Source organism: Kitasatospora sp. NPDC015120 (genome assembly GCF_043080305.1).
Classification (GTDB): domain Bacteria; phylum Actinomycetota; class Actinomycetes; order Streptomycetales; family Streptomycetaceae; genus Kitasatospora.
The window spans coordinates 1-115343 of record NZ_JBIBVJ010000016.1; the positions used below are offsets into that span (position 1 = coordinate 1).

A 115343-nucleotide genomic window follows, 5' to 3' on the forward strand; every position below is an offset into this window, starting at 1 on the left:
CACGCCGGGTGGTGCGGTCGGTTGTGGGGCCGGTCGGTTCTTGCCGCCGCCTGGGGTGCGGCGGTTCTGCGGTGGGGGTGAGGTGGCAGGGGAGTCGGTTGGGTCGCTTTTCTGTTTCGGGCCGGGTGAGTCTGTGGTGACGGTGGAGTGGGTAGTCGGGTGGGCCGGCTTCCTGCTGCGGGTGTTCTGCTCGGAGCCGGGGTGGGCGGCGGACATGCGCCGTGGGTTCGGTGCGGGTGCGGGCGGGGTGGCGTGGGAGGTCGGTGGGGCCGACTTTTCGTTCCGTGTGCCGTCAGGGGGAGACCGTTGCCGTGGAGGGCCGGTGCGGGGTGGTGGGGGCGGGCTAGCCTGGAGGGGTGGCGGACGGCCCCGGGAGGGGGTGCAGGCGGATGGTCACCGTGGGCGAGGTGGTGCTCGGGCGGATCCGGGCGCAGGCCGAGGTGCTGGCGGGGCTGGACGAGGCGGTGCGGGCGGATCTGCCGGATGCGGTGCACCGGATGCGGGTCGCGTGCCGGCGGTTGCGCAGTGCGCTCCGCAGCTACCGGAGGCTGCTCGCGCCGGGGGCCACGGACGAGCTGGTGGCCGAGTTGCGGTGGCTGGCGGCGGCGCTGGGGCGGGCCCGGGACCGGGAGGTGCTGGGCGAGCGGCTGGCGGCGCGGGCGCGGGAGCTGCCCGCGGAGTGCGGGCCCGAGCGGGTCGCGGTGGAACTGGAGCGCTGGGGCCGGGCGGAGCACCGGCGGGTGTGGCCGGAGGTGGTGGCCGCGCTGGACAGCCCCCGCCGCCGCGCCCTGGCGGACGGCCTGGCGGCGCTGCTGGCCGACCCGCCGCTGCGCGGCAGGGCGGCCCGGGCGGCCGGTCCGGAGCTGGCCCGGGTGGCCGCGCGGGAGCAGCGGCGGACGGCGGAGCGGGTGCGGTCGGCGCTCGCGGCCGGCGAGGGACGGGACGGGGCGCGGGACGCGGCGCTGCACGAGGCCCGGAAGGCGGCCAAGCGGGCCCGGTACGCGGGGGAGACCGCCGTGCCGGTGGCGGGCCGCAGGGCGAAGCGCTACGTGAAGCGGATGAAGGCCGTGCAGGAACTGCTGGGCGAGCACCAGGACGCGGTGGTGGCCTCGGCGGCGCTGCGGGCGCAGGCGGGGGCCTCGGAGGAGGCGTTCGGCTACGGCGTGCTGTACGGGCGGCAGCTGGCGGAGGCGGAGCGGGCCCGGCGGGCGCTGCCGGAGGTGTGGGCGCGCGCCGCCCGGCGGAAGCTGCCGCGCTGGGCCTGAGCCGGCCGGTCAGTCCTCGGCGGGATCGAGTCCGGCGGTGCGGGCGGCGGTGCGGAGCAGCTCGCGCAGCATGGCGGTGCTGAGCCGGCCGGTGTTGGTGTTGCGCGGGCTCACGTGGTAGCAGCCGTACAGCTCCAGCGGCGGGCCGCCGTCCCGGGCCGGCAGGGTGACGTGGGCGCCGTGGCCGAACAGCGGCCGGGGCCGCGGGACCGTCCAGCCGGCCGCGTCGAGCGCGGGGAGCAGCGCCTGCCAGGCGAAGCCGCCGAGGGCGACGACGGCGCGCACGGTGGGGCGCAGGAGTTCGAACTCGCGGGCGATCCAGGGGCGGCAGGTGTCGCGCTCGGCGGTGGTGGGCTTGTTGTCGGGCGGGGCGCAGCGCACCGGGTCGGTGATCCGCACGCCGTGCAGGGCCAGGCCGTCGCCGTGGCGGACGGATTCGGCGCGGTTGGCGAGGCCGAGGCGGTGGAGGGAGGCGTAGAGCAGGTCGCCGGAGGGGTCGCCGGTGAAGATCCGGCCGGTGCGGTTGGCGCCGTGGGCGGCGGGGGCGAGTCCGACCAGGACGAGCGGGGCGTCGGGCGGGCCGAAGCCGGGGATCGGGCGGGCCCAGTAGTCCCAGTCCAGGTAGGCACGGCGCTTGGTGCGGGCGGTCGCCTCGCGCCATTCGACGAGTCGCGGGCAGGCCCGGCAGCCGGTGACGACGCGGTCGAGGACGGTGAGGTCCGCGGCGCGGGCGGCGGCCCCGGCGGGGTGGCGCGGGTGCTCCGGGTCGTCGGCGGGGTCCGGCGGGCCGGCGGGGTCCGGCGGAACGGGGGGCTGCGGCATGGCGTCGATCCTAGGGGCGCGGGCCGGGGTCGCCCCGGTGCGGCCGGGCAGGCGTAGCGTGGGAACCGGTGGTTCCGGCGGCCGTCGGCCGGGTCGGGCCGGCGTCGGCCGGGCTCGCTGCTGCGCGAGGAGGCCGTCATGGTCGTCGATGTGGTGATCGGGGTCATGGTCGCGGTGCTGATGGTGGCGGCCGTGGTGGGCGGGCTGAGCCTGCGGGTGGTGCAGCAGTTCCAGCGGGGCGTGGTGTTCCGGTTCGGCCGGGTGCGCGAGGAGGTCCGCCAGCCGGGGCTGGTCGCGCTGGTGCCGGTCGCGGACCGGCTGCGCCGGGTGAACGTGCAGATCGTGACGCTGCCGATCCCCGCGCAGGAGGGCATCACCCGGGACAACGTGACCGTCCGGGTGGACGCCGTCGTGTACTTCCGGGTGCTGGACCCGGTGAAGGCGATCGTCAATGTGCAGGACTACAACTTCGCGATCTCCCAGGTGGCGCAGACCTCGCTGCGGTCGATCATCGGCAAGAGCGAGCTGGACGACCTGCTGGCCAACCGCGAACCGATCAACCAGGGCCTGGAGTTGATGATCGACAGTCCGGCCCTGAGCTGGGGGATCGAGATCGACCGGGTGGAGATCAAGGACGTCGCCCTGCCGGAGGCGATGAAGCGCTCGATGTCCCGGCAGGCGGAGGCCGAGCGGGAGCGGCGGGCGCGGATCATCACGGCGGACGGCGAGTACCAGGCGTCCGCGCGGCTGTCGGAGGCGGCGGCGGTGATGAGCGCGACCCCGGCGGCGCTCCAGCTGCGGCTGCTGCAGACCGTGGTGGAGGTCGCGGCGGAGAAGAACTCGACGCTGGTGCTGCCGTTCCCGGTGGAGCTGCTGCGCTTCCTGGACAGCGCGGCCGAGACGCACCGGCGCGGTCTGGAGGAGCAGGGCGGCGGCGCCGCGGACGCGGTGGAGGAGCCGACCCTGCCCGGCATGGAGCAGCTCGAACTGCCGCCGCTGGAGGAGGTGCTGGAGCGGTCGCCGCTGGATCCGCCGGATCGCCGGGCGGGCGGCGGCGGCACGGGGTAGCGGGCCCGGTGGCGGGGCCACCGGCGCCGGACCACGATGGAGACCTGGGAGTGACAGGCACGTCAGGAGGCCGATCATGACCAATGCGGGCGACATCATGCACCGGGGCGCCGAGTGCGTGCGCGAGCACGAGACACTCGCCGCCGCGGCCAGGATCATGAAGGAGCGCGGTGTCGGGGCGCTGCCGATCTGCGGCGAGCGGCAGAAGCTGCTGGGCATCCTCACCGACCGGGACATCGTGCTCAAGTGCGTGGCCGAGGGCCTCGATCCGGCGCGGGTGACGGCGGGCGACGTGGCCCAGGGGCGGCCGATGACGGTGGAGGCGGACGAGGACGTCGAGCAGGTGCTGCGGGTGATGGAGCAGTACCGGGTGCGCCGGCTGCCGGTGATCAACCACCCGGAGCACGAGCTGGTCGGCATGATCAGCGAGGCGGACATCGCGCGCGGCATGCCGCAGGCGCGGGTGGCGGAGTTCGTGACGGCGGTCTGCGCCGAGGACCCGCCGCGCTCGAAGGAGGTGCTGGAGACGCCGCAGGGCGCGTGAGGCCGGGGCGGCTCAGGCCAGCGCGTAGACCGCGGTGGCCCGGGCCGCCTCGCCCTGCTCGCCCTCCGCGGTGAGGGTGATGTCCAGGAAGGCGATCCGCCGGCCCAGTTTGGTGACCCGGGCGTGCACCAGGACGTCCCGCCCGGTGACCGCGCGCTGGAAGTTCGTCGACTGCTGGACGGTGGTCATCGGGCCGAAGCCGCCCCGGGCCGCCGAGACCGCGATCACCGAGGCGGTGTCGGCGGCGGCCATCAGGGCCTGCCCGCAGAGCGCGCCGCCCTCCCGGGCGAGCTGCTCCGACCAGGGCAGCCGCAGTACGGCGTGGTGCTCGCCGGTCTCGGTCACCGACAGGCCGAGCGCCTGCACCCAGGGGGCGAGGTTGTCGGCGAGGATCTTGTCCGCCGCGGCGGTGGTGAGGGTGGTCATCCCGCCATTGTGACGGCCGCGCCGCGGGGCGTCAGGAGGTCGGCGCGTCAGGAGGGCCGGGGCGTCAGGAAGGCCGGTGGTCACGGCGCGGGGGGCCGGCGGGGGTCAGCGGGGGGCAGGGGGCGGAGGGGTGGGCGACGGGCGGGTGTGCAGTGCGCGCTGCATCAGTTCGGCCAGGTGGAGGGCCCGGCGGCCGTCGGCCAGGTGGGCGATCTGGGTGCGGCAGCTGAAGCCGTCCGCGAGGACGACGGTGTCGGGCCCGGCGGCCCGGAGCTCCGGGAGCAGGACCCGTTCGGCGATCGCCGCCGACACCTCGAAGTGGCCGCGCTCGAAGCCGAAGTTGCCCGCGAGGCCGCAGCATCCGGAGTCCAGCACGCGGTTGGCGACGCCCATCCGCCGCTCCACCCGGCGGTCCGCCGCGCTGCCGAGTACGGCGTGCTGGTGGCAGTGGGTCTGGGTGACGGCGTCCACCGGCAGCTGCGGCAGCGGCGCGTCGGGGGCGTACTCGTCGATGAACTCGGCGAAGGTGCGGGTCCGTTCGGCCAGCGGGCGGCCCTCGGCGCCGAGCAGACGCGGCACCTCCTCGCGCAGGGTCGCCGTGCAGCTGGGGTCGAGCCCGACGACCGGGGTGCCGGCGGGCAGGCCGGTGGCGGCGAGCGAGGCCAGGCTGCGCCGCATCACCCGCCGGGCGCCGGGGAGTTGGCCGGTGGAGTACCAGGTCAGGCCGCAGCAGACCGGGCCGGCCGGCAGCCGGACGTCGAAGCCCAGGTGCTCCAGCACCTCGACGGCCGCGCGCGGCACCTCCGGCTGCAGGTGGTCGGCGAAGGTGTCCGGCCAGAGCAGGACGGGCGGCGCGCCCGCCGGGGCCGGGCCGGTGGCGGCGCGGTGGCGCCGGAACCAGCGGGTGAAGGTCTCCGGCGGCAGGACGGGCAGCACCCGGCGCGGGTCGATCCCGGCGAGCCGCTTGAGCGCGCCGGCGGCCGGGGAACGGGCGACGGTGTTGGCGAGGGCGGGTGCCAGGGCCGCGCCGCGCAGCCAGAGCGGCAGCCGGCCCAGCGCGTAGTGCGCGGCGGGCCGCGGCCGGTGCCGGTAGTGCTGGTACAGGAACTCGGTGCGGTAGGTGGCCATGTCGACGTGGACCGGGCAGTCGCTCGCGCAGCCCTTGCAGCCGAGGCAGAGGTCCAGCGCCTCGCGGACCTCGGCCGAGCGCCAGCCGTCCGCGATCGCCCCGCCGGCCGGGCCGCCGCCGCGCAGCATCTCGGCGAGCAGCCGGGCGCGTCCGCGGGTGGAGTGCCGCTCCTCGCCGGTGGCCATGTAGCTCGGGCACATCACCCCGGTGGCGGGGTCGACGCACTTGGCGACGCCCACGCAGCGGCGCACCGCCTTGGCGAGGCTGCCGTCGTCCTGCTCGTACGGCAGGGCGAGCGGCAGCGCGCGCACCGGGCCGGTGAACCGCAGGTCGGCGTCCAGCGGGCGCGGGTCGACCAGGGTGCCGGGGCCGAGCAGCCGCTCCGGGTCCCAGATCCGCTTGAACTCCCCGAACAGGGCGATGATCCCGGGCGGGTACATCCGCGGCAGCAGTTCGGCGCGGGCCTGCCCGTCGCCGTGCTCGCCGGAGAGCGAACCCCCGTACGAGACCACCAGATCGGCCGCCTGCTCCAGGAACTCCCGGAACACCAGCACCCCGTGGGGCCGGGCGAGCGGGAAGTCGATCCTCAGGTGGACGCAGCCCTCCCCGAAGTGCCCGTACGGGACGCCGTGCAGGCTGTGCCGGCGCAGCAGTGCGCGCAGCGCCCGCAGGTAGTCGCCGAGGCGCTCCGGCGGGACGGCGGAGTCCTCCCAGCCGGGCCACGCCTCCCCGCCGCCGGGCAGCCGGGTGACGATGCCGGCGCCCGCCTCGCGCACGCCCCACAGCTGGCGCTGCTCGGCCGGGTCGGTGACCACGACGGCGGCGGCGGTGCGTTCGCGCCGGACGGCGTCGGCGATCCGGCGGGCCGCGTCCAGCGCCTCGGCCGGGGTGGCGCCGCCGGTCTCCAGGAAGAGCCAGCAGGCGCCGTCGGGCAGCCGGTCCAGGGCGGGCGGCCGGGGGCCCGCGGCGAGCAGTGCGGCGATCAGGTCGGCGGCCATGCCCTCGACGGTGAGCGGGCCGAGCGGCAGCAGCGCGGGGACGGCGTCGGCGGCGGCCGTCTCGTCCGGGTAGCCGGCCAGCACCAGGGCGCGCGCGGGCGGGTCCTCGACCAGCTTGACGGTGGCGCCGAGCAGCAGCGCGCAGGTGCCCTCGGTGCCGGTGAGCGCGCGGGCCAGGTGGTGGCCGTGTTCGGGCAGCAGCGCGTCCAGCGGGTAGCCGGAGACCCGGCGCGGCAGCGCGGGCATGCCGCGGCGGATGACGGCCAGGTTCCGGTCGGTGAACTCCTGCAGCCGGTGGTGGAGTTGTCCGGCCGGCCCGGGCAGTGCGGCGAGTGCGGCGCGTTCGCCGGGGCCGAGCGGGCCGCCGACGGTCAGCTCGGTGCCGTCGGCGAGCAGCAGGTCCAGCGATTCGACGTTGTCGGCGGTGCGGCCCCAGGCCACCGAGTGCGCGCCGCAGGAGTCGTTGCCGATCATGCCGCCGAGGGTGCAGCGGCTGTGCGTGGACGGGTCGGGGCCGAACCGCAGCCCGTACGGGCGGACGGCGCGCTGCAGGTCGTCCAGCACGGTGCCCGGCTCGACCCGCGCGGTGCGGCGCCCGGGGTCGACGTCGAGGACGGCGCCGAGGTGGCGGCGGAAGTCGAAGACCACCGCGCCGGGGCCGATCGCCTGCCCGCCGATGCTCGTCCCGGCGCCGCGCGCGACCACCGGCACCCGGTAGCGGCGGCAGAGCGCGAGCGCGGTGCGCACGTCGTCCGGGTCGGCCGGCTTGACCACGCCGAGCGGCAGCTGGCGGTAGTTGGAGGCGTCGTGGCTGTAGACGGTGCGCTCGGCGGCGCCGAAGCGGACCTCGCCGCGCAGCACCGCGGACAGCTCGCGGGCCAGATCGGTGCCGGGGGCGGTGTCGGGGCGGCTCACGGGCGGGTCCTCCCGGGCGGTGGTGCGTCCGGACGCCGGACGGCTACCGCCGATCATCGCAGCCGCGACCGGCGGGCGGTACCGGGAGAGGGCCGGCCGGGCGCCCGGCGTGTCCGGCACTGTCAGTGAAGCGCTGGGGCGACGGCGGGGCCCACCTGCACCTGCCCTGCACCGCGTCGCCACCGCCCTCGCCGCCGACGGCGGGGCCCACCTGCACCTGCCCTGTACCGCGTCGCCACCGCCCTCGCCACCGCCCTCGCCGCCGACGGCGGCACCGCGCACGTCTGAGCCCGGCCGCCGCGCACCCCGACGCCGCGCACCCCGACGGGCCCGGTGCGGGGGCGGGGGTCCGCCCCCGCACCCGAGCCCCGGCCCCTGGCGCCCTCAGCGGCGGCGGGCCGCTCCGGTGAGGGTGCCGGCGGCGATGTGGGAGAGCTTGGCGACCTCGAACGCCGGGTAGGCGCCGCCCGCCAGCAGGGAGAACTTCACGCCCTCGCGGCCGGCGGGGCGGCGGTGGCCGGGTGGCTGGAAGCGACGGTGGTGCTCGGCGGCGCGGTGGAAGAACTGGGGGCGCTCGGCGCGGGCGACGCACCCGGCGAGGTCGAAGACGAACAGGTAGTGCCGGATCATCCGGGTGAACAGCGCCTCCCGGGCGGCGTCCGGGACGTCCAGCACGTCCAGCAGCGCGAAGGTCCGCTCGTACTGCTCGAAGATGTCGAAGCTGCTGCTGCCCGGCGAGCCGGTCGGGTGCACGGTCTCCCGGCGGCGCAGCTGCACGCAGGCGCGCGGCAGCGCGCAGGCCCGGCGGGCCGTCAGCATCGCCCGGTGCACCGGCGGGATCTCCTCGTAGCGGCCGCCGGGGAAGGCCAGGCCCTGCTGCAGCCAGTGCGCCCGGGCGATCAGGCGGTCCCAGGCCAGCGCGGGCGCGCCCAGCAGCTCCGGGCGCTCCAGCGGGGCGAACACCTCCGGCCCGGCCCCGGCGAGCAGCGCCTCGGCGCCGCCGGGCCAGTCCCGCCCGCCGTGCCGGCGGGTGTGGCCGAACAGCAGCAGGTCCACCGGCCCGGTGGCGGCCAGCCGGTCGGCGAAGGAGCGCAGGGCGTCGCGGGCGAGCAGGTGGTCGGCGTCCAGGAAGAGCAGGTACTCGCCCCGGGCGTGGGCGGCGCCGGCGTTGCGGCTGACGCCGACGCCGACGGCCGCGTCGAGGCGCAGCACGGAGACCTGGGGGTGGCGGGCCGCGTAGCGGTCGGCGAGCTGGGCCGGGCAGTCGGGGGAGCGGTCGACGACCACCAGCACCTCGAAGTCGCGGAAGGACTGGGCGAGCAGCGAGTCGAGGCAGTCCGCCAGCTGTTTCTGCTGGTCATAGGCGGGGATCACGACGCTGATCAGGGGTGAGGGCATGACGCGGGAGCGTAGGAGCGCCCGGGAGCGGTGGCAAAGCCCTGACGGCCCGTAGACAGGGGCAAATACCGTCAAACCGTACGGACGTGCGCCATATCTTCACCGACTGCTCCGGGCGCGTCCACGTCATCCCCCGGACCCGCCCCGGGCCCGCTCCGACGCGCGCCGTTCCCGGCCGGCGGGCAGGCTGGAGAGGTCACCACGGCGGGACGCGGACGGAGGCGGGCCTTGGAACAGCTGACGCGGCCACCGCGGGTCGGTGAACTCACCGCCTTCCTGGCACGGCTGACCACGGTGCTGCTGCGCAACAGCGGCGAGGGCGTCGAGGAGCTGGAACCGGCCGTCGCGGGCGCCGCCCGGGCGCTCGGCGGCTCGGCGCGGCTGCTGGTCGTCCCCGAGGGCGCGGTGCTGACCGTCAGCGCCGCCGGCGGGACCAGTACGGTGACGGTCCGGGCGTTCCCCGAGGTGTTCCGCCTCGACCAGGTGGCCGCCGTCCGGCCACTGCTCGCCGACCTGGACGCCGGCCGGCTCACCCTGCCCGCGGCGGCCGCCCGGCTCGCCGCGCTCGACACCGCCCCGCCGCCGTACCCCTGGTGGGCGAAGGCGCTCGGGATCGTCCTCTTCTCGCTCGGCTTCGCCCCGCTGATGCAGCCCACCTGGTGGGAGATCGGCTCCACCGCCGTCCTCGCCTCGGCGAGCGCGGCGCTCGCCCTGGCCGCGGACCGCCGGCCCCGGCTGGGCCCGGTGCTGCCGCTGGCGGCGGCCGTCGTGGTCTCGGTGATCGCGCTGCTGGTCTTCGCCCGCACCCCGGCGCACGGCGGACCGGTGCTGATCATGCTGCCCGCGCTGTTCTTCTTCGTCCCCGGCGACTACCTGAGCGCCGCCACCGCCGAACTGGCCGCCGGGCACCTGACGCCGGGCGCGGTCCGGCTGGTCTACGCGGTCTTCCTGCTGCTCCAGCTGTACGTCGGGATCCTGATCGGACTGGCCGTCACCGGCCGCGACCGGCACGCGCTGTTCGACCTGGCGGCGGCCCAGGACCTGCCGCGCTGGGCGCTGTTCACCGCCTGGATCGTCTTCACCGCGGGCACCGTGCTGGCCTTCGCCATCCCCGCCCGGTTCGGGCCGGTGCTGCTGCTCCTGGTCTACCTGACGGTCGCGGCGCAGACCCTGGCCACCTGGCTGGCCGGCGAGGTGGCGGGGACCTTCGCCGCCGCGGTCGTCCTCGGCGCCGCCGCGACCCGGCTCGCCGCCCGCCCGGGCGCGCCGCCGCGGCTGCTCCTGCTGCTGCCGGGCTTCTTCACGCTGACCGTCGGCTCGCTCGGCATGCGCGGCCTCACCGATCTGGCGGGCGGTCACCCCGTCGGGGGGTTCCGCGACCTGGTGGAGCTGGTCACCCTGGTGACCGCGATCGCCGTCGGCCTGCTGGCGGGTGAGGTGGCGGCGGCCGTCCGGCGCCGCCCCTGACGGGATCGTTCAGACCCTGCGGGCGGACGCCGCCCGCGCCCCGACGGGTGCGCCGGCCAGCTCGCGGACGTACCGGTCGAGCGCGCTCCCGGGCGGCTCGGGCATCCGCCCCGCGTACCGGAAACCGGCCCGCCGGGCCACCGCCGCCGAGGCGTGGTTCTCCGGGTCGACCCGGATCACGCCCTCGCGCGCGCCCTCCTGCACCGCGTACCCGCACACCAGGTGCACCGCCCTGGTGACCAGGCCCCGCCCGCGGAAGGCCGGGTAGAGGCCGTAGGCGATGTTGACCTGCCCCGGGCCGAGGCAGGGCATGGCGAACCGCAGGTCGATCGTGCCGGCGAGCACCGGCTCCGGCCCGGTCCGGATCCCGAACACCCGGGCCGGCCCCCGGTACACCCACTGGGCGGTGCACCGGCGCACGTACTCCTCGGTGCCCGCCCGGGTGCTCGGGCCGCCGTTCAGCCACCGCACCAGCAACTCGTCCTCGCCCGCGAGGTGCGCGTCGATGTCCTCGGCCCGGAACGGCGTGAGCGTGACGACCCCGTCGGAGAGCCTCACCTGGTCCATGGGCCCCACTCTGGCGCCCCGGACACCCGCGGGACCACCGGGATTTCGGCCGACCTGCGGGCCGGCCGCACGGCCCGCACGGGGAGCGCGGGGTCCCCGCACGGCCCGTACGGGGACCACGGCCCTCCGCGCCACCGGGCTCCCGCCGGCGCCGCGCGCGGAGCGGGGCGTCTGCCGCACGCCGTCCGCCGTCACGCGGCGTTTGCAGGCCGGCGTGCGGCGCGATCCGTTCGGGTGGCCTGCGCGGTGTGCCGTGAGCGTGCGGGCGGGTCGCCCGGGGGCCCGTCGCGGGGGAGACGGGCGGGTCGGCTCAGTACCAGTGGTGGGACTGCCAGAACGCCCAGGCGCCGCACGGGCTGCCGTAGCGGGAGTTCATGTAGGTGAGGCCCCACTTGATCTGGGTGACCGGGTTGGTGCGCCAGTCGGCGCCGGCCGAGGCCATCTTGGAGCCGGGCAGGGCCTGGACCAGGCCGTAGGCGCCGGAGGACGGGTTGGTCGCGGTGACGTTCCAGCTGCTCTCGCGGGACACGATGTTGTTGAAGCACTGGAGCTGGCCGGCCGGGACGATCTGGGCGGCGATCTCGCGCGGGCTGCCGGAGTAGGACGGCTTGCTGTTCAGTGCGGAGCGCCCCTGCGAGCGGGAGACGGCGGCCGAGGCGTCCGCCTTGGCCTTGGCGTCCGCCTGGGCCTTCGCCTCGGCCTCGGCCTGGGCGGCGGCCTGCGCCCGGGCGGCGGCGTCCGCCTCGGCCTGCGCCTGCGCCTGCGCGGCAGCGGCGGCGGCCTGGGCCTCGGCCTGGGCCCGGGCGTCCGCCTCGGCCTGCGCCTGTGCCGCGGCGGCCTGCGCCTGAGCCGCGGTGTCGACCACCGCGGCGGCGGGGGCCTCGGCGACGGCGGTCCCGCTGTCCGGGACGGCCAGGGCGGCGGTGGCCGCGCCCGCGACCACCACGGTGGCGATTCCGGTGATCAGCGAGTTGCGGCGGGCATGGCTGAGCTGCATGAAGCGGACGATCCTTTTCCGTCGGGGTGTCGTCGGGGTGTCGTCGGGGCGCCGTCGTGGGCGGGTCGGGCGCCGCCCGGGGGCAGCGGCCTGCGGCGGCGTACGGGGCCGGCCGCGCTGCCCGGCGACGGGCCATTCTTGGCAGAGCCCGGCGGGGGCGGCAAAGCGCTCGACTACGACGGGCGGTAGTGGAGCCGGGGGGCCCGCAACGGCGAAGCGCCCGGCCGGGGCCGGGCGCTTCGTGGAGATTTGTCCGTTTCCATGGATCGATGGCCGAACCGGCCGACCGCCGATGAACCGACGGTCCGAACCGGCCCGCCGCCTGCGTCGTTCCGCTCCGGCGCCGCCCGCCCACCCGGGCCGCCGTCCGGCGGACGGCGCGCCGCGGACCGCGGCAGGGGCGCGGCCGCACGCCCGGCCACTATCGGCGGCAGTAGACCGCCCGGCCCGTGTGGGGGGCCTCACACGCGGGCGGCGGCGGGCCGGACCCAGGGTGACGGGGTGCTCACGCGCTCCGGTGCGGCCGGGGCTCCGCCGGCGGCGGGGCGGCGGCGTACGGGTTGCCTTCCACGGGCCGCCGCGCGCCGTACTCCGGCAGCTCCGGGACGGCCGTCGCGTCCGGCCGCTCGCCGTGCTCGCCCTGGCCGCCCTGCTCGTCGCCGTCCTCCGGCGACGGCCGGGGCTCCTCCTCGACCGGTACCAGGTCGCGTGCCAGCAGCGTCGCGCCGGCCACCGCGCCGGGCATGGCGATCACCGTCACCAGCGGGACCAGGAACCCCAGCACCAGCGGCACGCCGAACCCGAGCGCCAGCCCGAGCCGCCCGCGCAGCAGCCGCAGCCGTTCGCGCTGCGGCACCCCGCGCCGCTGCAGGCCGACCGAGGTCAGCTCCAGGGCGAGGAAGAAGCCGGAGACCAGGAAGCCCAGCACCGGCACCACGGTCTGCCCGACCACCGGGACGAACCCGGCCGCGAACAGCAGCACGCCGAAGCCGCCGGCCCGTACCAGGACGAAGAGGCTGTCCCGGGCCGCCACCACCAGCTCGCGCCAGAGCGGCACCTCCGGCGGGGTCGGCGCACCGCCCTCGGTCTCGTCGACCTTCTCGCAGAGCGCCTCGTAGAACGGCTGGCCGACCAGCAGGGTGACCGCGGTGAAGGTGAGCACGGACAGCAGCAGCCCGCCGACGAGGACCACCGCGGCGAGCGTGGTGCGCAGCAGGTCCTGCCAGAGCGAGGACCAGGAGTCGGCGAACGGGGTGGCCCACGCGGCGATGTCCCCGGCCCAGCCGCCGAGGAGGAACAGCGCCACCGCGTAGCCGGCCAGCGTGATCAGCGCCGGGATCATCCCGAACGCCCACCAGCGGCCGTGCCGCCCCACCCACTTCTGGCCCTTGGCCAGGTACCCCATCCCCGCTGCAAGATCTCGCATGAGGGGAAAGAGTAGGGGGCGGCGCGTCGCCGGGTCATGTCCGCCGCGTCACGGAACGGCACCGGAAGGCGGGACCGGAGACCGGCACCGGAGAGCGTCACCGGGAACGGGAACGGCGCCGGGAACGGGACCGGGCCCGGGAGCCTCCGCAACGGCTCCCGGGCCCGGTGTCCGCGGGCGGTCCTGCGATCCGGCTCAGGATGCCGGTGCCACCGCCGCGGCCCGCCGCCGACGGCCCACCACGGCCGACGCCGCCAGCACGATCGCCGCGGCGACCAGCGACAGGTACATCTGCTTCCGACCGTCGGCGTCGGTGAACATGTACGCCACCACGAACCCGATCATGCCGATCGCGGCCCAGGTGAGGTACGGGTACAGCCACATTCGGACGGTCAGCCGCTCCGGGCTCTCACGTTCGAGGATCCGGCGCATCCGCAGCTGGGAGAAGCAGATCACGAGCCACACGAAGAGCGCCACAGCGCCGGACGAGTTGAGCAGGAAGGCGAACACGGTGTCCGGCGAGGTGTAGTTGAAGAACACCGCCACGAAGCCGAAGACCACCGAGGAGAGGATCGCCACCCGCGGCACGCCGCGCTTGGTGACCGAGGCGAAGGCCTTCGGCGCGTCGCCGCGCTGTCCGAGCGAGAAGGCCATCCGGGAGGCGGTGTACATGCCTGAGTTGAGGCAGGACAGCACGGCCGTCAGCACGATCACGTCCATCACCCGCCCGGCGCCCGGGATGCCGACATGCTCCAGCACCGCGACGTACGGGCTGCCCTTGACGGCGGCGGAGTCCCACGGCAGCAGGGTGACCACGAGCAGGATCGAGCCGAGGTAGAAGATCCCGATCCGCCAGATGACGCTGTTGGTCGCCTTGCTGACCGCCCGCTCCGGGTCCTCGGACTCGCCGGCGGCCAGGGTGACGATCTCGCTGCCCATGAAGGCGAACACGACGGTGAGCATGCCGGTGAACACCGCGCCCACGCCGTGCGGCAGGAAGCCGCCGTGGCCGGTCAGGTTCTCGGCGCCGACGGCGTGGGTGCCGGGCAGCAGGCCGAACACGGCCAGCGTGCCGACCACCAGGAAGGCGGCGATCGCCACCACCTTGATCCCGGCGAACCAGAACTCGAACTCGCCGTAGGAGGCGACCGAGCCGAGGTTGGTGGCGGTCAGCACGGCCATCACGATCAGTGCGAAGGCCCACTGCGGCACACCGGGCATCCAGGTGTTGAGGATCTTCGCGCCGGCGGTGGCCTCGACGGCCAGCACCACGACCCAGAAGAACCAGTACAGCCAGCCGATGGTGAACCCGGCCCAGCGGCCGAGCGCCCGGTCGGCGTACGCCGAGAAGGAGCCGCTCTGCGGGTCGGCCGCGGCCATCTCGCCGAGCATCCGCATGACCAGGACGACCAGCACACCGGCCAGCGCGTAGGAGAGCAGGATGCCGGGGCCGGTGGTGGCGATGCCCGCGCCGGAGCCGACGAACAGACCCGCGCCGATCACGCCGCCGATGGCGATCATCGACAGGTGGCGGTTCTTGAGCCCGGCCTTGAGCTGGCCGTCGCCGCCGTGGCCGTGGCCGGGTGAGCGGCCGTTCTTCGGGGGTCCGGCCGGGGAGGAACCGGCCTGGGTGGTGGTGTCCGCACGCATCGTGAGGGTGCCCTGTGCCTTTCCAGCGCGGCCTGACCCTCGGCTCGAACGCCGGAGGGTGGGGGACGGATCCGCGCATTGCGGTGCAACCTAGCCGCTCCCTCCGGCTATCGGAACAAGGCACCGGCAACTGTTCGGTGAGCGGACGCAAAAGCCCTGGTCAGCCCGGGTGGAAAGGTCACCCGGAAAGCTCAAATCTGACGCAGCGACAGCACGTTGGGGCCCCGCGGCGGGGTTTGTCAGGCGGCCGTCCATACTGTCCGCGTGATGATCGTCCTCGTGGTGCTCGGCGCCGTCCTCGTCCTGGCCCTGCTGGCCCTCGTCCACTGGTACCTCTGGCGCCGGCTGGTGCGCGACGTCTCGGTGCCCGGGGGCGGCTGGCGCCGGACGGGCACGGTGCTGGCCGTCGCGCTGCCGCTGCTCTCGCTCGGCGCGCTGGTCGGCGGGCAGGCGTTCCCGATGGCGGTCCAGCGCTGGTTCGCCTGGCCGGGCTACCTCTGGCTGGCGGTGCTGTTGTACCTGCTGCTCGCCCTCGGCGCCGGCGAGCTGCTGCGGCCGCTGCTGCTGCGCCTGCCGGCCCGGCGGGCCGCACCGGCCGCACCGGCCGCACCGGCCGCACCGGCCGCACCGGCTGCACCGGCTGCACCGGCCGCACCTGCCGCAGCGGCGGGACCGGGCGGATCGGACGGACGCCCCGCCCCGGCCGCGCCGGCCGTGGAGGAGGCCCCCGCCGGGCCGGATGACGCACCGTCAGCGGCCTTCGCCCCCTCGCCGGAGCGGCGCCTGTTCGTCGCCCGGGCGGTCGCGATCGGCGCCTCCGGCGCGGCGGCGGCCGTGGTCGGCACCGGGACCTACGGGGTGCTGCGCGGCCCGCGGCTCAAGCAGGTCACCGTCCCGCTCGCCAAGCTGCCGGCCCGCGCCCACGGGTACCGGATCGCCGTGGTCAGCGACATCCACCTCGGGCCCGTCCTCGGCCGCGCCCACACCCAGCGGATCGTCGACACCATCAACGCCGCGAGGCCCGACCTGATCACCGTCGTCGGCGACCTGGTCGACGGATCGGTGCCCGAGCTCGGCCGCGACGCCGAGCCGTTGGCGCAGCTGCGGGCCCGCGACGGCGCCTACTTCGTCACCGGCAACCACGAGTACTTCTCCGGCGCGGCGCCCTGGGTGGACTTCGTCCGCGAGCTGGGCGTCCACCCGCTGCAGAACGCCCGGGTCGAACTGGGCGGCTTCGACCTGGCCGGGGTCAACGACATCGCGGGGGAGCGCGAGGGCGACGGCCCCGACTTCGGCAGGGCGCTCGGCGACCGGGACCCGTCCCGCACCGCCGTCCTGCTCTCGCACCAGCCGGTCACCATCCACGACGCCGTGCGGCACGGCGTCGACCTCCAGCTCTCCGGCCACACCCACGGCGGGCAGCTCTGGCCGGGCAACTACCTGGCGGAGCTGGCCAACCCCACGGTCGCGGGGCTGGAGCGCTACGGCGACACCCAGCTCTACGTCACCCGCGGCGCCGGGGCCTGGGGGCCGCCGGTCCGGGTCGGCGCGCCGTCCGACATCACGCTCGTCACGCTGGCCTCGCTGCGGGCCTGACCCCGCGCGCCCGGGCCGTCACGCCTCGGTCACCTCCAGCTGGACGATCCGCCCCGCGTCGGCCGCCCGCCCGGTGAGCCGGGCGGCCAGGACCGCCGGGATGTCGGCCTCCTGCGAGTACCCCGGCACCACCGTGACCTCGGCGCGGCGCACCTCCGGCTCGCCGGCCAGCGCGTACCGCACCCGGTACGTCGTCGCGGCCGGCGGCGGGGCCGGCCCGGTCCTGTGCCCCATGCCCCCATCCTCCCAGGGACGCCGGGCGGCATCCTGTGGCCGAACGGGGCAAACCCGGGCAAAGTGGATAGCCCCGGGCCCGGACCGCCCGGGACGGCGTGACACCACCGGGACGGCTCCGGGAAGGAGCGACCCCATGCAGACCACCTGGAAGGGGACGATCAGCTTCGGTCTGGTCTCCATCCCCGTCCACCTCTACTCCGCCACCAAGGAGCACGACCTCCCGCTGCACCAGGTGCACGCCCGGGACGGCGGCCGGGTGCGCATGAAGCGGTACTGCGAACGGGAGGAGAAGGAGGTCCCGTACGCGGAGATCGCCAAGGGCTACGAGTCCCCGGACGGCCGGACCGTCACCCTCACCGACGAGGACCTCGCCGACCTCCCGTTGCCCAGCAAGAAGATCATCGACGTGCTGGCCTTCGTGGACGAGGGCGAGATCGACCCGCTGATGTTCTCCAAGGCCTACTACGTCGGCGTCGCCGACAAGGCCGCCGCCAAGCCCTACGCGCTGCTGCGCGACGCGCTCGTGGAGTCCGGCCAGATCGCCGTCACCAAGATCGCGCTCCGGACCAGGGAGTCCCCGGCGGTGCTGCGGGTGCACGACGGCACCCTGGTGCTCCAGACCTGCATCTGGCCCGACGAGGTCCGCCCGGCGGCCGGCATCGCGCCGGAGGAGAAGGTCACCGTGCGGCCGCAGGAGCTGAAGATGGCGCGCTCGCTGATGGAGACCCTCTCCGAGGACTTCGACCTCGACCAGCTCCACGACGACTACCAGCAGGCGCTCCAGCAGGTGATCGAGGCGCGGCTGCAGGGCGTCGAGGTGCCGCACGAGGAGGAGGCGGGGGCGGCGCCGGACAACGTCATCGACCTCATGGAGGCGCTGCGCAGCAGCCTGCGGCAGGCCAAGGACGCCCACCCCGGCCGCGCCCGGGCGGACGAGGCCGGGGAGACGGGGGCCGGGGAGTCCGGGGAGCCCGCCGAGGAGAAGCCGGCCCCGCGCAAGCGGGCCGCCGCCAAGAAGACCGCGGCGGCCGAGCCGGCCACCGCCGCCCGGAAGACCACGAAGTCCGCCGCGAAGAAGTCCGCGACCCGGAAGACCACGACCCGGAAGACCGCCACCCCCCGGAAGGCCTCGTGACCTCCCCTGACACCCCCCGGAGGCGATTCCCGATGGACCTCATCACCTACAAGGCCCTGGACACCGGCCCCGACGCGCCGGAGCACCCGAGCCGGGCGCACCGGGCCCTGCACTGGCTGTGCAGCCTCACCCCGACGGCCGTCGTCTTCATGGTCGGCCTCTCGCTCGGCCTCGGCGCCGTCGCCTCCCAGGTCACCTGGCTGCCGATGCTGGTGATCTTCAGCATCGTCTGGGGCGCCACCCTGCTCGCCCTGGCCGGCGTGTTCGTCCGCTGGCGGACCTCCCTGCCGGCCCGGCACCGGGCGGCCGTCGCCTGACCCCGCCCCGGGCGGTGTCCCCGGCCCCGCACGCGCGGGACCGGGGACACCGGCGCGGGCTCAGCCCTTGAACAGGTTGTGCCCGACGTCGGCGGGGACGATCTCCTTCACCGGCACACTGGTTCCGTCGGGGACCCGCGCGCCGGGCACCGGCTCCTCGCTCTCGCGGTGCAGCAGCACCACCCCGTCCTCCGCCCAGACCTGCCGGTACCCGTGGGCGAGCAGCAGCCCGATCCGCTCGGCCTGCTCCCGCGCGGTCTGGAACGGGAAGGTCCGGGTGTCGGAGCGGATCAGGACCCAGTCGCGGCCGCGCGGGGTGGCGTCCACCAGGACGACGTCGGTGCGGCCGACCAGCCGGGGGACCACCTGGTTGTCGGCCTCCACCAGCGCGCCGTCCGGGATCCGCGCGGCCCCCCGGACGAGGGCGGCGTTGCTCGCCGAGGGACGCCAGAAGGCCGGGGTCAGCAGGCCGATCCCGCCCAGCAGCAGGCTGCACACCAGCGAACCCGCCACCACCGCCGCGCCCAGGCCGTGGGCGGCGCGGCGGTGCGCCCCGCCCCGCAGGTACAGCCGGCCGAGCACCTCCAGGACGGCGGTGAGCAGCACCGGCCAGAGCAGCGCGTCGTAGTGGTGGGCGATCGACCAGTGGTTGGGGTTGTCGGAGAGCACGCGCTCGGCGAGCAGCGGCAGCAGGCAGAGCGTGGTCGCGGAGCGCAGCGGCAGCAGCAGCAGGGTGCCGAACAGCCAGAGCAGCAGCAGCGGTTTGACGGGGGCGTCGGTGGCGGTGCGCAGCAGCAGCAGCGGATCGCCGAGCAGATGGGCGAACGCGGTGCGGGCGTCCGGGCCGATCGGGCCGTACACCCAGTAGTAGTCCGGCTGCCCGCCCATCGCGGGGATCAGCCGGACGATGGCGAGCACCGAGGCCAGCGGGCCGCCGACGAGCAGCGCGGCGCCGAGGGCGAGGGCGCGGCGGTCCCCGGCCCGCCCGCCCTGCCGGTCGCCGCGCGGGCGGTTGCGCCAGAGCAGGACCAGGCCGTGGACGCCGACCAGCAGACCGAGGTCCTCCTTGGTGACGCAGAGCAGGGCGGCGGCGAGGGCGGCGGTGCCGTAGCGGCGGGCGAGGCCGCGTTCGAGCATCAGCAGGATCAGCGGGACGGCGAAGGCCACCTCGTGGAAGCCGCCGCGCCCGGCGGCCAGGAGCGGCCAGCCCAGGCCGTAGACGAGGCCGGCCAGGTCGGCGGCCCGGCCGACGGCCCGGGGATGCGCGGTGCCGTCGGTGCCGTCGCTGCCCTCGGTGCCGTCGGCACGGTCGGTGCCGGCGTGTCCGGCGGCGGTGGTGCGGGCGGCGGGCCGGGTGAAGCAGTGCACCGCGATCCGGCGGACCAGCGGCACGCCGGCGGCCAGCAGCAGCGCCTGGGCGAGGATCAGCGTGCGCGGGTCCTCCCGGATCCAGTAGAGCGGGGCGAGCGCGGCCAGGATCGGCGAGAAGTGGTCGCCCAGCAGGGAGAAGCCGGGCGGGAACTCGTGGTGGTAGCTCTTGACCGGGGAGACCGGCAGGCCCCCGTGCGCGTAGCCGGCCACGCCCTGGTGGAAGATGCCGAGGTCGAAGCCGCCGAGCAGGACCGCCGCCCACTGCTGCAGCCCGCAGGCCGCGGTCACGGCGAAGCAGAGCAGGGTCAGGACGGCGGTCCGGCGTCCGGCGAGCGGCCCGGCGGTGCCGGACGCGGACGGGCGGGTGACGCGCGGCAGCAGCGGCCGGCTCGCACGGGTGGACGGGCTGAGCCCGGTTTCGACTGGCACGGGATCCCTGGACTGGTCGGGGGCGGGAGCTGGTCGGGTGGCGGAGGCGGGCCGCCGGCTCAGCCGGCCCCGGGGGTGCCGGGGGCCTCGGGGGTCGTCGCGGCGGCTCCGGCTGCCGTCGAGTCGTCCCCGGGTGCCGTCGCGGCGGTTCCGGGGGTGCGCCGCAGCAGCGTGATGCCGTGGTCGCTGCGCACCACCTGGTAGCCGCTGCGCTTGACGGTGGCGAGCTCCTGCCGTTCCTCGTCGGGCGGCAGCGGCCAGCCCATCGGCTGGTCCTCGTCGACCACGATCCACTCGGCGGTCGACCACTTCTGCGGCCAGCCGAACACGATGACCTCGCACCGGTCGGTGAGCTGCGGCACCAGCCGGTTGGACGCGGCGACCCGGGCGTCGTCGGGGACGGCGGCCAGCACCGACCGGGCGGCCTCGACCCGGGCCGGGGTGCGCCACAGGTCGAGGGTGAACAGCTGGCCGAACGCGAACCCGGGCAGCAGTGCCAGGGTGATCACCGCACTGGCGGGCGGCGCCGCCCGGGCGAGCCACCCGGGCAGCACGCCGGTGCGCTCGCGCGCCTTCACCAGGACGTCCACGAAGGCGGCGAAGACGATCGGCATCAGCACCGCGCTGTAGTGGTAGTTGGTGCCCCAGTACGCCGGGTTGTTGGAGAGCAGCCGCCAGCCGAGGGTGGGCAGCGCGACGATCATCAGCGGCGAGCGGGCGGCCAGCAGCACGGTCGGCGCGAGCAGCAGCAGGACGGTGATGACCTTCTCGCCCGGGGTGACGAGGTCGAGCGGCAGGGTGAGCAGGCTGCGGCCGCCCGAGCCGCCGCTCAGGTTGTCCCAGTAGGCGAAGCTGCCCCCGGGGCTCATCGCCGGGAGCAGCACCAGGAGTTCGAGCAGCGAGGCGCCGATCCCGAACACCACGGTGACCGCGCCGGTGCGGCGGTCGCCGCGCCACAGGACGTAGGCGCCGACGGCGGCCACCGTGATGCCGAGGTCCTCCTTGACCAGCACCAGCGGCGCGGCCCAGAGCGCGGCGGCGGTCCAGCGCCGCTCGCCGAGCGCGCAGACCGCGAAGGCGATCAGCGGCACCGCGAAGGTGATCTCGTGGAAGTCGAAGCCGAGCGCCGAGGCGAGCCCCCAGGAGAGCCCGTAGCCGAAGCCGGCGACCAGCGCGGTCGTCGGCCCGGCGGCGCGCAGCGCCCAGCGGCAGATCGGCACGGCGGCGACGGCCACCAGCGCCGACTGGGCCAGCAGCAGCGTGACGGCCGAGGGGAGGAGCCAGTACAGCGGGGCCAGGACGGCGAGGGCGGGGGAGAAGTGATCGCCCAGCAGGTTGAAGCCGGGGCCCTTGAGTTCGACGATCGGGCCGCGCCCCTCGGCGTAGCCGCGCACCCCCTGTTCGAAGATGCCGAGGTCGTAGCCGCTGGTGAGCAGCAGTTCGTGGCGGCGGACGGTGAAGAACGCGTAGACCAGGAACAGGGTGAGGGCGACCGCCCAGGGGATGAGCCGCACCCGCCGACCGGTGCGGGCGGAGGCGGCCGACGGGGCGTCGTCCACCGTCCCGCGATGGAGTGCTGATGCGAGCGTACTCAGGGTCACCGTACATCCCCGTGGTTCCGGGTGGGATTGGACGTGCGGCCGATTTCCGGTCGGCCCTCCGGGGCGGGCGGCGGGCCGTTTCGGAGGTGCGGGAAAGCCGCCGGGTGCGAATGGCCCCAGGCCGGGCACCGTAGCACGGGAAAGCCCTCCCCGATGATTGCTGTGCCGGGGAGGGCCGGTCATGCATGACGAACAGTCAGATCAGAAATGATGAACAGTCATATCATCATTCCGGAAATGCCGTTCGAATGGTCGGACGGTCGTCCTCACTTCCACTGCTGGTAGGAGCCGCCGTTGCCGCCCAGCGTGTAGACGTCGCCGTTGCCGTTGCTGTCCAGGTAGAGGCCGGTGGCCACGTTCCGGTAGGTGTTGCCGTAGGTGGAGGCGCGCCTGACCCACTTCTGGTAGCTGCCGCCGTTGCAGCTCAGGGTGTAGACGTTGCCGTTGCCGTTGGAGTCGAGGCAGAAGCCGGTGGCCTTGTTCCGCAGGGTGAAGGTGGAGCCGCCCAGGTCGGTGGCGTACCAGCGCTGGTACGAGCCGCCGTTGCCGGGGAGGGTGTAGACGTTGCCGTTGCCGTTGCTGTCGAGGTAGCGGCTGGTGGCGACGTTCTGGAGGGTGATCTCGGTGGCGGCGCTCGCCGGGCCCGCGGCCAGGACGGTCATGCCGCCGGCCAGCACGGCCGCCGAGGAGACGAGGGCGGCGGCACGCTTGAGGGACTTCATCGCGTTTCCTTCCCGTGGTGACCGACCGTTCGGCAGGTCGTCACCGAACTTATCCGGAAATGCGCCGCACCGGGCTTTTCTCCGTGCGGGACCGGGCTGCGTTCAGCCATTCGGCAGGAAGCGTCTCACCTTTTAGAAATATGAGCAGGAGAATTTACGCAGGTTCGTCGACGAAGGGGTTTTCGTGGAGGGGGTGTCCGCGCGTCGTGAAGGGTTTTTCCGACCGTTCCTGGCGCCCGCGCCGTGGTAATAGGACAAAGGGGAAAAATCGGCCGTCCGGAAAGTTGGCCGGATCCGGCCGGGGCGCGCGGCCCCGGCCGGGGGCGCACCCGGCGTGCGGCGCGGGCGCGTTCTCCGGATTTCCGGAGCTCTAGGCGACCCACACCGTGGTGATGTTGCAGAACTCCCGGATCCCGTGCCCGGACAGCTCCCGGCCGAAGCCGGAGCGCTTGACGCCGCCGAAGGGCAGGGCCGGGTGCGAGGCGGTCATGCCGTTGAAGAACACCCCGCCCGCCTGGATGTCCCGCACGAAGCGCTCCTGCTCGGCCGGGTCCTCCGTCCAGACGTTGGAGCTGAGGCCGAACGGGGTGTCATTGGCCAGCGCGACCGCCTCGTCCAGGTCGGCCGCCCGGTAGACGGTGGCGACCGGGCCGAAGGTCTCCTCGTGGTGGATCCGCATCCGCGGGGTGATGCCGCTCAGCACGGTCGGCTCGTAGAACCATCCGCCGTCCAGGCCCCGGGCGCCCAGGCCCTCGGGCCGGCGCCCGCCGCACTCCACCCGGGCCCCGTGCGCCCGCGCGTCCTCCACCAGGCCGGCCAGGTCGTCGCGGCCCTGCCGGCTGGCCAGCGGGCCGACCTGGGTGGCCTCGTCCATCGGGTCGCCGATCCGCAGCGCCCGCATCGCCTCCGCGAACGCCGCGGTGAACCGGTCGTAGACGTCGGTGTGCACGATGAACCGCTTCGCGGCGATGCAGGACTGCCCGTTGTTCTGCGCCCGCGCCGTGACGGCGGTGGCGACGGCGGCGTCGAGGTCCGCGCTCGGCAGGACGACGAACGGGTCGCTGCCGCCCAGCTCCAGGACGGCCTTCTTCACCACGTCGGCCGCGGTGGCCGCGACCGCCCGCCCGGCGGGCTCGCTGCCGGTGAGCGTCACGGCGGCCACCCGGGGGTCGCGGATCACGCCCTCCACCGCGCCCGAGCCGATCAGCAGGGTCTGGAAGCAGCCCTCCGGGAAGCCGGCCCGCTGGAACAGCTCCTCCAGCGCCACCGCCGTGCGCGGCACGTTGGAGGCGTGCTTGAGCAGGCCGACGTTGCCGGCCATCAGCGCCGGCGCGGCGAACCGGACCACCTGCCAGAACGGGAAGTTCCACGGCATCACCGCCAGCACCACGCCCAGCGGCCGGTACCGCACGTAGGCGCGGGCCGCCCCGGAGTCGGCCACGTCGGCCGGGTCGGGGTGCTCGTCGGCGAGCAGCGCCTCGGCGTTCTCGGCGTACCAGCGCATCGCCTTGGCGCACTTGGCGGCCTCGGCGCGGGCGGCGGTGAGCGGCTTGCCCATCTCCTCGGTCATCGTCCGGGCGACGGTCTCGCGCTCCTGGTCGAGCAGGTCGGCGGCGCGGCGCAGCAGCCCGGCGCGCTGGGCGTAGGACGTGGTGCGGTACGTCCGGAAGGCCGCCTCGGCGCGGGCCAGCCGCTGTTCGAGGCCGGCGGCGTCCAGCGGTTCGAAGGTCTCCAGGGTCTCGCCGGTCGCGGGGTTCACGCTTGCGATGGGCATCGGGGCCCTCCCAGGGGGTGCGCGGAGTGGACGGGTCGGTCCTCCCACCCTCGCCCACCGTCCGCGCCGGGGCACGCCACCGCCGCCCGGCGTGTCCCGGCGCGGACGGTGGCGTGCGGAACGCGCTACTCGGGCAGCGCCCCGGCCCGGACGGCCGCCTCGCGGGCGCGGGCGCCGGCCCTGGTCCGGCCGGCGACGACGAGGCGGTGGGGGAAGCGGTGCAGGTACTCCGCCTCCAGCTCCCCGGTGCGCCGGGTGTGCCGCTTCAGTGCCTCCTCGGAGCCGTGCAGGAAGGTCTCGTGCCTGGTCCGGTGCAGCTGCTCCAGCTCGTGCACCAGGGTGTCGTTGTCCAGGGCGTGCGGGGAGATGCCCTCGGGCCTGGGGTGCGGGGCGTCGGGGTGCCGCATGTCCACTCCTCCTCGGCGTGAGCCGGAAACGGGGAACCGCGAACGGGAAACGGGAACGGGGAACCGGAACCCCCCGAGTACCCGGTGCCCCGCGAGCCCCTTCCGTACACCCCTGCGAGGGGCACCCGAGCCCACAAGAGTTCTCGTACAAGGGCTGTTGCACAAGAGCTCTTGTGGATATCCTCGCCGCATGACCGAAAGCACCGAACCCGTCGCGGACGGCGTCCGGCAGATCGCCGACTCCCGCGTCCTGGCCGCCCTCACCCACCCCGTCCGCCGCCGGCTGCTGGACCTGCTCGCGGTGGACGGCCCCGCCACCGTCGGCCTGCTCGCCGAGCGCACCGGCCAGGCCGTCGGCAGCATCAGCCACCACCTCAAGGTGCTGGCCGGCGCCGACCTCGTCGAGGAGGCGCCCGAGCTGGCCCGCGACCGCCGCGAACGCTGGTGGCGCCCGACCGCCGGCACCCCGCGCTGGCGGCGCGCCGACTTCACCGGCGACCCGGCCGCCGAAGCCGTCGCCGACGCGGCCGGCTCGCTCCAGCTGGAACGCCAGGCCACCCTGGTGCGCGGCTGGTCCGCCGCCCGGCACGACTACCCCGAACCGTGGCGGGAGGGCTGCGCCGTGGCCACCGAGACCTGGCTGCGGCTCACCCCGGAGGAGGCCCGGGAGCTGGCCGGCGAGCTGGTCGAGGTGCTGGCCCGCTGGGCCGCCCGCCCGGTCCCCGAGGACGGCCGCGCCCGGGAATCGGTGTTCGCCTTCGCCCACAGCGTCCCGGCCCGGCCGTGACCGGCACCGAGCTGCGGGGCACGCCCCGGTTATCGGCCGGCCTGTTCGCCGACCGCGACTTCCGGCTGCTCTGGACGGCGGAGACGGTCAGCCGTCTCGGTTCCGCCGTCACCGCCGTCGCGCTGCCGCTGGTCGCGGTGGTCACCCTGGACGCCGGGCCGTTCGCCGCCGGACTGCTGAGCGCGGCCGTCTGGCTGCCCTGGCTGCTGGTGGGCCTGCCGGCCGGGGTCTGGATCGGCCGGTGGGGCCGACGCACGGTGCTGGTCCGGGGCAACCTCGTCTCGGCGGTGCTGTACGCCTCGGTGCCGGCCGCCGCCCGGTCCGATGTGCTGACCTTCGCCCAGCTGCTGCTGGTCGCCCTGCTCGCGGGCACCGCGTCGGTCTTCCTCGCGGCCGCCCACCAGGCGTTCCTGCCGGACCTGCTGCCCCCCGAACGGCTCACCGAGGGCAACGCCAAGCTGCAGGGCGGCGCCTCGGTGGCCCAGGTCGCCGGGCCGGGCGCGGCCGGGCTCGCCGTGCAGGCCTTCGGCGCCGCCGCCGGGCTGCTGGCCGACGCGGTGAGCTTCCTGGTCGCGGCGGGTGCGCTGCTGCTGATCCGCGACCGGCGCACGGCGGCCCCGGAGCCGGACCCGGCCCCGCTCGGCCGCCAGGTCCGCGAGGGGCTGGCCTTCGTCCGCCGTGACCCGTACCTCGGCGCGGTGCTGCGCTACGGGGCCGTCGCCAATCTCGCGCTGGCCGGCTACCAGGCGGTGGCGGTGCTCTTCCTGATCCGCGAGCTCGGCGTGGCCCCCTCGGCGGTCGGCTGGCTGGGCGCGGCCGGCGCCCTCGGCGGGGTCGCCGGTGCGGCGCTCGCCCGGCCGGTCACCCGGCGGTTCGGCAGCGGGCGCGGGGTGCTGCTCGCGCTGCTCACCGTCGGCCCCTTCGGCCTGCTGCTGCCGACGGCCCGGCCGGGCGCGGGGGTGCTGCTGTACGCGGGCGGCCTCGCGGTCCTGGTGGGCGGCGTGGTGCTCGCCAACGTGGTGCTCGGCAGCTTCCGGCAGCGCTACGTGCCGCCCGTGCTGCTCGACCGGGTGGTGTCCGCCTCGATGACCGCCAACCAGGCGACCATCCCGCTCGGCGCGGTGACCGGCGGCGCCCTGGGCGAGTGGCTGGGACTGCGGCCGGTGATGTGGCTCACGATCCTGCTGCTGGTGGCGAGTGCGGGCCTGCTGGTCGCCTCGCCGTTGCGGCGGGTGCGCGACCTGCCCGATGCGTGGTCGAGGGCAGCGGAAAAGTAGGATGACCACTTCGTATCCGCACCGCACTCCCCGGACAGGCACCGATGCCCCTCCCCAAGGCCGAACTGCACCTGCACGTCGAAGGCACCCTGGAGCCCGAGCTCGCCTTCGCGCTCGCCGCCCGCAACGGCGTCACCCTGCCGTACGCGGACACCGAGGAACTGCGGCGCGCCTACGCCTTCACCGACCTGCAGTCCTTCCTCGACCTGTACTACGCGCTGATGGCCGTGCTGCGCACCGAGCAGGACTTCGAGGAGCTCGCCGACGCCTACCTGGCCCGGGCGGCGGCGCAGGGGGTGCGGCATGCGGAGATCTTCTTCGACCCGCAGGCGCACACCGCGCGCGGCGTGCCGCTGGCCGTCGTCGTGGACGGCCTCGGGCGGGCGCTGGACCGCAGCGAGGAGCGGCACGGCGTCAGCACCCGGCTGATCATGTGCTTCCTGCGCGACGAGTCCGCCGAGTCCGCGCTGGAGACCTTCGAGGCCGCCCGCCCCTGGTTCGGCGGCCGGATCACCGGTGTCGGGCTGGACTCCGCCGAGGTCGGCCACCCGCCGGCCAAGTTCCGCGAGGTCTACCGGCGCGCCGCCGAGGCCGGCCTGCACCGGGTCGCCCACGCGGGCGAGGAGGGCCCGGCCGCGTACATCACCGAGGCGCTGGACGTGCTCGGCGTCGAGCGGATCGACCACGGGCTGCGCTGCCTGGAGGACCCCGCGCTGGTCGCGCGGCTGGTGCGCGAGCGGATCCCGCTGACCCTCTGCCCGCTCTCCAACGTCCGGCTGCGCTGCGTCGACACCCTCGCCGACCACCCGCTGCCGGCGATCCTCGACGCCGGGCTGCTGGCCACCGTCAACTCCGACGACCCCGCCTACTTCGGCGGCTACGCCGGGGACAACTTCGACGCCCTCGCCGAGGCGCTCGGCCTGGACGACGAGACCCTGCGGCTGCTGGCCGCCAACTCCTTCCGGGCCTCCTTCCTCGACGAGGAGCGCCGCGCCGCCCTGCTGGCCGAGGTCGCCGCCTACGAGTTCGCCCCGCGCGCCGCCGTCCGGGTGTGACGCGGCGGGGCCCGGCGGCCACGGCGTGGCCGCCGGGCAGGGCGCCCGCCTCCGGACCGGCACGGGTCCGGAGGCGGGGCGGGGGTCAGAGCAGGGTCGACCAGTAGTACCAGAACCGGTTGAGGACCAGCAGCACGATCACCGCGTACCAGAGCGCCGGCACCACCCAGTGGTAGCGCGCGGCCTCCCGCACCACCGGGCGCAGGGCGCGCGGGACCGGGATGATCCCCGCGCGCAGGTTGTGCAGCGTGGTGTACCAGAACAGCGGGATCATCGCCGCCCAGACCACCATGCAGTACGGGCAGAGCGCCCCGATCCGGTACAGCGCCTGGTACATCAGCCAGGTCACGAAGCCGATCCCGAACACCGTCCCGGCCTGCAGGCCCAGCCAGAACCAGCGCCGGTAGGCGGCGCCCGCCAGCAGCCCGGCGCCGATCGCGGTCACCACCGCGAATCCGGCGAGGCCGAGCAGCGAGTTCGGGAAGCCGAAGGCCTCGGCCTGGTCGCTGCGCATGACCGAGCCGCAGCTGATGATCGGATTGATGTTGCAGTTCGGGACGTAGGACGGGTCCTTCAGCAGCCGGATCTTGTCCAGCGTGAGGACGGCCGAGGCGAACAGCCCCAGCGCGCCGCCGATCACCAGCAGCAGGGCGAACGGGCGGCTCGCGCCGTGCGTGCGGGCGGCGGGGGCCGTCATCCGGTCACCTGCCGGACCATCGCGGTGAAGCTCTCCGGCGAGACGGGCGCGCCGCCCGCGAAGACGTCGAGCTTCCTGCCGTCCAGGCGGACGGTCGGGGTGCCGGTGACGCCGCTCTTGTCGAAGGCCTTGTTCACCTGCTGGGCCCACGGCACGTAGGTGCCGTCCTGGACCGCCTTGACGAAGCCGTCGGTCTTCAGGCCCGGCACCTGGCTGGCCAGGTCGAGCAGGTGGTTGACGTCCGCGAAGGCGTCCTCGCGCTCGTCCGGCTGGTGGGCGTAGAGCACGTCGTGGAACTGCTTGAACTTGTCCACGCCCTCGTTCAGCGCCGCGCCGGCGGCGGCCAGCGCGGTGCGCGAGCCCTTCCCGCCGAGGCCCTGGTCGAGGAAGGTCGCCAGGTGGTACTCGATCTTGTACGTGCCGGCGTCGGCGAGCTGCTGCATGGTCGACCCGGTGGTGGTCTCCAGCTGCTCGCAGTACGGGCAGCGGAAGTCCTCGTAGACCTCCAGGGTGTGCGGGGCGTCGGCCTTGCCGTAGGTGATCACGGTGCCGTCCGCGCCGCCCGCGTTGGCCGGCACCACCAGCGGGCCGGAGGCCGCGGCGTCGCCGGAGCCGGAGGAGCCGCCGACGGCGAAGGCCACGCCCGCCACCAGGGCGAGCACGGCGGCGGAGGCGGCGCCGACCACGGCGCGGCGGCGGATCCGCGCCGAGCGGTCGGCGCGCTCGCGCTCCTCGCGCATCCGCTCGGTGGCGGCCCGGCGGGCGGCCTTGCGGTCGGCGGCGGAGGTGCTGGGGGACTTCTTGGGGGAGGTGCTCATGGGAGAGGTCGTCCTGGTGCTCGTGGAACGGCGTGCGGGCGCGGGGGCGGCACGGCCGGCCGAGGACCTTCCGGGGCGGGTCGTTCAGCAGGCCGGCGCGAGCACCGGCGGCCCGCGCCGGACGGCGGGGCGCAGCACGACGGACTCGGCGGGCACCCGCACGCGGCTGGCGCGCGGGAACGGCACCCGGGCCACCGGGCGGGCCGGCAGCGGGGCGGTGATCAGCAGCAGCAGGCGGCCGGCCGCGGCGGGGAAGCGCTGGGCGAAGTCGCCGAGGATCCGCGCCGTGCGGGCCACCGAGCGCAGCGCGGCGTCGGCGCTGCGCAGCCAGGCGGCGGCGGCCAGGGCCAGCGCGCCGTGCAGGAGCAGCAGCACGACCAGCCCGGCCGGCCGGGACAGGCCGTGGCCGAGCAGGAAGCCGCCGAGCGAGCCGCCGCCGCAGAGCAGCGGTTCGAGGCCGCGGGCGGTGCCGGGCGGCAGCGAGGGGCAGGTCGACTGGGCGAGGTCGAACAGGGCGCTCAGGCCTAGTTCCAGCGGCAGGAAGACCGCCGCGACCGCCCGGTAGCCGCGTTCGCGGCCGGCCAGCGCGAAGGCCACCGCGAAGACGGCGGCGCCGGCCAGGGCCAGCGTGCCGAGCGGCAGCGGACGGCCGGTGACCAGGACCTGGCCGAGCCCCGCGAGCAGCACGAGCAGCGCGGCGAAGATCGCCGCGCGCAGCGTCCTGGGGAGCGGGGCCGTGCTCATGGGACCCGAGTGTGCCACAGGCGGACCGCCGGACGGCGGGTCCGCCGGACCGCTGTGAAGATCCTCACCGCCACTCCTGAGCTGCGCTTATATCCCGTTTACGGTCACCGTGCCGGGTGCCTCGACGACCGGCGCGGGCGGTGCGGCGGCGGCCGCCACCCGGGCCTCGACGAGTTCCCGGAACAGCGCGAGGTCGCCCCGTACGGCGCGTTCGATCGCCCCGGCCAGTGCGAAGCCGCGCGGCCCGCCGAACACCTCGTGCACCTCCTCCGGGTCGTACTCGACGCGCAGCTGCACCCGGGTGTGGGTGCGGTCCAGCGGTCGCAGCGCGAAGGCGCCGTTCAGCGGCAGGCCGTCCAGGGTGCGCCAGGTCATCACCCGGCCGCGCCCGCGGTCGGTGATCTCGGTCTCGACGTCCCGCCCGGTGCCGGCGATCTCCACCTCCAGGTGGGCGAGGTTGCGGCCGTGCGGCTGGGCCCGGCGGACGCCGTCGACGAACCGCGGGTAGTCGTGGACCCGGTGCAGCTGCTCCCAGGCGGCCAGCACCGGTGCTTCGATGTCGATCTGTTCCTCTAGCGTGCTCATGGCGGAGCCGGACCTCCTCGGCTGGCGCGCGGTCCACCCCTCCAGCCTGCGCCGCGGGCCGGTGGACGGCAAAGGCGGCGGGCGGGCGGGGTGGGGGCGGCTGCGGGAGACTGGGCGCATGCCGGAACTGCCCGAGGTCGAGGCCCTGACCGCCTTCCTGTCCGAGCGGCTGACCGGGCGGGTGATCGCCGAGGTCCAGCCGGTGGCGATCAGCGCGCTGAAGACCTACGACCCGCCGGTGACCGCGCTGGCCGGCCGGACGGTCGGCCCGGTGGTGCGGCACGGCAAGTTCCTCGACATCGAGGCCGGCGGGCTGCACCTGGTGGTCCACCTGGCCCGGGCGGGGTGGCTGCGCTGGAAGGAGGGCCTGCCGGCGCTGCCGCCGAGGCCGGGCGGGCGCAACCCGCTGGCGCTGCGGGTGCGGCTGGAGGGCCCGGACGCGGACGGCTTCGACCTCACCGAGGCGGGCACCAAGAAGGGCCTCGCGGTCTACGTGGTGCGGGAGGCGGCGGAGGTCCCCGGGGTGGCCCGGCTCGGCCCGGACCCGCTGGACCCCGGCTTCGGCCTGGAGCGCTTCCGTGCGCTGCTGAGCGGCGAGCGGCGCCGGATCAAGGGCGTCCTGCGGGACCAGAGCGTGCTGGCCGGGGTCGGCAACGCCTACTCGGACGAGGTGCTGCACGCGGCGCGGATGTCCCCGTACAAGCTGGCGGCGGACCTCTCGCAGGCCGAGACGGAGCGGCTGTTCGAGGCGCTCGGCACGACCCTGCGCGAGGCGGTGGAGCGGTCGCGCGGGCTGGCGGCGGGGGAGCTGAAGGCGGAGAAGAAGCTGGGCCTGCGGGTGCACGGGCGGACCGGGCAGCCCTGTCCGGTCTGCGGGGACACCGTGCGGGAGGTGTCCTTCGCCGACTCCTCGCTGCAGTACTGCCCGACCTGCCAGACCGGCGGCAAGCCGCTGGCGGACCGGCGGCTCTCCCGGCTGCTGAAGTGAGGGCGGGCGCCGCGCGGGCGGTCTGCGGGCCGGCCCCGCCCGGTGGGGGTGGGCGGGGCCGGTGGCGGCCGTGGACCGGGGGGTGGCTCAGAGCTTGCGGGCGACGCCGCCCCAGTAGTACGCGGCGTACGGGTCCTCGGGCTGCTCGCCCTCGGGGTGCCAGGCCATCACCGGGGCGACGCCGGGCTCGATCAGCTCCCAGCCGTCGAAGAACCGGGTGACCTGCTCCTTGCTGCGCGGCACCAGGGTCATCCCGGCGGCCCGGGCGGAGGAGGTCACCTGGGCGACGGCGGCCTCGTTGAAGTCCTGGGTGGGGTGGGTGAGCGCGAGGTAGCTGCCGGAGGGCAGCGCGTCGCGCAGCGCGGCGACCTTGCCCCACGGGTCGTCCTCGTCGGCGATCAGCATCAGCACGGCGATCATCAGCAGGCCGACCGGCTGGGAGAGGTCCAGCGTCGAGGTGAGGGCCGGGTCGGCCAGCAGCTCGGCGGGCTTGCCCAGGTCGGCGTGGATGTAGGTGGTGCGGCTGGCCGGGGTGGAGACCATCAGCGCGCGGGCGTGGGCCAGCACGATCGGGTCGTTGTCCACGTAGACGACCCGGGTGCCGGGGCTGACCGACGAGGCGATCTCATGGGTGTTCGGCGAGGTGGGGATGCCGGTGCCGAGGTCGAGGAACTGGCGGATGCCGTAGCGCTCGGCGAGGTGGCGCACGGCGCGCTTCTGGAAGCCGCGGTTCTCCTTGGCCTGCGCCTTCATGGTCGGCACGGCCTGCTCGATGGCCTGGCCCATCGCGCGGTCCGGCGGGAAGTTGGTCTTGCCCCCCAGCCAGTAGTCGTAGACACGGGCGGAGTGCGGGGTGCTGGTGTCGACCCCGTACTTCTCCCACTGGCTCAGCTCGGCGTCGTCGTCGGCGGAGCGGTCGGCGGGAGCCTGATTCGTCGTCATGGCCACGTCCTCTGAAGACAGATCATCACACTGGGAGAGGTCAGAGTAGCGGGCCCGGGGGGAATCCGGTCACGGGGTGGGCGAACCGGTCGTGACATGGGCCGTTGGGGTGGTGATCGGGCCCGTCGGGGTTGCCGCTGGGAGGCGGCCCGATGAACGGGGGAGATATCCGCCATGCTGTCTGATCGTCAGATTACTTCGCGAAGATTACTGCTGGTCGCAGCGGGGATGTCGCTGCTCGGACTGGGCGGCTGCGGCCGGGCGGAGGAGGTGGTGCGGGCGGCCCGGGCGGCGTCCGCCCCGGAGCCCGACGCGGTGCCGGACCTCCCCTCCGCCGCGGCGAGCCCGTCCGCCGTCCCGCCGGCGCCCCCGGCCGCCGCGGCTGCGGGTGCGGCGACGGCGGCCCCCTCGGCGGCGCCCGCCCCGTCGGCCCCGGCCTCGCCCGCCCCTTCGACCGCCGCCTCGGCCCCCGCGTCGGCCCCCGCGTCGGCCCCCGCGTCGGCCCCCGCCTCGGCCGCGCCGACGCCCGCGCGGGCGCTGACGGCGGGCGAGAGCCGGCCGGTGTACGAGCTGGACGCCGAGCGGCGGGTGGTCGCCCTCACCATCGACGACGGCCCCGACCCCCGGCACACCCCGACCGTCCTGGCGCTGCTGGAGCAGTACGGCATCCGGGCCACCTTCTTCCTGATCGGCGAGAACGCCACCGAGCACACCGGACTGGTCCGCGAGATCGCCGCCCGCGGCCACCACATCGCCAACCACACCTGGACCCACCCCGATCTGCGGAGCCTGTCCGAGGGCAAGGTCCGCGACGAACTGGAGCGCACCTCCGACCTGCTGCACCGGACCACCGGCAAGGTGCCGACCTGGTTCCGGGCGCCGGGCGGCGACTGGTCCTCCACGGCCCTGCGGGTGAGCGCCGAACTGGGCATGCGGCCGATGGCCTGGTCCGTCGACCCCCGGGACTGGGCCCGGCCGGGGACCGGCGTGATCACCGACCGGATCCTCCGGGACGTCCGCCCCGGGGCGATCGTGCTCAACCACGACGGCGGCGGGGACCGGTCGCAGACGGTGGCGGCGCTGAAGACCTACCTCCCGGTGCTGATCGACTCCGGTTACCACTTCACCGCCCCGCCGGGGTGAGCAAATGGCCGCATGGAAAAGTCGCGGGAAATACGCTTAAACCACCCGAAAGGATGGATTAGCAGAATCGTTTCCCCGGTTTTTGGGCCTCTAGGGTGATCTCGCACCAATTCCCCAGGTACCACCGAGTACCGCCTGAAAGGGCCACCCGTCATGCGTCTGCGCAACGCCGTGCTCGCCGCCGTCAGTGCGATCATGCTCGTCCTCGCCGTCCCGGTCTCCGCCAACGCCGCCGACGGCGAATTCCGCTACAGGTACGGCTCCGACTTCACGGGCGCCCTGGTCGACCCGGAGAGCCGCGCGTGCATCGACCTGCCGGAGGCCACCGCCGAGGAGCCGGCCTACGCGCCGTCGAACCGGACCGCCTCGACCGCCACCGCCTTCCTCGAAGCCGGCTGCACCGGAGCCACCTCCTTCGCGCTGCGGCCGGGCGGGCGCGCGGGCAACCGGCTGCTGGTCCGTTCGGTGGTCTTCTCCTGATCCCCGCGGACGCTCGGGTACCGCCCTGCGGTCCGGCGATTCCGGCGGTCTGCGAAGCGATTTCGTACGAAGCACGGGACAAGCCGGCGATTGGTTGAGACCATTCCGGTGAACCGGCCATGAACACCGGCCGGTGGAGCGCGTGATGACACCGGGAGCGGCCGTGCCGATTCGAACCGCCGGGCTCTCCGCCCGGGCCCGCAGAGTGCTCGTCCTCGCCGTCGTCCTGCTGCTCGCCGCCATCGGCTTCGGGGTGCAGCGGGCGGTGGGCGGCGAGGACGCCGAGCCGGGGGCCGTCGCGGTACCCGCCGGCCCCCGCACCGCCGACCGGATCATCCCGGCACCGGTCTCCGTCACCGCCGGCTCCGGCCCCGGCTACCGGATCACCGAGCGCACCGTGGTGCGCACCGTGCCCGGCGCCGAGGCCGTGGAGCGGCAGGCCGGCGAGGTGCGGCGGATCGCCGAGCAGCTCGCCGAGGCGCTGCGCCGCCCGACCGGGCTGCCGCTCCCGGTGGCGGCCGGCCCGGGCGCCGACGGCATCAGCCTGCTGCTCGACCCCGCGCTCCCCGGGACGGACGGCACCGAGGGTTACCGGCTCACCGCCGACGACACCGGCGTGCGGATCACCGCCCGCGCCCCCGAGGGCCTGTTCCGGGGCACCCAGACCCTCCGGCAGCTGCTGCCCCCGCAGATCGAGAGCCCGCGCCCGGTCACCGGCGGCCCGGAGTGGACGGTCGCGCCGGTCACCGTCGAGGACCACCCGCGCTACGGCTACCGGGGCGCCATGCTCGACGTCACCCGGCACTTCTTCACCCCCGCCGAGGTCAAGGGGTTCATCGACCGCCTGGCCCTCTACAAGCTCAACCACCTCCACCTGCACCTGAGCGACGACCAGGGCTGGCGGATCGAGATCCCGTCCCGGCCCGCGCTGACCGAGGTCGGCGCGATCAGCGAGGTCGACGGCACCCCCGGCGGGTTCTACACCGCCGCCGACTACCAGGAGATCGTCCGCTACGCCCAGGAGCGGTACCTGACCGTCGTCCCCGAGGTCGACCTGCCCGGCCACAGCAACGCGATCCTCGCCTCCTACCCCGAGCTGGACTGCACCGGGAGCGCCCGCCCCTGGCCGTACACCGGGATCGAGGTCGGCTTCTCCACGCTCTGCCCGACCGGGGACGCCGTCTTCTCCTTCACCCAGGACGTGGTCACCGAGCTGGCCAGGATCACTCCGGGCCCCTATCTGCACCTCGGCGGCGACGAGGTGAAGAAGATGTCCTCCGCCGAGTACGCGGCGTTCGTACGGAGGGTGAACGACCAGGTGGTGGCCGCCGGGAAGACGCCGGTCGGCTGGAACCAGGCCGCCCCGGGCGGCGTCGGGGTGCTTCAGTTCTGGGACGGCCGGGCCGGGCGCGACGTCGAGTTGCAGCAGGCCGCCGAGCGCGGGGCCAAGGTGATCATGTCGCCGTCCGGCCGCAGCTACCTGGACATGAAGTACGAGGCCGGCTACCCGCTCGGGCTGGTCTGGGCCGGCACCATCGACGTCTGGACCGCCTACTCGTGGGACCCGGACACCCTGCTGCCGCTGCCCGCCGGTTCCGTGCTCGGCGTCGAGGCGCCGCTGTGGACGGAGACCCTGGACACCCCGCAGGAGCTCGACCTGATGCTGCTGCCCCGGCTGCCCGCCCTCGCCGAGCTGGGCTGGTCCACCAAGGAGAGCCACTCCTGGGACGGCTTCAAGAGCCGCCTCGCGGAGGAGGGCGCGCGCTGGGACGCCGCCGGGTACCGCTACGAGAAGCGCCGGGAGGTGCCCTGGCCCGCGCGGTGAGCGGGGGCGGCGCCGGGCTCGGCGCCGTGCGGGGCGAGCAGACCGCCCGCCGGATGCCGGCCGAGGCGGGCTTCGGCCCGGTGGACGTCGAACGGATCGGGGGCGACCCGCCGAACCAGTACGGCGTGGCCCGGCTGCCCGTCGCCGCCCAGGTCCTCTCTTTCGGATCACGACGCCCGCCTGGCGTGATCCGAAGGAGAGGGCCCAGGTCCTCCGGTACGGGTGGCCGGGGGCGGGGGTGCGGACGTAGGTTCGAAGGGTCCCCGCGTGAAGGGAGGGCGGCGATGACCGGCAACGGCTACGCACACCCCGAGGCGCTGGTCGGCACCGAGTGGCTGGCGCACCACCTGGACGACGGCACGGTCCGGATCGTCGAGGTGGACGAGGACACCGGGGCCTACGCCCGCGGTCACCTGCCCGGCGCGGTCGGCTGGAACTGGACCACCGACCTGCACAGCCGGGTCGGCCGTGACTACGCCGACCGCGAGGGCGTCCAGCACCTGCTGCGCGCCGCCGGGGTCGAGGACGACACCACGGTGGTCCTCTACGGCGGCAACGACAACTGGTTCGCCGCCTACGCCTACTGGCTGCTGCGGCTGCGCGGCTTCGGCCCGGTGCGGCTGCTGGACGGCGGGCGCAAGAAGTGGGAGCTGGAGGGGCGCGAGCTGACCGAGGAGGTCATGGACTACCAGCACAGCCCCTACCGGCTGGCCGGGCCGGAGCACCCGGAGGTGCGGGCGCTGCGGGACGAGGTGCTGGCCAAGGCGGAGGTCTTCGCCAAGCCGGGGTCGGACGCGGTGCTGGTGGACGTCCGATCGCCCGCCGAGTACCGGGGCGAGGCGCTGGCCCCGCCGCACCTGCCGCAGGAGCAGGCGCAGGTGCCCGGCCACATCCCCGGCGCGGTCAACATCCCCTGGTCGCGGGCGGCCAACGAGGACGGCACCTTCCGCTCGGCGCAGGAGCTGCGGGCGCTGTACGGCGGGCAGGGCGTGGAGCCGGAGCGCGAGGTGATCGCCTACTGCCGGATCGGCGAGCGCTCGGCGCACACCTGGTTCGCGCTGAGCGAGCTGCTGGGGTACCCGCACGTGAAGAACTACGACGGCTCGTGGACCGAGTACGGCTCGCTGGTGCGGGCGCCGGTCGCCCTGGGGGAGCAGAGGGCCTAGTCATACGGTGTATGAAGGCCCGTCGGATGTTGATGACGTGCCGTCACCGCCCGGCGGCGCCCGGATGTCGGCCTGTATCTTCTTATGAACATCTCATTGTTCAGGCGTAGGGCAGGGACCGTTGGGACAAGGATCGATCCGACCCGTTGTCCCAGTGACCCTGTGGAGGACCCTCGTGCGCAAGAGGCTGATCGTCTCTGCCGCCGCCGGCGCGCTCGCCCTGCTCCTGTCCGTCCCCGCCTCGGCCGCCCAGGCCGGCCCGGGCGCCGCGGGCATCGGCGACCCCTATTACCCGTACGCCGGCAACGGCGGCTACGACGTGTCGCACTACGACATTCGGCTGAAGTACCAGCCCGCCACCGACGAGCTGGAGGGCACCACCACCATCCTGGCCACCGCCACCCAGGACCTCACCCGCTTCAACCTGGACTTCGTGCTCCAGGTCAAGGAGGTGCTGGTCAACGGGCGCACCGCCGCCTTCGCCACCTCCGGCGAGCAGGAGCTGCAGATCACCCCCGCCCGGACGATCGCCAAGGGCAGCCCGATCACCGTCGTCGTCCGCTACGCCGACAAGCCCGGGGAGGTCGAGCGCGGCGGCTACTCCGCCTGGCTCCGCACCCCCGACGGCGGCGTGGCCGCCAACGAGCCCGAGGGCTCCGCCTGGTGGTACCCGAGCAACGACCACCCCACCGACAAGGCCACCTTCGACGTCTCGGTGCTGGTGCCGAACGGCACCCAGGTGATCAGCAACGGCACCCTGACCACCAGTCAGCGGCCCGGCTGGACCCGCTACAACTACCGGCAGACCAAGCCGCAGGCGACCTACCTGGCCACCCTGGCGGTCGGCAAGTTCGACCTCCGCCAGGACACCACCCCGGGCGGGCTGCCCGTCATCACCGCCTACAGCCCCGACCTCGGCGCCAACGCCGGTGCGGCGCGGGCCAGCGTCGAGCGCACCGGCGAGCTGGTCGACTGGCTGAGCGGCGTCTTCGGGCCCTACCCGTTCGACTCGGTCGGCGGCTACGTGCCCAACGTGCCCACCGGGTACGCGCTGGAGACCCAGGGACAGGTCTTCTACAGCCCCGCGCAGTTCGCCCGCGGCTCCAACACCTCCGTGGTGGTCCACGAACTGGCCCACCAGTGGTACGGCGACAGCGTCTCCGTGCAGCGCTGGAGCGAGATCTGGCTCAACGAGGGCTTCGCCCGGTACTCGCAGTGGCTCTGGTCGGAGCACGAGAACGAGGGCACCGCGCAGGAGCTGGCCGACTACATCTACGACATCTACCCGGCCGGCGACCCGTTCTGGTCGATCAAGCCCGGCGACCCGGGCCCGGACCACCAGTTCGCCGGCGCCGTCTACGACCGGGGCGCGATCGCCATCCAGGCGCTGCGCAACGCCGTCGGCGAGGACGCGTTCTTCGCGATCCTCAAGGGCTGGCCGACCGAGCGCAAGTACGGCAACGCCACGATCCAGCAGTTCCAGGCGTACGCCGAGCGGGTCTCCGGCAAGCCCCTGGGCGGGATCTTCAACACCTGGCTGTACACCCCGGGCAAGCCGGCGGCGGGTTCCGCGGGCATCGGGGCCGCCCCGGCCGCGGCGAGCCTCGCGCCGGGCGGCCGGCCGGGTGCGCGGCCGGAGCCGAAGTCCTGGAAGAAGATCCAGGAGACCAACACGGTGCACGAGCACCGGTGATGAGGTCCAGGCCTGTCGTGTAGCGGTGCCGGGGCCCGGCCGTCCGGACGTGAGCGGACGGACGGGCCCCGGTGCCGTTCCCGGGCCCGGGGGCTTCGCTTCCGGGTGCTTCGTTCAGGCCCGGGCGGTGCGCTTCTCCTCGGCGAGGACCAACTCCTCCATGCCGCGGAGGAAGCGTTCCATCGCGGGCCGGGGGAGCACCGCCGGGTCGGCGGTCATGGCGAGTTGCAGGGCGGTGGGGGTGCTCAGCGCGTCCAGTGCGTAGGTCAGTCCGGGGCGCGGGTCGAAGTCGACGGGCCAGTCGAGCGTGGTGGGACCGGTTCCGTCGGGGGCCGGTGCGGGCCGGGCGGCCAGGGAGCCGGGGAGCAGGTCGCGGGTGTCGTTGAAGACGCAGGAGCGGTCGGCGAGCGGCACCTCGTCGGCGGTGAGGCGCGCGATCTCCGCGTCGAGCAGGTCCCGGTCGTAGTAGGCGTGCCGGTAGGCGGCGATCGACGCGGCGTGGGTGCGGCCCACCGCCTGGCCGAAGTCGCCGTCGGCGTCGAGGAGATGGAACAGGGCGTCGCCGGCGACCACGCTGACGGCGTCGGTCAGGCCGGACAGGAAGCGGTTGTTGACCACGACCTGGAGCACCGCGTCCGAGCGGCCGGCCAGCCGGGCCGTCATCGCGGCGGCGGCCGCGAGCAGGACCGTGGAGGAGCCGGTCCGGTGGGCGGCGGCGACCGTCTCGACCGCGCGCAGCAGGGCGGGTGAGCTGAGTACGGCGTTGGGGAACCGCTCGCCGGAGCCGGTCCCGGCCGCGTCCCCGGCCGCACCTGCGGCCGCGTCGCCCGCGCCGCGCTCCGGGAACAGCCGGACCGGGGCGGCGCGCAGCTTGCGCAGGGCGTGCGCCCGGGCGTTGGCGTCGCGCTTGCGGCCGCGCTCCGAGGTCTGGAACGCGGCCTCCTCCAGCGGCTGCTGGGGCGAGCGGGCGGCCCGGATGTCCTCCGGGCGCGCGCCCAGCGACAGTTCGCTGAGGTCGCGGACCAGCAGACCCATGCCGGTGCCGTCCACCGCCGTGTGGGAGAGCACCAGCGAGATGTGCCGGACCAGGCCGTCGGCTACCACCAGGCCGGCCCGGACCGGCCACTCGGTGGCGCAGTCGAACGGCAGCCCGGCCAGCTCCTCGTGCAACGCGCCGCCGACGGCGGTGAGTTCCTCGCGCCCGGTGCCGGCCGCGCAGTCCCGGACGTGCACCGTCAGCCGGCCCTCCGGATCGACCTGCTGGCGCAGGCCGGTGCCGTCCGGCCCGGGCAGCAGCCGGGTGTGCAGGGAGTCGTGCAGGTGGAGCAGGTGCCCGAGGGCGTCCAGGACCGCCGGCAGCGGGAGTCCCGGATCGAGCGGGGCGGTGGTGGCGATGTTGAAGCGGGGGCGGTCCGCGGGGGCGGCGCGGCTGACGACGCCCCAGATGGCGCGCTGGCCCCAGGTGGCGGGTCCGCTGCCGTGACGGCCGGCGGTGAAGGGGATCTCCAGGTGTCGACTCGTGGTCACCGTGGTGGTTCTCCGATGCGCTGGTTCGAACTCGGTGGGCGTGGTGGATGGTGCGGATGGGGCGCGGTGGGAGCCGTCCCGGAGAGTCTGCTGCACCGCCCCGACACCCGTCGAGACCCCGGCGGGCGGGGGCCGGCCGGGCGTCAAGGTGGCAGAAGAGCCCGAATCCGATCGAGTGGTTGATGTTCTCGTCCGGGTGATGTCGGTTCCGTCGCGTCCTGGGTGCGCCAAGAGTGGTGCGTCATGACCACTCAAGACGTGAGCGTTCCCGCCACGAAGAGCAGCACCACCACCACCACCCCCGACGGCGGACCGCTCCCCGCCGGGCCCTCGCGGCGTTCCCTCGTCGCGGTGACCGGCGCCTCGGTGCTCGCCGCCGGGCTCACCGCCGCCACCGCCGCGCCCGCGAGCGCCCTCGCCCCGGCCGCGGCGCCGGCCCCCGCCCCGGCCGCCGTGCCGCCGGGCACCGACGAGCAGGCGTACACGACGGTGGCCCGTGCGATCGCCGTCTACGACGAGCACGACCGGCCGCTCGTCCCGGGCTATCTGAAGATCGTCCGCGACGGCCTGCCGACGGGACGCGCGCGGGCCACCAAACGCGTCCTGGTCGTCGGCGCCGGACCGGCCGGGCTGCTCGCCGCCGACCTGCTCAACCGGGCCGGCCACGACGTCGTCGTCATCGAGGCCAACGGCAACCGGGTCGGCGGGCGGATCAAGACCTTCCGCAGCGGCGGCCACGAGAACGGCCCGCAGCCGTTCGCCGACCCCGAGCAGTACGCCGAGGCCGGTGCGATGCGGCTGCCCGAGAGCCACCCGCTGGTGATGGCGCTGCTCGACGCGTACGACCTCCCGCGCCAGGAGTTCCTGCTGGTGGACGTGGAGGTGGAGAACCCCGCGGTCCGGGCCAACCGCGCCTGGATCCACGTCAACGGCCTGCACGTGCGCCGCGCCGACTACGAGGCCGACCCCAGGGAGGTGAACGGGAGCTTCGGCGTCACCGGCCCCGACCTCGGCAGGACCGCCGCCGCCATCTACGCGGACGCCCTCGAACCCGCGCTGCGGCTCGTCCGGGGCAAGGAGGGCGCGGCGCTCGTCGAGGGCTGGGCCGAGGTGCTGCGGCAGTACGGCCACTGGTCGATGTACCGCTACCTCACCGAGGGGGCCGGGCTGGACACCAGGACCATCGACCTCATCGGCACCCTCCAGAACGTGACCTCACGGCTGCACCTGTCCTTCGTGCACAGCTTCCTGTCCGCCGCGCTGATCGACCCGAGGACGAAGTTCTGGGAGATCAAGGGCGGCACGGCCCGGCTCGTCGACGCCCTCCACGCGGCGGTGAAGGGCAAGGTGCGGTTCGACCGGCGGGCGGTGCGGGTCGACCGGCAGGACGGCAGGGTCCGGGTGCACACCGTCTCCGAGGACTGCCAGAGCGGCCGGGGCGGGGTCACCGAGGTCTTCGAGGGCGACGAGGCGATCATCACCGTCCCGTTCGCCGGGCTGCGGCACGTGACCTTCGACCCGCCGCTCGGCTACGGCAAACGGCGCGCGATCACCGAACTGCACTACGACGCCGCGACCAAGGTGCTGCTCGAATTCTCCCGCCGCTGGTGGGAGTTCACCGAGGAGGAATGGAAGGCCTCGCTGGACGGCATCGAGGCCGGGCTCTACGAGCGCTACCGGGCGGGCCTGGTCCCCGACGGCCGCTACCTGGGCGCGCACGCCTCGGTGCGGCAGCTGGGGGTGAGCGTCCCGGAGGACCTCAGGAAGTGTTTCGCGGACTTCCGCCCGCCCGGCGCCGACCCGGCGGCCCCGCACATCCGCGGCGGCGGGTCGGTGAGCGACAACGCCAACCGGTTCGTCTACTTCCCCCGCCCGGTGGAGGGCAGCGACGGCGGCGTGGTGCTCGCCGGCTACAGCTGGTCCGACGACGCGCTCAAGTGGGACGCGTACGCCGACGAGGAGCGCTACCTGCGGGCGCTCGCGGGGGTGCAGGCGATCTTCGGCCGGCGCTGCGAGGTCTTCTTCACCACCAAGGCCAAGACCCAGTCGTGGGTGCGGGACCACTACGCCTACGGCGAGGCCTCGGTGCTGCTGCCGGGCCAGCACACGGAGCTGTTCCCGGACATCCCGGGCTCCGAGGGGCCGCTGCACTTCGCGGGGGACCACACCTCGACCAAGCCTGCCTGGGTCGAGGGGGCGCTCGAATCGGCCGTCCGGACGGCGCTGCTGGTCCACCAGGGCTGAGCCGGCGGCCCTGCGGGACGGGGCGATCCCCGTGGTGGGCGGGGATCGCTCCGGGCGAGGTCGGGGGGCGAGGGTCGGGGCCCGCGGCAGGGCCGGGGCCCGCGGCGGGCCGTGGGGTCAGCGGCGGGTGGCCGTGACGAGGTGGTAGTCGAGCAGGCCGTCGCGCCAGGCACCGAGGAAGTTGCGGGTCCAGTGGCCGGGCGGGACGGCGCCCTCCAGGTAGCGGTCCAGCCCCGGCCACACGTCCGCCCCGATCGACTCGGTGGCGACCTCGGTGAACCCGGCAGCCGCGAGGTCGGCGGTGAACGCGTCGAGCGGGTGGGCGACGTCGAGGCCGTTGGCGAAGCTGCCGAGCAGGATGCTCAGCCGCTCGGCGACGTCCGGCCCCGCGGCGGTGAAGAAGGTGGTGACCACCAGCCGCCCGCCCGGCCGCAGCACCCGGGCCGCCTCGCGGGCGAACCCGGTCAGCTCCCGGAAGTGCTGGGCCGCCTCGACCGAGTACACGCCGTCCAGCGAGGCCGCCGCGAACGGCAGGTCGTCCGCCGAGCCCAGCGAGTAGGACAGCCGGTCCGGGAACGTCGCCAGCGCCTTGGCGTTGACGGCGCGGGCGCGCTCGATCTGGTCCGGGTGGATGTCGACGCCGGTGACCGCCGCGAAGCGGAACTCGCAGAGCGCGAGCGCCGCGCCCAGCCCGCGCCCGCAGCCCACCTCGCCCAGCCGCAGCGACTCCCGCGGACCGGGGAAGGCGCGCAGCACCCGGCGGTAGAGGTCCTCCTGGCTGCGGACCCGGTCCTCTGGGGTCGGCGCGGTGGTGCGGATGCCGCTCCAGTCACCGAAGTTGATGAATCCGCCGCCGAAGCCGGCGGCCCGTGACAGATCGTCGGCACCGTAGGTCTGGCGTACCGGTCCGGGGATGCGGTCCTGGCTCATGGCTCGCTCGGGCTCCTCGTGTGTAGTGGCGGCGGCCGATGGGGGGCGGCGACGGGCGGGAGGGCCGGTGCTCCGGGCTCCGCGGGCGCGCGCCGCTGTACGTACCCAAACATGCCCAGGACGGAACGACCCGAAGGAAGGGGTTTCGCGCGACAACACGCAGGCCAATCGGGTGGTGAGTGATACGGGATGATGAGCTTGCTTGCTGTCGTGGCATCGGCTCCCTCGCCCCCGCACCCTACCGCTGCGCGGCCTGTCCGGTGCGCCGCCGTACCCCCTGCGGGCCGTACGCGCCGGAGAAATCGACCGGCGCCGCGGCCGTGCGCCCTGGGAGACTGCTCACCGGATCGTTCGGACACGAGAGGGACGGGGAGCGGCATGGGGACGGACACGGGGGACGGGCGGGTCGCGCCACCGCTGACCGGCGGCGAGCGGGAGACGCTGCGGGCGTTCCTGGACTTCCACCGGGGGACGCTGGCGATGAAGTGCGCCGGGCTGACGGACGACCAGCTGCGGCTGGCGTCGAGCCCGCCGTCCACCTTGACGCTGCTCGGCCTGGTGCGCCACCTGGCGGAGGTCGAGCGGACGTGGTTCCGGCGGGTGATCAACGGCGAGGACATCCCGCTGCTCTGGTCCCCGGAGGGCGACTACCAGGCCGCGTACGACACGAGCGGCGCGGACCGGGCCGAGGCGTTCGCGGCCTGGGAGACGGAGGTCGCGCACGCCCGCCGGATCGAGCGGGAGGCGGAGTCGCTGGACGTCACCGGCTACCAGCCGCGCTGGCAGGCGGAGGTCTCGCTGCGGCTGGTGATGCTGCACCTGATCCACGAGTACGCGCGGCACAACGGGCACGCCGACTTCCTGCGCGAAGCCGTCGACGGCTCGGTCGGAGCTTGAGCCGCCGGGCGCCTCCGCCTCTCCTCGTTCCGGCGGTGGTTGTCGGTGGCCGCTGCGAGGATCACCGCCATGAACGCCGGGAGCGCCGGGAGCGCCGTCACCTGGACCGCCGACCTGCCCACCACGGTCGAGCTGGTCCGCACCCTGCACGACCTCGACGGCTGCTGGACCAGGGCGGACGTCGAGCGGCTGGTCGCGGCCAGGCCCGACTGGAGGATCCGCCGGGTCTTCGACGACCTCCTGGTCGTCGGCCTCCGGCTCCGGCTCCGGACTCGGCCCCGGCCGCATCACCGTCCGCCGCCTCACCCTCGGCCGCTCCCGGCACCTCGCCGGCCACGGCTTCTTCCGCGCCACGGGGCTCGGCCTGGAAACGTCCTGACCCGGCCCCGGCCGGTCGGCCCGCCGGGCGTGCGGCGCTTCCCTCTTCAGCCGGGTCGAGGTGGGTCGTCGGACCGGCCTTGGGGCGTCGTCGAGTCCGGCCTCCTCGGGGCCCGGCGGGCGGCCTGCCGCAGGGCACCCGGTCGGGCCGGTGCCGGAACGGCGCGCACGGGTGGCCGATGGGGCGACGGTGCGTCATGAGGCGCCGGTGGGTGGGCAGTTCGGGACAACGGGCGCTCACCAGGAAAGGTGTGGACCAATCCAGACATTCCCTATGCTCTCACCCTGATCGACTGATCGGAACGCGGTGGGGAGCGGCAGTGCGCATCAATCTGCTCGGACGGTTCGAGCTCCAGGACGACCACGGCAGGGCGCTGCCGCAACCCGGGCCGAAGCGGCGTGCGTTGATCGCCGCGCTCGCCCTGGAGCTCGGCCGGACCGTTCCGGCCGGGCGGCTGGCCGGCCTGCTCTGGGGCGGCGAGCCGCCGGCCGGCGCCCGGTCCGCGCTCCAGGGGCACGTCACCGGGGTGCGCCGTCTGCTCGCGGCCGCCGCCGACGGTGCGGCGCCCGCCGGGGCGATCCCCGAGGACCCGGACGGCCTCCACCTGCTCTCCCGGGGCGACGGCTACGCGCTGCTCGGGCACCCCGACGCCGTCGACGTGCACCGCTTCGCGCGGCTGTGCGCCGCCGTCGACCGCGGACCGCGCGCCGATGCCGCGGGCCTGCTGCGCACCGCGCTCGCCCTCTGGCGCGGCCCCGCCCTCGACGGCTGCGGCTCCGCCCGGCTGGCCGCCGAGGCCGGCCCGCGGCTGACCGCCGCCCGGTGGCGGGCCGTCGAACGGCTCGCCGTCGAAGCGCTCGTCCGGCCCGGCGCGGGCGACGGCTCAGTGCCGGACGCGGTGGCCGGGTTGACGGCGCTGCTGGCCGCCGAGCCGCACCGGAGGACCGCCGCCGTGCTGCTCGCCCGGTGCCTGGAGCGTGCCGGGCTGGAGGGCGAACTGCCGGGCGGGCCGGTGGCGTTCGTCGGCCGTGAGGGGGAACTCGCCCGCCTGGACGCGGCCGTGGACACCGCCGACGGCCGCCCCCTGCTGCTCACCGGCCCCGCGGGCGTCGGCAAGACCCGCCTCGCCCACGCCTGGGCGGACCGCCACGCCGAGCGCTTCCCCGACGGCCGGCACACCGTGGACCTCCACGGTGACGACGACACCGCCCCGCTCGCCCCCGCCGCCGCCCTGGCCGTGCTGCTGCGGGACCTCGGAGCGGACGACCTCCCCGGCGACACCGCCGAACGCACGGCCCTGCTGGGCACGTTGACCGCCGGACGCCGGCTGCTGCTCCTGCTCGACAACGCCGGCTCCGCCGAGCAGGTCGAGCCGCTGCTGCCCGGCCACCCCGAGGTGCTGGTACTGGTCACCGGCCGCGCCCGGCTCGCCGCCGGCCTGGTCGCCCGGCAGGGCGCCGTCCCGCTGCCGCTCGGCGCCCTGGCCCCGGCCGAGGCGGCCGGCCTGCTCGCCGCGACGGCCGGAGCCGGGCGGATCGCCCGGGAACCGGAGGCCGCCGCCCGGCTGGCCGCGCTCGGCGACCAACGTCCGCTCGCGGTGGGGGTGGTGGGCGCCCGGCTCGCGGCCGCAGGCGGGAGCCTCGCCGCGCTGGCGGCGGAGCTGGAACGGGAGCGCCGGGCGGGCCACGACGGCGTGGCGGCGGCCCTGCGGGTCGCCCGGCGGGCCCTGCCGCCGGAGGCCGCGAGGGTCCTGGCGCTGACCGGCCTGCTGCCGGGGCCGGGCATCGACGCGGGGGACGCCGGCGCGCTGGGGGAGCTGTCGGCGCCCCGGGCGCGCGAGGTGCTCACGGCGCTCGTGGCCGCCCGGCTGGTGGAGGAGGCCGGGCCGGAGCGGTTCGTGCGGCCGGGGCCGGTGCGCCGGTACGCGGCCGAACTCGCCGACGGGCTCCCGGCCGTGGAGCGGACCGCAGCGCTGCGCCGGTTGCTGGACGCGTGGGCGGACACCGCCGAGGCCGCCTCCCGAGGGCAGGGCGCAGCGGGGGACCGGTCCGGTGCGGCGGGCTGGTTCCGCCGGGTGCGGCCCGCCCTGCCCGCCCTGGTCGGGGCCGGTGCCGCGAACGGCCTCGACGCCGGGGTCTGGCGGCTCGCCCACGGCTGCGGGCCGCTGCACTACCAGGACGGCGCCCACCCGGACGGGTGGGAGGAACTCGCCCGGGCGGGCCTGGCCGCGGCCGAACGCCTCGGGGACCGGACCGCCGGACTGCGGCTGCGCACCGATCTCGGCCTCGCCCTGGTCTCCCGCAAGCGTTTCACCGAGGCCGCCGCGGTCGCCGAACGGGCCGTCGCGGACGCCGCGGACGTCGAGGACACCGCCGTCCGCGACCGCTGCCTCACCGCACTCGCCGGCACCCTCGCCGCGGCCGGCCGCAACTACGACGCCATCGCCGTGCTGGAACGCGTGGTCGCCTCCCGCGAGGCCGCCGGCGACGGGCCGGCGACCGCCCGCGCCCTGGACCACCTCGCCCACTGCCTGCACCGGGCGGGCGAGGCGGAGCGCGGTCTCGCCCACACCGACCGCGCCCTCGGCCTGGTCCGCGACCACCCCGGCGACCCGCTCCAGGGCACCCTCCGCTTCAGCCGTGCCGAGGCCCTGCGGCTCCTCGGCCGGGTGGAGGAGGCGCTCACCGTCTCGCGCGAGGCCCTCGCCGTCGCCGAGGAGCACGGCGACACCCGGCTCGCCGTCCTCGCCCTCGACTTCAACGGAACCGTCCTCGCCGAGCTCGGCCGCCCCGGAGCAGCTGCCGACTGCCGGCGGCGCGCCCTCGCCCTGCGCACCGCGCAGGGCCGCACCGACCCGGCGCGGGCGCGCCGCCTCGCCGCGCTGGAGCCGTGAGGGGAGCAGCACGTGCGGTGGTGGCCGGCGCCGTGGGCCACGGCTGCCGGTGGCGGGGGACGCCGGTGCCCGCACTCCACGGCCTCGCCGCCCGGGAAACGCTGCTGACGCTCCTGCGGGCCGGGCGGGCCGGGCGGGCCGAGCGGGCCGGTTTCCGGGCCGTCGGCACCGGCCCCCTGACGGGCAGCGTCGCGCCGACGACCTGGAGTCCGCGGTCCGGCGCGCGCTCGCGGCGCCGGACGGCCGGACCGTTCTGCAGGCGGTCGAGGCCGGCGCGGCCATGGAGTTCCCGTCCGGCTTCCGGAGGCCGGGCCCCGGCATGCTCGTCCCGGTCGACGGCGCCGCCGCCGAGGAACGGCTCGGAGTCACCCCGCCCGAGGAGCTCAGAGCCCTCCCGGCCGGGCCGGACGGATGGGGGGCGGAGTCCGCCGTCGGCTGCGAACTCGGCTGCCTGGAGCATCCGGCCCCGGTCGACCCGAGCCTGCGGAGTGCCGCGTGGTGGCGCGCGGCGACGACGGCGATCGTCACCCCGCCCGGCCGGATCGCCTTGGGCGGCAACGGAGGTGACTCCTGCGTCGTCGACCTGGCGCCCGGACCCGGGGGCGGGCGAGTGCTTGACGGAGCTGGTCGTGAGCCGTCTTGGGAGCGGTGTCCGGGGCGTTGGCCGGGGTCGGGGGCGGACGCGAGCCGGCCGGTCTCGCGTCCGCCGCGCACCCCGACGTGGAGGTGGTGCGAATCCACGGCGGTGGCCGGGCGGGGGCACGCCCCTTGGTGCGCGGGGACGACGTCTCGGCAGCTGCGGGGGGTGACTCCTGCGTCGTCGACCTAGCGCCCGGACCCGGGGGCGGGCGAGTGCCTGACGGAGCTGGTCGTGAGCCGTCTTGGGAGCGGTGTCCGGGCTGGTGGCGTGTGGGAGCCGGCGTCGGCCTCGGTTGTGGCCCGGATCGGTGGCGGACGCGAGCCGGCCGGTCTCGCGTCCGCCGCGGAGGATCGGGGGTCGTGGCTCCGGCCGACGCCGTACTCGTGTGGTGGGGAGCGCCCGCTGACTACCCGTACCACCGTGGAGGGGCGAAGGGTGGCGCGCGGCGTGGTCGGTGGCGGACGCGAGCCGGCCGGTCTCGCGTCCGCCGGTTGGCTGCGGAGGGTGCGCGTCCTTGTCGCGGACCCGCCGGGGTGGTTCCGGTGGGGCTGTCCGTCGCCTGTGCCGATCGGGGTCGTGGCTCCGCCGGCGCCGTCCTCGTGCTGTGGGAGCGCCTGCTCACCACCGCACCGCCGTCGAGGGGCGTCTCGGCGCCGCGGGGGCCGGCGGCTGCTCGGTCAGCGGCGGCGGGGCACGGTGAGGAGGGCGAGGGCCAGGGCGAGGACAGCGAGGCCGGCCCAGGAGGCGGTGGTGAGGCGTTCGCCGAGGGCGGTGACGCCGAGGACGGCGGCGACCGCGGGTTCGGCCAGGGTCAGGGTGGTGGCCGTCTGGGCGGAGGTGTGGCGCAGGCCCCGGCCGAACAGGCGGTAGGCGAGGAAGGTGGTCACCACGCCCAGGTGCAGCACCACGAGTGCGCCGCGCGGGGTGGCGGCCCAGCGGGGATCGCCGGTCAGGAGCACGGGCAGCACCAGCACGGCGGCCGCGCCGAACATCGCCCCCATCACCCCGGCCGACGGATGGCCGTGGGCGATCAGCCGGCCGCCGACCAGCGAGTAGACCGCGTAGGAGAGACCGGCGAGGGCCGCCAGCAGGACGCCGGGGAGGTCCATCGCGGCGCTGTCGCCGCCGAGTTGCGGGCCGAGGACCAGCAGGGTGCAGCCGAGCACGGCGGTCGAGGTCGCGCACGCCCAGCGGGCGGTGGGCCGGGGGCCGCCGGTGAACCGGGCCAGCAGGCCGGTGAAGACCGGGGCGCTGCCCAGGGCGATCACGGTGGCCACCGCCACGCCCGTCCGGGCCACGGCGGGGTAGAAGGTGAGCGGGTACCCGGCCACGGCCAGCGCGCCCAGGAGCAGCTGCCGCCGTTCGCGGGGCGTGCACGCCCTGGGCAGGGAGCGGGCGGTGCGGTCGGACAGCAGGAGCAGCAGTCCGCCGAGGGCCAGTCCGGCGCAGCCGATGGCGGCCGCCGGGGCGCCGGCGGGGGCGAGGGAACCGGCCGTGCCGGTGGTGCCCCAGAGCACGGCGGCGGCGAGGACGGGCAGCGGACCGGCGAGGGCGCCGGGACGGCGGGCCGGTGCGGGCGTGGCGGGTGCGGCGGGGGTGGTGCGGGAGCCGCCCGTGGGTGCGGGCGTGGAGGTGCGGTTCGGCACAGTCGTGGACTTCCGTTGTCGAATTCCGGGGTTCCGGCAGGCGGACTGGATTCGGAACGGGCGCACGACACGGATCCCCGGCGCCCTTGCGGGCCGGCCGGGGTCGCGGGTTCAGGCGTGCCGGTGTGTGCGCCCGGTCAGGCGGACAGCGGTGGCAGCACGACGTGCCAGTACGAGCTCATGCGGCGATGCTACCGTCCGCGCCGTCCCGGCCCGCGACCGGTGGTGAACGCGGGGCGGGGCGTCAGCCGTACTCGTCACCGTGACGGTGATGACCACAGGGCGAGGTGCTGGCAAGCTGGCGGCCATGGCGGAAACGGTGGGTGAGGCAGCGGTCCGGCACCTGGTCGCGGGGTGGCTCGCGGCCGAGCCGGCCGAGCACGAGGACGGCAGGCCCGGCGGCGGCACGCCCGGCGGCGGGTGGGCGGTGCCGCCGGCCGACGGAGCGGTGGTGATCGCGGCCGCCCGGCGGCTGGCCGTGGACGGCCTGGGGCGGCGCGGCCCGCGCACGGTGGTCCCGGACGGGCTGCGCAGGATCGCCGAGGCGCTGGTGGTCGACGAGCACCCCTCGGCGGCGCGGTGGACGGCGCTGGAGCGGGCGCAGGCGGTGGAGTGGGTGGCGCTCCTGCTGCACCGCTTCGGCGAGGACGGCGTGGCGATGCTGACCGCGGACCTGCTGCGGGAGACCGGGGCGGAGTCCGGGGCTCCGGACGCGGCTTGGGGCGGGGCTCCGACCGTGGCTTCGGCCGGGACGGAGTCCGCGGCGGCGGACCGGGAGGCGGAGCCCGGAGCGCCCTCAGCCCGCTAACGTCGCCAGCCGCTCGTCCAGCTCGCGGACGACCGCGGTGTCGCCGAGGCGCCCGTACAGCCCGCGGGCCGCGCGCAGCGTGCCGACGGCCTCCGGGGCGCGGCCGGCCGCCAGCAGGAAGTCGGCGAAGTGCCGTTCGGCGACGGCGTGCAGATGGACGGCCCCGGCGAGGCGGCAGCGCTCCAGGGTCTGCCGCCAGGCCTGTTCCGCCTCGGCGGACCGGCCGAGCAGCTGGAGGGCGTGTGCCTCGTTGATCATCGCGGAGAGGTGGAAGACGGCCATCGGGTGTTCGGCGAGCAGCGCGCGGGCCTCCCGGGCGCGCCGCAGCGCCTGCGCCGGCTCGCCCGCGAGGCCGTACAGGCCCGCGGTGTTGCTGAGTGCGTAGGGGGCGTGCTCGGCATGGCCGCGCGCCTCGGCGAGGGCGATCGCCTGCTCGCCCAGCCGGACCGCCTCGGCCGGCCGCCCGCCGGCCGCCGTGGTCACCGCCAGCACGGTGAGGGCCTGCACCCGGACGGTGTCGTCGGTCCCGGAGGTGCGGTCGACCGCGCGCCGGGCCAGCCGGTGCGCCTCCGCCGTCCGGCCCCGGCCGCTCAGGGCGCGGGCCGTGACGGCCTCCATCGCGGCGACGGCCGCCGGGTCGCCGGTGCGGCCGGCGGCGTGGAGCCCGGTGTGCAGGCAGGCCAGCCGGTCCGTGTGCCGGCCGACGCTGTAGTAGAGGCCGTCGGCGCGGTAGGCGAGCTGCCAGGCGCGGTGGGGGTCGCCGGTCTCGTCGGTGGCGGCGACCAGGCCCCGGACGGCGGGCTCCTCGGCCTGGAACCAGTCCAGGGTCGAGCGGACGGTGGGGAAGCGGGGCCGGGTGCCGGGGCCGGTGCGGCGGCCGGGGGCGGGCTGGAGCAGGGCGGCGCCGTGGGCCACCGCGGCGAGGTAGTGGTCGGCCAGGGCGGCGGTGGCGGCGGTCCGCTCCGCCACGGGCCGGGCGTCGAGGAGTTCGGCGCCGTACAGCCGGACCAGATCGCAGCGGCGGTAGCGGCCGGGGGCGATCTCGGTGAGCAGGTGGTGCGCGGCGAGTGCGGCGAGCGCGCCGCCGGCCTCGGCGGGGTCGGCGCCGAGCAGCGCGGCGGCCGCCGGGACGTCGGTCTCCGCGCCCGGGTGGACGGCGAGCAGGGCCAGCAGATGGGCGGCGGTCCCGGGGAGGTGTCGCAGCGTCAGGTCGAGTGCGGCGCGGATGCTGGTGCTGCCCCGCGTCTCCAGGGCCCGCAACCGGGTGCGCTCGTCGGCGAGTTCGGGCACCAGGTCGCCGATCGCCCAGGCCGGGCGGCTCGCCAGCCGGGCGGCGGCGATCCGCAGGGTGAGCGGCAGCCGGCCGCACAGCTCGGCCAGCCGGTCGGCGGCCTCGGGCTCGGCGGCCACCCGGGCGTCGCCGAGCAGGTGCTCCAGCAGGCGGTGGGCGTCCTGGGCGGGAAGCGGGCCGAGCCGCAGCGGGGCGGCGCCCTCGGTGACCACCAGGTCCTCCAGACTGCTGCGGCTGGTGACCAGGGTCGCGCCGTGGGGGCCGGAGGGCAGCAGGTCGGCGAGGTCCCGGGCGTCGCGGACGTTGTCCAGCACCACCAGCAGGCGGCGGTGGCGGGTGAGTGACCGGTAGAGCGCGGCGCGGGCCGCCCGCTCCCCGGGCAGCTCGGCCTCCGGCACCCCGAGGGCGCGCAGGAACCGGGCGAGCGCGGCGGCGGGGTCGACGGGGCGGCCGGGGCCGAAGCCGTTGAGGTCGGCGAAGAGCCGTCCGTCGGGGAAGGCGGCGGCCGCGCCGTGTGCCCACTGCACGGCGGTGGCGGTCTTCCCGGCGCCGGGCGGGCCGACCAGGACGCCGACGCGTCCACCGGAGTCGCCTCCGCCCGTCAGCTGCGCGTCGAGGTGCCGGAGTTCGGCGTGACGGCCGACGAATCCGGAGGCCGGGCGGGGGAGTTGATCGGGTGCGGGTGCGGGTGCGGGCTTCGGGCGGGGGGTGGCCGGCGGCGGCACGGATGCGGCGGTGGCACGCGGGAGTTGCCCGCCCTGGCTCGTCGCTCCCCGGGTGGCCGCCGGGCGGAGGCCGGGCTTGCAGCTCGGGAACGGGATCGGCGTCGACGTCGGGCGTGTGGAGCGCGGGGCGGTCGCGGAGGTGCTGTCCGGCCGGGGGAGGCCGATGATGCTGGTGGGCGCGGCGGCCGGGCGGCGGGCCGGATCGTCGGCGAGGAGGCCGGACACCGCCGACCGCAGGGCGGCTCCCGGGCCGACACCGAGATCGGCGGCGAGCCGGCGGCGGGTCCGGTGATAGGTGTTCAGGGCGTCCCAGGGGCGGCCGGCCTGGCTCAGGCAGAGCACCAGCAGGGCGGCGAGCGGCTCGTTCCACGGCTCCGCCTCCAGCGCGTGGTCGAGTTCGGACACCGCCTCCGCGCCCTGCCCGAGCCGGAGCAGCCGCTCGGCCCAGGCCTCCAGCGCCAGCGCCCGGTCCTTGCGGAGGCGGTCGGCGAGCGCATCGCGCAGGTCAGTCTCGGGCAGGTCGGCGAGTGCGGCGGGACCGTGCCACAGGTCGAGCGCCCGGCGCAGCAGCCCGGCCGCCGCCTCGTCACCGGCGGGCGTGCTCTCCGCCGCGGCCCGGGCCACCAGGTGAGCGAACAGCAGCGAGTCCACCGCGTGGTCCGGGCCGTCCAGCCGGTAGCCGGGCGGACGGGTCGACAGGACGAGGTCCGAGCCGGCGATCAGCTTGCGCAGCGCGGCGATGTGGCCCTGCAGCGCCGCCCGGGCCCGGGCGGGGGGAGTGTCCCCCCAGAGCAGTTCGAAGAACCGCCCGACCGGGACGGTCCGGCCGAGTTCGAGCGCCAGCAGGGCGAGGGTGGCGCGCCGCTTGGCGGCGGCGGGCTCGACGGACCGGCCGTCGGCGGTCCGCAGTTCCACCGGGCCCAGCAGCCGAACGAACACGGATTCTCCCAGGTGAGAGCGGGTGGACGAGGGTCTCCGTCCCTGTGCGGGGCGCAGTCTAGCCACGCTGAAAGTGCGGTTTGTGACGCTCGGTGCACGGTTTCGGGAAGGGTGGGGATCGGACCGTCAGGGGGTTGACGGGAGCCGGTCCGTCGTCCCCGCGGCGGCGGGTCGGCGGCGGTCCTCGTGGTCGGGGACGGCGTGCCGGGGGGCCGGGGTTGCGGCCCCGGGTGCCGGGCCACGGCCGGGCGGGTGTGTTCCGGGTGCAAACCAGGCCGGGCCCGGACCGGGAGTCCGCCGGGCGGGGAACCCCTGTGGCGGGTGTGACAGGTGGTGCGGGCGGCCTCGCGGTGGACGGGCGGGTTCCGGCCTGGGACCGGAGTCCCAACCGGGGACGGCCGTTCGGTGCCGGGTGCCTGCCCGGCGGGTCGGGAGGTGTGCGCGATGGGGAGGGCCGGCCTGCCCGAAGGGGAAACCGGCGCGCGGAGCGCCGTGGCCGCTCGCCCCGGGCCGGCGGGCCGGACGGGAACGACCCGTGCCCGGAGTTCAACGGCCGGGGCGCGGCCGCCGGTTCACCGGGGGGTCCGGCCGCCGACGACCTGTGAACCCGGGCCTCCGGATGCGCCGTCGACCAGGGTGGCGGGGCTGTGGCGGTTCCGCGGGGCTTCGAACGCCGGGAAGGGCGATCATGCTGCGAATGAACGGGCCGCTGCGGATCACGGTCCTCGACAAGGACGCCTACTACGAGCAGCGCGTGGTGGTGCACACCCCGTACGGCACCTTCGTGCTGGAGGGGCGGATCGGGGCCTCCCTGGACGTGCGGGCGGAGGAGTGGGAGCTGGAGCTCCAGCACTGCGTCCCCGGCGTCGGCTGGCGGCCCAACGTCCGCGTGCTGCCGTACCCGTGGCAGACCTCGCGGAGCGGCGCGCGCAGCCGGATCGTGCGCAGCAAGGACTGCGACTGGCCGAACGGCGATCCGACCGAGCGCAACCTGATCCTGCGGCTGTCCGGAACGGTCGCCGACCGCACAGGCGAGTCGGCGGCCCCCGCGGAGGGGCCGGCGCCGGGTACGCGCGGGGAGACGCGGACCAGTTCCGCTCCGGACTTCGGCGCGGTGGGGGGCCTGGCCCCGGCGGTGCCGACGCACGGCGTGACTGCGCTCCCCGGCGTCCCCGCACAGGCCGGGCGCCCGGTGGCGGGCGGGGGCGAGGTGCCGGCCGTGGCCGCCGGTCACCACGTGAGCGTCGCCCCGGCGGTGCCGAGGGCCTGCGCGAACGTCCAGCCCCAGCAGGCCCGGGTGACGATGGGCCGGGTACTGCCGGCCGAACCGGCGGCACCCGTGGCCGCCACGCCCGCCGTCCCGGCGGTGGCGGCGGGCCCGGTCGCCCCGGTGGTGCCGGGTTCCGAGGCGTGGGCGGTCGGGCGGTAGGTCAGGGTGGGGGGGGCTGGCCGGGGCCGCTGGCCGCCGGACCAGCCGCCCTCGGTTGTGATGGCTTGTGAGGCGTGGTCGGTTGGCCGGTCGGGGGGCTGGCGGTGCGGCTGGCCGCCATGCGCGCTCCTGGTGGTGGCGGGCCCGGTCGCGTTGATGTGAGGCTTGGCCGGTAGGCCGGTCGGTCGGGGTGGGGAGCTGGCCGGTACCGCTGGCCGCCACGCCCGCCCTTCTGGTGGCGGTGGCGGGCCCGGTCGCGTTGATGTGAGGCCTGGCCGGTTGGCTGGTCGCTCGGAGTGGGGGCGCTGGCCGGTGCCGCTGGCCGCTGGGCCAGCCGTCCTGGGGGCGGTGGCGGGCCTGGTCGCCCCTGGTGGTGACGGCTTCTGAGGCTTGGTTGGTTGGGCGGTGCGGCCCGCCGCCATGCCGACCGTCCCGACGGTGGCGGTCGGCCCGGTCGCCACGGTGGCCGCGTCGGTGGCGACGGCCTCCGGGGGGCGGTCGGCCGGTAGGGCGAGGTGGCCGGAGCCTGCCGGGGTTCGGCGGTAGTGGCCGTGGGTCGTCGGCCGTTGACGGCTGGGCAGCGCTCGCCGTGCGGGTGATGTCGGCCGGTGGGTGTGGCTCGATGTCGTGTTGCCTGGTGGTGAGGGGTGGTGAGGGGTGGTGAGGGGCGGATGGTGGCCCCTCTCGGCGCCGGAGGCCGTCACACGGGCCCGGTGGGCTGTCGCCGGTCGAGGGGCGTGGGAGCGCGGGCCTCAGACGGATGGGGTGGTCGGGGCAGCATGACGGTGACCGGGTCGGTGGCCGCGCCGGTGGCGACGGCTTCCGGGGCGCGGGTGGTCGGCCGGTAGGGCGAGGTGGCCGGGGCCTGCCGGCCAGCGCTCGCCGTGTGGGGTGATGTGGGCCAGGGGCTGTGGCTCGATGTCGCGTCGGGGCGATCCGGGGCCGGAGGGTGTCACTGCGGGTCGGAGTCTCCGGTCGGCCCGGGGGTGGTGAGGGCCAGGCCCGGGGTGAGGTGGAAGCGGCCGGGGGAGTCCGTGCGGGGGCGTTCGGCCGGGGGCATGGCGGCGCGGCGTTCCAGCCAGGCGCGGAGGCGGGAGAGGGCGCTGCGGTTGCGTTCGGACGGGTCGCCGCCCGATTCGCGCAGGAGGACGCAGGGCGGACGGTCGTCGCCGGAGGGGACCACACCGACCACGGTGAACGCGGTTCCCGGGGGGAAGACGGCCTGGGGCGGGCTGTCGGTGGAGTCGAACACGGAGGTGCGTCGGCCGGTCGCCGACCAGATGAGGAACTCGACCGAGGAGCCGGGGAGTTCGGAGCCCGGGGCGGTCAGGCCGGCCAGTGGTGCGGGTTCGCGGAACTGGCGGCCGGTGGGGTAGTGGGAGAGGACCGACTCGGGGTCCAGCGCCGCGTCGGCCCCGAGCAGGACGGCACCGTGGTGGCTCGGGAGGCGGCGCAGCCCGGCGCCGAGGCAGCGCAGGAACGGTTGCAGGGCCGGGTCGCCGGACCGTGCGGCGGCGACGAGGCCGGCGCGTGTGGCGGGGACGCCGGTGTCGGTGTGGTGGAGCAGGACGGCGGCCAGATCGGGCTTGAAGTCGTCCTGGGAGGTGGAACGCAGCCCGGGGAGCCGGGTGGCGAGGTGTTCGAGGCGCCCGGTGCAGCGGTGGTAGTGGTCGCCGAGCAGGGTGCGGACGGCGTCGCGTTCGTCGGCGCCGGCCGCGGTCACCGGTGCCGGGCAGTCGTCGGGGCCGAACAGACGGGCGCTCGGGGAGGGGGCCGGCGAAGGCGGGGGAGGGGACGGGGACGGGGACGGAAGCGGCTCGGGCTCCTCGGCGGGCTCGACCGGAGGGGCCGGGGGAGCCGGGGAAGCCGGAGGGACCTCCGGGGTGCGCAGGGGGCGGGAATCACCGCCGGCGGTGGCGACAGCGGCGGCGGCAGGCGCGGCAGCAGGGGCGGTCGCGGGTGCCCGACGGGGGGCCGGGGTGGCACCGGCGGTGCTGCCGGTGGCGGGGGCGGCGGTGGCCCGGACGGGCGTGGGCAGCGGGACCGGCCGCGGTGCGGGCTCGGGCTCGGGCTGGGGCTCGGGGACGGCGGGCACCTGGTGGCGCACCGGCGGTCCGGCCTCGGCCTCCGGCACGGGCGGGACCCGGTGCGGGGCCGGGAGTTCGGTGCGCGCCTCGGTGCGCGCCTCGGGGAGGGCGGCCGGAGCGGGGCGCGCGGGGGCGGGGCGTGTCGGGGCGACGGTCGGCCGGCCGATGCCGTACGACACGGCGGCCACGGCGGGCGGCCCGTTCAGCGGCTGTTCGGCGCCGAGCCACTCCAGCTCGTGCATCCGCGCGACGAAGCGGCCGACGCGTTCGGCGGCGGGCTCCAGCAGCCCGTGCACCAGCAGGCCGAAGCCCTCGGCGCCGGCCGCCGGGAGCCGGTCGAGCAGGGCACCGAGTTCCTCGAAGGCGTCGGCCGGCACCGGGCGGTCGCGCTCGCCGACGATCAGCAGCGGGCGGGCCGCCTCGGGGCGCCGGAAACGCGGGGTGAGCACGTGCGGGGGTTCGGGGCGCAGCCAGAGTCCGGCGGGGACGGCCTCCAGCGCCCAGTACGGGAACGCCCGGAAGACGGCCGGCCCGTCGGTCCGCCAGTCGGCGCCGCCGTTGCGCCAGGCGGCGGGGCTGGTGGGGGCACCGGGGGCGGTGGCCAGGCGCAGCAGGAACGGCTCCCAGCCGGCCCGGCCGTCGCGGTCCAGGACCCGCGAGGTGGGCCCGCCGGGGCCGAGCACCGGCAGGCCGATGGCGGCCTGCACCGGCCGGGCCGTGCGGGCGGCCAGTGCGCCGCTGAGCGCGGCGAGTTGGTCGGGGGCCGCCCAGGGGGCGCTGACCAGGGGGCGGTCGGTGCCGAGCGGCAGGGCGAGCACGGCCTCGGTGAAGTCCTCGGGCAGCAGGACCGGCCGGGCCGGGGTGCCGATGAGGACCACGGCGTTGCCGGGCGGCGCGGCGGCCAGCCGGAGACCGGGCAGCGGCGCGGTGGAGGGGTCGGCCGGGTCGGTGAGCCAGAACCCGGCGGGCAGCCGCAGGACCCGCACGGCCTCGGCCCGGCCCCTGGCGGCGGCCGCGGAGAGCGGAGCGGGAGCGGAGAGCGGAGCGGGAGCGGAGAGCGGAGCGGGCGTGGAGGCCACGGAGGCCGGGGCGGGGCCGGACGGCGCCTCGACCGGGGCGGCGGTGCCCAGGGTGCTGTGCAGCCGGCGGGGCGCCTGGCCCGCCTCGCACCGCCACCACGAGGACGCCTCGACCGCGCCCGCCGGGTCGGTGACCCTGAGGTTGCCGGCCGGGGTGATCTCCACCAGGCCGTCCGGGGCGACGACCGGCACGCCCGCGCGCTCGGCGACCACCTCGGCGGGCCGCCGGCCGTTGGGCGCGAGGGCGGCCAGTCCGGAGGCGGCGAGCACCAGGTGGGCGGCGCCGCGGGCGCGGGCGATCACCCCGAGGTCGGCCATCCGGTCGCGCAGCACCTTGGCCGAGTCGGGCGCTGCGGCGACCACGACGACGGCGTCCGGGACGGGCCGCAGGGCGCCGATCGCCGCGGTCAGCTCGTCCTCGCGGGCGGTGGACGCCGCGATCACGAAGTGGGGCCCGACCGCGCGGAGCACCGACGGGCCCGGGCCCGTCGCGACGACCGGTGCGGTGCCGGACCCGGTGCCGGACCCGGCGGCCGGCAGCGCGGACCGGGCCGCTTCGGGGGCGGGCGCCGGCACCTCGGCGGGCGCGGGCCCGGCGGGCAGCGCGTGCTGCGGCCCGCGCCGGAATCCGAAGCGGCGGCGGGGCTCGGCCGGGGGCGCGGGCTCGCCGGAGCGCGCGCCGGTGCGGGAGAGGCTCATCGTCCTGGACTACGGCCCCCGCCGCGCCCCCGGTTCACCACCCGCCGAACCACCCGCCGAACCACCCGCCGGGCCACCGGTCGAACCCCCGTCGCAGCACCCGCCGACCCCCCGCCCGCGCGGCCGTCAGGCACCCGCCGCCCCGGCGGCCTCCGGCTCCGCCCCGGCGTCCGGCTCGGGCTCCGGCTCCGGCATCAGCCCGGTCTGCACCTGCACCGTCCGGCGCCGGGTGACGTGCAGGCCGCGGCCGGGCGGCAGCACGCGGGGTTTGACGCTGCCGAACAGCGTGCCCTCGCTGGGCGGGCAGGACAGCAGGGTGATCGGCGTGTTGACGTCCTGGAGCCGGCGCAGCAGCTGGTCGCTGTAGGACCGGCCGATGCCGTTCGCCGAGCGGGCGACGATCAGGTGCAGGCCGAGCTCGGTGCCCTGCGCCAGGTGTTCGAGGAGCGGGCCGAACGGGCCGGGGCCCGCCGCGCCGGGAACGAGGTCGTAGTCATCGACCACGACGAACAGCTCCGGCCCGGTCCACCAGTCGCGCAGCCGCATCCTGGCCGGGCTGATCTCCTCGCCGGGCAGCCGGGCCTCCATGGCGCGGGCCGCGCCGGTGACGACCTGCCGCAGCACGTCCACCGAGACGGCGTAGCCGAGCCGGTACTCCTCCGGGACGCTCTCGTAGAGGCCGCGCCGGAAGTCGACGAGCATGATCCGGGCCTGCGCGGGGGTGTAGGCGGAGGTGATCCCGGCGATCAGCAGGCGCAGCAGGTTGGTCTTGCCGCTCTCGCTGTCGCCGACCACCAGCAGGTGGGGCGACTCCTCGAAGTCGTGCCAGAGCGGCGCGATCGCGGTGTCCTCCAGGCCGAGGGCGACCCGCAGCCGGCCCTCGGGCGCGGGCAGCGAGGCGGCGTCCAGCAGCAGCGGCAGCATCCGCACCTCGGGCGCGCGCGGGCCGCTCCAGTGCTCGTTGACGGCGTCGACGAGGTCGGCGATGCCGTCGGCGAGGTCGTCGACGCCGCCCTGCCCGTCGATCCGGGGGAGGGCGCCGAGGAAGTGCAGCCGCTCCTTGGTGAGGCCGCGGCCGGGGCTGTGCGGGACGGTCTCGGCGGCGCGCATGTTGATCATGGAGTCGATGGGGTCGCCCAGGCGCAGCTCGAAGCGGGTGCCGAACTGGTCGCGCACACCGGCGGTGATCTCGCCCCAGCGGGCCGCCGAGACGACGAGGTGCACGCCGTAGTTGAGGCCGCGGGCGGCGATCGGGGCCAGCGCGGCCACCAGCTCCATGAACTCCTGGCGCAGGGTGCCCCAGCCGTCGATGACCAGGAAGACGTCGCCGTGGCGGTCGTCGGCGAGCTCCGGGTCTCCGGCGGCCCTGCGGCGGCGGAAGGTCGCCATCGAGTCGACGCCGAGCTGTGCGAAGCGCACCTCGCGGCGCGCGATGATGCCGTTCACCTCGGCGACGGTGCGGCCGATCCGCTCCGGGTCGTGGCGCCCGGTGACGCCGCCGACGTGCGGCAGCCCGCGCAGCGAGGAGAGCGTGCCGCCGCCGAAGTCCAGGCAGTAGAACTGGACCTCCTGCGGTGTGTGGGTGAGCGCCAGGGCGGTGATCAGGGTCCGCAACAGGGTGCTCTTCCCGCTCTGCGGGCCGCCCGCGACGCCGACGTGACCGCCGGCGGCCGACAGGTCGGCGGTGAGCAGTTCGCGCATCTGCTGGAACGGGCGGTCCACCACGCCCACCGGGACGGTCAGCGTGCCGACGGCCGGGCGGCCGTCGGGCGCCAGGCCGTGCCGGGGCCCGGGGGTGAGCGGCGGCAGCAGCTCGTCCAGGGTGGGCGGGGTGTCCAGCGGCGGCAGCCAGACCCGGTGGGCGGGCGGACCGGCGTCGAGCATCCGCGCGGCGGCCAGGTCCAGCAGGTTCGGGGCGTCCTCCTCGGCGGCCTCCCGGGCCTCCTCGGCGGCCAGCACCTCCGGGTCGGGATCGCGCGGCGCGACGTACTCGGTCGTGTACGCGACGATCTGACCGGCCACGGCCGCCTGCTGGACGGCGCCCCGCCGGCGGCGGTAGGGGCCGGAGACGTAGGCGGCCTTGAAGCGGGTGAGCGTGGCGATGTCGCTGCGCAGGATGCCGTTGCCGGGCTGGGAGGGCAGCTGGTAGGCGTCGGGCACGCCGAGCACGCCGCGGCTCTCCATGGCGGAGAAGGTGCGCAGGCCGATCCGGTAGGAGAGGTGGGACTCCAGCGCGTGCATCCGGCCCTCGTCCAGGCGCTGCGAGGCGAGCAGCAGGTGCACCCCCAGCGAGCGGCCGAGCCGGCCGATCATGATGAACAGCTCCATGAAGTCGCGGTGCGCGGAGAGCAGTTCGCTGAACTCGTCGACCACGACGAAGAGCGTCGGCAGCGGGTCGAGCTGGGCGCCGCCGGCCCGGGCCGTCTCGTAGTCCAGCAGCGAGCTGTAGGTGCCGGCCGAGCGCAGCAGCTCCTGGCGGCGGTTCAGCTCGCCGTGCAGGGCGTCGCGCATCCGGTCGACCAGGGCGGCCTCGTCGGCGAGGTTGGTGATCACCGCGGAGGTGTGCGGGAGCGCGTCCAGTCCGAGGAAGGTGGCGCCGCCCTTGAAGTCGACCAGGACGAAGTTGAGCGTCTCCGAGGAGTGGGTGAGCGCGAGCGCCAGCACCAGCGTGCGCAGCAGTTCGGACTTCCCGGAGCCGGTGGCGCCGATCAGCATGCCGTGCGGGCCCATGCCGCCCTGCGCGGACTCCTTGATGTCGAGTTCCACCGGCTTGCCGTCCGCGCCGACGCCGATCGGCACCCGCAGCCGCCGCCCGCGCGGACGCTCGGCCCAGCTGCGGGCGATGTCGTGCTGGTACAGGTCGTTGACGCCCAGCAGCGAGGTCAGGTCGAAGTCGGTGCTGAGCGGCTCCGAGACGTCCATCGCGTCGCCGAGCCGGTACGGGGCGAGCGTGGTCGCGTAGCGGCGGGCGGCCGGGGCGCTCAGGGCGTCCGGGCGGCCGAGCGGGGTGATCTCGTCGCGCCGGTTGCGGTCGGCGGTGACGAGGTCCAGCCGGTCGCCGGTGATCCGCAGCCGCATCCGGAACGGCGCGTGCTTCCACTCCACCGCCCCGGAGACGTCCAGCAGCACGGCGTTGCGGTAGCCGGCCAGCAGGGCGCGGCTGCCGCCGGGCAGCTTCACGCCGTCCAGCACGATCACGGTGAACGGCTCGTCCCTGCCGGGCTGGGTCTCCGGTTCGAAGGGCGGGCGGTCGGAGAACTCCGGGCCCAGCACCTGCTCCAGCTCCAGCAGCGAGTCGGCGACCAGGCGCACCGGGCCGGCGCCGTCCGTCTCGGTGGGGTGCAGGGCGTGCGGCAGCCACTTCAGCCAGGTCCACTCCTCGCGCAGCCCGGGGGCGACGGCGGCCGCGACGCGCAGTTCGTCGGGGGCGTGGAAGAACGCGAGCTGGGCGATCATCGCCCGGGCCAGCGCGCGGGCCGGGCCGGGGTCGGCGGCCTCGGCGGGCTCCGCCCCGGCGGGCGCGGGCGCGGCGAGGAGGTCCCCGCCGTCCGCCGGGCCGGTCTCCGGCGCGGGGTGCTCGCAGCGCAGCAGGATGTGCGCGTAGCCGCGCACGTGGACGGCGATCGGCTGGTCGGCGATCGAGCCGTAGGCGTGGATGAAGCGGCGCAGCGCGTGCGCGCACAGCGGTTCCAGGTCCTCGACCGGCTGGGTGGACAGCGGGGCCAGCTTGACCGCGAGGCGCTGGGCGCCGGTGGCGATCCGCACGTCGCCGAAGTCCGGGTGCGCCGCCCGCCGCTCCCACAGCCGCGAGGTCCGCACCAGCGTGCCGAGCGCGTCCGGCGCGGGGTGGCGCCAGGCGAGCGCCAGCCGCTGGTTCACGATGTGGCGGCGGACCTGACGGCGCACCTGGGAGAGGTAGCGCAGGTAGTCGCGGCGTTCGCCGCGCAGCTGCCGCTTGCGGTCGCTGGCGCCGCGGATCAGCTGGGTCACCAGCATGCCGACGGCCGACAGGCCCATCATGCCCATCGCCACGTAGGTGAGCGGCCCGCCGCCGGACTGCGGGTTGAGGAAGATCATCACCATCGAGAGCGAGCTCAGCGCCATCGGCGCCATGGCGATCATGTTGGACATGCCGCTCTGCTGTTCCGGGAGCACCGGCGGCTCCTGCAACTGCAGCTCGCCGTCCGGCATCGCCGGTCCGGGGCGCCGGGGCGGACGATCGACCAGGACCACGCTCAAGGGGGCTCTCCTCTCGCGGCGCCGCCGCCGGCGCCGGTGGCGGCGGGCCCGACGGCTCGGGTCGCACCGCACTCGGGCCTACGGCCCGCGGGACCCCGGTGGTTCACCGCGCCCCGGGGGGCGGGTGAACCGACCGCACGCCGCCGGCCGTACCTGTGGGACGGGAGAACCGGCAGGCCGATTCCACGGGAGGACGCGACAGGTGAGCACCACCACGGCGGCGACAGGACTGGTGCGGCTGAGGTTCCGCGCCCCCGGCGCCGCCTTCGAACTCGCCCTGCCCGGCGACGTCGTCCTCGCCGACCTGCTGCCGGCCGTCCTCGGCTACGCCGGTCCCGAGGTCGCGGAGAGCGGCACCGAGCACTCTGGCTGGGTCCTCCAGCGCCTGGGGGCCGCCCCCCTCGACGAGGAACGGACCCTTGAGGAGCTCGGGCTGACCGACGGTGAGGAGCTGTTCCTGCGCCCCGGCCGCGCGGCGCTGCCCGAGGTGCACTTCGACGACCTGGTGGACGGCGTGCGCAGCGGCACCGCCGCCCGGGGCGACTCCTGGCGGCCCGCCGCCACCCGCCGCCTCGCGCTCGCCCTCGCCGTCGCCACGCTGGCCGGCGGCCTGCTGTTGCTCGCCCTGCCCGGCCCGGAGGGCCCGCGCTGCGCCGCGGCGGCGGTCGTCGCGGTGCTGCTGCTGGCCGGGGGGACGGCGGCGGCCCGGCTGCTCGACGACTCGACGGCGGGCACGGCGCTGGCCGCCGCCGGTGTGCTCCACGCGGCGGCCGCCGCCGCGCTGGTCCCCGGTGTCACCGGCCCGGCCCGGCTGCTCGCGGGCGGTTCGGCGGCGGTCGGCGCCACGGTGCTGGCGCTGGCGCTGGTCGGCTCCGGCCCGTTCTTCGCCGGGCTCCTGGTGACGTCCTCGCTCGCCCTCGGCGCCGGGGCGCTCGCCGCCTCCGGGTCGCCGACGACCCGCATCGCGGCGGCGGTGGCCGCCGTCGCGGTGCTGTTCGGCGCGTTCGTGCCCGGCCTGGCGTTCAAGCTGGCCGGGCTGCGGCTGCCCGCGCTGCCCCGCAACGCCGACGAGCTCCAGGAGGAGATCGAGCCGTTCCCGGCCGAGGACGTGCTCGCCCGCAGCCTGGTCGCGGACAGCTTCCTGGCCGGGTTCTTCATCGCGGTCGGCACCGCCTGCGCGGTCACCCTCGCCCTGCTGGCACTGGCCCGGGACGGCGGCTGGGGCCCGACGGTGATGGCCGCCGACCTCTCGGTGCTGCTGCTGTTGCACGCCCGCGACATCGGCGGGCTGCGCCAGCGGCTCGCCCTGCTGCTGCCGGGCGCGACCGGCCTCGCCCTGCTGGTCGCACGCGCCGGCTGGGACGCCGCGCCGGGTGCGCGGCTGGTCGTCTTCGCGGTGATGCTCGCCGCCGCGACCGGGCTCTGCGTGGCGGCGTGGACGGTCCCCGGCCGCCGGCTGCTGCCCTACTGGGGCCGCGCCGGGGACCTGCTGCACTCGCTCGCCGCGCTCGCCCTGCTGCCGCTCGCGCTCCAGGTGTTCGGCTTCTACGCGACGATGCGCGGTCTGGCGGGCTGAGCCGGCCGCAGCCCCGTTCCCGTCCCGCCGCACCGGGCACCCGTACCGAGGAGGACCACCACCATGCAGTCCCGACGCGATCAGGTGCAGGCCCATCTGTTCGTGATGAGCCGGGTCGCCGCCGGCGTCCTGCGCGCCGAGCCGGACGCCCCCGACACCCCCGTCGGCCGGACCAACCGCGGCGCCGCGATCGGGCTGGCCGTCGCCCTGCTGATCGGCGCCGGGGCCGGTGTCTACGGCCTGATCAAGCCGGGCGGCGCGAGCGGCTGGAAGCAGTCCGGCACCCTCGTGGTGGTCAAGGAGAGCGGCGCCCGCTACGTCTACGCCCAGGGCCTGCTGCACCCCGTGCTCAACGAGGCCAGCGCCCGGCTGCTCGCCGGCGGCCAGCTGAAGGTGGACCAGGTGTCGGCCCGCTCGCTCGACGGCGCCCCGCGCGGCACCCCGGTCGGCATCGTCGGCGCGCCCGACGGCCTGCCCGCGGCCGCCGCCGCGGCCGGCGCCGACTGGCTGCTCTGCACGATCCGCGCCACCAGCGCCGGCTCCGCGGCGGCCAGGCCCGCGCCGCAGCTCTCGGTCGCGATCGGCACCGGCCGGACCGGCCGCCCGGCCGGCGACCAGGGCGTCCTGGTGAGCGGCCCGGACGGCGGCGTCCACCTGCTCTGGCACGGCCGCCGGTTCACGGCGGACGCGGCGGGCGGCGCGGTGCGGGCGCTCGGCTGGTCCGCCGCGGTGCCCGCCCCGGTCACCGCCGCCTTCCTGGCCGCCTTCCCGGCCGGGCCGGAACTGCGCGCCCCGGACGTGCCGGGCCGGGGCAAGGACGGTCCGGCGCTCTCCGGCCGGCCCACCCGGGTCGGCCAGCTGTTCACCGGCACCGGCGAGGAGCGGTACCTGCTCGCGGAACAGGGCCTGGTGGCCCTCAGCGCCACCCAGTTCGCCCTGCTGCAGGGCGATCCCCGGACCCAGCAGGAGGCCTACGGCAACGGCCAGGTGACACCCGGTCCGGTCGGTGCGGCCGACCTCGCCGCGCACACCGCACCGGCCTCCGCCGCGGCGGCCTTCGCCCCCGAGGGCCTGCCCGGCCGCCCGCCGACGCTGCTGGCGCCCCGGTCCGAGCAGGCCCTGTGCGCGGCGCTGCGCCCGGCCTCCGACGGCGGGGACCTGGACGTGTCCGTGCTGGACGCCGCGCCCGTCCTCGGCCTGCCGCCGGTGCTGCAGCCCGGCGTGCTGCCCAGCTGCACCCCGGCGGACCGGATCGCGGTGCGCCCGGGCGGCGGTGCCCTGGTCCGGGCGGTGTCCGGCGCGGGCTTCGGCAGCACGCTGTACCTGGTCACCGACACCGGCGTGAAGTACCCGCTCGCCTCGCCGGCGGTCGCCGAACGGCTCGGCTACGCCAAGGCGGCGCCGACGGCGGTGCCCGGGCGGGTGCTGTCGCTGCTGCCCACCGGGCCCAGTCTCGACCCGGCGCCGCTGGCGGGCGGCATCGTGCAGCCCCCGGTCACCGGCGAGGGGCGCTGCACGCGCTGAGCCGCGGCGGCTGCGCCGGGGTGAACCACCCGGCGCAGCCGTCCCGTTCACCCTGGCGGGCCGGTCCGACCGGCTCGTGGCGAATCGCGCCGGCCGGGACCGGCCGGCGGCACCGAGGAGGTACTCACGTGGTCCAGCAGACGACGGTCAGCCAGCAGGCCCTTCAGGACGTCAGGACCCAGGTCGAGGCGAAGTACGAGGCGATGAAGGCCACCGCCATGTACATCGAGGACATCAACACGGCGATCCGGGACAGCTTCGAGGGCGCGGCCAGCACCACCTTCCAGAACAACATCAACGCCTGGCTGGAGCAGTACGCGGCGGTCAGCCGTGACTACGACGCCTTCCACGGCAAGTTCGGCGACACCAGCCAGATCTTCACCGCGACCGGCGACCACACCCTGAACGTCGCGACCCACAGCCTCGGCGGCGGGGCCGGCGGCCCCGCGGACTACGTCGAGGGCGTCCTGAACCCGAAGTGACCCCGCCGTCCGCCGAACCGACCGCCTGAACCGAAGGGACCCCGCCATGTCCGAGCACATGTCACTGCACTACGCCGGCGTCGACACCGCGATCAACGACCTCGACGCCCACTCCAAGACCATGCACGCCCAGATGGAGGACCTCAAGGAGTACCTCCGGAGCAAGATCGGCGTCGAGCTCATCGGTGCGTTCTCGATCGCTGCGGGCACCCTCGCGACGACGCTGGAGGCCTCCGACAAGTCGATGACCGCCAAGATCGAGAACGCCAGGGTCGCGCTCACCGAGATCCGTGACGCGATCCACGACGCGGACATGCGGGCCAGCACCCACTTCGACCACGTCAAGGGCTGACGCCGTGGCGGACGACGAAGGCGAGAAGGGCGGCGGCGACGGCGGCACCGTCAAGATCACCGACGGCTTCCTCGCGACGTTCCCGGAGAAGACCATCAAGATCTTCCTCAGGGATGTCCTGACGTCGGTGCCGGTGCGGGAGCTGCGGGCCTACGCCGACGGCAGCGCGCCGTTCCTGGTCGGCAACAACTCCGGGAACTTCACCGCCCCGGGCACCCTGGCCACCGCGCTCAAGGCGTACGACGACTCGATCGCGAAGATGCTGGCGACGATCATCGAGCAGTTCGACACCCTGATCGTCGACCTCTCGCTCGCCGACCGCTACCTGAACAACGCACTGGACGAGTCCCTGGACTACGCGCAGTTCATGAAGGTGGCGAACCGGACCCTGACCTCGGGTTCCGGCACCGGCACCAAGTAACCCGGCGGGAACCCCCGCCACCACCGCGGAGCCGGTCCGGGCATCGGGCCGGCCCCGCGCCACGCCAGGTCGGGCACGGCCGTGAGAGGGGATGCCATGGTGTACATCTGGGAGGACGCGCTCACCTTCCTGGGCTCGTCGGCGGACAAGGCTCCGACCAAGCGCGGGGACGTGGTCGACGACGAGAAGCCGTGGCTCAACACCGACGTCCGCAAGCAGGTGGTCCACGCGGGCTGGCAGGGCGTCCAGGGCGACGGCACCGACCTGAAGCTCGACAGCTGGGTGGCCTGGTACTTCACCTACACCGAGGGCACCAGCTCGACGGTGAAGCACGGCAGCTACGTCGTCGGCACCAGCGTGCAGTACCCGAACCTCGACGGCCCGGGGGCCAAGTTCGCGGGGTGGACGGCCAGCCGCAAGCCGCTGGAGCAGTTCATCGACGGCTCGGTCAAGGCCAACGACCGGCTCGACCCGGCCGTCTTCACCAGGGCGGCCGACACCCTCAAGAACTTCAGCTCCTTCCTCGACGGCTGGATCGCCGCGATCGGGACCGAGTGGGTCAAGGGCATCGGGGAGGAGGACGGCGACTGGCAGGGCAGCGCGGCGAACGCCATGCGGACCCTGCTGCTGGCGTTCCGCAACGAGATGGACGCCGACAACCGGATGATCCGCCTGGCCGCTGTGGACGAACACCTGCGCCCGATGGACCAGGGCGTCAAGACCTGGATCACGCAGCTGTGGGAGGGCTTCAAGGGCTGGTGGGGATCGCCCCTGGCCTGGCCGACGAACGCGGTCACCGCGGCGCTGATGGAGGGGCTCAAGGGCGCGACGCTGAAGATCGAGAGGTCGACCGACCGGAACCCGGTCTGGCACAGCAAGGAGGATCCCTTCAAGGGCGACGCCGACGCCTACGGCAAGATCGAGGGCGGAGGCGTGCTCGCCTCCCTGTCGATCACCGTGACCGGGGCGCCGTTCGGCGATCCCAAGTCGGTCGACTTCTGGAAGCAGGTCGACAAGCGGGCCCGGCAGATCTGGCTCGCCAACGTGGTGAAGTGGCTGGACACCGAGGCCGAGCGGGCGCTGACCGGGCTCACCATGTCCTACACGGCCATCGGCAACGCCGCCCGGCCGCTGAAGCCGTTCCCGCTGATGATGCCCGACCCCAAGGCCCCCGAGGACCCGACCAAGGATCCCACCAAGGACGGGGGCAAGGACGACACCGACAAGACCATCGACGAGCTGAACAAGAAGATCAACGAGTTCGGCACCGGCGGCGGCGGGGGCGGCAAGGACGGCGGCCCCAGCATCAAGGACATCACCGGTGGCGGGAGCGGCGGCAGCGGGAACCTGCCGAACCTCGGCCTCGGCGAGGGCGGCAGCGGGTCCGGCGGCAGCGGGAGCACGCCGAACCTCAACCTGGGCAGCGGTGGCAGCGGGTCCGGCGGCAGCGGGAGCACGCCGAACCTCAATCTGGGCAGCGGCGGCAGCGGATCCGGCGGCAGCGGGAGCACGCCCAACCTCAACCTGGGCAGCGGCGGCAGCGGCAGCACGCCGAACCTCGGCCTCGGCGAGGGCGGCAGCGGCCCCAACCTGATCGGCAACCCGTTCCCCGGCCTCAACTCCGGTCCGCTGCAGGACAGCCTCCTCCCCGGCAGTCCCGGGTCGAACCGGCCGGTGGTCGTGCCCCCCAGCTCGGTGATCACCAAGGACGGCCGGATCGTCGACGAGAGCGGCAACCCCGTCCTGGACTCCGCCGGCAACCCGATGGTGGCCGGCCCCGGCTACACCATCGGCCCGGACGGCGTCCTGCGCGACGGCAACGGCAACACCGTCTCGCAGTACCGGCAGCTGCTCGCCGACCGCTACTCCGCCGCCGGAATCGACGGCAGCGGCAGCGGCGACGACCTGCTGACGCCCAATGAGTTCGGCACCGGCGGCTTCTCCTACAACACCATGGGCCTCGGCTCCGGCAGCTCCGGCGGCGCGGGTCCGCTCGGCCTCGGCGGCAGCCCGATGATCACCGGCATGGGCGGCGGCCTCAGCAACCGCGCGCTGGCCGCCGGCGGCGACCCGTCCCTCACCAAGGCCGCCGTCGACCAGGCCAACGCCGAGCGCGCCGCCGCCGAGCGGGCCGCCCGCGCCGCGGCCCAGGAGCAGGCCGCCCTGACCGGCCGGCAGACGCCCACCACCTCCAGCGGGATGCCGCCGATGATGCCGCCGGGCGCCGGCATGGGCGGCGCGGGCGCCGGCGCGGGCGGCGAGAAGGACCGCCGCCGCACCACCTGGCTGGCGGAGGACGAAGAGGTGTGGGGCACCCAGACCGGTGCCGTCGAAGGCGTCATCGGGCGCTGAGCGCCGTGGCAGACGAGAGGACGAACAGATGAGCAACCCGTTCGCGGACCAGATCGCCCAGGCGATGGCGGACATGCAGACCGAGCTGGCCAGGGCCGAGGCCATGCAGCAGGAGATGAACGAGCTCACCGGCTCGGTCACCTCCAAGGACCGCATGGTCACCGTCAAGGTCGGCTCGCAGGGCCAGGTGGTCTCGATGACCTTCCACACCGACGACTACCGCGAGATGGCGCCCGCCGAGCTCGCCAAGGTCCTCACCGACGTGCTCAACGAGGCCCGGGCCGACGTCGGCCGACAGGTCGCCGAGCGCCTCTCCCGCTTCGACGGGCTCGGCGAGACGCTGCGGCTCTCGATGACCGGCGGCAGCGAGCTGGACGAGATCCTCGAACCGCTCTGGGCGATGGCCCCGGGCTACGGGGACGAGGAGAAGAAGAAGGCGAAGGCGGGCCGGCAGGAGGAGTTCCGTGGCTGAGGGGACCACCGCCAAGACGGCGATGCTCAAGAAGAGCTTCGCCGAGTTCTTCGAGCTGAAGGACTTCGTCACCCAGCTCAACACCGAGGCCACCCACATCAACGAGATCAACCTGCGGGTGGGCGGCGACGACGAGATCGGCAAGCAGTACCACGGCCAGGTCGACGACGGCACCAAGAACCTCTACGAGCTGATCGTCAGGATCGGCTCCACGCTGTCCTCGGTCGGCGAGAACGGCGAGCTCCTGGCCGACACCCTCGACAAGGCGGGCGACCACGCCCGCGACCTCGCCAACGGCTTCTGACCCACCCGCAGCCGACGGCCCGACCCCGCGCACCGACCGGAAACGGCAGGCAGTCCCCGTGGCCCACTCCTCGATCGAGGTCAACGAATCGACCGCACGGTTCTTCACGATCATCACCGGCATGCCCTGGCCGGAGATCCGTGAGGGGGACCTGCGCGAGGTCCGGGATGCCTACGAGCAGCTGGCCAAGGAGATGCCCGCGCTGCGGGCGCTGATCGAGAAGGTCGCGGTCTCCTGCGCCCGGCAGTTCAAGGGCCAGGCCGCCACCTCGTTCGCCTACCAGATGAACGCGTTCATCGGCCGGACCGGCGGGGACGACTACGTGTCGGCGGCCGGCAAGACCGCCAAGGCACTGGCGGACTGCGCCGGCGACGTGGCCAACGCGGTCGAGTACACCAAGTGGATGGCCATCGCCCAGCTGGTGCAGCTGCTGGTCGAGATCGCGCTGGCGGTCTTCTGGGCGCCGTTCAGCTTCGGCACCAGCCTCTCCGGGCTGGTGCTCAAGAAGCTGCTCACCAAGGCCGCGTTGACGGCCCTGATGAAGTACCTGCTCAAGACGATCGCGATGCACACCTTCTCGGGCATCGTCGGCGGTCTGCTGATGGACGGCATCATCCAGAACCTCCAGATCGGCCAGGGCAACCGCAAGGAGATCGACAAGGAGTACACCAAGCAGGCGGTGCTGTTCGGCGTCATCGGCGGTGTCCTCGGCGGGCCGCTCGACCTGCTGGGCCTGGGCCTGGGCAAGCTGCTGGGCCGCCTGCTGGGCAAGAGCGGCGGCCGGCTGCTCGCGGACAAGCTCAGCGACTACCTGGTGGACGGCGAGCTGAAGAGCCTCAAGGGCACGCTGAAGACCGCCGCCGAGGCGGCCGCGGCGTCCGGCGAGAAGGGCGCGCTCGGCACGATCGGCAAGGAGACCTCCAAGGGCCTCGCCGACGAGGCCCTGAAGAAGGCGCAGGCCCGCGCCTTCGCCCGGGACCTCGGCAGCCTCATGGAGGCCTCCGCCGAGCAGCTCCGGGCGGGCTTCGGCAAGACCACCAAGGGCTCGCTCGGCGACACCTTCGTCAAGGAGATGGAGAAGACCTTCGTCAAGCACCTGGGCGAGCAGCTCGGGAAGAAGGAGGCCGCGGCGCTCGGCCGTGAGCTGGGCGAGAAGTTCGCCGAGAAGTGGGTGGGCAAGGCGCGGCAGACCGTCCCGCTCAGGGGAGCGGCCAGCGAGGGCCTCGCCGAGGCGCTGGACACCGTCCTCAAGCAGGACGCCGGCAAGGGGCTGACCGCCCATCAGGTCAGCGCCCTGGGCAAGCACCTGCCGGACCTCGCCGACGGCCTGTCGCAGGGCAACAAGATGTTCCAGCTCGGCCTGGGGCTCGGCAACTACCTCCAGTCCGGCGCCCAGAACGTGCTCAGCGAGGGCTTCTACAACCTCATCTTCGGCGAGAACCACGAGTTCACCGTCACCGCGGGCAGCTTCGTCGGCGGCATGATGACCGCGATGATGGGCCACGTCATGCACCTCGGCTCGGCGCCGTTGATGCACGGCTACGCCGACCTCGTCCAGCGGACCCAGTTCAAGGCCGTCGAACAGGGGGCGTCCAAGTACTTCCCCCTCTACCACCCGATCAGCTTCGCGGCGATCGCCAGCATGGCCTCCGGCAAGATCGTGCCGTTCCCGGTGCCGCGGATGGGCCACCCGGAGGCCTTCGAGTTCGCCAGGGGCCAGCGCATCACCTCGCTGGACGACGTCGTGAAGGGCCTGTCGCACGCCTCGGGCGTCGACATCACGACCCCGCCGGCCGACCACGAGGTGGCCGAGTGGATGCAGCAGCTGCTGCCCTACGTCGACCTCCTGGCGGACGAGCGCGCCCGCGATCTGGCCGAGCTGAAGGAGTCGCTCACCCGGACCGTCGGCCACGGCACCGAGGACCTGCCGACGGTGCACGAGGAGCGCGCCGGGCCGGTGAAGGTCCAGTCGGACGACGCGCCGTCCGTCGCGCCCGGGCCGCCGTCGCGGGAGGCCGAACAGCGGACGCAGGGGCCCAAGGCGCCGGAGCAGAAGGCAGCGGAGCACAAGGCGCCGGACCAGAGGGGGACGCCGGATCAGAAGGCCGCCGAGGCGCCGAAGCGGAGCACCCCGGGCCGGACCGGGGCGGTGCCCCCGGTGTCGACGGAGTCCTCGGGCGACGTGCCGACCGCCCCCCGCCGCCGGCCGGCCGGCACGACGGACGACACCACCGCCGAGCGGACCGCGACCACCGCCGAGCGGACCGCCACCGCCACTTCCTCCGCACGCGTCCCCACCGCCTCCACCGACCACCCGGCCCCGAACCGCACCCCCCGGGACCTGCCCGCCGGCACCGACGAGTCCGGCCGCCACCCGGTGCAGGAGCCGGCGCCCCCGGCCCCTCGGCGGACCACGAGCCCGGCCTCGGCGCTGTTCGGCCAGGACACCCCGCCGAGCCGTGCGGCCGACGACGCCGGGTCGCCGGCGCCGCCCCGGACCCTCGTCGGCGAGGAGACCGCCCCCGCCCCCGGTGAGCGCGCCGAGCCCCGCCCGAAGGCCCCGCAGGCGCAGCCGGACGCCGAGGTGCCCGTGCCGCCGCCCGCCACCGACACCACCACCGACGCCACCGACACGGCGGCGGCCACCCCGGCCGCCCCGGCCGCCCAGGACGCCCCGGCGCCGCCGCTCCGGCCGGGCCCGGACAACCCCTGGCACCCCACCGAACCGGACGGCACCCTCAGGGGCGCCCCGCGCCGCCCGCCCGCCCCCGCGAGCGGCCAGTGGCAGGAGGTGCTGCCCAACGGCACGGTCCGCGTCCACCGGACGGAGCTGGACGCCGCCGTCCGGCCGGGCGCGCCGGCCTCGGCGTTCCCCTCGCGGTGGAGCCGCTCCGTGCTCGACCCCGGCGCCGTCTACTACCCGAAGGACTGGACCGCGGCCCAGCTCCGGCACCACGTCACCACCGCGCTCGCCGACCCGGTCCTCCAGCGCGAGGCGAACGGCCTCCACTACCGGCTGGGCCGGTCGGGCGGCGTCTGGATCGAGGGCATGTACCTGCCCGACGGCAGCCTCCTCGGTCACCGCCCGGCCCCGTACCAGTCGATCCAGAACCCCCGCTACGACGCCCCGGGGACGCTGACGGCGAGCCGGGGCGAGGAGGTGCGGCCGCCCGGCCTCGGGCCGGTCCGGGTCCGGCGCGACCTCATGCACGACGGGGCGGAGAGCCTCGAAGTCACCGCCCGGGTCAAGCTGGTGGGCGGCGAGCACATGACGCAGCAGGAGCTGCTGCGCGCCCGGGCGAGGCTGGAGCGGGCCGCCGCGGAGTTCACGGCCGGCCCCGGGGAGGGCCGGCCCCGCGCCCGGCTCCGGCTGGAGTTCACCCAGGACGGCGACGCCGTCGAGGTCCGCCTCGCCCCCGGCCAGGACCCGACCCTCCGGCAGGCCGTGCCGCGGCTGCACGAGCGGGCCGCCGCCGACGGACCGGCCGCGACCCTGGCCGCCCTGAGGCGGCAGGCGCCCCCGCCCCCGGAGACTGTCTCCGGCGCCACGCGGATGCTCGCCGGCCGGCAGGCACTGTTCGAGCCCTCGGCGTGGGACAACCCGACCCGGGGCCGCCACCTGCCGCGCGAGTGGACCGCCGACGAGGCCCGCTACGCCGCGAGCGTGGTCGCGGGATCGGCGCACCGCGTCCCGGCCGGACCGGTGCCGCCCGGCGGCACCACCGCGCCCGAGCTGCGCCACGGCACCTTCGCCGGGGTGAAGCTCACGGTGCGGGTGGAGAACGGGCTCATCACCGACTTCTGGGGCCGGCCGGACCAGCGGATGCCGGACCAGCTGGCCGCGCCCCGGCCGGAGCAGCACCAGGTGCTCGGGACCCACCGGGTCCGCCCGCCCAGGGACGCCCTGGAACGGACCATGGACGAGCGGGTGCTGCAACGCTTCCTGGTGAGCCGGATCAGGCTCGCCGACGGCGACACCGAGTCGCTGGTCACCGTCCGGGTGCACCTGGACACCTCGGCGCTGGACCTGAAGGACCAGGCCACCGCGAAGAGCCTCAAGGAGCTGGTCAAGCGGACCCGGACCGGGGTCTCGGAGGCCTACGACATCGGCCAGCGGCTGCCCAGCGGCGACCGGTTGCGGGTGCGGGTCGAGTTCGTCGCCGACCGGGCCAAGGCGCACCACACCGTGCAGGTCCACGCCCAGCAGGACCGCGCGGACCACCGCACCTGGGGCCTGAACACCTCGGCCGTCGTCGCCGCCCACGAGGTCGGCCACATGCTGGGGCTGGCGGACGAGTACCGCGAGCGCTCCGACGGCGCCAAGCCCCGCCCGGTCTACCTCGACGGCGGGCTGCTGGGCTCCTACATCCGCGACGGCTTCGACCGGCCCGTCGTCGACATGGACAACGTGCCCGGCGGCCCGGTCACCACCCACCCGCGGCCGGTGCTGCGCGCACGCAACCTGCGGCAGCTGGGCGCCGTGATCGACCAGGTCTTCGGCGCCGACCGGGGGCCCGGGCCGGAGAGCACCCACCCGCCGCGGCCCCGGATGAACCCGGACGCCCTGCGCCTCGCGCTGCACGGCAGCCTGCACCGCGACAGCCTGCGGCTGCCGGGCGGCGGGCGCGACGGCGGCGGCCACCTGTTCCCGCCGCCCGGCTCCGGCGATCCGCGGCCGACCCGGATCCCGGGCTCGGAGAACCGCAACGGCACCTTCCGGGTCCTCGGCGGACCGGCCGACGGCGTGGGCGCCGGTCAGCACCGGCTGGCGGGCGAGCTGGACGTGTCGGCGGCGGTCCGGGCCCGCGGGCGCACCATGTTCCCCGAGCACTGGTCCGCCGACGACGCGGCCTACGCGGCCGAGCAGGCCTACCAGCACGCCCGCCGCCGGGGCGACGCGGCGTTCACCCGGTCCGGCCCGGACTCCTGGACGTGGACCGGCGAGTACGGCGGGGTGCGGATCGACGGGCGGATCCAGGTCCGCACCGAACAGGGCCCCCGCGGCCCGGTCCAGGTGGCGGAGATCGTCGCCTTCCGGCCGTCCGACGACCAGGGCGGACTCGGTCCCGCCCCGCACCTGCCCTGGCACCCGCAGCCCGACACCTTCGACCAGCGGGCCGCGGACCTGCTGCGCTACGGCGACCGCCAGACCCTGACCGGCGTCCACCACCAGCCGCCGAGCCTGTCGGGGGCCGTGGGGTCGGCCTCGCCCGAGGGACAGCTGGCCGGCCAGCGGATGGGCGTCAAGATCGGCACCCACTCGCCGGTCCTCCCCAACGGGACCTACCGCGCCACCGTCTGGTACCTCGACCCGGCGGTGAACCCGGCCGCGCCGATGGCGGCGTTCGACTCGCGCTGGTTCAAGCGGGCGGACCACCCGCTCAACACGTTCTACCCGGAGCACTGGCGGCCCGCGCGGGTCCTGCGGGCCGTCGACGCGGCCTACGCGGCCCGGGACCGGGCGGGCGACCGCGTCGTCGACGGCGCGGTCCACTGGACCGGCATCGGCGACGGCGTCCGGATCGAGGGGATCACCCGCGACGGCCGGCACGTGGTGCACCGTCCGGCGGACGAGCAGCCCGGCGTCGTCCGCAGGGCCGGCGCCCCGCGCTCCGCCCCGCTGACCGAGCCCGGGCCGCCCGGCACCGGCAGGCGTCCGGCCGTCGTCTCCGGCATGCCGCCCGGCACGGTGCCCGACGACGTCTTCAGCCCGCACCTGAGCGCCGACGCCGGCCGCGGCCTGCCCGCGCAGTGGACGGCCCAGGAGCAGCGCTTCGCCGTGCACAAGGGCCGCAGGCTCGGCGAGGACACGGCTCTCGACGGCGGCGGCACGCGCGGCACGGTGGTCTTCGCCGGCGTCGAGATCACGGTGCTGCGGGACGCGGACGGCAAGGTCACCGACTTCTCGGTCGCGGACGGCCACACCCCGCCCGCCCAGCTCGACGTACCGGTGCCCGAGCGCGGCACCCGCAGGCCGAAGGCCCCCGCCGGTGAGGAACACGAGGAACGGCCGCGCCGTGCGCCGCACGACCCCGGGTCGGAGGACGGCTCCGACACCTCCTCGCGGCGCGGCGAGGACGAGGACTCCGAGCGCGGCTCCGAGGACGGCTCCGCGTACGACTCCGACGAGGACTTCGAGTACGACTCCAACGAGGACTTCGAGGAGGCCGACGACGCGATGTCCGAGGCGTCCCGCGCGGACACCCTGGACCTCATCTCCGACGACGAGCCGATGGAGTGGGACGGCACCTTCGACGACGCCCACCCGGCCACCGGGCCGATGGACCTCGACCAGTCCGTGCCGCAGCCGCCACGCCGGGTGCGCCCGGCCCACGAGGCGCCGGCACCGGACCTGCGGTTCGCCGAGCTCCGCGACCCGGTCGAGGTCCGCCCGCCCGCCGACCCGGCGCGTCACCTCAGCGACTCCACCCTCCTGCGCCGCTTCCAGGTCGCCCGCGGCGTCCTGGTGGACGGCCGCCCGGCGGTCGAGCTCGTGGTGCGGATCCACCTGGACGCCGCGGGCCTGCCGCACACCCCGGACCGCGACCGGGCCGTCCAGGAGCTGCGGGACCGCGCCCGGCGGGGGATCGACCACTACTACAACACCGGGCACCGGCTGCCGAACGGCGACGTCCTCGTCACCCGGGTCGAGTTCGTCGACGCCGACCGGGCGCACCACCGGGTCGAGGTCCTGGAGGGGACCGGGCGCGAGGCCCAGGACGAGTGGCACCTCGACAGCACCGAACGGACCCTGGCCCACGAGTTCGGCCACCTGCTCGGCCTGCCCGACGAGTACCGGGAGCGGCGCGTCCGCGCGGAGGGGACCGACGAGAACGGCGACACCGTCGTCATCGACGACCCGACCCACCCCCGGCCGGTCACGGCCGACGCCAGCCTGATGGGCAGTGCCACGCGGACCCGCGGGCGGGTGCGGTTCGACCAGGACGCGGGACTCCTCTCGGACGGGACCGTCGTGCCCGACGCGCTCGCGCCGCGGCACCTGCGGGAGCTGGGCCGGGCGATCGAGGACGCCCTCGGCCCCGGGCCGGGCGCACCGGTCGTCGACGGCCTGCCGCGCCGGGCCTCCTTCGGCCGGGACGCGCTGCAGACCTCCACCTTCGGCGACACCCGCAACCCGGGCGGCCATCTGCTGCCGCCGGCGGGCTCGGACCGCACCGGGCCGGGACGGGTGCTGCGGGTGGAGCGCAACGGCGTGGTGGTGGCCGACTTCTCCGGGGAGGGCGCCTCGACGCTGCCCCGTCCCCGGCGGCTGGACGGTGTCTCCGCGGCCGCCGACGACCTGATCGTGCCCGGGAGCGGCCGGCGCCGGATGTTCCCGCGCAACTGGACCAGCGAGGACGCGGTGTACGCGGCGGAGCAGGCCTACCTGCACGCCCTGGGCACCAACGACATCGTGCACCTCGGCGGCAGCCGCCACCGGTGGACCGGCGAGTACGCCGGGGTCCGGATCGAGGGCGAGATCCGCGCGGGGGAGTTCCTCTCCTTCCGTCCCTCGGACCGTCAGCCGGACGTCGACCCGCCGCGCTACGCCCCCCACCGCCCCGGCCTCGACGGCGTCTTCGGCGCGTTCGGCCAGCGCGCCGAGGACGTCGCCCGCTACGGCGACCGCGGGCACCTCACCGGACTGCACCACGAACTCGACCTCCCCCCGGCCGAGGCGCAGAGCGCGCTGCGGGCCCACGGCGCCCGGATCGTCGAGACCAGCCCGCCGATCCACAACGGCACCTACCGGGCCAGGGCCGCCTTCCTCGATCCGACCGTCGCGCCGACCTCCCCGCTCGCCGACTTCCCGACCCGCTGGCGCCTCCGCAGCTCCGGAAGCGGGCGCACCATGTACCCGCGGACCTGGACGGCCGACGGCCTGACGGTCGCCGTCGACGCCGCGCACGACAGCGTCCCCGTCGAGCGGCGGGTCTACGGGGCGGACGGCCGGACCTACCACTGGGCGGGCGAGGCCTACGGCGTCCGGATCGAGGGGCTCTCCCGCGACGGCCTGCACCTGGCCCACCGCCCGTCCGAGATCCAGCCCCTGGCGGAGTGGCAGCCCCGGCGCGAGGTGGGCAGCTCCCCGGACACCCGGGTCTGGCTGGGCACCCAGCCGCTGTCCGTCGCCCGGGTGCTGTTCGACTCCGGACAGGAGGGCCTGCGGATCACCGTGCCGGTGCGCACGGTCGTCGCCGGCCCGCTGCCCGCCCACCTGCCCCTGCTCGCCCGGGCCGAGATGCAGCACCGGGTGGACACCTACGTGCGGGAGCGGATGCTGGAGGCGGCCGGGCCCGGGGGGCAGCCCCCGCTGGTCACCGTCCGGCTCGACTTCGACCCGCCGCACGGCGAGGTCTTCTCCACCATGCTGCTGCGCCCGGACGGCCTGTCGGACGCCGAAACCCTCCTGGGCCCGCTGGCCCTCTCGGGCCCGCACCGCGTGTTCGCCTGGCAGGCCCGGGAACTGGGCACCCTCGCGACCCCGGCCGAGCAGCTGCTCGCCGTGCACGGGGGACCGCGCGTCCCCACCGACCTGCGCGAACCCGGCCCGCTGCGGGAGGGCGAGCAGCCGCCCGCCGTCGTCCCCGGCTGGGACCAGCAGACCGTGCGGTACCTGGCGACCATGGACGTGCGGTTCAGCGAGCGGGCGCTCGCCGCCGACCCGCGCGACCTGCCCGCCGACCGGAGCCTGCCCCACGAGTGGAACGCCCTCGACAGCCGCTGGGCCGCGCTGCGGGTCCTGGAGGACCACGAGCGCCGGCACGGCTCGACCGTGAGCGGGATCGTCCGCGGCACCCTCGGCGACGTCGTGGTCGAGGTCCACGTCGAGGACGGCCAGATCGTCCGCGTCACCGGTGTCGGCGACCAGCGCGGGCTGCCGCAGCTGCACGTGCCGCCGTTCGTCCCCGAACCCGGCGCGGGACCGCACCACACCTCCCAGGAGCCCCCCGGCCCGGCCGCCGCCGACGCCCCCCTCGTCCGCGACGCCGTCCGGCCGGACGCCGATCCGGCCGGTGCGGCGATGGTGCGCGCCCTCGTCGAGGACGACCCGGGGCTGCTGCGCCGGCTGTTCGGCGACGAGGAGGCCGGGCGGCTGGCCGCCGACCCGGCCGCCGCGGAACGGGCGCTGCACGAGCTGGTCGAGGCGCGGTTCCGGGAGAACCCGGAGCTGGGACGGGAGGCGCACGAGCTGTACACCGCCTGGGCCCGCTGGACGGGGAACGAGCCGGCGGACTGGCCGGTCTTCGCGGAGGACCTGCAGCGGGAGCTCGCCGCCTGGCGGGAGAAGGGCTGGGCGGGCGTGCACGACCCGCGCACCGTGCGGGACGCCTTCGCCGTGCTCACGGCCGCCGCACTGGACCTGCGGGTCAGCCTGGTGGAGGTCCGCAACGAGCATGCGACCGTCGCGGAGTTCGGCCCCGCGGGCGGGCGCCCGGTCCGGCTCGACCACGACGAGCGCGAGGGCTACTCGACCGTCGCCGCCGCCGAGCGCCGCCAGGAGCACGAACGCCTCCTGCGGGAGACGGCGGAGGAGCGGCGCGGGGCCGAGGAGGCGGCCGAGGCGCGCCGCCGGGCCGAGGAGGAGCGCCGGGCCGACGAGGAGACGGAGGCGAGGTCCACGGCCGGCGAGGAGGAGGTCGTCCGCCGCCGCCCGTCCGGCGAGGACGAGGATTCCGAGGAGGAGGTCCGCCGCCCGTCCGGCGAGGACGAGGATTCCGAGGAGGAGGTCGTCCGCCGCCCGTCCGAGGAGGACGAGGATTCCGAGGACGAGCCGAGGACGCCCGCGCAGCTGGAGGAGGCGCGGCGCCGCGCCGCGGAGATCCGCGAGGGCAAGCGCGTCGCCCGGGACGGCGGCGAGGACTCCGGCCTCCCCGGCGGGAACGAGGACTCCGGCTCGCCGGGCGGGAACGAGACCCCCGTGATCGTCCCCGCGCCGGTCCACGCCGCCGACACCGACACCGTCCTCGGCGCCGGCGTCGGCGCCGGCACCGTCGTCGACCCGGGCCCCCGGCCGCCGAAGTCCGTCCTCGACCGCGGAGTGCTCTCCGGCGCGCACATGGTGACCAGCCTCGGCGAGCCGGACACCGTGCTGGTCGGGAAGCTCGGCGCGAAGATCGAGCAGGCCCTCCCCGCCGGGACCCCGAACCGGGCGTCCTTCGCCCGGGCGCTCGCCGAGAGCGTCTTCAGCGGCACCAGCCTGCGCGCCCTGGTCTCGGCGCTGTCGCGCGGCGACGTCCTGCACATCCCGGTCGGCACCGACGCCCACCAGGGGACCATCACCCTGCGCGGCGAGGTGGCGGGCCTGGTGCACCACTCCCAGAAGGCGAAGTTCGAGTACGAGGGCGGCGGCGACCGGGTGGTGACCCTCGGCGGCGCCAAGGGCGCGAGCCGCTCGTTCGGCGTCGGCATCCAGGGGCGGGGCGACGTCTTCAAGGTCATGCGGGCGGCGCTGGACGCCTTCGGCGTCAACCGCGACCGGGCGCGCGCCGACGAGCTGACGACCAGTTCGAAGTTCTTCTCGCGCGCCAAGACCACGGAGGTCACCGAGCTCTTCCGCGGGAAGCTGCTCGTGGACGTCGGCTACCGGCCCAAGGGCGAGCGGGAGACCGAGTCCCTGCCGCCCCGGCTGGACCCGGACGACGCACGGCTCCTGACGACGCCGCTGGAGATCGGCGTGCCGCAGCGCGAGACCCGGCCCCCCGCCGAGTCCGACATCCGGGCGAACCTGCTGGGCGAGCTCGACCCGGCGCTGCTGGCGCAGAAGCGGCTGCACTCCTCGACCATCATGCTCGACGTCCACGTCAAGGGCGAGCCGCAGGTGCGCCCGGCGGCGCGCCAGACCGCCGGCGGGTCCACGGAGCTCGGGAACCTGGGCCCGCTGCGCACCGACCCCCTGCCGACGCACCGGCAGGCCATGGTGGGCGTGGTCGAGGCGCTGCGCCGCAGCGTCCTCGACGAGAAGGAGGCCCACGAGCGGACCGTCCGCGAACGGACCCCCGAGGACGACGCCGCCCTCGACGCCGCCGCCCGCCGCGAGCGCGCCGGCCGGGAGAAGGCCGCCGCCGAGCGGATCGCCCGGGCCGAGGAGGCGCTGGCGTTCCACGGGAGCACCCTGTCGGACCGGCTGGTGGCCGAGTTCGGCTTCCGGCGCCTCCAGCAGGACTTCAAGGGCCTGACGAACGGCGAGTCGGTGATCGTCCGGGTGCCCGGCAGCGACGTCTGGGCCGAGGTGAGGGCCGGCAGCCTCGGCATGCGCCTGGTGGCGACTACCAAGGACACCGAGTTCAACACCGGCGCCGGCTCGGTCGTGACCAGGCTCCGGCGCAAGGTGGTGGCCGGCTTCCTGCAGCTCCAGGGCGGCGGCCGGATCGGCACCGACGAGGTGAACGTCACCGCCGGCTTCGGGAAGCGGTGGGGCCGGGACAAGGTCGTCGTGACCGGCCGCACGCTGGAGACCGCGGTCACCACCAAGACCAAGGAGAACGGCGCGGTCCTCGACGGGGACGGCTACCTGGAGGTGGTCGTCCACCGGGGGGACGAGCGGCTGGGCGACCCGGTCCAGGTGCCGCTCGGGTTCCGGACGCTGATGCCGCAGTCGGACCTGCTGGTGAACGAGGTGACGGCGGCCCCCGAGCCCGGGCGCCGGCGCCTGCCGGAGTCCGCCGTCATCCGCGACATCGGCCCGCTCGGCGAGGTGCGCCAGGCGCTGGAGGAGGCCGGCAAACGGCGGTACGGGAGTCTGTGGCCGCAGATCCGCACGGAGGTGATGCAGATCGTCACCCAGCCCTCGCTGGCCTCCAAGCTCGGCGCGATGAGCCGCGGGGACGCGTTCGAGCTGACCGCCTTCGACCGCGACAAGGCGACCGGCGCGCTCGCCGCGCTGGCGCAGCGCGGCGTCAAGGTGACCGTCAGGGCCGAGCTCGTCGACACCCAGCTGGTCCGGCGGAGCAAGGCCGCCGACCTCAGCCGGCAGAACGAGTCCAGCTCCTTCACCACGGAGCAGCGGTACACCAGCCGCTTCGACATCAAGCAGGGCGCCGTCGGCTACGCCCCGGTCCGGGAGATGCCCTCCGGCCAGGTGCAGCTCAGCCAGGAGATCAGGGTCCGCGGCGGCGTCCGCTCCGACGCCAACGACAAGCTCTACGCGAACAGCAAGATGCGGGAGGAGCAGGACGTCCACCGCGGGACGATGAGGCTGACGGTGGTCCTGGAGGGCGGCCTGCACGACACGCCCCCCGTCACCGGGGACATCAGCGCCGAGTACAGCGTGAAGGCCCGTACCGGGGCGGCGACCGGGACCCCGGCCGTCCTGCCGCGCAACGAGCTCGGCGCCGCCTCCGTGGTGGCCTTCAGGAACGAGGAGGGCACGCCCGGCGGGGACCGGCTGTACCAGGACGTCCGCGCGGCGCTCAAGGACCGCTTCCAGTGGCGCGGGGGGATCTCCGACTCGCTGGAACGCACCCTGCGGGCCGAGCTGGGGGCGAACGCGATGCAGGCCAAGCTGTCCCAGCTCACCCGGGGAGGGGTGCTCAAGGTGCCGGTCGCCGGCCCGGGCTGGTCGGCCGAGGTGGTCGTCCGGGCCGCCCTGCGGGAGGAACCCGTCGTCAAGTACACGATCAACGGTGCCGAGTTCGAGGTCGGCACCCAGAACCGGACCGGCCACGGCGTCATGCGGGACATCCGGGACCGCGTCACCGGCCTGCTCGGCCTGACCGGCCGGGCGCGCAAGGAGCAGGACGGCGGCCCCGGAGTGACGCTGACCGGCGACTACTCCTACCGCCAGGAGACCGCCACCGGCGGCAATCTGCAGAGCTCCGGCACCGCCGTCAACCGGGCGAAGAACGTCTCCACGGCCGTGGTGTCCGACGCCGTGGTCGACTACCGGGTGGAGATCCACGGCTGGACGGGCGGGCTGATCCCCAGCACGACGAAGCTCGGCCCGATCACGATGGAGGCGGAGGTCGTCACCCCGCAGTACGACGCGCCGACCGCGACCACGCTGCGCACCGTCCCGGACCGCATCTGGCAGGACCACGTGCTCGGCTCCTCCGACGTGGTCACCAACGTGTTCGTGCCCGGCACCCGGAACGCCGGGGAGGCGGCGGCCGACTTCGGGAAGGCCGTCCTGCGCGGGAACGGGGACCCGGGGGAGTTCGGCGGTCGGAACGTGGAGAAGTGGCTGCACGGGCCGGGAAGGTCCGGCCTGCGCCACAAGCTGTACGACGCGCTCGCCCCGGACCACCTGCACGACCAGCTCAAGGCCATGATGGCGGGCCGCGAACTGGTGGTCGCCGACGGCGGCGTGACGGTCAGGATCGGCGCGTCCGTGAAGCGGCTGGCCCACACCGGGAACACCACGACCACCGAGTTCAACACCGGGACGCAGGTCGAGCACGGTCACTCGGCGGCCGACGGGGCGACCGGCGGCGGCACCGGCTCGGGCCGGCAGGTGCGCGGCGGCGTGGCGGTCTCGACCGGGCTGTTCTACGCCGGTGACACGGTGGCCGTCTCCACCGGCAACAGCACCCGCGAGACGTGGTCCAACCGCACCGGCTCCGGCAACACCACCAAGGTGAAGCCCGTCGGCAACGTCTTCACCGGCGAGGCGAGCCTGCACTTCTCGGTCGAGTGGAGGGACCTGGTCAGCACCGAGGGCCGGCACGTCCTGGTCACCAAGCGGGCCTACTTCCGGCGCGAGCTGGGCATGGACGTGGTCATCGACGTCGCGGAGACGCGGGAGAACGTGCCGGGCAATCCGCCGGGCAACCCGGGGAAGGTCTTCGACGCCGCCACCGCGCCGCGCGGGGCGGACCTGCGCCGGGGGCTGACCGACGACCTGCCGGTCGTCGAGGACACCGCGGCCCCGGGCGCCCAGGTGCCCCCCGCCCGGGTGTGGACGCACGGCCTGACCGACACCGACGTGGTGCGCGCGGTCGGGATGACCCCGCACGCGCGGCAGCAGCTGACGGAGGGCGCCGAGGCGTTCCTGGGGTCGGGCGACTGGGACCGGATCCGGGGCATGGTGGAGGGGATGATCGACCCGGTGGCGCTCGCCAGCCGGCTCGTCACCCCGCACACGCCGTACGACGCCGCCGCCCCGCACGACGCCGCCGCCCCGGTGCCGGAGGGCGGCGCCGCGCCCCCGCGCCCCGACGAGCCGGCCCTCAAGGACGGCCCGGGCAACTCCACCCTCGTGGTGGGCCGGACCGACCTGGCCGGCGACGTCCGGGTGGAGGTCCGGATGAAGGTCAGGGAACTGGAGTTCGTCAAGACCGACAGCAGGACGGAGTCGAACCCGACCAACACGACCTCGGTCACCGACGGGGTCCGGGCCCAGCGCGCGATCCGCGTCGCCAACCGCCTCACCGCGGGCGGCGTCAGCCCCGACACCTTCGTGGCGGGTCTCGCCACCCTCCGCGGCGGCCTCTACGTCGACAACGCCTACGAGCACCGCACCGACATCGAGCTGGTCGAGGGCGGCCAGATCGTCAACAACGCCAAGATCGCCACCACGACCGCCCGCTACCGGGGCTTCGTCGAGGTGGAGGTGGTCTACCACAAGGACGGCAGGACCCTGCCCCGCCGGGAGCTCATGGCGGTCGAGATCGACATCCCCGTGGGCGACACCACCAGGGCCGAGGTGCCGCACAACGCCTTCCTGCGCTTCGACGAGCAGACGCAGAACGGTGAACTCCGCCTGCACGGCGCGCCGAAGGACGCGCTGCCCACGGTGGCGCGGGCGCTGGGGCTGGACGTCGGCGAGGCGGACCACCACGCACGGCTCCTGCGGGTCGGCCACATCGCCCGGAAGCTGCTCCCCGAGTCGCTCACCGTCTCGGGCGAGCGGGGCGAGCGCTGGCTGCGGGGCCTGGACCGGATGATCGACCTGGCCTCGGACGGGGCGGCCGGCACGCCCTTCGAGCGCCTGCGCGAGGCGGCGGGGCGCCAGTCGGTGCCGCCGGTGGAGCGGCGCCGTCTCCAGGACCTGGTCGAGCTGGCGGGCGCGGACGACACCCTGACGGCGGGGGACCTGAACGCCCACTGGGAGGTGCTGACGCAGCGGCAGTCGGAGCAGGAGCGGCTGCGGCAACGGCAGCCGGGCGTCCAGCAGCAGGAAGGGGAGGGGGACCCGCCGCAGCCGCCGCAGCCGCCGAGGGAGCCGCAGCCGGACCTCAGCCTGCACCGGCCGACCGTTCCGGACGTCAGGCTGAGGGTCGTCGCCGGCGACGCGACCTCCGTGTCCGCGCTGCTCCGCGAGGTCCGGACGACCGTCCTCCAGGCGGACGCGCTCCGGGCGCGTGCCCCCCGTGCGGAGGGGGACGACCGGCCGCCGCTGGTCGAGATCACCCTGGACGTGCCGGCAGGGCGGGCCCTGCGGGAGGCCCGCGCGCTGGAGCAGCGGCTGCGCGGGCTGGCCCGCGGGCTCGCGCACGAGGTGGACATGGTCATCGTGGCCGGCACCACCACCGTGCCGCAGGCGGGCGGGGCCGCCCCGGGCCGGGCCACGGGCGCCGTGCACTCCTTCCGGCTCGGCAGCAGGCCGCCGGGCACGGAGGCGACGACCACGACGGTGCGGCGCGAGCCGGTGGACGGCGGGGTGGTCCGGGACCTGGAGCGGGATGCGCAGCGCGACCTCGCCGTGGACGAGGTGGTGGAGGAGGACGGGCATCGGGGCTCGCCCGTGGACGAGGTGGTGGAGGAGGACGGGCGTCAGGACCCGCCCGTGGACGAGGTGGTGGAGGAGGACGGGCGTCAGGACCCGCCCGTGGACGAGGTGGTGGAGGAGGACGGGCATCGGGGCTCGCCCGTGGACGAGGTGGTGGAGGAGGACGGGCGTCGGGACCCGCCCGTGAACGAGGTGGTGGAGGAGGGGGAGCGTGAGGGCTCGGTCGTGAACGAGGACCTGGGCGCCGGAGTCGTCCCTCCGGACCTGCTGGAGGACGGCGCCGGACGGCTGGACCGGGCGACGCCGGAGCACCCGGGGCAGTCGCAGCACCCGGGGCAGCTGCCGCCGGTGCCGCCGGGCCGCCGGGCCGACCACGTGTCGGACGGTTCGTCGTCCTCGCGCTCCTCGCGGCGCAGCAGCAGCTCCTCGGAGGACCTGCCGGACGAGCAGGCGGGCCCCGGCGGCTCGACGGTGACGGCGCCGCGCCGGCCGGCCGGCGCCCCGCCCTTCTACCGGCACCCGGGCGAACGGCTGGGCGACGAACCGGACCACGTGTCGGTCGACTCGGACCTGCCGGACCTGCCGGACCTCTCCGACCCGTTGCACGGGCGCGACGCATCGGGCACGTCCTGGCACACGGCTCGGCTCTACGAGGGCGCGGAGGACCTCTCCGACCCGCCGCACGGGCGCGACGTCTCGGGCACGTCCTGGCGCACGGCCCGGCTCTACGAGGGCGAGGAGGAGTTCTACCGGCACCCGGGCATGCGCCTGGGGGACGACTCGGACAACGTGTCGGTCGACTCGGACCTGACGGATTCCCGCAGCGAGCGGTCGGAGGACTCCTGGGTGGAGGTCCAGGCGCCCCCGGCCGCCACCCCGCGGCCGCCGTCCCGGGTGCCGCAGCACGCGCCCCTGGAGCCCCTGGACAGCCTGGAGGACAGCATCTTCGCCACCCTGACGCAGGCGGACGGCAACGGCGGGCAGCGCGTGTGAACCCCACGGCCGGGCCGGTCCGTAGAGACGGAGTGGGAGCACCCGAGGTCCTGTCGGCCGGGTGGTCCCGTCGACAGGGGACTGCACGCGAGGCCGAGGAGCTGCGGTGAGCACGAGTACGGGCGGGAACGGGGCTCGGGGCGGGGCGGCGGGCATCCAGCTGCCGTCGATGGACTGGGAGATGGAGGAGGAGCCGGCGGCGGCGCCGGCGAGCGGCGCGGCGGCCGCCGCCGTGGCCGCGGTGCCCGCGACGGCGGAGGCGCCGACCGAGCAGGTCGCCGTGCCGGAGTACGGGCCGGCGACGCCGGAGGCGTCCGCCGCCGTCCCGCCGGTCACGGTCGCGGCCGCCGTCGCGGCCGCCGCCGAGCCCGACCCCGGGTTCGGCCCGGGCGAGGACCCCGGGGCGCTGGAGCCCGTCCTCGCCGGGACGGAGCACCCGGAGGGCGACGACCCCGCCGAGCAGCCCGGGCGCCGCCGGTTCAAGCGGCCCGCGCTGGTCGCCGCCGCGACGGCGGGCGTGGTGCTGATGGGCCTGCCGTTCCTGATCACCGACGGGGCCGACCAGGACAAGCGCGACAACCTCGGCGTGAACCAGCCGGACACCCAGCTCGTCGACGGCCCGGAGATCGCCGACGTCCCGGCGCCGCCCGTGCCCACGGACCCGCCGGTGACCGTCGCCCCGACCGCCGCGCCCACCGAACCGGCGGCCACCGGGGAGCCCGGCACCGCCACCGCGCCGCCCGTCGACGGGTCGGGCACCGTCCCCGGAATCGCCCTCGGCGGCTCCCCCGCGACCGCGGCGGTGCCGGGCGCCCAGCCGGCCGGCGGGACCGCGCCGGTGGCCAAGGCGCCCGTGACCGGAGCGCCGCAGGGCGGCGGCAGGACGACGCAGCAGCAGCCGGCCGCGGGCCAGCCGGTCTCCCAGCAGCAGCCGGCCGCCGGTCAGCCCGCCGCCCAGCCGCCGGCGCCCCAGCAGCCCGCTCCGGCCCAGCCGGCCCCGCAGCAGCCCGCTCCCCAGCAGCCGGCGCCGCAGCAGCCGGCGCCCCAGCAGCCCGCCCCGCCGCAGCCGCCGGCGACCCAGCAGCCCGCTCCGCCGCCCGCCGCCGCGAAGGCCACCTACTTCGCCGTCGGCGGATCCAACTGCGGCACCTCCTCCGTCGCCTACGCCCAGCACGGCTGGTGGGAGCAGGGTTCCACCGGCTGGCTCAACCAGTCGGCGGGCGGCTTCAGCGGCTCGGGCTGCAACGGCAAGTACGTCTCGATGCCGATGTCCGGCTCAGCGACCAAGGACGACGGCAGCAACTCGGTGGTCTGGACGTTCTCCACCGCCCCGGTCACGGCCGGCAGCTGCAAGATCTCCGTCTACGTGCCGAACAACGCGGACGTCAAGGCCGTCGGCGGCGCGCCCGCCTACTACACCGTCCAGAACACCTCCACGCCGAACAGCGGCACCATCGGCGAGTTCTCGGTCAACCAGACGACCAACCGAGGGCGTTGGGTGAACGCCGGAAGCTTCGCGGTGAGCGGCGGCAAGATCGCCGTGATGCTGCACTCGCGCGGCGTCGACTGGGGCGGGAGCGCCACCGACAAGGCGCACATCGCGGCTTCCGCCGTCAGCGCCGACTGCACCGCCTCCTGACCTCCGCCCCACCCCGCAACCCCGCACCCACCCGCCGGACGAAGACCCCCAGGAGAGGAAGGCCATGTCGCGCCATGTGCTGACGGTGTGCCCGGAGCAGCGCGGCGGCCCGTACCGCACGATCGGCGACGCACTCGCGGCGGCCCGCAGCGGGGCGGTCATCTCCGTCCGGCCGGGCCGCTACGAGGAGAACCTGGTGATCACCAAGATGGTCACCATCACCGCCGAGGAGCCGCGCGGCAGCGTCCGGATCACCGCCCGGCGCGGCTGCGTCGTCCAGGTGGTGGCCGAGGCCGTCCAGCTCACCGGCCTGGTGGTGCAGGGCCAGGACGAGGAACTGCCCGCCGTCGACGTGCCGCGCGGGCAGGCCGCGCTCTCCGACTGCGAGGTGGTCGGCAGCTCCTGGACGGCCGTCCTCACCCGTCAGCAGGGCTCCCTCGCGATGCGCGACTGCCGGGTCACCAACCCGGCCGGCGCCGGCATCGTCGAGACCTCCACCGGCACCAGCGTGATCGAGGACTGCGTCGTCGAACACCTCGGCACCTCGGCCGTGGTGGTCGGCGAGCGGGCCAACCCGCTGCTGCGCAACTGCGTGCTGCGCGACGCCCGGGGCAACGGCATCTGCGCCAACGGCGAGGCCCGCGGCACCTTCGAGGACTGCGAGATCTCGGTCACCGACAAGCCCGCGGTGGCCCTGGAGGAGCGCTCCACCACCCGGCTGCTGCGCACCGCCGTGCGCGACGCCACCATCGGCGTGTACATCAGCTCCACCGCGCGGGTCCTGCTGGAGGACTGCGCGGTCAGCGCCACCACCGGCCACGGCATCGCGCTGGCCGCGGGCACCGACCCCGAGCTGCGCCGCTGCACCACCGCCCGCACCGCCGGCCACGGCATCCACATCACCGGCCGCTCGCGCGGGCAGTTCGAGCACTGCGAGGTGTCCGACGCGCAGGGCACCGGGATCTGGGTCGGGGAGCACTCCGGGCCGGTGCTGAAGAACACCGTCGTGCGCAACAGCGGCGGGGCCGGCGTCGAACTGGCCGAGGAGAGCGCGGCCGACATCGACCGCCTGGAGATCCGCGACGCCGCCGGGGCCGGGCTGTCCATCGGCGGCGGCGCCAACCCCCGGGTGCGGCACCTGACCGTCACCGGCGCGGGCGCCGACGGCGTCGAGGTGCTGCGGGACGGCCGCGGCCGGCTGGAGGGCGTCGAGGTGTCCGACGCGGGCCGGGCCGGCCTGCGGATCACCGACGGCGCGGACACCTTCGTCGGCGCCGGGGCCGTCCGCGGCTCCGGGAGCTGCGGCGTGGTGGTCGGGAAGGTCGGCCGGGCCGCGCTGCGCGACTGCGAGGTGAGCGGCTCGGGCGAGGACGGCCTGGCCGTCGAGGACGGCGGCGAGCTGAGCTGCACCCGGGTCCGCAGCCACGGCAACCGCCGGCACGGCGTGCGGATCGGCGCCGGCGGGCGGGCCGCGCTCGCCCAGTTCGACGCGGCCGAGAACATCGGCGACGGCGTCCGGATGGACTCCACCGAGGCGGTCCGGCTGACCGGCTGCACGCTCTCCCGCAACCGGGGCTCGGGCCTGCGGCAGACCACGCCGAACGAACGCCTCGCGGTCGAGCAGCTCACCAGCGAGGAGAACGGCCTGCCCGACGCGCACGGCACCGCGAGCTCCGCCCCCGGCGGCCCGCGCGCCGGAGGGACCGGCGCCGCCACCGGTCCGGCCGCGCCGGGGAGCCCCGCCGAACCCGGCGCCGACCCCTCCCGCGCCCCCGCCCCGGCCGCGCCGCCCGGCCCGCTGGAGGCGCTGGAGTCCCTGGTCGGCCTGGCCGGCGTGAAGGAGCAGGTGGCCACCCTGGTCAACCTCAACAAGCTGGCCCGCCGCCGCGAACTCGCCGGCATGCCGGCCCTCCCGATGAGCCGCCACCTGGTCTTCGCCGGCCCGCCCGGTACCGGCAAGACGACGGTCGCCCGCCTCTACGGCGCCATCCTCGCCGAGCTGGGCGTGCTGCGCAGCGGGCACCTGACCGAGGTGGCCCGGGCGGATCTGGTCGCCTCGATCATCGGCGGCACGGCCATCAAGACCACCGAGGTGTTCCAGCAGGCGCTGGGCGGGGTGCTGTTCATCGACGAGGCGTACACCCTCTCGGCCGGGTCGGGATCCGGCTCCGGCCCGGACTTCGGCCGCGAGGCGATCGACACCCTGGTCAAGCTGATGGAGGACCACCGCGACGACATCGTGGTGATCGTCGCCGGCTACTCCGCCGAGATCGGCGACTTCCTGGCCTCCAACCCGGGCCTCGCCTCCCGGTTCAGCCGGACCGTGGAGTTCGCCAACTACGAGGTCGACGAGCTGGTCACCATCGTCGAACGCGCCGCCACCGGCCACGGCTACGAACTGGCCGAGGGCACCGGCGCGGCGCTCACCGTGCTCTTCGAACGGATGCCGCGCGGCGCGGACTTCGGCAACGGCCGCTCGGCCCGCAAGGTTTTCGAGGAGATGGTCGACCGGCAGGCCACCCGGCTCGCCGAGCAGGCCGAGATCAGCGACGAGGACCTCGCGCTGCTCGTCCCCGGGGACGTCGGCGTCGACCTCGAACCGCCCGCCAAGGAGGCCGACGGCACCGAGCCGCTCGCCGAACTGCGGGCCCTGGTCGGCCTGCCCGCCGCGAAGGCCCAGGTCGAGGACCTGGTGAACCTGATCCGCCAGGTCCGCCGCCGCGAGGAGGCCGGACTGCCGACCGCCACCATCAGCCACCACCTGGTCTTCGCCGGGCCGCCCGGCACCGGCAAGACCACGGTCGCCCGGCTCTACGGGCGCCTGCTGGCCGAGCTGGGCGTCCTGCCGGGCGGCCAACTCGTCGAGACCGCCCGCGCCGACCTGGTCGGCCGCTACGTCGGCCACACCGCGCAGCTCACCAAGGAGGCCTTCGACCGGGCGCGCGGCGGCGTCCTGTTCGTCGACGAGGCGTACACCCTGACCCCCCGGCACGGAGGCGGCGGCGACTTCGGCCAGGAGGCCGTGGACACCCTGATGAAGCTGATGGAGGACCACCGCGACGAGGTGGTGGTGATCGTCGCCGGCTACGAGGACGAGATGCGGCACTTCCTCTCCTCCAACCCCGGCCTCGCCTCCCGCTTCTCCCGCCAGATCGACTTCGGCCACTACGCGGACGCCGAACTGGTCACCATCGTGCGCAACCACGCCGAGTCCGCCGGATACGCGTGCGCACCGGAGACCCTGACCGCCCTGGAACGCCTGTTCGCCACCGTCCCGCGCGACCGCACCTTCGGTAACGGCCGCTTCGCCCGGCAGACCCTGGAGGGCATGATCACCCGCCAGGCCGGCCGCCTCAGCCGCCTGGAGGTGGCGGACCTGTCCGAGCTGAGCCTGCTGCTCCCCGAGGACATCACCACCGACCGCACCGCCACCCCGGCATGACCCCCGCCCATCCCGACCACCCACCCCGGCCCGCCGCCCCTCCGGGCTCCGGCGGCCGTGGCGGCGGTGAAGGTCGTCCCGGTGGTGGCCTCGGTGGCCATCTGGGGTGTCCCGGCTGTCCGGGTCATGGTGGTGGTCTTGGTGGTGGCTTCGGTGGTGCGGAGGTCATCGGCGGTCCTGCTCTGTCGGGTTGCGACGGCCGCCCCGATCGCCCCGGCGGTGGCTTCGGCCGTGCTGACGGCTCTGGCCGCTCCGCCGATCCTGCCCGCTCGGGGCACCCCGGCAGGCCCGACAGCTCAAGTCGCCCGGGCCTCCGGGCCGTTGCCGCGATGGCCTGCGGCCTCGCGACCCTCGCCCCGTCGGCGGCTGCTGTCGTTCCGCCGTCCGCCCCGTCGTTCAGTGCGCAGCCGCGGCCCAGTGGGAATGACGCTCGGGCCGGCATGACCGCCCCCTCGTCCGCCGTGAGTGCGGCGGCTGTTGGTGGGGGCGTGGGGAACGCATCGGCCCAGGTCCCGCCTGCTGCTGCGCCGGTGGTGAGGTCGCGGTCGGCCGCCGGAACCATGACGCCGGTGGCGGCGGAGCCGCCCGCCGGGGTGGTTGGGGTGGGCTCGTTGTCGGCTGCTGTGTCGTTCGGGTCGGCGGACTCGCCTGCCGGGGTGCTGTCGGGGCTTCGGCAGCCCGCTGTCCTGTCGTCGTCGGTGGCGGCGGAGCCGCCCGCCGGGGTGGCTTCTTCCGGGGCGTCGTCGGGTGTGTCCGGTGTGGGGATCCCGTCTGCTGCTGTGTCGTTCGGGCGGGGGGAGTTGCCTGCGGGGGCGTCGCCCGGTGAGCCGGGCGGGTTTCGGCAGCGGACCGCGTCCGCTGCCGAAACCACGTGGCCGGCGGCGGAGCCGTCCGCCGGGGTGGTTGCTGCCGCAGCGTCGCTCGCTGGGTCCGTTGCCGCCGCAGTGCCCTCGCCCGTACGTCCGGCGGGCGGCGTTGTTCCCGCCGCCGGGCGTTCCGGGGCGGGGCGGGCCGGTGTTCCGGGGGGCTCCCTCGCGGCGCCGGTGCCTGGGGTGCCTCCGACGGTGCCGGCGGCCGGGGGCGGGTCGCCGGGTGGGGAGTTGCCCGTGATGGGGCAGACCGTGCCCGACGTGCGGCAGAACGGGTGCCGCAAGCCGTCCACCAAGGTGGCGGACCGGCCCGGGTGGGCGCAGACGTACCTGCGGCCGGAGGCCGTGTGGCCGCTGAGCCGGGGAGAGGGGGTGACGGTGGCGGTGATCGGGTCCGGGGTGGACGCGGCGGCCGGGGCGGCCCCCGGTGTGCTGGCCGGGCGGCTGGCGCTCGGGCCGCGGCTGCACGGCGAGGGCGACGCCGGGCGGGATTGCGTCGGGCACGGTACCGTCCTCGCGAGCCTGATCGCCGGCCGCCGGACGGCCGACGGCGCTCCGTCCGGCATCGCGCCCGGGGCGAAGGTGCTGGCCGTGGCCGTCACCGACGACGCCGGGAGCACCACCGCCGACCTGCTGGCCCGGGGCATCCGTGCGGCGGCGGACGGCGGCGCGCGGATCGCCGTGGTCGCGGCACCGATCCCGGAGGGGGCGCCGGTGCTGGCCGAGGCGGTCGGCTACGCCACCGCCAAGGGCGTGCTCCTGGTCGCGCCGGCGGGGCCGGACAGCCAGTCGGTGGCGGCCCCGGTGTATCCGGCCGGGTACCCCGGCGTGCTCGCGGTGGCCGCGCTCGCGGCGGACGGCTCCCCGCTGGGCGCCGCCACCTCGGCCGGTACCGCCGCCCCCGCCCCCGCCGCCCCCGCCGGGCGGGCCTCACGGGTGGACCTGGTGGCACCCGGTGAGGCCCTGCCGGCCGCCGGACCGGGCGGCGGCACCTTCGCCGGCTCGGGGCCGAGCTACGCCGCCGCGCTGGTGGCGGGGACGGCGGCCCTGGTGCTCGGCCGGTCGCCGTCGCTGACCGTCGAGCAGCTCGCCGAGCGGCTGCGGGCGACCGCCTACCGGCCGGGCACCGCGTTGCCCGATCAGGCGGTCGGTTGGGGCACGGTTGACCCGGTGAGCGCCGTGGCCTCCGGGGCCGCCGGGGGCGTTTCCGGGGCCCCGGAGGACGGCGGCAGGCCGCCGGCCGTCGAACCGGTCGTCGTCCCGCCGCCCGCGGACGGCTCGTCCCGCCGGCTGGCGACGGCCGTCGCCGGAACGGGCCTGGGCGGCGCGGCGCTGGTGGCGCTGGCCATGGCGGCGGTACGCGCCGGACGGACCCGGGGCGCCCGCCGCCCGGAGTGACGGCCCCGCAGCGCTGAGGCCCGCGCCCCGCGCCCGCGCCCGCGCCCCATGCCCCCGCCCCGCGAATGCGCCCCAACCCCGCGCCAACGCGGCCGCCGGCCCCCGCGTTGGCGTGCCGTTGGCCCGCCGTTGGCGACGGCTGCCAGCGTGGCGACGCCCGGGAGAGCGGCTCGCCCGCCGTGGCCCGCCCCCGCGCGCCGAGACAGCGATCGACCCAGGTACCCGACCACCGACCGGGGTACCGACGAATGACGAATGTCGTAAGGGGCTCAACAGCCGTGGCCATCGACGCTACCGCCCACGCCGGGACGACCACCGAGGACGCCGGGGGGCCCGTCGCCCCGGCGGCCCCCCGGCCCACGCTGGACCAGGACACCCTCGCCGAGCTGTACCGGCTGCACGGCGGCTACCTGCTGCGCGCGATGCTCCGGGTGACCAGCGGCGACCGCGGAAAGGCCGAGGACATCGTCCAGGAGACCCTGCTGCGGGCCTGGCAGAACCCGGCGGCCATGCACCGCGGCCCCGAGTACAGCCGCCCGTGGCTGTTCACGGTGGCGCGCCGGATCGCCATCGACCACTACCGGATGCAGACCGCCCGCGCGCAGGAGGTCGCCGACGAGTCCCCCGAGGACCACGCGGGCACCCACGACCCGTACGACGAGGTGCTCGTCGCCCGGGACATGGCGGCGGCGATGGCCGAGCTGCAGCCCCACCACCGGGACGTGCTGGTCGAGTTGCACATGAAGGGCCGCTCGATGGCGGAGGTCGCGCGGGTGCTGGGGGTGCCGGTCGGCACGGTCAAGTCCCGCAACTTCTACGCCGTCCGCGCCCTGCGCCCGATCCTGGAGGCGCACGGCATGGTCCCGGCCGGCTGACTCCCGCCCGGACCCCGGGCTCCCGGACCCCGCCCCGGCCGTCCGGTCACCGGCGTGAACCGTTCGCGCCCCGCCGTCCGTAGACCAGGGTGGCGGCACCGCCACCGGCGCCCGTTCCCCCGTGCGGGCGCCGGGCCGACGGCCGCCCCGGCCTCCGCCCTTGTGGGAGCGCGGACGCCGGGGCGGCCGGCCGCACGGGCGGCCCCCGGTCATCCCCGGACTGGCGGGCCGCCCCCTGCGCTCCGCACGCCGTTCTCCGCTTGGCCGACCCGGTCCGACGTGGCCGGGCAACCCGGCCCGGCCGAGCCGGCCAGGCCGGCCCGGCCGCGCGGCCGGGTCACCACCCCAGCAGGTACGCCCCCCGCCGCAGCCCCGCCAGCACCGTGTCGGCCGTCGCCTCGGCGGCGGCGCCGGCGGTCGTGTCGCCGCCGTCGGCCGCCGGGCCGTCCGTCTCCGCGACCGCGCCCCCGTGCAGCACCACGTAGTGCAGCGCCGCCCCTGTGGCCCGGCTCTCGCGGCGGAAGGTGTCCAGCGCCGTCGGCGCCACCGAGCCCTCCACCACCACCTGGTAGCCGCCCGAGGCGAAGGCGAAGGCCGCCTGCGCGGTGGCCGCCAGCGCGGTCAGGTTCTGCCGCCGCGCCTCCGGCCGGTCCGCCTCCACGTAGCCCTGCCGGACCGCCCGCCGGAAGTCCTCGGCGCGCAGGTGGACGCTCGGGAAGAGCGCGGCCGCGACCAGCGGGGCGACCGCGCCGCTCCCGGCGCCGGCGACCGGGTCGGAGAGGACGACCACGCTGCCCGCCCCCCGTCCGCCTCCGAGCTCCGGCCCACCTACGGTCGTACGGTTCACAGCTGCTGATCCCTTCGCGGGCCGGGGACGGACGGGGAGCCGGGGCGGGACGGCCGGAGCGTGCGCGGGCTGAACCCGGCAGACGGACAGCCGACCGTCTCGTCATATCGAGTGACTGCTGTCGGAGATCAACCTAGTCCACCGCACACCCCGGAGTCCTCCCCTCCCCGGACCTCCCGCCGTCCCCTCGCCTCCCGGCCGCCTCCGCGCTACCTCCGGGCCCGCAGCACGATCGGATTGGTCAGCGCGGCCATCGGTCCCCACGGCAGGTCCGGTCCCATGGAGTTGCCCCGGCCCGGCGTCCCGTCCGCCTTCGGGTGCCGCACCTCGGCCCGGACGAACGCGGCCAGCGAGGCCGTGGTCCGCCACACCACCGTGCCCGCGCCGCCGGCCGGCAGCGACTCCTGGTGCAGCTGGCCCTCGTCGGTCAGGAACCGCACCGTGCCGTTCGGCACCCCGGAGACGTCGAGCCGCACGTCCACCGGTGCGTCCGCCGGAACGGACAGCTCCTCGCCGATCCCGGCCTGCCGGCCGGCGCCGGTCGCGGTGAACTCCAGCTGGACGGACGCCGACTCCGCGAGCCAGCTGCGGCCGGCGCGCAGGCCCGCCAGGACGGCGTCCCGGTGCAGGTCCTCGGCGAACACGACGGTGTGCGGCGAGCCGATCACCTGCGGGACGCTGTGCGCGTCACTGTTGCCGATCGCGGGCAGCCAGGACCGCCCGTCGCGCAGCGCCACCGCGAGCTGGGCGTCCCAGCTGTCCACCGCCGACTCGTCGTCGTACGTCCACGGGCCGTTCCACACCTCGACGGCGTCCGCGTCCTCGTACCCGAACTTCCACTGGCAGGCGACGTACGGGCAGTACGGGTGCGCCGGCACCACCAGACCGCCCTGCCGCCGCACCTGACGGGCGAACCGGGGGAAGACCCCGTCGCGCGAGCGGTAGCGCCAGTCGACGAACTGGCCGGGCTGCAGCCCCAGCGCCAGCCAGTGGCCGTTGCGGGTGGTCACCTCCTCGCCCAGCAGGATCAGCAGGTCCGGACCGGCCAGCGGGCCCCAGACGCCGTGCGAGGAGGTGGTGTTGTGGTCGGTCGACACGATGAAGTCCAGCTTCGCCTCGCGCGCGCCGGCGGCCACCTCGGCGGGCCCGCGGCGCCCGTCGGAGTGCACCGTGTGCAGGTGGCAGTCACCCCGGTACCAGGCCCGCCCGCGCCCCCGGGCACGCTCCGGCGGATAGGCGGGGGTGAACTCGCCGCCCGGCGCGCCGGACCGCAGCGTCACGTCCACCCGGTACTCCAGCCCCTGCGGCGCCACCTGGTACGGCCCCAGCACGATGTGCCAGCGGCCCGGGCGGATCGGGCCCGGCAGGTAGCCGGGGGTGGCCTGCTCCCGGCTCACCGCGAACTCCGTCCGGAAGCCGCCCGACCAGCCGCGGAAGCCGCGCCCGCCGAGGTCGGTGCCGCGCTCGTCGAAGAGCCCGATGTCACAGGAGTTCCCCGGGGTGCCGGGCGGGACGGCGGGCTTGTCGTACCGGTAGGAGACGGCGATCTCGCGGACACCGGCGGGGACGTCGAACGGGAGGAGGACGAAGTCGGGTGCGCCGGTCGGCAGCGTGCCGGTCAGGGTGATCGTCCGCTCGGCCCCGTCGGCCCCGTCCGCCGCCTGTGCGACGCCCGCTGCCGCCGCCGTGGCCGCCGCCACCACTCCGAGCGCCCCCGCCGCCAGTAACCCGCGCCGGCCCGGCAACGCCCTGTCGTCGTGCACCTGCTCCGTCATCGGAAGCCTCCGCTCTCGCCGGGGTGTCGGTATGTCAGCGAAGTCTCGTACCCTCTCCGGTGAACCCCCGGTGAGCCGGACCTCACGGCCGTGCGGCAGCCCCGTGAAGGCCGCGCCCGCTTGCACGGGCGGCTTCGGCGGCCCTGAATGGAGGGACGTGGATCGGTGATCTCTGACGGTCGGACAGGTTCGGAGCTTTCATGGCACTCAGTCGGCGGACCCTCCTGGCGGCCGCGGCCGGTACCGCGCTGGCCGGCTGCGCGCCCGCACCGGGGGCCCGGCCGACGGCGGCGCCGCCCACCACGGCCACCCCCGGCCCGACCACCACCCCGACCGCGGCGCCGACCCCGACCCCGACCCCGACCCCGACGCCCACTCCCTCGCCGTCCGCCACGCCGACCCCCGCCCCCTCACCCTCCGCCGCCCTCCCCACCCGCGCGGCCATCACCGCCCGCTACGGCGACGCCGTCCCCACCGTCTGGGGCCTCGACGTCCCCGGCGTGCTCACCCTCCTCCCCACCGCCACCCCCGTCATGGCGCTCACCTTCGACGCCTGCGGAGGCTCCGGCGGCTCCGGCTACGACGCCGCCCTCGTCGACACCCTCCGCGCCCACGGCGTCCCCGCCACCCTCTTCCTGAACGCCCGCTGGATCGACGCCAACCCCGGCGTCTTCCACGACCTCGCCGCCGACCCCCTCTTCGAGATCGCCAACCACGGCACCGCCCACCGTCCCCTCTCCGTCACCGGCCGCTCCGCCTACGGCATCGCCGGCACCCGCGACCCCGGCGAGGTCTACGACGAGATCGCCGGCAACCTGGCCAAGCTCACCGCCCTCCTCGGCCACCCGCCCCGCTTCTTCCGCTCGGGCACCGCCCACTACGACGACGTCGCCACCCGCATCGCCGCCGACCTCGGCCAGCGGGTCGCCGGATTCAGCACCAACGCCGACGGCGGCGCCACCCTCCCCGCCGCCCAGGTCCAGCAGGAACTGGCCGACATCCTCCCGGGCGGCATCGTCATCGCCCACATGAACCGGCCCGGCTCCGGTACGGCACGGGGCGTCGCCGCCGCCCTCCCCGCCCTGCTGTCCGCCGGCCGCACCTTCACCCGGCTGTCCGACGCCTTCCACTGACGTCCGGGTGACCCCGCCGCCCCGGCGCCGCCCCGATCGCCGTGGACACCGGCAGCGCCGCCGCGACCCGGAACCCGGGGCCGTACGGCGCCGCGCTCAGCAGCCCGCCGTACAGCGCCACCCGCTCGCGCAGACCGAGCAGCCCGTGCCCCGTCGACAGCTCCTGCTCCCCGTCCGGCGTACGGCCGGCCCCGTCGTCCACCACCTCGATGAGCAGCGCCCGGTCCCAGGTGATCCGCACGACGGCCCGGGTGCCGGGACCGGCGTGCTTGGTGATGTTGGTGGCCGCCTCCTGGACGAGCCGGTACGCGGTCTGGCTGACGCTGTCGTCGATCCGCAGCGGCGTTCCCCGGATCTCCAGGGAGATGTCGACGCCGGCCTCGCGGACGTCCCTCAGCAGCCGCTCCAGATCGCCCAGGCCGTGGCTGTACTCCTCCTCGACCGGGGTTTCCGCGGTGCGCAGCAGCCGCAGCATGTGCCGCAGTTCGGCCATGGTGGCCCGGCCCAGGCTCTCGATGTGCCCGAAGGCCTCTTCGCGCGCGGGGTCCTCGAACGCCGTGACCTTCGCGGTCTCGGCCCGCATCACCATGACGGCCACCGCGTTGGCGACGATGTCGTGCAGTTCCCGCGCGATCCGCAGCCGTTCCTGGGTGACCCGCCGGCGGGTGTCGGCGACCTCCTGCCGGTGGCGTTCGGCGGCGTCCTCGGCGGACCGGCTGAGCCTGGCGAAGCCCCAGACCACCAGGGTCACGGGGACGTAGAACGCGAGGTTCGCGACCAGCACGGACACCACCCGGGGGCCCTCGTACTCGTTGACGGTGTAGGAGATCGCCAGCCCGAGGGGGACGAGGGAAAGCCCGAGGGCCGTCAGCGCGACGGGCCGGCGGCACTGCGCGGCGACGGTGTAGAGGGCGATCATCAGGCCGAAGCACGGGACGTAGTCGAGCGCCCCGGCCATCGAGAGGACGTCGGAGCCGGCGGAGACCACCCAGACGGCGGCGAAGACCGCGACCGGCCGGCGCCGGCGCAGCACCAGCGCGCCGGCCTCGCCCAGGGCGAGGACGACCATCCAGAAGCGCTGTTGCCAGCCCGCCCAGGGGGCGATCACGGTGCCGAAGTAGAACAGCTCCGGGATGATCGCCGCCAGCGCCAGCGCCACGTCCTGCCAGCCGACGGCCCGCGCGCCGTCGGGCGCGCGGGTGTCTCGCGGCCGGTCCGGCGGCAGGCCCGGGGGTGGGGCCTGCGGCCGGTCCTGGGGCGTCGTCGTGGTCATCGCGCTCGCTCCACGGTCCGCTCAGCCCGCCGGGGCGGGGCGGCTGACGCCCGACGCCGACGTCCTGTGGTGCGTGCAGGTGGGACTGGTGCCGCAGGTGCCCCAGGCGTAGCGCTCGACGCTGCCGGCGACGATGACGTCGGCCGCACGGTCGAGCCACCAGGTGGCGGGCGGGCGGGGCTCCTCCTTCGGGCGCGCCACCCGGAGACCGAGGTCGGCGTAGGCCGCCCACTGGTCGCCGTGGTGATGGATCAGGAGCTCGGCGAGCTTCTCCGGCGTGGAACTCGCGTCGGCGACCTCGGACTCCGCCGGCCGGACCAGCGTCAGGACCGCCGCCGCCGTTCTGATCCCGTGAGCGTTCACCGCGGCCAGGCTGATGCCCCCGACGGGGATCGTCTCGGTGGCGTCGTCGGCCCCGGGTGAACGGGCTATCCGGACGAGGTATCTCTTCCAGGGGTTCGCCACGTCCCGGGGCGGGTCCGGGACCAGCACGCTCGCCGGACCGAGCATGAACCCGTACGCCAGCGGCCCGCCGGACTCCTCGCCGGGCTTCCGCAGGTGCACGGAGACGCGAAGAGCGGGTACTCCGGTCGCTCCGGTCACATAATCGTTACTCATTGTTACGCCTCGTAATCGCTCGGACCCGCTCCGGTCTTGGCGGGCGGCCTGTTCCCACCCTGGCCCCGACCGTGTCCCAGGAGCATGAGCCTCCGGCCCCACCTCGGCCCCGACCTGCGGACTTCCCGCCCGTACCGGCATGTCGTGATCCACCGTCATGACATTTGTCATGGAACGGGGCTGAGAATTCTCATCACCCTCGGTGAGTGCACGCACTTCTGCCGTTCCGGGGTCGCTGAAAGGCTGAACCGCATGACCGAGCGCCTCCCCGCCCTCCGCCTCCTGCTGGCCGACGACGAGCCCGGCCGCAGGGCCGCCCTGGCCGCCCTGCTGGCCCTGCAGGAGGGCCTCACCGTCGTCGCCGAGGCCGACTCCGCCCGGGCCGCGCAGGCCCTGGCCGCGAGCCGCCGTCCCGACGTCGCCGTCCTCGCCCTGCGCTCGGCCGGTCTCGTTCCGTCGCTGCTGCCGGCCTGTCCGACCGTGATCCTCACGACCCACGACCGCCCGGGCGGCCTGCGCCGTGCCCTGCGCGCGGGGGCCGGGGCCTACCTGCCCCGCAGCGTCTCCGCCGCCGAGCTCGTCCGCGCCGTCCGCGCCGCCCACAGCGGCCGCCGCTACATCCACCCGGACACCCTCGCCCCGGACACCACCGTCCTGACCGCCGACGAGCTCGACACCCTCGACCTGGCCGCCACCGGCACCCCCGTCCCCCCGCCGGCCGGCCGCCACCTCACCTCCGCCGCCGCCAAACTCGGCACCGCCGACCCGGGCGCCGCCCTCCGGCAGGCGCGGCGCCACGGGTGGATCTGACCGCGGCCGAACCCGCCGTCGGGTCCGGGTCGGCGGTGCTCGTCGCCGTCCCCGGTACCTCGGCGAGGCCGGCGCGGCGGGCGGTGTTCCGGCGTGGGCGAGGCCGGCGGCAGCCCGGCGCCCAGAACCCGGCGCCCAGAACCCGGAGCCCAGAACCCGGAACCCGGAGCCCGGAACCCGGAGCCGTCCGGGACGCCGCCGGGCCGCCTACCGCAGGACCGTGATGGCGGTGGCGAGGTGTCCGTCGTGGACGCGCCAGCGCCCCGCCAGGGTGGGCAGGGGGGAGGGGACGAGGAGGGTGGCGGTGAAGGTGCCGTCGGGGCGGAGGGTGAGGTCGGCCTCGGAGAAGTCGAGGAAGCGCCGGGTGAGCGGGAACCAGGACTTGTAGACGGATTCCTTGGCGCTGAACAGGATGCGGTCCCAGGGGGTGCCGGGGTCGGACGCGGAGAGCGCGCCGTTGCGCTCCTGCTCCGCCGGGAGGGCGATGGCGTCGAGCACGCCCTCCGGCAGGGGGAGGGCGGGCTCGGCGTCGATGCCGACGGAGAGGACGTCCTCGGCCCGGGCCACGGCGGCGGCGCGGAAGCCGGCGCAGTGGGTGAGCGACCCGACGACGCCCTCCGGCCAGCCGGGGGCGCCGCGCAGGCCGGGGACCAGCGGGCGGTACGGCACGCCGAGGCGGGTGAGGGCGAGGCGGGCGCAGTGGCGGACGGTGGTGAACTCCCGTTGCCGCGATTCGACGGCGCGGGCGATGACCGCCTGCTCCTCGGGTTCGAGGCGGGCCTCGGGCGGGTCGGAGTAGGCGGTCTCGACGACGACGGGCGCGGGCAGGAGTTCGTTGATCACTGTTCCCCCGGACAGGACGGACGACGGATGACACGAGCCATCCGGAGGATAGCGTGATGATCCGCTCTTCGCGGGGCTGCCCGAAGGGCTACTCGAAGGCGGCGGCGGCCTCCCGCAGTGCGCTCGCCACGACGGCGGGGTCGTCCGGCGCGGGGTCGCCCGGCAGATAGGTGACGGCGCGCAGCTCGCCGCTGTACCGGAAGGAGCGGTGGCGCTCGTACACCGGCCAGGAGACCGGCGACCTGCGGTCGACGCCGATGCTGATGCCCTGGAACGGGGCCATGCCGATGAGCTGGTGGACGGGGCCGAGCCGGCCGGTCTCCTCGCCGTCGACCAGGACGCGGAACTCCCACCGCAGGCCGGCCACGGCGGTCGCCTCGACGGTGACCAGGCGGGCGCCGGGGGCGAGCGGTCCGGCGTCGGCCTCGAAGAGTTCGCCGTACTGGTTGTAGGCGAGGCGGAGCCGGCCGTCCTCGACGTAGAGGCTGTAGCCGCCGCCCTGGTCGCCGTGCGAGACCAGGACGCCCGCGTCCCCGGCGCCGTGGCGGGCGAGTTCGACCTCGACGGCGAAGGAGCGGAAGGAGATCAGCCGCGAGGAGCGGTACCGCTCCAGTTCGGGGGTCCCGGCGAGCAGGCGCAGCGGGCGGCGCAGCCTGGCGTCGTCGGGGTGGCGGCGGGCGAGGGCGCCGCTGGTGTCGGTGAGCGGGAAGACGCCGTTGCGCCAGGCGGCGGCCTCCCACGCCTCGGACAGCTCCTTGACCAGGTCCGGGTGTCCGGCGGCGAGGTCGTGGATCTCGGTGGGGTCGGTGCGCAGGTCGTACAGGGCCCACTCGCCGTCGTCGTAGGGGGCGCCGGGGCGGTGCAGGGTGACGAGCTTCCAGCCGTCGCGGTAGTAGCTGCGGTTGCCGGTCATCTCGCAGTACTGCTCGGGGTGGGTGGAGCCGGCGGCCGGGTCGCGCAGCACGGGGGCGAAGCTGAAGCCGTCCAGGGACTGCACGGTCCGCCCGGCGCGCCGCTCGGGCCGTTCGATGCCCGCGAGGTCGAGCAGGGTGGGCAGCAGGTCGGTGACGTACTGGTACGCGGTGCGCACACCGGGGTCGCCCTCGGCGCGCGGGAGGCCGGCGGGCCAGGAGAGCACGAAGGGCACGCGCACGCCGCCCGCGTAGGTCTGGCCCTTGTAGAGGCGGAACGGGGTGTTGGAGGCCATGCCCCAGCCGCGCGGGTAGTGGACCAGGGAGCGCGGGCCGCCGATCAGGTCGATCTCGCGTTCGACGTCGGGGTTCCAGTCCTCCGGGAGGGCGGGGTGGTGGACGAAGCGGCTGAAGTAGCTGCGGGTGCCCTCGGCGCCGCCCTCGCCGGTGCCGCCGTTGTCGGAGGTGAACACCACGATGGTGTTGTCGAGTTCGCCGAGTGCGGCGAGGGTGCCGAGCAGCCGGCCGAGGTTCTGGTCGACGTTGTCGACCATCGCCGCGTAGACCTCCATGTAGCGGGCGTACAGCTTCTGCCGGGCGGGCGTGAGGTCGCTCCACGCGCCGACCTCGTGGCCGGATTCGGCGTTGCGGCCGGGCAGTTCGGTGCCGGGCGGGAAGTGGCCGGCGGCGAGCTGGCGGGCGAACCGGGCGGCGCGCAGCTCGTCCCAGCCGCCGTCGTAGCGGCCCTTGTGCCGGGCGAGGTCCTCGGGCTTGGCCTGCAGCGGGCCGTGCACGGCGTTGTGGGCGAGGTAGAGGAAGAACGGCTTGTCGGCGTCGTGGGCGCGCAGCGACTTCACCATGTCGATGGCGCGGTCGGTGATGTCGTCGGTGTAGTAGTAGTCGTCGGGGAGTTCGTCGAGGTCCAGCGGGCTGTTGTCGCGGACGAGCTGGTGCGGGTGGAAGAGGCTGGTGAGGCCTTCCAGGACGCCGTAGTACTGGTCGAAGCCCTTCTGCAGCGGCCAGTTGGCGCGGTTGTCGGCGGCGTTGGAGGCGGAGTCGCGGGTGAGGTGCCACTTGCCGACGGCGTAGGTGGCGTAGCCGGCGTCGTGCAGCAGTTCGGCGAGGGTGGGGATGTCGTCGGCGATCTCCATGCCGTAGCCGGGGAAGCCGGGGTCGGCGTTGGCGACGAAGGAGTAGCCGACCCGGTGCGGGTTGAGGCCGGTGAGCAGGGCGGCCCGGGCGGGGGAGCAGAGCGGCATGGTGTGGTAGTTGGCGAGCTTGACACCGCGCTCGGCGAGGGCGTCGAGGGCCGGCGTGGGGACCTCGGAGCCGAACGGGCCGATGTCGCTGTAGCCGAGGTCGTCGACCAGGACCACGACGACGTTGGGTGCGCCCTCGCGCGGGCGCACCCGCCGGGGCCAGGCGGGGGTGGACTCGCGGAAGGTGCGGCCGACGCTGCCGGGGAAGCCCGCGTACGGGTCGCGGTGGGCGCTGCCGGGCGGGGTCTCGGTCATGCGGTGCTCCGGGGGGTGAGGACGGCGGGCCGGTTCTCCAGGCGCGGGACGGCGGCGAGGAGTTCGGCGGTGTACGGGTGTTCGGGCGCGGTGACGACCCGGTCGGCCGGGCCGGTCTCGACGATCCGGCCGCGGTGCATGACGGCGATCCGGTGGCTGACCTGCCGGACCACCGCGAGGTCGTGGGCGATGAACAGCAGGGCGAGGCCGAGTTCGCGCTGGAGGCGGGCGAGCAGGTCGAGCACCTGGGCCTGGACCGAGACGTCCAGCGCGGAGACCGGCTCGTCGCAGATCAGCACGCTCGGCTCGGGCGCCAGTGCCCGGGCGATGCCGATGCGTTGGCGCTGGCCGCCGGAGAAGGCGCGCGGGTGCCGGTCGGCGCTCCCGGGGTCGAGGCCGACCTGCTCCAGCAGGTCGGCGACCCGGCGCCCGCGTGCGGCCCGGTCGCCCAGGCCGTGGGCGATCAGCGGCTCGGCGATGATCTGGCCGACGGTCATCCGGGGGTTGAGCGAGGCGTACGGGTCCTGGAAGACCAGCTGCAGCTCGCGCCGGGCGTCGCGTTCGCCGCCCTGCCCGAACTCCCGTCCCCGGAAGCGGATCCCGCCGCTGCTCGGGGCGTGCACCTGGACCAGCGCGCGGGCCAGCGTGGACTTGCCGGAGCCGGACTCGCCGACCAGGCCGAGCGTTTCGCCGGGGTGCAGCACCAGGTCGACGCCGTCCAGCGCGGTGACCGCGCGCCGCCGCGAGCCGTAGGTCTTGCGCAGGCCGGTGACGGTGAGCAGCGGCTCGGATCCCGGCACGCTGTTGGCGGCCGCCTCCGAGGGCGTCTCCAGCCGCGGCACGGCGGCCAGCAGCTGCTTGGTGTAGGGGTGCTGCGGCGCGGTGAGGACCTCGGCGGTGGCGCCGGACTCGACCACCCGCCCGTGCCGCATGACCAGCAGCCGGCGGCAGGTCTGCGCGATCACCCCGAGGTCGTGGCTGATCACCACCAGGGCGGTGCCGGTCTCCCGGTTGATCCGGGTGAGCAGGCGCAGGATCTGCTGCTGGACGGTCGGGTCGAGGGCGGTGGTCGGCTCGTCGGCGACGAGCACCTCGGCGTCGTTGGCGAGCGCGAGGGCGATCATGATGCGCTGGCGCTGGCCGCCGGAGAACTGGTGCGGGTGGTCGCGCAGCCGTCCGGCGGCGTCGGGTATGCCGACCAGGTCGAGCAACTCGACGGCGCGGGCCGCGCGTTCGCGCTTGTCCGGCCGGTTGCCGTGGGCCCGCAGGGCCTCGTCGAGGTGCTTGCCGACGGTGAGCACCGGATTGAGCGAGGACATCGGGTCCTGGAAGACCATGGCGATCCGCCGGCCGCGAACGGCGCGCAGGGCGCGCTCGGGCAGGGCGGCGAGGTCCTGGCCGGCCAGCTCCACCGAGCCGCCGGTGATCCGCCCGCCGTCGGGGAGCATGTGCAGCAGGGCGAGCGCGGTGGTGGACTTGCCGGAACCGGACTCGCCGACCAGGCCGAGGGTGTCCCCGGCGGCGAGTTCGAAGCCGACGCCGTCCACGGCGGTGGTGCCGTCGAACGCCACGGAGAGGTCGGTGACCCGCAGCACGGTGCGGTCAGGGCTGCCGGTCATCGGCGGATCCCCCGGTTCAGGGCCTCGGCGATCAGCGTGAAGCCGAGCACCAGCGCGGTGGTGGCGGCCAGCGGGGCGGCCGCGAAGGTCGGATGGGTGGCGAGGTAGCCGACGGACTGGCTGAGGATCGAGCCGAGGGTCGGCTCCGGCGGGCGCACGCCGAGTCCGAGGAAGCTCATCGCGCCCTCGATGAACACGCCGACCGACAGCGCCACCGCGGTCTGCACGATCAGCGGGTCGACGGCGTTCGGCAGCACGTGCCGCAGCAGCACCCGGGCCCGGGTGGCGCCGCCGACCCGGGCGGCCAGCGCGTACTCGCGCTCCCGCTGGATCAGGATGCCCGAGCGCAGCTGGCGTCCGAACAGCGGCACTTCGGCGAGCGCGATGACGATGAACACCGGCCAGCGGCCCGGCCCGAGCACGGCGGTGACGGCCAGGGCGAGGATCATCCCGGGGAAGGCGAGCACCAGGTCGAAGGCCCGCTGGACGGCGGTGTCCGCCCAGCGGTGGGTGGCCGAGAGCAGGGCCAGCGAGCAGCCGAGCACCGCCCCCACCGGCACCGCGCCGAAGGTCAGCGCGAGGTCGGTGGTGATGCCGTGCAGGACCCGGCTGAACAGGTCCCGCCCCAGGTCGTCGGTGCCGAGCGGGTGCTCGGCGCTCGGCCCGGCGAGGGCCAGCGGGCCCTGGGCGTTGGGGTCGTGGTCGGTGAGCAGCGGGGCCAGCAGCCCGGCCAGGGCGACGGCGGCCACCAGGGCGAGCCCGGTCAGGCCGCGGGCGGTGAGCAGCCCGGCGAGGTACCGGTTGCGGACGGCGGCGCGCGCGGGGCGCGCCGGGGCGGGGGCGGTCAGGGCGGTCATCGGTTACTCCCACCGGATCCGGGGGTCGAGCCAGGCGTACACGAGGTCGGTGAGCAGCTGGACGGCGACGTAGCCGGCGACGACCAGCAGCAGCACGGCCTGCACCACCGGGTAGTCGCGGCGCAGCACGCCCTGCTCGACGAGCTGGCCGAGCCCGGGCCAGGCGAAGATCCGCTCCACCAGCACCGCCCCGGCGACCAGGTGGCCGACCTGCAGGCCGAGCACGGTGACGGCGGACGGCAGCGCGTTGGGCAGGGCGTGCCGCCAGACGATCCGGCGGCGCGAGACGCCGACGGCGGTGGCGGTGCGCACGTAGTCCTCGGCGAGCGCCCGTTGGATGCCGTCGGTGAGGTAGCGGGCGAGCACGGCGGCGCTGGGCAGGGCGAGGCAGACGGCGGGCAGCAGCAGGTACTGCAGTGCGAGGTCGGGGGCGTCGAGCAGGGACTCGTGGCCCCCGGCGGGCAGCAGCCCGAGGGTGACCGCGAACAGCAGCACCAGCAGCACGCCGGTGACGAACGGCGGCACGGCCAGCACGGCGGTGGTGAAGGCGCGCACGGCGGCGGCGACCGGCCGGCGCTCGGCGGTGGCGCCGAGGACGCCGAGCGGCAGGGCCAGCAGGACGACCAGCAGCAGGGCGGCGGCGGTGAGTTGGACGGTGGCGCCGAGGCCGTCGCCGATCAGCTCGGAGACCTGGCCGCCGATCGAGTAGCTGGGCCCGAGGTCGCCGGTGAGCAGGTCGCCGAGCCAGTGCAGGTACTGGGCCAGCAGCGGTTCGTCGAGCCCGAGCCGGGAGCGGATCGCGGCGACGGCCTGGGGTCCGGCGTCGGGGCCGGCCAGTGTGGTGGCGGGGTCGCCGGGGATCAGCCGCAGGATGAGGAAGACCAGGAAGGAGGCGAGGAGGAGGACGAGCAGCCCGGAGGGCAGCCGCTTGAGGAGGAAGCTTCGCATGGGTGGGGGCCGTCCGTCAGGCCGTGAGGTAGGCGTCGTCGAGGTTCAGGTAGCCGAACTTGTTGAGGGTGGCGCCGCGGGTCTTGCCGCCGGCGACCTCGCTGAGGCCGGCGATGGCGAGGTCGATCACGAACTGCTCGTCGAGCAGGGTGTCGGTGATCTGCCGGTAGAGCGCCTTGGCCTCGTCGCTGTCGCTGTCCGGCCGCTTCCAGGCGCGCTGCACGATGTCGGTGTAGGCGGGGGAGGAGAAGTGCGAGCTGTTCTTGGCCTCGTTGAACGGGTAGGCGCTCACCGCCAGGGTGGCGGGGTGGAGTTGGGCGAACCCGTGGCTGAGCGTCCACAGCGCGGGCATGGCCTGGGCGATCAGCTGCTTCTGCATGGTGGGCGAGTCGGTGGGCTGCAGCACGGTCTCGATGCCGACCTGCTTGAGGTCGTACTGGAGGACCTGCGCGACGGCGGTGCCGCCCGGGTCGTTGCTGTGCGCGAACGGCAGGGTGATGCCGGTGAGTCCGGCGTCCTTGAGCAACTGCCGTGCCCGCTCGGGGTCGTGGCGGTAGTGGGCGGCGGCCTCCGCGCTGTACGCGGGGGAGGACTTGGGCCAGGGCGTGGCGGAGACGGTGCCGGAGCCGCCGAGCGCCTGCTGGACCAGCCGCTCGCGGTCCACGGCCCAGGCGATGGCCTGCCGCACACGCTTGTCGCCGACGTGCTCGGCCGTGAGGTTGACGCCGATGTAGTACGCGCCGCCGCCGGTGTCGTAGGAGGTGACCCGGAACTGCTGGTCGCTGCGCAGGGCGGCGAGGTCCTTGCCGCGCACGTGGTAGGAGAGGTGGGTCTGGCCGGTCTTGAGGGACGAGAGCAGCGAGTCGGACTGCGGGATCACCCGGATCTCGACGCCGTCCAGGTAGGGGCGGCCGGGGTTCCAGTACTTCTCGTTGCGGGCGAAGGTGAGCGAGCTGCCGGGCTTGCGCTCGGTGAACGCGTAGGGGCCGGTGCCGATCAGCTTCGTCCCGGCGAAGGCCTCCTCGACGGTCTCGGAGTCCGGGATGATCATGAACTCGAAGAGGTCGAAGAGATTGCTCACCGGGTGGGCGAGGACGAGCGTGAGCTCGAAGTCGCCGTTCTTGCGGAAGTCGGTGACGGCCGCCGCGGTCGAGCGCAACTGGGCGGAGCGGGCCGGGTTCTGGAGGTTCTTGACGGCGAACACGACGTCGTCGGCGGTGAACCGGCGGCCGCTGTGGAAGGTCACGTCCTCGCGGAGCTTGAGCGTGACCCCGGTGCCGTCGGGGGCGACCTGCCAGGAGGTGGCCAGCTCGGGCTGCGGCTTCAGCTGGTCGTCGTAGCGGGTCAGGGTGTTGAAGACCAGCCGCTGGACGAGGGTGTTGGCGCTCTGCGCGAACAGCAGGGCGGGGGTGAAGTCGACACTGGCGCCGACCGTGAGGACGCCGCCTCGCCGCGGTCCCGCCGCGTCGCCGGCGGCCCGGCCCGCGGCGGTGTCGGCGGCCGAGCGGCAGGCGGCCAGGGTCAGCAGGCCGGCGCCGGCCAGGCCGCCGCGGAGCAGCGCCCGGCGGGAGAGCGGGGAGGCGGTGGGGAGGCTGGTCACGAGTGGGGTCCTCTGCGGGAAGGGGTGTGCGGGGTCGGGTCGGTGGTCGGGGGTGTTCAGGAGGCCAGGGCGTGCACCGGGCGGGCGTACAGGGCGCTGAGCGCGGGTGCGCCGGCGGCCACGGCGAGCACATCGGCGCCGAGCCGCTGGGCGACCACCAGTGCGGCGTCGCGCCGCAGCCGCGAGCGGCGGGCGAACTCGGTGCGCACCACGTCGAGATAGGCCGGGTCGAGGCAGGAGAAGTGCTCGGTCAGCACCAGCAGGTCGGGGTTGACGACGTCGGCCAGCAGGGCGAGTGCCCGGCCGATGATCTCCGCGCGCCGGCGCACCAGCCGGTCGGCCCGGGGGTCGCCGGCCTGGACGGCGGCCACCAGGGCGGCGCGGTCCGGCCGTTCGGTCACCCCCTCGGCCGCCGCCGCCTCGAACAGCGTGGTGTCCGAGGCGGCGACCGCCAGGCAGCCGGTCCGGCCGCAGGGGCAGAGCGCGTCGCTCTCCGGCACCGGCAGGTGGGCGACGTCCCCGGTGGGCGAGGCCGGACCGACGTGCACGGTGCCGGCCACGGCCAGGGCCGCGTCCACCACATGGCCGACGAACAGGTGGACGACCGAGCGGCGGGCCGCCGGGTGCCCGAACAGGATCTCCGCCTGGGTCAGGGCCCGGGCGTGGTTGTCCACCTGGACCGGCAGCCCGGAGGCCTCCGCCAGCAGCGCGCCGAGCGGCACGTCCCGCAGATCCAGCGGATCATGACGGACGATCACGCCGCGCTCGCGGTCGACCGCGCCCCCGGTGACGGCCCCGAGGCCGACCACGGCACGGCCGTCCGGGACGGCGGCCAGCAGCCCGGGGAGCCGCGCCAGCAGCGGCCGCAGCACGGCCGGGCCGGTGCGGCCCCGGTGGCTCAACTCGCGGTGGTACAGCACGTTTCCGCGTGCGTCGAGGAAGGCGAAGTGGGTGGACGGCAGTCCGATGTGCAGACCGGCCACCGCGATCCGGTCGGTGTCGACCTCCACCGGCAGCTGGGGCCGGCCGACCGCTCCGGCGCCGGGGGCGGCCGACCCGGGCCGCTCGCGCAGCAGTCCGAGCCTGGTGAGGTCGACCACCTGACGGGAGACGGCGGCCGGGCTCAGGCCGGTGAGCGCGGCGACCCGGCTGCGGGCCACCGGACCGTGGTCCAGGACGGTCCGCAGGACGGCGGCGGCGTTGACGTACCGCCGTGCGTCCCCGGTGCGCGGCCGGGTGGCGGTGCCGGTTCCGCCCGGCGCGCCGCTCTGGGTGAACATCCTTCGCCCTTCCGGGGGGTCGGTGGCGCTCAGCGCCCGGCGGCCTCGGCCTCCAGCTCCTCGGCCGGCACCAGCCCGGCCACCCGCGGCGGGTCGGCGGGCTCCAGCAGACGGCTCGGCGTGCCGTCCACGCCCGTCGGCAGGTCGCCGTCCAGGGTGATCCGGCGCACCAGGCGCGGCTCGTCGCCGTAGTCGTTGACGGCGTAGTGCTGGGTGGCGCGGTTGTCCCAGATCGCGACGTCACCGACCTGCCAGTCCCAGCGCACGGTGTTCTCCAGCCGCTCCACGTACCGCTGGAACAGCTCGATCAGCGCCTTGCTGTCGGCGCCCGAGACGCCCTGGATCCGCTGGGCGAAGGCGCCGAGCAGGAGGCTCTTCTCGCCGGTCACCGGGTGGACGCGGACCACCGGGTGCTCCGTCTTGAAGGCGGTGGAGACGAACACCTTGCGGAAGAGGTTGGCGACCTCGGCGTTGTCGGCCAGCTCGGGGCGCAGCGCGAGGCTCGCCGCGTAGTCGTAGTCGTTGGTGTGCACGGCGCGCAGCGACTCGGCCAGCACCTTCAGCGGCTGCGGCAGGTCCTGGTAGGCGGCCACCGTGTTGGCCCACACCGTGGAGCCGCCGGCCGGCGGCAGCTCCAGGGCGCGCAGGATCGAGGCCTTGGGGTAGGCGGGCACGAAGGTGACGTCGGTGTGCCAGTTGTTGGCGCGCACGCCCTTGGTGGCGTCCAGCTCGAAGATGTACCGGCCGTCGGCGCCCGGGACGGTGGGGTGGCCGACCGGCTGGCCCAGCAGGCGGGCGAACGCCTCGTGCCCGGCGTCGTCGAGGTGCTGCTGGCCGCGGAAGAACAGCACCTTGTGCTCGTACAGCGCGGCGTCGATCGCGGCGACGGTCGCCGCGGGCAGGTCGCCGCCGAGGCGTACGTCGTGCACGATCGCGCCGATCCGGCCGGCGGCGGGGGTGATCTTGAGATCGATGGCGGTGGCGGTGGCGGTGGACATGGCGGTTCCTCGACTCTCGTGGAGGGGGAAGGGGGATGCGCGGGACCGCCCCGGGCCGACGGGAGCGGGCAGGGCGGTGCGGCGGAGGACGGCACACGGGTGCCGGGGGAGACGCGATGGCCGGGCGGCCGGGATCAGCGGGCGAGTGCTCCGCGACAACAGCGACGGCTGCGAAGGGCCGGGGCGGTGCGGTGAACGGTGCTCATCGGCCCTCCTTCCGGGTCCGGGGCGCTGCGAGTGGCTCGGCGCTCATCGTGCTGAAGCCCGTGCCTCCCTGTCAATCACCTGTCCTGCCTGGTGAGAAGGGGTGTTGCGGGCGTGTGACGCCGTGTTGCGGGCGATGGTCCGGTGATGACGGGACGACGGCGGCGGCGTGTTCCCGCCTGTCGGGGGCGTGTCGGGATTACTAACTTTCGCAGCGGAAGAAACCCGGCCGACGGCGGCGGGGCCCGCCCGGAGCTCCTCCGGGCGGGCCCGCGGGCCTCGGTGATGGCCCGTCACACCCCCATCAGCCGGGCGAAGTCCAGGCCGAGGCCGCCGAGGACGGGGAGCGCGCCGAGGTCGGTGACGGCGCCGACCGGGATGCTGTAGCCCTGGTTGACCTCCCGGGGCTGCGACGCGGCGGCGGGCGCGGTGCCGGGCTCGGCGGTGGCCGAGGCGGTGGCGGTGGCGGTGGCCGTGGCGGCGGCGGGTCCGGTGAGGGCGGCGGTGAGCAGGGCGGTGAGGGCGGTGAGCTGGGCGAGGGTGCGCACGGGGGGCCTCCGGGGGCGTGGGAACGGGCACCCTGCCGAACGCGCGGGGGCGCCGTGCGGTCACGTGTCGTCCCCCCTTCGGCGGGAGCACCCCGCTCGGCCCGCCCGCCTCCGCCCGCGGCTGTCGGTGGGGGCGGGCAGTATCGACCCCGGGCAGGAGACACCGGCGGAGGGGCGGACGGACATGGCGCGGTACCTGACGGTGACCGCGGCGGTCACCATCGACCAGGCACGGCTGCGGGCGTATCTGCGCGCACCCGTCGCCCCGGCCTCCGCCCGGCCCGAACCCGACTGGGCCGGCCTCTGCGCCCCCTGGCGCGACGGCGCCCTGCGCCGCCGCTACCGCGCCGAACTGCCCGCCGCCCTCGCCGCGTGCGACCGCTGGACCGACGGCGACCACGCGGCCTTCCTCCGCGACCTCGACGAGGACGGCGCACTCACCCTCCGCCACGACGGGTCCACCGGCTCCCTCACCCTCGACATCGACACCCGGGTCGACTTCGAACTCCCGGGCATGATCCAGGCACTCACCGTCCTGAGCGGCCTGGCCGACGTCATGGCCGGCGAGGACACCGGCCTCGTCGAACTCACCACCGACTGGAGCGAGGGGACCGTCCTGCTGCACCTGACCCCCGGGCGTGCGGCCTTCCTCGACCCCGCCCGGGACGCCACCACCCTCGCCCGCGCCCGCGACGCCGCCTTCGACACCCGCTGCGCCGCCGAGCCGGACGAGGACGAGCCGGCCGGCGAGGTCCTCGACCGGCTGCTCTCCTGACAGGGTGCCCGGGCCGGGCACCGGATCCTGGCAGGCTGTCGCTGGTTCGCGGACGGCGCACGGGCGTACCGTCCGGGAAACGGTCGGCGCGAGGTGGAGGTCGGGGTCCGTGGGATCCGCAGGCACGGGTGTGAACGGCGGGGTGTCCTTCTGGTGGGGCCGGCTCGGGCTGCCCGAGCCGCGACCGGCGCTGCCCGGCCACCGGGAGGTCGACATCTGCGTGGTCGGCGGCGGCTACACCGGCCTGTGGACGGCGTACTACCTCAAGAAGGCCGAACCCGGTCTGCGGATCGCCGTCCTGGAGCAGCGCTTCTGCGGCTACGGCGCCTCCGGGCGCAACGGCGGCTGGCTCTACAACGGCTTCGCCGGACGCGGCGCCTTCGCCCGCCGTCACGGCCCGGCCGGCGCCGCCGCGATGCAGCGGGTGATGGACACGGCGGTCGGCGAGGTCGCCGACACCCTCGACGCGGAGGGCATCGACGCCGACGTGGTGCGCGGCGGCGTGCTGGAGGTCGCCCGCACCCCCGCCCAACTCGCCCGGCTGCGCGCGTTCGCCGAGACCGAGCGCGCCTACGGCCCCGACCGCGTCCAGGAGCTGAGCGCGGCCGCGACCGCCGCACGGCTGCGCGTCGCCGGCGCCCTCGGCGGCGTCTGGAGCCCGTACGGCGCCCGCGTCCAGCCCGCCAAGCTGGCCGCCGGTCTCGCCGGCGTCGTCGAGCGGCTGGGCGTCGAGCTGTACGAGAGCACGCCGGTGACCGCCATCCACGGTGGCCGCACGCCCCGCGCCGTCACCCCGTACGGCACCGTCGGCGCCCGGTACGTCCTGCGCGCCACCGAGGGCTTCACCTCGGGCCTCGCGGGGGAACGGCGCACCTGGCTGCCGATGAACTCGGCGATGATCGCCACCGAACCGCTCCCGGCGTCCTTCTGGGCCGAGGCCGGCTGGGAGGGCCGCGAGGTGCTCGGCGACTTCGCCCACGCCTACATGTACGCCCAGCGCACCGCCGACGACCGGATCGCCCTCGGCGGACGCGGCGTCCCCTACCGCTTCGGCTCCCGGACGGACATCGACGGCGCCACCCAGCCCGCCACCGTCCGCCAACTCCGGGAGATCCTCCACGCGTTCTTCCCCGCCGCCCGCTCCGCCCGGATCGAGCACGCCTGGGCGGGGGTGCTCGGCGTGCCCCGGGACTGGTGCGCCACCGTGGACCTCGACCGGCGCACCGGCCTCGGCTGGGCCGGCGGCTACGTCGGCAGCGGGGTGACCACCACCAACCTGGCCGGCCGCACCCTGCGCGACCTGGTGCTCGGTCATGACACCGAACTCACCCGCCTGCCCTGGGTCGGCCACACCGTCCGGCGCTGGGAGCCCGAACCCCTGCGCTGGCTCGGCGTGCACGCCCTCTACGCCGCCTACCACGCGGCCGACCGCCGGGAGTCCACCCGCCGCCGCCCCGGCACCTCGCCCCTCGCCCGCCTCGCCGACACCATCGCCGGCCGGTAGGCGG

At 75.6% G+C, this 115343-nt stretch carries 76 protein-coding genes; 38 read left to right on the plus strand and 38 right to left on the minus strand.

Annotated features, from left to right (window positions below; all coding sequences use genetic code 11):
• The first annotated feature begins 389 nt into the window (after window positions 1-389).
• A complete protein-coding gene (locus ACF1AK_RS27800) occupies window positions 390-1265 on the plus strand; it encodes a CHAD domain-containing protein (protein ID WP_391501565.1) in 876 nt (291 codons plus the stop codon).
• 9 nt (window positions 1266-1274) lie between these two features.
• Here ACF1AK_RS27800 and ACF1AK_RS27805 read toward each other — a convergent pair whose 3' ends face one another.
• Window positions 1275-2087 carry a uracil-DNA glycosylase gene (locus ACF1AK_RS27805; protein WP_391501566.1) on the minus strand — a complete coding sequence of 271 codons (813 nt, stop codon included), beginning with the start codon at window positions 2085-2087 and terminating at the stop codon, window positions 1275-1277.
• Between the two features lie 138 nt (window positions 2088-2225).
• Between ACF1AK_RS27805 and ACF1AK_RS27810 the strand changes: the two genes are divergently transcribed.
• The gene (locus ACF1AK_RS27810) at window positions 2226-3155 is read left to right on the plus strand and encodes a slipin family protein (protein WP_391501567.1); all 930 of its coding nucleotides are present in this window, start codon (window positions 2226-2228) and stop codon (window positions 3153-3155) included.
• A gap of 76 nt (window positions 3156-3231) precedes the next feature.
• A complete protein-coding gene (locus tag ACF1AK_RS27815) occupies window positions 3232-3699 on the plus strand; it encodes a CBS domain-containing protein (RefSeq protein ID WP_391501568.1) in 468 nt (155 codons plus the stop codon).
• Between the two features lie 12 nt (window positions 3700-3711).
• On the opposite strand, the gene ACF1AK_RS27820 is transcribed toward ACF1AK_RS27815, so the two are convergent.
• The 3 genes from ACF1AK_RS27820 to ACF1AK_RS27830 all read right to left on the minus strand — a co-directional run bounded on the left by ACF1AK_RS27820 (window position 3712) and on the right by ACF1AK_RS27830 (window position 8565).
• Entirely contained in the window at window positions 3712-4125 is a 414-nt protein-coding gene (locus ACF1AK_RS27820; RefSeq protein ID WP_391501569.1) for a PaaI family thioesterase, read from the minus strand.
• 105 nt (window positions 4126-4230) lie between these two features.
• Complete coding sequence (locus ACF1AK_RS27825; RefSeq protein ID WP_391501570.1) at window positions 4231-7224, minus strand: FAD-binding and (Fe-S)-binding domain-containing protein; 2994 nt, start codon at window positions 7222-7224, stop codon at window positions 4231-4233.
• A gap of 327 nt (window positions 7225-7551) precedes the next feature.
• On the minus strand, window positions 7552-8565 hold the full coding sequence (locus ACF1AK_RS27830; RefSeq protein WP_391501571.1) for a glycosyltransferase family 2 protein: 1014 nt from the start codon (window positions 8563-8565) through the stop codon (window positions 7552-7554).
• A gap of 228 nt (window positions 8566-8793) precedes the next feature.
• Here ACF1AK_RS27830 and ACF1AK_RS27835 point away from each other — a divergent pair, with 228 nt between their 5' ends.
• Complete coding sequence (locus tag ACF1AK_RS27835; RefSeq protein WP_391501572.1) at window positions 8794-10032, plus strand: threonine/serine exporter family protein; 1239 nt, start codon at window positions 8794-8796, stop codon at window positions 10030-10032.
• A 9-nt stretch (window positions 10033-10041) separates the two neighbouring features.
• Here ACF1AK_RS27835 and ACF1AK_RS27840 read toward each other — a convergent pair whose 3' ends face one another.
• The 4 genes from ACF1AK_RS27840 to ACF1AK_RS27855 form a co-directional block, all read right to left on the minus strand.
• Window positions 10042-10599, minus strand: a complete 558-nt coding sequence (locus ACF1AK_RS27840; protein ID WP_391501573.1) for a GNAT family N-acetyltransferase — start codon at window positions 10597-10599, stop codon at window positions 10042-10044.
• A gap of 310 nt (window positions 10600-10909) precedes the next feature.
• Window positions 10910-11596, minus strand: a complete 687-nt coding sequence (locus ACF1AK_RS27845; protein WP_391501574.1) for a lytic transglycosylase domain-containing protein — start codon at window positions 11594-11596, stop codon at window positions 10910-10912.
• A 505-nt stretch (window positions 11597-12101) separates the two neighbouring features.
• Complete coding sequence (locus tag ACF1AK_RS27850; protein WP_391501575.1) at window positions 12102-13022, minus strand: EI24 domain-containing protein; 921 nt, start codon at window positions 13020-13022, stop codon at window positions 12102-12104.
• 195 nt (window positions 13023-13217) lie between these two features.
• Window positions 13218-14672, minus strand: coding sequence for an amino acid permease (locus ACF1AK_RS27855; RefSeq protein WP_391501576.1), 1455 nt, complete (start codon window positions 14670-14672; stop codon window positions 13218-13220).
• Between the two features lie 267 nt (window positions 14673-14939).
• Here ACF1AK_RS27855 and ACF1AK_RS27860 point away from each other — a divergent pair, with 267 nt between their 5' ends.
• A complete protein-coding gene (locus tag ACF1AK_RS27860) occupies window positions 14940-16268 on the plus strand; it encodes a metallophosphoesterase (RefSeq protein ID WP_391501658.1) in 1329 nt (442 codons plus the stop codon).
• A gap of 18 nt (window positions 16269-16286) precedes the next feature.
• Here the strand turns inward: ACF1AK_RS27860 and ACF1AK_RS27865 are convergent, their stop codons facing one another.
• Window positions 16287-16502: a hypothetical protein gene (locus ACF1AK_RS27865; protein WP_391501577.1), complete on the minus strand. Its 216-nt coding sequence runs from the start codon at window positions 16500-16502 to the stop codon at window positions 16287-16289.
• A gap of 136 nt (window positions 16503-16638) precedes the next feature.
• Here ACF1AK_RS27865 and ACF1AK_RS27870 point away from each other — a divergent pair, with 136 nt between their 5' ends.
• Window positions 16639-17640 carry a Ku protein gene (locus tag ACF1AK_RS27870; RefSeq protein ID WP_391501578.1) on the plus strand — a complete coding sequence of 334 codons (1002 nt, stop codon included), beginning with the start codon at window positions 16639-16641 and terminating at the stop codon, window positions 17638-17640.
• Window positions 17641-17672: 32 nt separating this feature from the next.
• A complete protein-coding gene (locus ACF1AK_RS27875; protein ID WP_391501579.1) occupies window positions 17673-17957 on the plus strand; it encodes a hypothetical protein in 285 nt (94 codons plus the stop codon).
• Window positions 17958-18017: 60 nt separating this feature from the next.
• Here ACF1AK_RS27875 and ACF1AK_RS27880 read toward each other — a convergent pair whose 3' ends face one another.
• The 5 genes from ACF1AK_RS27880 to ACF1AK_RS27900 all read right to left on the minus strand — a co-directional run bounded on the left by ACF1AK_RS27880 (window position 18018) and on the right by ACF1AK_RS27900 (window position 24261).
• Window positions 18018-19757: a DUF2079 domain-containing protein gene (locus ACF1AK_RS27880; protein ID WP_391501580.1), complete on the minus strand. Its 1740-nt coding sequence runs from the start codon at window positions 19755-19757 to the stop codon at window positions 18018-18020.
• 59 nt (window positions 19758-19816) lie between these two features.
• The gene (locus tag ACF1AK_RS27885; RefSeq protein ID WP_391501581.1) at window positions 19817-21316 is read right to left on the minus strand and encodes a DUF2079 domain-containing protein; all 1500 of its coding nucleotides are present in this window, start codon (window positions 21314-21316) and stop codon (window positions 19817-19819) included.
• Between the two features lie 308 nt (window positions 21317-21624).
• A complete protein-coding gene (locus ACF1AK_RS27890; RefSeq protein ID WP_391501582.1) occupies window positions 21625-22080 on the minus strand; it encodes an RICIN domain-containing protein in 456 nt (151 codons plus the stop codon).
• Between the two features lie 370 nt (window positions 22081-22450).
• On the minus strand, window positions 22451-23854 hold the full coding sequence (locus ACF1AK_RS27895; protein ID WP_391501583.1) for an NADP-dependent succinic semialdehyde dehydrogenase: 1404 nt from the start codon (window positions 23852-23854) through the stop codon (window positions 22451-22453).
• 125 nt (window positions 23855-23979) lie between these two features.
• Complete coding sequence (locus ACF1AK_RS27900; protein ID WP_391501584.1) at window positions 23980-24261, minus strand: DUF6158 family protein; 282 nt, start codon at window positions 24259-24261, stop codon at window positions 23980-23982.
• 190 nt (window positions 24262-24451) lie between these two features.
• Here ACF1AK_RS27900 and ACF1AK_RS27905 point away from each other — a divergent pair, with 190 nt between their 5' ends.
• The 3 genes from ACF1AK_RS27905 to ACF1AK_RS27915 are packed head-to-tail and all read left to right on the plus strand — an operon-like array spanning window position 24452 to window position 27380.
• Entirely contained in the window at window positions 24452-25048 is a 597-nt protein-coding gene (locus ACF1AK_RS27905; protein ID WP_391501585.1) for an ArsR/SmtB family transcription factor, read from the plus strand.
• Window positions 25045-26325 (plus strand): MFS transporter, encoded by a 1281-nt coding sequence (locus tag ACF1AK_RS27910; protein WP_391501586.1) that lies wholly within the window; start codon window positions 25045-25047, stop codon window positions 26323-26325. Before ACF1AK_RS27905 ends, ACF1AK_RS27910 begins: the two co-directional genes overlap by 4 nt.
• 44 nt (window positions 26326-26369) lie before the next feature.
• On the plus strand, window positions 26370-27380 hold the full coding sequence (locus ACF1AK_RS27915; RefSeq protein ID WP_391501587.1) for an adenosine deaminase: 1011 nt from the start codon (window positions 26370-26372) through the stop codon (window positions 27378-27380).
• An 85-nt stretch (window positions 27381-27465) separates the two neighbouring features.
• Here ACF1AK_RS27915 and ACF1AK_RS27920 read toward each other — a convergent pair whose 3' ends face one another.
• From ACF1AK_RS27920 to ACF1AK_RS27935, 4 genes are all read right to left on the minus strand, one after another.
• Window positions 27466-28077 (minus strand): vitamin K epoxide reductase family protein, encoded by a 612-nt coding sequence (locus ACF1AK_RS27920; protein ID WP_391501588.1) that lies wholly within the window; start codon window positions 28075-28077, stop codon window positions 27466-27468.
• Window positions 28074-28895, minus strand: a complete 822-nt coding sequence (locus tag ACF1AK_RS27925; protein WP_391501589.1) for a DsbA family protein — start codon at window positions 28893-28895, stop codon at window positions 28074-28076. Before ACF1AK_RS27925 ends, ACF1AK_RS27920 begins: the two co-directional genes overlap by 4 nt.
• 84 nt (window positions 28896-28979) lie before the next feature.
• Window positions 28980-29639: a hypothetical protein gene (locus ACF1AK_RS27930; protein WP_391501590.1), complete on the minus strand. Its 660-nt coding sequence runs from the start codon at window positions 29637-29639 to the stop codon at window positions 28980-28982.
• Window positions 29640-29726: 87 nt separating this feature from the next.
• Entirely contained in the window at window positions 29727-30224 is a 498-nt protein-coding gene (locus ACF1AK_RS27935; protein WP_391501591.1) for an SRPBCC family protein, read from the minus strand.
• Window positions 30225-30342: 118 nt separating this feature from the next.
• On the opposite strand from ACF1AK_RS27935, the gene ACF1AK_RS27940 reads away from it, so the two are divergent.
• The gene (locus tag ACF1AK_RS27940; protein WP_391501592.1) at window positions 30343-31212 is read left to right on the plus strand and encodes an Fpg/Nei family DNA glycosylase; all 870 of its coding nucleotides are present in this window, start codon (window positions 30343-30345) and stop codon (window positions 31210-31212) included.
• Window positions 31213-31299: 87 nt separating this feature from the next.
• On the opposite strand, the gene ACF1AK_RS27945 is transcribed toward ACF1AK_RS27940, so the two are convergent.
• Complete coding sequence (locus tag ACF1AK_RS27945) at window positions 31300-32154, minus strand: SAM-dependent methyltransferase (protein ID WP_391501593.1); 855 nt, start codon at window positions 32152-32154, stop codon at window positions 31300-31302.
• A 174-nt stretch (window positions 32155-32328) separates the two neighbouring features.
• On the opposite strand from ACF1AK_RS27945, the gene ACF1AK_RS27950 reads away from it, so the two are divergent.
• From ACF1AK_RS27950 to ACF1AK_RS27970, 5 genes are all read left to right on the plus strand, one after another.
• The gene (locus ACF1AK_RS27950) at window positions 32329-33297 is read left to right on the plus strand and encodes a polysaccharide deacetylase family protein (RefSeq protein WP_391501594.1); all 969 of its coding nucleotides are present in this window, start codon (window positions 32329-32331) and stop codon (window positions 33295-33297) included.
• 153 nt (window positions 33298-33450) lie between these two features.
• On the plus strand, window positions 33451-33777 hold the full coding sequence (locus ACF1AK_RS27955) for a hypothetical protein (protein WP_391501595.1): 327 nt from the start codon (window positions 33451-33453) through the stop codon (window positions 33775-33777).
• A gap of 163 nt (window positions 33778-33940) precedes the next feature.
• Complete coding sequence (locus tag ACF1AK_RS27960; protein WP_391501596.1) at window positions 33941-35602, plus strand: beta-N-acetylhexosaminidase; 1662 nt, start codon at window positions 33941-33943, stop codon at window positions 35600-35602.
• Window positions 35603-35886: 284 nt separating this feature from the next.
• Window positions 35887-36768 carry a sulfurtransferase gene (locus tag ACF1AK_RS27965; RefSeq protein WP_391501597.1) on the plus strand — a complete coding sequence of 294 codons (882 nt, stop codon included), beginning with the start codon at window positions 35887-35889 and terminating at the stop codon, window positions 36766-36768.
• 175 nt (window positions 36769-36943) lie between these two features.
• Window positions 36944-38461, plus strand: a complete 1518-nt coding sequence (locus tag ACF1AK_RS27970) for a M1 family metallopeptidase (protein ID WP_391501598.1) — start codon at window positions 36944-36946, stop codon at window positions 38459-38461.
• Between the two features lie 114 nt (window positions 38462-38575).
• Here the strand turns inward: ACF1AK_RS27970 and ACF1AK_RS27975 are convergent, their stop codons facing one another.
• Window positions 38576-39988, minus strand: a complete 1413-nt coding sequence (locus ACF1AK_RS27975; protein ID WP_391501599.1) for a condensation domain-containing protein — start codon at window positions 39986-39988, stop codon at window positions 38576-38578.
• Window positions 39989-40231: 243 nt separating this feature from the next.
• Here ACF1AK_RS27975 and ACF1AK_RS27980 point away from each other — a divergent pair, with 243 nt between their 5' ends.
• Window positions 40232-42232, plus strand: a complete 2001-nt coding sequence (locus ACF1AK_RS27980) for a flavin monoamine oxidase family protein (RefSeq protein WP_391501600.1) — start codon at window positions 40232-40234, stop codon at window positions 42230-42232.
• 117 nt (window positions 42233-42349) lie between these two features.
• On the opposite strand, the gene ACF1AK_RS27985 is transcribed toward ACF1AK_RS27980, so the two are convergent.
• Window positions 42350-43162 carry a class I SAM-dependent methyltransferase gene (locus ACF1AK_RS27985; RefSeq protein WP_391501601.1) on the minus strand — a complete coding sequence of 271 codons (813 nt, stop codon included), beginning with the start codon at window positions 43160-43162 and terminating at the stop codon, window positions 42350-42352.
• A 378-nt stretch (window positions 43163-43540) separates the two neighbouring features.
• Here ACF1AK_RS27985 and ACF1AK_RS27990 point away from each other — a divergent pair, with 378 nt between their 5' ends.
• Both ACF1AK_RS27990 and ACF1AK_RS27995 read left to right on the plus strand, forming a co-directional pair.
• Window positions 43541-44059, plus strand: a complete 519-nt coding sequence (locus ACF1AK_RS27990; protein WP_391501602.1) for a DinB family protein — start codon at window positions 43541-43543, stop codon at window positions 44057-44059.
• 698 nt (window positions 44060-44757) lie between these two features.
• Window positions 44758-47331, plus strand: a complete 2574-nt coding sequence (locus ACF1AK_RS27995; RefSeq protein ID WP_391501603.1) for a BTAD domain-containing putative transcriptional regulator — start codon at window positions 44758-44760, stop codon at window positions 47329-47331.
• A 1317-nt stretch (window positions 47332-48648) separates the two neighbouring features.
• Here the strand turns inward: ACF1AK_RS27995 and ACF1AK_RS28000 are convergent.
• The gene (locus ACF1AK_RS28000) at window positions 48649-49617 is read right to left on the minus strand and encodes an EamA family transporter (RefSeq protein ID WP_391501604.1); all 969 of its coding nucleotides are present in this window, start codon (window positions 49615-49617) and stop codon (window positions 48649-48651) included.
• A gap of 307 nt (window positions 49618-49924) precedes the next feature.
• Here ACF1AK_RS28000 and ACF1AK_RS28005 point away from each other — a divergent pair, with 307 nt between their 5' ends.
• On the plus strand, window positions 49925-50425 hold the full coding sequence (locus ACF1AK_RS28005; RefSeq protein WP_391501605.1) for a hypothetical protein: 501 nt from the start codon (window positions 49925-49927) through the stop codon (window positions 50423-50425).
• Here ACF1AK_RS28005 and ACF1AK_RS28010 read toward each other — a convergent pair.
• Window positions 50414-53380, minus strand: coding sequence for a BTAD domain-containing putative transcriptional regulator (locus ACF1AK_RS28010; RefSeq protein ID WP_391501606.1), 2967 nt, complete (start codon window positions 53378-53380; stop codon window positions 50414-50416). The genes ACF1AK_RS28005 and ACF1AK_RS28010 overlap by 12 nt on opposite strands.
• A gap of 688 nt (window positions 53381-54068) precedes the next feature.
• On the opposite strand from ACF1AK_RS28010, the gene ACF1AK_RS28015 reads away from it, so the two are divergent.
• A complete protein-coding gene (locus tag ACF1AK_RS28015) occupies window positions 54069-54809 on the plus strand; it encodes a hypothetical protein (RefSeq protein ID WP_391501607.1) in 741 nt (246 codons plus the stop codon).
• Between the two features lie 952 nt (window positions 54810-55761).
• On the opposite strand, the gene ACF1AK_RS28020 is transcribed toward ACF1AK_RS28015, so the two are convergent.
• Window positions 55762-58674, minus strand: coding sequence for a hypothetical protein (locus ACF1AK_RS28020; protein WP_391501608.1), 2913 nt, complete (start codon window positions 58672-58674; stop codon window positions 55762-55764).
• Window positions 58675-58800: 126 nt separating this feature from the next.
• Window positions 58801-62913, minus strand: coding sequence for a type VII secretion protein EccCa (gene eccCa, locus ACF1AK_RS28025; RefSeq protein WP_391501609.1), 4113 nt, complete (start codon window positions 62911-62913; stop codon window positions 58801-58803).
• 202 nt (window positions 62914-63115) lie between these two features.
• Between eccCa and eccD the strand changes: the two genes are divergently transcribed.
• From eccD to ACF1AK_RS28090, 13 genes are all read left to right on the plus strand, one after another.
• A complete protein-coding gene (gene eccD, locus ACF1AK_RS28030; RefSeq protein WP_391501610.1) occupies window positions 63116-64489 on the plus strand; it encodes a type VII secretion integral membrane protein EccD in 1374 nt (457 codons plus the stop codon).
• A gap of 63 nt (window positions 64490-64552) precedes the next feature.
• On the plus strand, window positions 64553-66013 hold the full coding sequence (eccB, locus tag ACF1AK_RS28035; RefSeq protein WP_391501611.1) for a type VII secretion protein EccB: 1461 nt from the start codon (window positions 64553-64555) through the stop codon (window positions 66011-66013).
• A 128-nt stretch (window positions 66014-66141) separates the two neighbouring features.
• Window positions 66142-66495, plus strand: a complete 354-nt coding sequence (locus tag ACF1AK_RS28040) for a hypothetical protein (RefSeq protein ID WP_391501612.1) — start codon at window positions 66142-66144, stop codon at window positions 66493-66495.
• A 46-nt stretch (window positions 66496-66541) separates the two neighbouring features.
• On the plus strand, window positions 66542-66847 hold the full coding sequence (locus ACF1AK_RS28045; protein WP_391501613.1) for a hypothetical protein: 306 nt from the start codon (window positions 66542-66544) through the stop codon (window positions 66845-66847).
• A 4-nt stretch (window positions 66848-66851) separates the two neighbouring features.
• Window positions 66852-67268 (plus strand): hypothetical protein, encoded by a 417-nt coding sequence (locus ACF1AK_RS28050; protein ID WP_391501614.1) that lies wholly within the window; start codon window positions 66852-66854, stop codon window positions 67266-67268.
• A 96-nt stretch (window positions 67269-67364) separates the two neighbouring features.
• Window positions 67365-69620, plus strand: coding sequence for a hypothetical protein (locus ACF1AK_RS28055; RefSeq protein WP_391501615.1), 2256 nt, complete (start codon window positions 67365-67367; stop codon window positions 69618-69620).
• Between the two features lie 28 nt (window positions 69621-69648).
• The gene (locus ACF1AK_RS28060; RefSeq protein ID WP_391501616.1) at window positions 69649-70092 is read left to right on the plus strand and encodes a YbaB/EbfC family nucleoid-associated protein; all 444 of its coding nucleotides are present in this window, start codon (window positions 69649-69651) and stop codon (window positions 70090-70092) included.
• Window positions 70085-70396: a hypothetical protein gene (locus tag ACF1AK_RS28065; protein WP_391501617.1), complete on the plus strand. Its 312-nt coding sequence runs from the start codon at window positions 70085-70087 to the stop codon at window positions 70394-70396. Before ACF1AK_RS28060 ends, ACF1AK_RS28065 begins: the two co-directional genes overlap by 8 nt.
• Before the next feature lie 58 nt (window positions 70397-70454).
• Window positions 70455-87059, plus strand: a complete 16605-nt coding sequence (locus ACF1AK_RS28070) for an EndoU domain-containing protein (RefSeq protein ID WP_391501618.1) — start codon at window positions 70455-70457, stop codon at window positions 87057-87059.
• Between the two features lie 106 nt (window positions 87060-87165).
• Window positions 87166-88698: a hypothetical protein gene (locus ACF1AK_RS28075; protein WP_391501619.1), complete on the plus strand. Its 1533-nt coding sequence runs from the start codon at window positions 87166-87168 to the stop codon at window positions 88696-88698.
• A 64-nt stretch (window positions 88699-88762) separates the two neighbouring features.
• Complete coding sequence (locus ACF1AK_RS28080) at window positions 88763-92140, plus strand: right-handed parallel beta-helix repeat-containing protein (protein WP_391501620.1); 3378 nt, start codon at window positions 88763-88765, stop codon at window positions 92138-92140.
• Window positions 92141-93249: 1109 nt separating this feature from the next.
• On the plus strand, window positions 93250-94407 hold the full coding sequence (locus ACF1AK_RS28085; RefSeq protein ID WP_391501621.1) for a S8 family serine peptidase: 1158 nt from the start codon (window positions 93250-93252) through the stop codon (window positions 94405-94407).
• Between the two features lie 278 nt (window positions 94408-94685).
• A complete protein-coding gene (locus ACF1AK_RS28090; RefSeq protein ID WP_391501622.1) occupies window positions 94686-95282 on the plus strand; it encodes a sigma-70 family RNA polymerase sigma factor in 597 nt (198 codons plus the stop codon).
• A gap of 337 nt (window positions 95283-95619) precedes the next feature.
• On the opposite strand, the gene ACF1AK_RS28095 is transcribed toward ACF1AK_RS28090, so the two are convergent.
• A complete protein-coding gene (locus ACF1AK_RS28095) occupies window positions 95620-96072 on the minus strand; it encodes a hypothetical protein (RefSeq protein ID WP_391501623.1) in 453 nt (150 codons plus the stop codon).
• A 266-nt stretch (window positions 96073-96338) separates the two neighbouring features.
• A complete protein-coding gene (locus ACF1AK_RS28100) occupies window positions 96339-97904 on the minus strand; it encodes a CehA/McbA family metallohydrolase (RefSeq protein ID WP_391501624.1) in 1566 nt (521 codons plus the stop codon).
• A 200-nt stretch (window positions 97905-98104) separates the two neighbouring features.
• On the opposite strand from ACF1AK_RS28100, the gene ACF1AK_RS28105 reads away from it, so the two are divergent.
• Window positions 98105-99037 (plus strand): polysaccharide deacetylase family protein, encoded by a 933-nt coding sequence (locus ACF1AK_RS28105; RefSeq protein ID WP_391501625.1) that lies wholly within the window; start codon window positions 98105-98107, stop codon window positions 99035-99037.
• Here the strand turns inward: ACF1AK_RS28105 and ACF1AK_RS28110 are convergent.
• Window positions 99009-100310, minus strand: a complete 1302-nt coding sequence (locus ACF1AK_RS28110; RefSeq protein ID WP_391501626.1) for a sensor histidine kinase — start codon at window positions 100308-100310, stop codon at window positions 99009-99011. The genes ACF1AK_RS28105 and ACF1AK_RS28110 overlap by 29 nt on opposite strands.
• Before the next feature lie 21 nt (window positions 100311-100331).
• The gene (locus ACF1AK_RS28115) at window positions 100332-100913 is read right to left on the minus strand and encodes a hypothetical protein (protein ID WP_391501627.1); all 582 of its coding nucleotides are present in this window, start codon (window positions 100911-100913) and stop codon (window positions 100332-100334) included.
• A gap of 267 nt (window positions 100914-101180) precedes the next feature.
• Here ACF1AK_RS28115 and ACF1AK_RS28120 point away from each other — a divergent pair, with 267 nt between their 5' ends.
• Window positions 101181-101738: a response regulator gene (locus ACF1AK_RS28120; protein WP_391501628.1), complete on the plus strand. Its 558-nt coding sequence runs from the start codon at window positions 101181-101183 to the stop codon at window positions 101736-101738.
• Window positions 101739-101945: 207 nt separating this feature from the next.
• Here ACF1AK_RS28120 and ACF1AK_RS28125 read toward each other — a convergent pair whose 3' ends face one another.
• From ACF1AK_RS28125 to ACF1AK_RS28165, 9 genes are all read right to left on the minus strand, one after another.
• Window positions 101946-102581, minus strand: a complete 636-nt coding sequence (locus ACF1AK_RS28125; RefSeq protein ID WP_391501629.1) for a 4'-phosphopantetheinyl transferase — start codon at window positions 102579-102581, stop codon at window positions 101946-101948.
• Window positions 102582-102669: 88 nt separating this feature from the next.
• A complete protein-coding gene (locus ACF1AK_RS28130; protein WP_391501630.1) occupies window positions 102670-105006 on the minus strand; it encodes an arylsulfatase in 2337 nt (778 codons plus the stop codon).
• Complete coding sequence (locus ACF1AK_RS28135) at window positions 105003-106625, minus strand: ABC transporter ATP-binding protein (RefSeq protein ID WP_391501631.1); 1623 nt, start codon at window positions 106623-106625, stop codon at window positions 105003-105005. The genes ACF1AK_RS28130 and ACF1AK_RS28135 overlap by 4 nt, the downstream gene beginning before the upstream one ends.
• Window positions 106622-107482, minus strand: coding sequence for an ABC transporter permease (locus ACF1AK_RS28140; RefSeq protein ID WP_391501632.1), 861 nt, complete (start codon window positions 107480-107482; stop codon window positions 106622-106624). Before ACF1AK_RS28140 ends, ACF1AK_RS28135 begins: the two co-directional genes overlap by 4 nt.
• A 3-nt stretch (window positions 107483-107485) precedes the next feature.
• On the minus strand, window positions 107486-108430 hold the full coding sequence (locus ACF1AK_RS28145) for an ABC transporter permease (protein WP_391501633.1): 945 nt from the start codon (window positions 108428-108430) through the stop codon (window positions 107486-107488).
• A gap of 16 nt (window positions 108431-108446) precedes the next feature.
• Window positions 108447-110030: an ABC transporter substrate-binding protein gene (locus ACF1AK_RS28150; RefSeq protein ID WP_391501634.1), complete on the minus strand. Its 1584-nt coding sequence runs from the start codon at window positions 110028-110030 to the stop codon at window positions 108447-108449.
• 56 nt (window positions 110031-110086) lie between these two features.
• The gene (locus ACF1AK_RS28155) at window positions 110087-111310 is read right to left on the minus strand and encodes an ROK family protein (protein WP_391501635.1); all 1224 of its coding nucleotides are present in this window, start codon (window positions 111308-111310) and stop codon (window positions 110087-110089) included.
• 29 nt (window positions 111311-111339) lie between these two features.
• On the minus strand, window positions 111340-112308 hold the full coding sequence (locus tag ACF1AK_RS28160) for a TauD/TfdA dioxygenase family protein (RefSeq protein WP_391501636.1): 969 nt from the start codon (window positions 112306-112308) through the stop codon (window positions 111340-111342).
• Between the two features lie 497 nt (window positions 112309-112805).
• A complete protein-coding gene (locus tag ACF1AK_RS28165) occupies window positions 112806-113060 on the minus strand; it encodes a hypothetical protein (protein ID WP_391501637.1) in 255 nt (84 codons plus the stop codon).
• 184 nt (window positions 113061-113244) lie between these two features.
• On the opposite strand from ACF1AK_RS28165, the gene ACF1AK_RS28170 reads away from it, so the two are divergent.
• Together ACF1AK_RS28170 and ACF1AK_RS28175 are read left to right on the plus strand one after the other, a co-directional pair.
• Complete coding sequence (locus tag ACF1AK_RS28170; RefSeq protein WP_391501638.1) at window positions 113245-113835, plus strand: hypothetical protein; 591 nt, start codon at window positions 113245-113247, stop codon at window positions 113833-113835.
• Window positions 113836-113944: 109 nt separating this feature from the next.
• Complete coding sequence (locus ACF1AK_RS28175) at window positions 113945-115339, plus strand: NAD(P)/FAD-dependent oxidoreductase (protein ID WP_391501639.1); 1395 nt, start codon at window positions 113945-113947, stop codon at window positions 115337-115339.
• Window positions 115340-115343 lie beyond the last annotated feature (4 nt).

Excerpts from the sequence above, each read along its gene's own strand:
- ACF1AK_RS27800 (WP_391501565.1), top strand. The coding sequence starts at position 390 with ATGGTCACCGTGGGCGAGGTGGTGCTCGGGCGGATCCGGGCGCAGGCC.
- ACF1AK_RS27805 (WP_391501566.1), bottom strand. The coding sequence starts at position 2,087 with ATGCCGCAGCCCCCCGTTCCGCCGGACCCCGCCGGCCCGCCGGACCCC.
- ACF1AK_RS27810 (WP_391501567.1), top strand. The coding sequence starts at position 2,226 with ATGGTCGTCGATGTGGTGATCGGGGTCATGGTCGCGGTGCTGATGGTG.
- ACF1AK_RS27815 (WP_391501568.1), top strand. The coding sequence starts at position 3,232 with ATGACCAATGCGGGCGACATCATGCACCGGGGCGCCGAGTGCGTGCGC.
- ACF1AK_RS27820 (WP_391501569.1), bottom strand. The coding sequence starts at position 4,125 with ATGACCACCCTCACCACCGCCGCGGCGGACAAGATCCTCGCCGACAAC.
- ACF1AK_RS27825 (WP_391501570.1), bottom strand. The coding sequence starts at position 7,224 with ATGATCGGCGGTAGCCGTCCGGCGTCCGGACGCACCACCGCCCGGGAG.
- ACF1AK_RS27830 (WP_391501571.1), bottom strand. The coding sequence starts at position 8,565 with ATGCCCTCACCCCTGATCAGCGTCGTGATCCCCGCCTATGACCAGCAG.
- ACF1AK_RS27840 (WP_391501573.1), bottom strand. The coding sequence starts at position 10,599 with ATGGACCAGGTGAGGCTCTCCGACGGGGTCGTCACGCTCACGCCGTTC.
- ACF1AK_RS27845 (WP_391501574.1), bottom strand. The coding sequence starts at position 11,596 with ATGCAGCTCAGCCATGCCCGCCGCAACTCGCTGATCACCGGAATCGCC.
- ACF1AK_RS27850 (WP_391501575.1), bottom strand. The coding sequence starts at position 13,022 with ATGCGAGATCTTGCAGCGGGGATGGGGTACCTGGCCAAGGGCCAGAAG.
- ACF1AK_RS27855 (WP_391501576.1), bottom strand. The coding sequence starts at position 14,672 with ATGCGTGCGGACACCACCACCCAGGCCGGTTCCTCCCCGGCCGGACCC.
- ACF1AK_RS27860 (WP_391501658.1), top strand. The coding sequence starts at position 14,940 with ATGATCGTCCTCGTGGTGCTCGGCGCCGTCCTCGTCCTGGCCCTGCTG.
- ACF1AK_RS27865 (WP_391501577.1), bottom strand. The coding sequence starts at position 16,502 with ATGGGGCACAGGACCGGGCCGGCCCCGCCGCCGGCCGCGACGACGTAC.
- ACF1AK_RS27870 (WP_391501578.1), top strand. The coding sequence starts at position 16,639 with ATGCAGACCACCTGGAAGGGGACGATCAGCTTCGGTCTGGTCTCCATC.
- ACF1AK_RS27875 (WP_391501579.1), top strand. The coding sequence starts at position 17,673 with ATGGACCTCATCACCTACAAGGCCCTGGACACCGGCCCCGACGCGCCG.
- ACF1AK_RS27890 (WP_391501582.1), bottom strand. The coding sequence starts at position 22,080 with ATGAAGTCCCTCAAGCGTGCCGCCGCCCTCGTCTCCTCGGCGGCCGTG.
- ACF1AK_RS27895 (WP_391501583.1), bottom strand. The coding sequence starts at position 23,854 with ATGCCCATCGCAAGCGTGAACCCCGCGACCGGCGAGACCCTGGAGACC.
- ACF1AK_RS27900 (WP_391501584.1), bottom strand. The coding sequence starts at position 24,261 with ATGCGGCACCCCGACGCCCCGCACCCCAGGCCCGAGGGCATCTCCCCG.
- ACF1AK_RS27905 (WP_391501585.1), top strand. The coding sequence starts at position 24,452 with ATGACCGAAAGCACCGAACCCGTCGCGGACGGCGTCCGGCAGATCGCC.
- ACF1AK_RS27915 (WP_391501587.1), top strand. The coding sequence starts at position 26,370 with ATGCCCCTCCCCAAGGCCGAACTGCACCTGCACGTCGAAGGCACCCTG.
- ACF1AK_RS27920 (WP_391501588.1), bottom strand. The coding sequence starts at position 28,077 with ATGACGGCCCCCGCCGCCCGCACGCACGGCGCGAGCCGCCCGTTCGCC.
- ACF1AK_RS27925 (WP_391501589.1), bottom strand. The coding sequence starts at position 28,895 with ATGAGCACCTCCCCCAAGAAGTCCCCCAGCACCTCCGCCGCCGACCGC.
- ACF1AK_RS27930 (WP_391501590.1), bottom strand. The coding sequence starts at position 29,639 with ATGAGCACGGCCCCGCTCCCCAGGACGCTGCGCGCGGCGATCTTCGCC.
- ACF1AK_RS27935 (WP_391501591.1), bottom strand. The coding sequence starts at position 30,224 with ATGAGCACGCTAGAGGAACAGATCGACATCGAAGCACCGGTGCTGGCC.
- ACF1AK_RS27940 (WP_391501592.1), top strand. The coding sequence starts at position 30,343 with ATGCCGGAACTGCCCGAGGTCGAGGCCCTGACCGCCTTCCTGTCCGAG.
- ACF1AK_RS27945 (WP_391501593.1), bottom strand. The coding sequence starts at position 32,154 with ATGACGACGAATCAGGCTCCCGCCGACCGCTCCGCCGACGACGACGCC.
- ACF1AK_RS27950 (WP_391501594.1), top strand. The coding sequence starts at position 32,329 with ATGCTGTCTGATCGTCAGATTACTTCGCGAAGATTACTGCTGGTCGCA.
- ACF1AK_RS27955 (WP_391501595.1), top strand. The coding sequence starts at position 33,451 with ATGCGTCTGCGCAACGCCGTGCTCGCCGCCGTCAGTGCGATCATGCTC.
- ACF1AK_RS27965 (WP_391501597.1), top strand. The coding sequence starts at position 35,887 with ATGACCGGCAACGGCTACGCACACCCCGAGGCGCTGGTCGGCACCGAG.
- ACF1AK_RS27980 (WP_391501600.1), top strand. The coding sequence starts at position 40,232 with ATGACCACTCAAGACGTGAGCGTTCCCGCCACGAAGAGCAGCACCACC.
- ACF1AK_RS27985 (WP_391501601.1), bottom strand. The coding sequence starts at position 43,162 with ATGAGCCAGGACCGCATCCCCGGACCGGTACGCCAGACCTACGGTGCC.
- ACF1AK_RS27990 (WP_391501602.1), top strand. The coding sequence starts at position 43,541 with ATGGGGACGGACACGGGGGACGGGCGGGTCGCGCCACCGCTGACCGGC.
- ACF1AK_RS28005 (WP_391501605.1), top strand. The coding sequence starts at position 49,925 with ATGGCGGAAACGGTGGGTGAGGCAGCGGTCCGGCACCTGGTCGCGGGG.
- ACF1AK_RS28015 (WP_391501607.1), top strand. The coding sequence starts at position 54,069 with ATGCTGCGAATGAACGGGCCGCTGCGGATCACGGTCCTCGACAAGGAC.
- ACF1AK_RS28020 (WP_391501608.1), bottom strand. The coding sequence starts at position 58,674 with ATGAGCCTCTCCCGCACCGGCGCGCGCTCCGGCGAGCCCGCGCCCCCG.
- eccB (WP_391501611.1), top strand. The coding sequence starts at position 64,553 with ATGCAGTCCCGACGCGATCAGGTGCAGGCCCATCTGTTCGTGATGAGC.
- ACF1AK_RS28045 (WP_391501613.1), top strand. The coding sequence starts at position 66,542 with ATGTCCGAGCACATGTCACTGCACTACGCCGGCGTCGACACCGCGATC.
- ACF1AK_RS28055 (WP_391501615.1), top strand. The coding sequence starts at position 67,365 with ATGGTGTACATCTGGGAGGACGCGCTCACCTTCCTGGGCTCGTCGGCG.
- ACF1AK_RS28060 (WP_391501616.1), top strand. The coding sequence starts at position 69,649 with ATGAGCAACCCGTTCGCGGACCAGATCGCCCAGGCGATGGCGGACATG.
- ACF1AK_RS28080 (WP_391501620.1), top strand. The coding sequence starts at position 88,763 with ATGTCGCGCCATGTGCTGACGGTGTGCCCGGAGCAGCGCGGCGGCCCG.
- ACF1AK_RS28085 (WP_391501621.1), top strand. The coding sequence starts at position 93,250 with ATGGGGCAGACCGTGCCCGACGTGCGGCAGAACGGGTGCCGCAAGCCG.
- ACF1AK_RS28100 (WP_391501624.1), bottom strand. The coding sequence starts at position 97,904 with ATGACGGAGCAGGTGCACGACGACAGGGCGTTGCCGGGCCGGCGCGGG.
- ACF1AK_RS28105 (WP_391501625.1), top strand. The coding sequence starts at position 98,105 with ATGGCACTCAGTCGGCGGACCCTCCTGGCGGCCGCGGCCGGTACCGCG.
- ACF1AK_RS28110 (WP_391501626.1), bottom strand. The coding sequence starts at position 100,310 with ATGACCACGACGACGCCCCAGGACCGGCCGCAGGCCCCACCCCCGGGC.
- ACF1AK_RS28120 (WP_391501628.1), top strand. The coding sequence starts at position 101,181 with ATGACCGAGCGCCTCCCCGCCCTCCGCCTCCTGCTGGCCGACGACGAG.
- ACF1AK_RS28130 (WP_391501630.1), bottom strand. The coding sequence starts at position 105,006 with ATGACCGAGACCCCGCCCGGCAGCGCCCACCGCGACCCGTACGCGGGC.
- ACF1AK_RS28135 (WP_391501631.1), bottom strand. The coding sequence starts at position 106,625 with ATGACCGGCAGCCCTGACCGCACCGTGCTGCGGGTCACCGACCTCTCC.
- ACF1AK_RS28140 (WP_391501632.1), bottom strand. The coding sequence starts at position 107,482 with ATGACCGCCCTGACCGCCCCCGCCCCGGCGCGCCCCGCGCGCGCCGCC.
- ACF1AK_RS28145 (WP_391501633.1), bottom strand. The coding sequence starts at position 108,430 with ATGCGAAGCTTCCTCCTCAAGCGGCTGCCCTCCGGGCTGCTCGTCCTC.
- ACF1AK_RS28155 (WP_391501635.1), bottom strand. The coding sequence starts at position 111,310 with ATGTTCACCCAGAGCGGCGCGCCGGGCGGAACCGGCACCGCCACCCGG.
- ACF1AK_RS28160 (WP_391501636.1), bottom strand. The coding sequence starts at position 112,308 with ATGTCCACCGCCACCGCCACCGCCATCGATCTCAAGATCACCCCCGCC.
- ACF1AK_RS28170 (WP_391501638.1), top strand. The coding sequence starts at position 113,245 with ATGGCGCGGTACCTGACGGTGACCGCGGCGGTCACCATCGACCAGGCA.